At 33.8% G+C, this 115,343-nt stretch carries 97 protein-coding genes, 3 pseudogenes and 1 riboswitch; of the genes and pseudogenes, 83 read left to right on the plus strand and 17 right to left on the minus strand.

The genetic code is table 11. The features are described from left to right. The first annotated feature begins 121 nt into the window (after positions 1–121). The 13 genes from OL234_RS04810 (at position 122) to OL234_RS04870 (ending at position 14,740) form a co-directional block, all read left to right on the plus strand. Positions 122–1,171, plus strand: a complete 1,050-nt coding sequence (locus OL234_RS04810; protein WP_275470019.1) for an NAD(P)/FAD-dependent oxidoreductase — start codon at positions 122–124, stop codon at positions 1,169–1,171. Positions 1,172–1,219: 48 nt separating this feature from the next. Then, positions 1,220–2,170, plus strand: a complete 951-nt coding sequence (locus OL234_RS04815) for an ABC transporter substrate-binding protein (RefSeq protein ID WP_275470020.1) — start codon at positions 1,220–1,222, stop codon at positions 2,168–2,170. A gap of 109 nt (positions 2,171–2,279) precedes the next feature. Further along, the gene (locus OL234_RS04820) at positions 2,280–3,308 is read left to right on the plus strand and encodes a FecCD family ABC transporter permease (RefSeq protein ID WP_275470021.1); all 1,029 of its coding nucleotides are present in this window, start codon (positions 2,280–2,282) and stop codon (positions 3,306–3,308) included. Then, entirely contained in the window at positions 3,305–4,315 is a 1,011-nt protein-coding gene (locus OL234_RS04825; RefSeq protein ID WP_275470022.1) for a FecCD family ABC transporter permease, read from the plus strand. Before OL234_RS04820 ends, OL234_RS04825 begins: the two co-directional genes overlap by 4 nt. Before the next feature lie 8 nt (positions 4,316–4,323). After that, a complete protein-coding gene (locus OL234_RS04830) occupies positions 4,324–5,109 on the plus strand; it encodes an ABC transporter ATP-binding protein (RefSeq protein WP_275470023.1) in 786 nt (261 codons plus the stop codon). Between the two features lie 232 nt (positions 5,110–5,341). Then, complete coding sequence (locus OL234_RS04835; protein WP_275470024.1) at positions 5,342–6,661, plus strand: hemolysin family protein; 1,320 nt, start codon at positions 5,342–5,344, stop codon at positions 6,659–6,661. Positions 6,662–6,853: 192 nt separating this feature from the next. Continuing rightward, positions 6,854–7,111, plus strand: a complete 258-nt coding sequence (locus OL234_RS04840; RefSeq protein ID WP_275470025.1) for a hypothetical protein — start codon at positions 6,854–6,856, stop codon at positions 7,109–7,111. A 197-nt stretch (positions 7,112–7,308) separates the two neighbouring features. Continuing rightward, positions 7,309–8,622: an FAD-dependent oxidoreductase gene (locus OL234_RS04845; protein ID WP_275470026.1), complete on the plus strand. Its 1,314-nt coding sequence runs from the start codon at positions 7,309–7,311 to the stop codon at positions 8,620–8,622. Between the two features lie 9 nt (positions 8,623–8,631). Then, positions 8,632–10,098 (plus strand): helix-turn-helix domain-containing protein, encoded by a 1,467-nt coding sequence (locus OL234_RS04850; RefSeq protein WP_275470027.1) that lies wholly within the window; start codon positions 8,632–8,634, stop codon positions 10,096–10,098. A 232-nt stretch (positions 10,099–10,330) separates the two neighbouring features. Further along, positions 10,331–11,839: a glycerol kinase GlpK gene (gene glpK / locus OL234_RS04855; RefSeq protein ID WP_275470028.1), complete on the plus strand. Its 1,509-nt coding sequence runs from the start codon at positions 10,331–10,333 to the stop codon at positions 11,837–11,839. A 19-nt stretch (positions 11,840–11,858) separates the two neighbouring features. Beyond that, a complete protein-coding gene (glpO, locus tag OL234_RS04860) occupies positions 11,859–13,691 on the plus strand; it encodes a type 1 glycerol-3-phosphate oxidase (RefSeq protein WP_275470029.1) in 1,833 nt (610 codons plus the stop codon). Then, positions 13,691–14,407 (plus strand): MIP/aquaporin family protein, encoded by a 717-nt coding sequence (locus OL234_RS04865; protein ID WP_275470030.1) that lies wholly within the window; start codon positions 13,691–13,693, stop codon positions 14,405–14,407. Before glpO ends, OL234_RS04865 begins: the two co-directional genes overlap by 1 nt. A 150-nt stretch (positions 14,408–14,557) precedes the next feature. Then, on the plus strand, positions 14,558–14,740 hold the full coding sequence (locus OL234_RS04870; protein WP_275470031.1) for a CsbD family protein: 183 nt from the start codon (positions 14,558–14,560) through the stop codon (positions 14,738–14,740). Between the two features lie 40 nt (positions 14,741–14,780). On the opposite strand, the gene OL234_RS04875 is transcribed toward OL234_RS04870, so the two are convergent. Beyond that, a complete protein-coding gene (locus OL234_RS04875) occupies positions 14,781–16,124 on the minus strand; it encodes a right-handed parallel beta-helix repeat-containing protein (RefSeq protein ID WP_275470032.1) in 1,344 nt (447 codons plus the stop codon). A gap of 225 nt (positions 16,125–16,349) precedes the next feature. On the opposite strand from OL234_RS04875, the gene OL234_RS04880 reads away from it, so the two are divergent. The 7 genes from OL234_RS04880 to OL234_RS04910 all read left to right on the plus strand — a co-directional run bounded on the left by OL234_RS04880 (position 16,350) and on the right by OL234_RS04910 (position 24,315). Continuing rightward, positions 16,350–17,075, plus strand: a complete 726-nt coding sequence (locus OL234_RS04880; RefSeq protein ID WP_275470033.1) for a hypothetical protein — start codon at positions 16,350–16,352, stop codon at positions 17,073–17,075. 168 nt (positions 17,076–17,243) lie between these two features. Continuing rightward, positions 17,244–17,438 (plus strand): hypothetical protein, encoded by a 195-nt coding sequence (locus OL234_RS04885; RefSeq protein WP_275470034.1) that lies wholly within the window; start codon positions 17,244–17,246, stop codon positions 17,436–17,438. A gap of 45 nt (positions 17,439–17,483) precedes the next feature. Further along, complete coding sequence (locus OL234_RS04890) at positions 17,484–20,450, plus strand: CapA family protein (RefSeq protein WP_275470035.1); 2,967 nt, start codon at positions 17,484–17,486, stop codon at positions 20,448–20,450. Between the two features lie 99 nt (positions 20,451–20,549). Then, entirely contained in the window at positions 20,550–20,891 is a 342-nt protein-coding gene (locus OL234_RS04895; protein WP_275470036.1) for a carboxymuconolactone decarboxylase family protein, read from the plus strand. Positions 20,892–21,064: 173 nt separating this feature from the next. Then, a complete protein-coding gene (locus OL234_RS04900) occupies positions 21,065–21,646 on the plus strand; it encodes a glycoside hydrolase family 73 protein (RefSeq protein ID WP_275470037.1) in 582 nt (193 codons plus the stop codon). 100 nt (positions 21,647–21,746) lie between these two features. Beyond that, positions 21,747–22,139: a DUF4809 family protein gene (locus OL234_RS04905; protein WP_275470038.1), complete on the plus strand. Its 393-nt coding sequence runs from the start codon at positions 21,747–21,749 to the stop codon at positions 22,137–22,139. Between the two features lie 178 nt (positions 22,140–22,317). Next, on the plus strand, positions 22,318–24,315 hold the full coding sequence (locus OL234_RS04910; RefSeq protein ID WP_275470039.1) for a bifunctional metallophosphatase/5'-nucleotidase: 1,998 nt from the start codon (positions 22,318–22,320) through the stop codon (positions 24,313–24,315). 41 nt (positions 24,316–24,356) lie between these two features. On the opposite strand, the gene OL234_RS04915 is transcribed toward OL234_RS04910, so the two are convergent. Next, positions 24,357–24,839: a hypothetical protein gene (locus OL234_RS04915; RefSeq protein ID WP_275470040.1), complete on the minus strand. Its 483-nt coding sequence runs from the start codon at positions 24,837–24,839 to the stop codon at positions 24,357–24,359. A gap of 570 nt (positions 24,840–25,409) precedes the next feature. Between OL234_RS04915 and yjeM the strand changes: the two genes are divergently transcribed. The 3 genes from yjeM (at position 25,410) to OL234_RS04930 (ending at position 30,608) form a co-directional block, all read left to right on the plus strand. Next, a complete protein-coding gene (gene yjeM, locus OL234_RS04920; protein ID WP_275470041.1) occupies positions 25,410–26,912 on the plus strand; it encodes a glutamate/gamma-aminobutyrate family transporter YjeM in 1,503 nt (500 codons plus the stop codon). Between the two features lie 169 nt (positions 26,913–27,081). Continuing rightward, positions 27,082–29,262 carry an McrB family protein gene (locus OL234_RS04925; RefSeq protein WP_275470042.1) on the plus strand — a complete coding sequence of 727 codons (2,181 nt, stop codon included), beginning with the start codon at positions 27,082–27,084 and terminating at the stop codon, positions 29,260–29,262. A gap of 14 nt (positions 29,263–29,276) precedes the next feature. Then, the gene (locus OL234_RS04930) at positions 29,277–30,608 is read left to right on the plus strand and encodes an McrC family protein (RefSeq protein ID WP_275470043.1); all 1,332 of its coding nucleotides are present in this window, start codon (positions 29,277–29,279) and stop codon (positions 30,606–30,608) included. Positions 30,609–30,830: 222 nt separating this feature from the next. Here the strand turns inward: OL234_RS04930 and OL234_RS04935 are convergent, their stop codons facing one another. Then, complete coding sequence (locus tag OL234_RS04935; RefSeq protein WP_275470044.1) at positions 30,831–31,580, minus strand: membrane lipoprotein lipid attachment site-containing protein; 750 nt, start codon at positions 31,578–31,580, stop codon at positions 30,831–30,833. Between the two features lie 158 nt (positions 31,581–31,738). Here OL234_RS04935 and OL234_RS04940 point away from each other — a divergent pair, with 158 nt between their 5' ends. The 4 genes from OL234_RS04940 to OL234_RS04955 all read left to right on the plus strand — a co-directional run bounded on the left by OL234_RS04940 (position 31,739) and on the right by OL234_RS04955 (position 39,634). After that, positions 31,739–32,911, plus strand: coding sequence for an exonuclease SbcCD subunit D (locus OL234_RS04940; RefSeq protein ID WP_275470045.1), 1,173 nt, complete (start codon positions 31,739–31,741; stop codon positions 32,909–32,911). After that, positions 32,908–36,093 carry an AAA family ATPase gene (locus tag OL234_RS04945; RefSeq protein ID WP_275470046.1) on the plus strand — a complete coding sequence of 1,062 codons (3,186 nt, stop codon included), beginning with the start codon at positions 32,908–32,910 and terminating at the stop codon, positions 36,091–36,093. Before OL234_RS04940 ends, OL234_RS04945 begins: the two co-directional genes overlap by 4 nt. Positions 36,094–36,329: 236 nt before the next feature. Further along, a complete protein-coding gene (locus tag OL234_RS04950; RefSeq protein WP_275470047.1) occupies positions 36,330–37,433 on the plus strand; it encodes an acyltransferase family protein in 1,104 nt (367 codons plus the stop codon). Positions 37,434–37,663: 230 nt separating this feature from the next. Further along, the gene (locus tag OL234_RS04955; protein WP_275470048.1) at positions 37,664–39,634 is read left to right on the plus strand and encodes a fructose-1,6-bisphosphatase; all 1,971 of its coding nucleotides are present in this window, start codon (positions 37,664–37,666) and stop codon (positions 39,632–39,634) included. A gap of 81 nt (positions 39,635–39,715) precedes the next feature. On the opposite strand, the gene OL234_RS04960 is transcribed toward OL234_RS04955, so the two are convergent. After that, a complete protein-coding gene (locus OL234_RS04960; protein WP_275470049.1) occupies positions 39,716–42,463 on the minus strand; it encodes an ATP-binding protein in 2,748 nt (915 codons plus the stop codon). After that, a complete protein-coding gene (locus OL234_RS04965; protein ID WP_275470050.1) occupies positions 42,444–43,715 on the minus strand; it encodes a metallophosphoesterase family protein in 1,272 nt (423 codons plus the stop codon). The genes OL234_RS04960 and OL234_RS04965 overlap by 20 nt, the downstream gene beginning before the upstream one ends. Before the next feature lie 330 nt (positions 43,716–44,045). Here OL234_RS04965 and OL234_RS04970 point away from each other — a divergent pair, with 330 nt between their 5' ends. The 10 genes from OL234_RS04970 (at position 44,046) to OL234_RS05015 (ending at position 51,908) form a co-directional block, all read left to right on the plus strand. Further along, entirely contained in the window at positions 44,046–44,498 is a 453-nt protein-coding gene (locus tag OL234_RS04970; RefSeq protein ID WP_275470051.1) for a hypothetical protein, read from the plus strand. A gap of 82 nt (positions 44,499–44,580) precedes the next feature. After that, the gene (locus tag OL234_RS04975; protein WP_275470052.1) at positions 44,581–45,132 is read left to right on the plus strand and encodes a TetR/AcrR family transcriptional regulator; all 552 of its coding nucleotides are present in this window, start codon (positions 44,581–44,583) and stop codon (positions 45,130–45,132) included. 159 nt (positions 45,133–45,291) lie between these two features. Then, positions 45,292–46,206, plus strand: coding sequence for a DUF5692 family protein (locus OL234_RS04980; RefSeq protein WP_275470053.1), 915 nt, complete (start codon positions 45,292–45,294; stop codon positions 46,204–46,206). A 166-nt stretch (positions 46,207–46,372) separates the two neighbouring features. Then, on the plus strand, positions 46,373–46,822 hold the full coding sequence (gene fur, locus OL234_RS04985; protein ID WP_275470054.1) for a ferric iron uptake transcriptional regulator: 450 nt from the start codon (positions 46,373–46,375) through the stop codon (positions 46,820–46,822). A 269-nt stretch (positions 46,823–47,091) separates the two neighbouring features. Continuing rightward, complete coding sequence (gene xerD / locus OL234_RS04990; RefSeq protein WP_275470055.1) at positions 47,092–47,982, plus strand: site-specific tyrosine recombinase XerD; 891 nt, start codon at positions 47,092–47,094, stop codon at positions 47,980–47,982. Positions 47,983–48,075: 93 nt separating this feature from the next. Next, complete coding sequence (locus OL234_RS04995) at positions 48,076–48,846, plus strand: segregation/condensation protein A (RefSeq protein WP_275470056.1); 771 nt, start codon at positions 48,076–48,078, stop codon at positions 48,844–48,846. Between the two features lie 9 nt (positions 48,847–48,855). Then, positions 48,856–49,512, plus strand: coding sequence for an SMC-Scp complex subunit ScpB (gene scpB / locus OL234_RS05000; protein ID WP_275470057.1), 657 nt, complete (start codon positions 48,856–48,858; stop codon positions 49,510–49,512). A 1-nt stretch (position 49,513) separates the two neighbouring features. Next, positions 49,514–50,230, plus strand: a complete 717-nt coding sequence (locus tag OL234_RS05005) for a pseudouridine synthase (RefSeq protein WP_275470058.1) — start codon at positions 49,514–49,516, stop codon at positions 50,228–50,230. 27 nt (positions 50,231–50,257) lie between these two features. Then, a complete protein-coding gene (locus OL234_RS05010; protein ID WP_275470059.1) occupies positions 50,258–50,959 on the plus strand; it encodes a response regulator transcription factor in 702 nt (233 codons plus the stop codon). 101 nt (positions 50,960–51,060) lie between these two features. Next, positions 51,061–51,190: riboswitch (FMN riboswitch) on the plus strand. A 145-nt stretch (positions 51,191–51,335) separates the two neighbouring features. Then, entirely contained in the window at positions 51,336–51,908 is a 573-nt protein-coding gene (locus tag OL234_RS05015; protein WP_275470060.1) for an ECF transporter S component, read from the plus strand. Positions 51,909–51,928: 20 nt separating this feature from the next. Here the strand turns inward: OL234_RS05015 and OL234_RS05020 are convergent, their stop codons facing one another. Beyond that, positions 51,929–52,144: a ferredoxin gene (locus OL234_RS05020; RefSeq protein WP_275470061.1), complete on the minus strand. Its 216-nt coding sequence runs from the start codon at positions 52,142–52,144 to the stop codon at positions 51,929–51,931. Positions 52,145–52,526: 382 nt separating this feature from the next. Here OL234_RS05020 and OL234_RS05025 point away from each other — a divergent pair, with 382 nt between their 5' ends. The 14 genes from OL234_RS05025 (at position 52,527) to OL234_RS05090 (ending at position 65,753) form a co-directional block, all read left to right on the plus strand. Beyond that, positions 52,527–53,522, plus strand: a complete 996-nt coding sequence (locus OL234_RS05025; RefSeq protein ID WP_275470062.1) for a LysM peptidoglycan-binding domain-containing protein — start codon at positions 52,527–52,529, stop codon at positions 53,520–53,522. Between the two features lie 112 nt (positions 53,523–53,634). Continuing rightward, positions 53,635–54,303 (plus strand): (d)CMP kinase, encoded by a 669-nt coding sequence (cmk, locus tag OL234_RS05030; RefSeq protein ID WP_275470063.1) that lies wholly within the window; start codon positions 53,635–53,637, stop codon positions 54,301–54,303. A gap of 90 nt (positions 54,304–54,393) precedes the next feature. Then, the gene (gene rpsA / locus OL234_RS05035) at positions 54,394–55,605 is read left to right on the plus strand and encodes a 30S ribosomal protein S1 (RefSeq protein WP_275470064.1); all 1,212 of its coding nucleotides are present in this window, start codon (positions 54,394–54,396) and stop codon (positions 55,603–55,605) included. Positions 55,606–55,785: 180 nt separating this feature from the next. Next, the gene (gene der, locus OL234_RS05040) at positions 55,786–57,096 is read left to right on the plus strand and encodes a ribosome biogenesis GTPase Der (RefSeq protein ID WP_275470065.1); all 1,311 of its coding nucleotides are present in this window, start codon (positions 55,786–55,788) and stop codon (positions 57,094–57,096) included. Positions 57,097–57,319: 223 nt separating this feature from the next. Further along, positions 57,320–57,607 (plus strand): HU family DNA-binding protein, encoded by a 288-nt coding sequence (locus OL234_RS05045; RefSeq protein WP_437184448.1) that lies wholly within the window; start codon positions 57,320–57,322, stop codon positions 57,605–57,607. A 186-nt stretch (positions 57,608–57,793) separates the two neighbouring features. After that, on the plus strand, positions 57,794–59,044 hold the full coding sequence (locus OL234_RS05050) for a tetratricopeptide repeat protein (RefSeq protein ID WP_275470067.1): 1,251 nt from the start codon (positions 57,794–57,796) through the stop codon (positions 59,042–59,044). Between the two features lie 21 nt (positions 59,045–59,065). Then, positions 59,066–59,593 (plus strand): YpiB family protein, encoded by a 528-nt coding sequence (locus tag OL234_RS05055; protein ID WP_275470068.1) that lies wholly within the window; start codon positions 59,066–59,068, stop codon positions 59,591–59,593. A gap of 46 nt (positions 59,594–59,639) precedes the next feature. Then, positions 59,640–60,845 carry a CCA tRNA nucleotidyltransferase gene (locus OL234_RS05060; RefSeq protein ID WP_275470069.1) on the plus strand — a complete coding sequence of 402 codons (1,206 nt, stop codon included), beginning with the start codon at positions 59,640–59,642 and terminating at the stop codon, positions 60,843–60,845. 26 nt (positions 60,846–60,871) lie between these two features. Next, entirely contained in the window at positions 60,872–61,231 is a 360-nt protein-coding gene (locus tag OL234_RS05065; protein WP_275470070.1) for a thioesterase family protein, read from the plus strand. A 97-nt stretch (positions 61,232–61,328) separates the two neighbouring features. Beyond that, positions 61,329–61,787, plus strand: coding sequence for a hypothetical protein (locus OL234_RS05070; protein ID WP_275470071.1), 459 nt, complete (start codon positions 61,329–61,331; stop codon positions 61,785–61,787). Positions 61,788–61,931: 144 nt separating this feature from the next. Continuing rightward, complete coding sequence (locus tag OL234_RS05075) at positions 61,932–63,827, plus strand: ABC-F family ATP-binding cassette domain-containing protein (RefSeq protein ID WP_275470072.1); 1,896 nt, start codon at positions 61,932–61,934, stop codon at positions 63,825–63,827. Between the two features lie 41 nt (positions 63,828–63,868). After that, the gene (locus OL234_RS05080) at positions 63,869–64,816 is read left to right on the plus strand and encodes a thymidylate synthase (protein ID WP_275470073.1); all 948 of its coding nucleotides are present in this window, start codon (positions 63,869–63,871) and stop codon (positions 64,814–64,816) included. Positions 64,817–64,864: 48 nt separating this feature from the next. Then, on the plus strand, positions 64,865–65,356 hold the full coding sequence (locus OL234_RS05085) for a dihydrofolate reductase (protein WP_275470074.1): 492 nt from the start codon (positions 64,865–64,867) through the stop codon (positions 65,354–65,356). Between the two features lie 127 nt (positions 65,357–65,483). Then, positions 65,484–65,753, plus strand: coding sequence for a hypothetical protein (locus OL234_RS05090; protein ID WP_275470075.1), 270 nt, complete (start codon positions 65,484–65,486; stop codon positions 65,751–65,753). Here the strand turns inward: OL234_RS05090 and OL234_RS05095 are convergent. Further along, positions 65,739–66,200: a hypothetical protein gene (locus tag OL234_RS05095; protein WP_275470076.1), complete on the minus strand. Its 462-nt coding sequence runs from the start codon at positions 66,198–66,200 to the stop codon at positions 65,739–65,741. The genes OL234_RS05090 and OL234_RS05095 overlap by 15 nt on opposite strands. A gap of 386 nt (positions 66,201–66,586) precedes the next feature. On the opposite strand from OL234_RS05095, the gene asnB reads away from it, so the two are divergent. The 4 genes from asnB to OL234_RS05115 all read left to right on the plus strand — a co-directional run bounded on the left by asnB (position 66,587) and on the right by OL234_RS05115 (position 72,115). After that, on the plus strand, positions 66,587–68,452 hold the full coding sequence (gene asnB / locus OL234_RS05100) for an asparagine synthase (glutamine-hydrolyzing) (RefSeq protein WP_275470077.1): 1,866 nt from the start codon (positions 66,587–66,589) through the stop codon (positions 68,450–68,452). Positions 68,453–68,632: 180 nt separating this feature from the next. Then, positions 68,633–70,147: a UDP-N-acetylmuramoyl-L-alanyl-D-glutamate--L-lysine ligase gene (locus OL234_RS05105; protein WP_275470078.1), complete on the plus strand. Its 1,515-nt coding sequence runs from the start codon at positions 68,633–68,635 to the stop codon at positions 70,145–70,147. Position 70,148: 1 nt separating this feature from the next. Further along, a complete protein-coding gene (locus tag OL234_RS05110; RefSeq protein WP_275470079.1) occupies positions 70,149–71,393 on the plus strand; it encodes a carboxylate--amine ligase in 1,245 nt (414 codons plus the stop codon). Between the two features lie 5 nt (positions 71,394–71,398). Further along, on the plus strand, positions 71,399–72,115 hold the full coding sequence (locus OL234_RS05115) for an amino acid racemase (RefSeq protein WP_275470080.1): 717 nt from the start codon (positions 71,399–71,401) through the stop codon (positions 72,113–72,115). Positions 72,116–72,164: 49 nt separating this feature from the next. Here OL234_RS05115 and trhA read toward each other — a convergent pair whose 3' ends face one another. Next, positions 72,165–72,809: a PAQR family membrane homeostasis protein TrhA gene (gene trhA / locus OL234_RS05120; RefSeq protein WP_275470113.1), complete on the minus strand. Its 645-nt coding sequence runs from the start codon at positions 72,807–72,809 to the stop codon at positions 72,165–72,167. A 134-nt stretch (positions 72,810–72,943) separates the two neighbouring features. Between trhA and OL234_RS05125 the strand changes: the two genes are divergently transcribed. The 13 genes and pseudogenes from OL234_RS05125 (at position 72,944) to treC (ending at position 91,270) form a co-directional block, all read left to right on the plus strand. Beyond that, complete coding sequence (locus OL234_RS05125) at positions 72,944–73,783, plus strand: DegV family protein (protein WP_275470081.1); 840 nt, start codon at positions 72,944–72,946, stop codon at positions 73,781–73,783. 57 nt (positions 73,784–73,840) lie between these two features. Beyond that, positions 73,841–74,743, plus strand: a complete 903-nt coding sequence (locus OL234_RS05130) for a GDSL-type esterase/lipase family protein (protein WP_275470082.1) — start codon at positions 73,841–73,843, stop codon at positions 74,741–74,743. Between the two features lie 12 nt (positions 74,744–74,755). Beyond that, positions 74,756–75,436 carry a YpmS family protein gene (locus OL234_RS05135; RefSeq protein ID WP_275468175.1) on the plus strand — a complete coding sequence of 227 codons (681 nt, stop codon included), beginning with the start codon at positions 74,756–74,758 and terminating at the stop codon, positions 75,434–75,436. Positions 75,437–75,440: 4 nt separating this feature from the next. After that, positions 75,441–75,659: a YozE family protein gene (locus tag OL234_RS05140; protein WP_275468176.1), complete on the plus strand. Its 219-nt coding sequence runs from the start codon at positions 75,441–75,443 to the stop codon at positions 75,657–75,659. 555 nt (positions 75,660–76,214) lie between these two features. Beyond that, positions 76,215–78,050 carry an acyltransferase family protein gene (locus OL234_RS05145; protein WP_275470114.1) on the plus strand — a complete coding sequence of 612 codons (1,836 nt, stop codon included), beginning with the start codon at positions 76,215–76,217 and terminating at the stop codon, positions 78,048–78,050. A 208-nt stretch (positions 78,051–78,258) separates the two neighbouring features. Then, positions 78,259–79,299 (plus strand): AI-2E family transporter, encoded by a 1,041-nt coding sequence (locus OL234_RS05150; RefSeq protein WP_275468177.1) that lies wholly within the window; start codon positions 78,259–78,261, stop codon positions 79,297–79,299. 143 nt (positions 79,300–79,442) lie between these two features. Further along, entirely contained in the window at positions 79,443–80,609 is a 1,167-nt protein-coding gene (locus OL234_RS05155; RefSeq protein WP_275468178.1) for an MFS transporter, read from the plus strand. 142 nt (positions 80,610–80,751) lie between these two features. Further along, positions 80,752–82,470: an ABC transporter ATP-binding protein gene (locus OL234_RS05160; RefSeq protein WP_275468179.1), complete on the plus strand. Its 1,719-nt coding sequence runs from the start codon at positions 80,752–80,754 to the stop codon at positions 82,468–82,470. Next, positions 82,471–84,249 carry an ABC transporter ATP-binding protein gene (locus OL234_RS05165; protein ID WP_275468180.1) on the plus strand — a complete coding sequence of 593 codons (1,779 nt, stop codon included), beginning with the start codon at positions 82,471–82,473 and terminating at the stop codon, positions 84,247–84,249. It begins immediately after the preceding gene. A gap of 165 nt (positions 84,250–84,414) precedes the next feature. After that, positions 84,415–87,459 carry a DEAD/DEAH box helicase gene (locus OL234_RS05170; protein WP_275468181.1) on the plus strand — a complete coding sequence of 1,015 codons (3,045 nt, stop codon included), beginning with the start codon at positions 84,415–84,417 and terminating at the stop codon, positions 87,457–87,459. Positions 87,460–87,492: 33 nt separating this feature from the next. Then, entirely contained in the window at positions 87,493–87,933 is a 441-nt protein-coding gene (locus tag OL234_RS05175) for a PH domain-containing protein (RefSeq protein WP_275468182.1), read from the plus strand. 191 nt (positions 87,934–88,124) lie between these two features. Beyond that, positions 88,125–89,543, plus strand: a pseudogene (treP, locus tag OL234_RS05180) (PTS system trehalose-specific EIIBC component); the annotation flags it as partial. Positions 89,544–89,614: 71 nt separating this feature from the next. Then, entirely contained in the window at positions 89,615–91,270 is a 1,656-nt protein-coding gene (treC, locus tag OL234_RS05185) for an alpha,alpha-phosphotrehalase (RefSeq protein ID WP_275468184.1), read from the plus strand. Positions 91,271–91,296: 26 nt separating this feature from the next. Here treC and treR read toward each other — a convergent pair whose 3' ends face one another. Continuing rightward, positions 91,297–92,019 (minus strand): trehalose operon repressor, encoded by a 723-nt coding sequence (gene treR / locus OL234_RS05190; protein ID WP_275468185.1) that lies wholly within the window; start codon positions 92,017–92,019, stop codon positions 91,297–91,299. Between the two features lie 874 nt (positions 92,020–92,893). Here treR and OL234_RS05195 point away from each other — a divergent pair. The 5 genes from OL234_RS05195 (at position 92,894) to OL234_RS05210 (ending at position 96,429) form a co-directional block, all read left to right on the plus strand. Further along, positions 92,894–93,790 (plus strand): hypothetical protein, encoded by an 897-nt coding sequence (locus OL234_RS05195; protein WP_275468186.1) that lies wholly within the window; start codon positions 92,894–92,896, stop codon positions 93,788–93,790. Between the two features lie 713 nt (positions 93,791–94,503). Then, complete coding sequence (locus tag OL234_RS05200; RefSeq protein WP_275468187.1) at positions 94,504–94,992, plus strand: ParA family protein; 489 nt, start codon at positions 94,504–94,506, stop codon at positions 94,990–94,992. Positions 94,993–95,074: 82 nt separating this feature from the next. Then, positions 95,075–95,254: a DUF5388 domain-containing protein gene (locus OL234_RS11000; protein ID WP_367618561.1), complete on the plus strand. Its 180-nt coding sequence runs from the start codon at positions 95,075–95,077 to the stop codon at positions 95,252–95,254. Positions 95,255–95,310: 56 nt separating this feature from the next. Then, positions 95,311–95,748, plus strand: a complete 438-nt coding sequence (locus OL234_RS05205) for a hypothetical protein (RefSeq protein WP_275468188.1) — start codon at positions 95,311–95,313, stop codon at positions 95,746–95,748. Positions 95,749–95,886: 138 nt separating this feature from the next. After that, positions 95,887–96,429 carry a serine O-acetyltransferase gene (locus OL234_RS05210; protein ID WP_275468189.1) on the plus strand — a complete coding sequence of 181 codons (543 nt, stop codon included), beginning with the start codon at positions 95,887–95,889 and terminating at the stop codon, positions 96,427–96,429. Between the two features lie 177 nt (positions 96,430–96,606). Here OL234_RS05210 and OL234_RS05215 read toward each other — a convergent pair. Next, a pseudogene (locus OL234_RS05215) lies at positions 96,607–96,774 on the minus strand (IS6 family transposase); the annotation flags it as partial. Further along, a pseudogene (locus OL234_RS05220) lies at positions 96,774–96,983 on the minus strand (IS3-like element IS1520 family transposase); the annotation flags it as partial. The pseudogenes OL234_RS05215 and OL234_RS05220, both read right to left, overlap by 1 nt. Before the next feature lie 784 nt (positions 96,984–97,767). Here OL234_RS05220 and OL234_RS05225 point away from each other — a divergent pair. The 3 genes from OL234_RS05225 to pnuC all read left to right on the plus strand — a co-directional run bounded on the left by OL234_RS05225 (position 97,768) and on the right by pnuC (position 99,023). Further along, positions 97,768–97,905 carry a hypothetical protein gene (locus tag OL234_RS05225; protein WP_275468190.1) on the plus strand — a complete coding sequence of 46 codons (138 nt, stop codon included), beginning with the start codon at positions 97,768–97,770 and terminating at the stop codon, positions 97,903–97,905. Between the two features lie 42 nt (positions 97,906–97,947). Next, complete coding sequence (locus OL234_RS05230) at positions 97,948–98,163, plus strand: hypothetical protein (protein WP_275468191.1); 216 nt, start codon at positions 97,948–97,950, stop codon at positions 98,161–98,163. A 224-nt stretch (positions 98,164–98,387) separates the two neighbouring features. Beyond that, entirely contained in the window at positions 98,388–99,023 is a 636-nt protein-coding gene (gene pnuC, locus OL234_RS05235; RefSeq protein WP_275468192.1) for a nicotinamide riboside transporter PnuC, read from the plus strand. 43 nt (positions 99,024–99,066) lie between these two features. On the opposite strand, the gene OL234_RS05240 is transcribed toward pnuC, so the two are convergent. Beyond that, on the minus strand, positions 99,067–100,407 hold the full coding sequence (locus tag OL234_RS05240) for an FAD-dependent oxidoreductase (protein WP_275468193.1): 1,341 nt from the start codon (positions 100,405–100,407) through the stop codon (positions 99,067–99,069). Between the two features lie 223 nt (positions 100,408–100,630). Between OL234_RS05240 and OL234_RS05245 the strand changes: the two genes are divergently transcribed. The 7 genes from OL234_RS05245 (at position 100,631) to OL234_RS05275 (ending at position 109,070) form a co-directional block, all read left to right on the plus strand. Then, on the plus strand, positions 100,631–101,821 hold the full coding sequence (locus OL234_RS05245) for a GNAT family N-acetyltransferase (protein ID WP_275468194.1): 1,191 nt from the start codon (positions 100,631–100,633) through the stop codon (positions 101,819–101,821). Between the two features lie 251 nt (positions 101,822–102,072). Beyond that, on the plus strand, positions 102,073–102,939 hold the full coding sequence (locus OL234_RS05250; protein WP_275468195.1) for a coiled-coil domain-containing protein: 867 nt from the start codon (positions 102,073–102,075) through the stop codon (positions 102,937–102,939). A gap of 243 nt (positions 102,940–103,182) precedes the next feature. Beyond that, complete coding sequence (locus OL234_RS05255; RefSeq protein WP_275468196.1) at positions 103,183–104,643, plus strand: Mur ligase family protein; 1,461 nt, start codon at positions 103,183–103,185, stop codon at positions 104,641–104,643. Between the two features lie 200 nt (positions 104,644–104,843). Then, positions 104,844–105,497 carry a GntR family transcriptional regulator gene (locus OL234_RS05260; protein WP_275468197.1) on the plus strand — a complete coding sequence of 218 codons (654 nt, stop codon included), beginning with the start codon at positions 104,844–104,846 and terminating at the stop codon, positions 105,495–105,497. A gap of 140 nt (positions 105,498–105,637) precedes the next feature. Continuing rightward, on the plus strand, positions 105,638–106,861 hold the full coding sequence (locus OL234_RS05265; RefSeq protein ID WP_275468198.1) for a quaternary amine ABC transporter ATP-binding protein: 1,224 nt from the start codon (positions 105,638–105,640) through the stop codon (positions 106,859–106,861). After that, positions 106,854–108,578: an ABC transporter permease/substrate binding protein gene (locus OL234_RS05270; RefSeq protein ID WP_275468199.1), complete on the plus strand. Its 1,725-nt coding sequence runs from the start codon at positions 106,854–106,856 to the stop codon at positions 108,576–108,578. The genes OL234_RS05265 and OL234_RS05270 overlap by 8 nt, the downstream gene beginning before the upstream one ends. Before the next feature lie 234 nt (positions 108,579–108,812). Continuing rightward, the gene (locus OL234_RS05275; RefSeq protein ID WP_275468200.1) at positions 108,813–109,070 is read left to right on the plus strand and encodes a hypothetical protein; all 258 of its coding nucleotides are present in this window, start codon (positions 108,813–108,815) and stop codon (positions 109,068–109,070) included. 58 nt (positions 109,071–109,128) lie between these two features. On the opposite strand, the gene OL234_RS05280 is transcribed toward OL234_RS05275, so the two are convergent. The 5 genes from OL234_RS05280 to OL234_RS05300 form a co-directional block, all read right to left on the minus strand. Next, entirely contained in the window at positions 109,129–109,389 is a 261-nt protein-coding gene (locus OL234_RS05280; RefSeq protein WP_275468201.1) for a hypothetical protein, read from the minus strand. Positions 109,390–110,414: 1,025 nt separating this feature from the next. After that, complete coding sequence (locus OL234_RS05285) at positions 110,415–111,518, minus strand: GNAT family N-acetyltransferase (protein WP_275468202.1); 1,104 nt, start codon at positions 111,516–111,518, stop codon at positions 110,415–110,417. Positions 111,519–111,615: 97 nt separating this feature from the next. Continuing rightward, the gene (locus OL234_RS05290) at positions 111,616–112,656 is read right to left on the minus strand and encodes a CdaR family transcriptional regulator (RefSeq protein ID WP_275468203.1); all 1,041 of its coding nucleotides are present in this window, start codon (positions 112,654–112,656) and stop codon (positions 111,616–111,618) included. 166 nt (positions 112,657–112,822) lie between these two features. After that, positions 112,823–113,965 (minus strand): glycerate kinase, encoded by a 1,143-nt coding sequence (locus OL234_RS05295; protein WP_275468204.1) that lies wholly within the window; start codon positions 113,963–113,965, stop codon positions 112,823–112,825. 21 nt (positions 113,966–113,986) lie between these two features. Further along, positions 113,987–115,273, minus strand: coding sequence for a GntP family permease (locus OL234_RS05300; RefSeq protein WP_275468205.1), 1,287 nt, complete (start codon positions 115,271–115,273; stop codon positions 113,987–113,989). Between the last annotated feature and the right edge of the window lie 70 nt (positions 115,274–115,343).

Raw genomic sequence — 115,343 nt, forward strand, 5'->3', positions numbered from 1 at the left:
CCGACGTTTTTTAGATAATTGTAGCTATTTTCACGAAATGATTGTATTTGCCAACTAACTTAGTTATAATTTTAATTGATAATGATTATCAATATCAATTAAAAGAGTGGAGAGGTTAGTGATGACACAAGCAGATATTTACGATGTTACAATTATTGGTGGTGGACCTGCAGGTCTGTTTAGTACTTTTTATAGTGGGTTACGTGAAATGAAGACTAAAATTGTTGAAGCCAGTCCTCAACTTGGCGGAAAATTAAACGTATATACAGAGAAAATCATTTGGGATATAGGAGCCTTACCACCTAGCCCAGCTGGGAAAGTCATTGAACATTTAGTTGAACAGGCCAAAGTTTTCAATCCAACAATTTTAACAAATACCAAAATCATTTCAATTGACCGAGGAACACAAGATCTATTCATTTTGACTGCAGAAAACGGAGATAAACATTTTACTAAAGCAATTATGTTGGCGACTGGTTATGGTATTTTAAATCCTCGGAAACTAGCTATTGAAGGTGCTGAGAAATATGAAGTGAGTAACTTAAGCTATACCATTCAAGGTCTGGAAAAAATGCGGGATAAAATAGTTGTCATATCTGGTGGCGGTGATTCAGCAATTGATTGGGCTAATCTATTGGAACCAATCGCAAAGCAAGTTCATTTGATTTATCGTCAAGGGGAACTTAAAGGACATGAGTCAGAAGTGACACGTTTAAATAATAATTCTGTTATGTTACATTTAGATAGTGAAATAATAGAGCTGACTGCTAATGAAGACGGTGATAAAATTACGAAGGTAATAATCAAACAAAAGGATACACTTGTTGAACAAACTATTTTAGTAGATGAAGTGGTTATCAACCATGGATTTGAAAGTGAACACGAATTATTTGAAAATAGTTCGGTGGGATTAGAAAAAATAGAAACGCATTACGTGGCAGCGAATTCTTATGGCGAAACGCAAGTCAAAGGAATATATGCGGCTGGAGATATTGTCAGTTATGATGGGAAAGTTCATTTAATCGCCGGAGCTTTTCACGATGCGGTAAATGCGGTGAATCAAATTAAAATGTATATAGAACCGTCTGCATTTAATAGAGCACGTGTTTCTTCTCACAATGATAAATTTTCCGATAAGAATCAAGAACTGGTGAAAATTTTTTTTGCTTAAATTATTTAATTAATAGAAAATAAAATATAGATTAAGGGAGCTAAAAAGATGGTTGGTAAAAAATTAGCATTAGCAGTTGGGACTTTAATACTAAGTTTAGGGTTAATAGGATGTCGAAATACCGAAAATACAAAAAACGGAGCAAGTGATCAGCCAAAAAAAGTAGAGCAAGTAAAAGTAATAAAAACTGAGATGGGTGAGGTAACGGTACCAGAAAAACCAGCACGTGTTCTTGTTAATTGGTATGTTGGTGATGTGACAACATTAGGTGTCAAACCTGTGGCTTATTCTGGTTGGGCTCAGGAAACAATGCCTTTTTATGAAGAAATAAAAGATATTCCTGTTATCAAAAAATGGGAGAAAGAAGAAATAATGTCATACAAACCAGATGTTATCATAACTTATAGTCCAGAAGATTTTGAAAAATATTCTAAAATTGCGCCTGTTGTAGTTGTTTCAGAAGGAACGGACTCCCCTTTGGAAAGACTGAAATTTTTAGGTCATGTTTTAGGTCGTGAAAAGGAAGCCGAAACAGCAATCACAACTTTTGAGACTAAACTAGCATCTGCTAAAAAACAATTTTCGACAGATGTTTTTAAAGATAAGACTTTTAGTATTTCACAAGATTGGCCTGGCCCTTCAAGTAGCGTTTTTTATGAAACAGCTTCTCGTGGCGGCACACTCCTATATGATTATATAGGCTTGAAAAAACCAGAAAAATTAATAGAGTTAGTCACAAAAACAGGTGAAACTAGAGGGGCATTGTCTTATGAAGTAGCTGCCGATTATTTTGGAGATTATGCTATTTGGTTTACCCCAGAAGAAAAAGAATCTGAATTTGAAAAGACAGCGATTTGGAAAAATATTCCCGCTGTAAAAAATGAGCGAGTAATTACTATTTCAAGTAACTATACAGGTTTATTTTATTATTCTGATGTTGCAAGTTTAACGGCTCAGATTGATTTTGCCTTAAAGAATATCGTACCTGTTGTCTCATAAGCAGAATTAAGTAACTGTTTTAATAAATAGCAGAACTAATATGTTATCTAGTTCTGCTATTCAGTTAGCACAGTATGGCGTGCTTATTTTATTGAAGAAGGTGATGACTATGACCCATAATCAAAGGGTTGACAAAAAAGGATCATATTATTTTAGACGTTATATGATTTTAGGTAGTATTTTATTATTAATCAGTACTCTTTCCTCTTTAGCTTTAGGAGCTGCAGAGATAGAATTAGGAAGTGCTTGGCAAGCATTGTTTCATTTTGATGCCAGCCAAACGCATCATCAAATTATTTGGAGCCTGAGATTTCCTCGAACACTTGCTGATATTATAGTCGGAGCTAGTTTAGCAGTTTGTGGTGCTTTAATGCAAGGTACTACTCGAAACCCTTTAGCTGATTCAGGATTGATGGGAATCAGTTCTGGTGCAGGATTTGCTATAGCTTTGTCGCTAGCTTTTTATCCTCAAAGAAGTTATGGAGAATCTATCTTATTTGCTTGCTTAGGAGCGGGTGTCACCACAGGCTTGACTTACTTTATTGCAATAGTTGGGAAACGTGGTTTAACACCACAGCGTTTAGTTTTAGCAGGAATGTCTATTTCGATGCTCTTTGGCGCTTTTAGTTCTTATTTATCAATTCGCTATCACTTAGCTCAATCGCTTGCTTACTGGTCTGCTGGAGGGACAGCAGGAGCTAGTTGGTCTGAATTGATGATAATTTCACCTTTATTTTTGTTAGGAATACTAGGTGCAATCATAATATCCCCTAATATTACAATGTTAAGTTTAGGCGAAGAAGTTGCCTTAGGATTAGGTTTAAATGCTAGAGTAGTTAAAGGCGTGACAACATTAATAGTCTTAGTTTTAACAGGCTTGTCAGTTATTTTGGTCGGTCCAATCGGATTTGTCGGTTTAATAGTCCCACACTTAGTTCGTTATTTGGTAGGAGTAGATTATCGTTATATAATACCTGCTAGTATTATATACGGAGCGTTACTTACGGTAATAGCTGACTTAATTGGAAGATTAGTTAATCGACCTTTTGAAACCCCAATCGGTATTATCTTTTCATTAATTGGCGTACCATTTTTCTTATATTTAGTCCGGAAGCAAGGGAGAGAATTTGAAGCATGAAAATGACCAAATTGTATCAAAAACAAAAGAATGTTCTTATTCTTCTGGGTATTCTGATGATTATAATTGCGCTAATTGGAACCAACACAGGTAAAATGGGCGTAACGCCACAGGAAGTTTGGCAAACTTTTCTAGGTAAAGGGACAAAGCAACAAGAAATGATTATTTATGATTTCCGGCTGCCCCGTATTTTTTTAGCCACACTAGTAGGTATTGGAATGGGAGTCTCAGGGAGTATCATGCAGAGTCTTCTAAAAAATGATATGGCTAGCCCGGGGACTTTAGGGATTAGTTCAGGATCAGGGTTATTTGTTTTAGTATATATCGCTTGGTTTTCTAACGATAGTGGGCTATCGCCTTATGCGATTCCTTTACTAGCCTTTATTGGCGGCTTGATTTCTGCGTTATTTATTTTTTTGCTCGCTTTTAAAAAAGGCAAGTTATGTTCCCCAACCAATTTGATATTGACAGGTGTTGCAGTAGGGAGTGGTTACAGCGCATTGAGTATGTTTATCACGTTAAGGTTAGAAGATCGTCAAATGGATTTCATGCAAAAATGGCAGGCAGGCAATCTTTGGGGCGATGATTGGCGTTATATTAAAATTCTATTTCCGATTATTATTATATTGTTGATATGGACTTTGTATAAAGCTAAGGTATTAAATGCAATCCATTTAGGTGATGAAACAGCTATTGGTTTAGGAGTATCTGTTAGACAAGAGTTTTTCAAATTATCATTAAGTGCTATCGCTTTATCATCAGCTAGTGTTGCGCTGGGAGGTAACTTCTTTTTTGTAGGATTGATTGCCCCACACATGGCACGAAAGTTAGTAGGTAGTAACCATCGAATTTATCTGCCTGCAGCTGCAATGTTGGGTGGCTTGATTATTTTAGTCGCAGATACTTTGACACATATGATTAGTTTTGGCTCGGATATGCCAACAGGTTTAGTTATTACGATTATTAGTACACCGTACTTTTTATATCTTTTAACAAAAACAGATTAGGAGGAATTATGAAAAGAATTGAGATTAATGATGTGACGATTGGCTATGACACTAGTGTCATTGTAAAAGAGCTAACTGCAAGTATTGGAGCAGAAAAAATAACTTCGATTATAGGTCCAAATGGCTGCGGCAAATCAACTATTTTAAAAACGATTGGTCGTGTCATGAAACCACAAGAAGGGAGTATTTATTTGAATGGTGAAGACATTCATAAAATGCCAACGAAAGAATTAGCCAAAAAAATGGCGATCTTACCCCAAACCCCTAGTGCTCCAAGTGGCTTGACGGTATATGAGTTAGTTGCTTATGGTCGTTTTCCTTATCAGAAAGGTTTTGGCAAACTGACAAATGAAGATAAAGAGATGATTGAATGGGCGTTAGATGTCACAAAATTAACACTTTTTTCGCTTAGAGAGATAGATAGCCTATCTGGCGGGCAGCGACAACGCGTATGGATTGCAATGGCTTTGGCCCAGCAGACGGAACTAATTTTACTGGATGAGCCAACCACTTACCTTGATCTAGCACATCAGTTAGAAATCTTAGAGCTATTAGCAGAGTTAAATATTTCGGCTAAAACCACGATTGTCATGGTCTTACATGACTTGAATCTTGCCGCACGTTTTTCAGATTATTTAATTGCTGTTAGATCAGGTAGTGTTATCGCAAGTGGTGAAGTGAGTGATGTGATGACACCAGAAGTATTGGAAGAAGTTTTTCAAATTAAGGCAGATATCGTAATTGAACCACATACTAAACGACCAGTGTGTTTGACTTACAATTTAATTAAATAATAAGTAAAAACGACTAACTATCATAAGGGGAGTCGTTTTTTATAAATTTTAGTGGTAATAGTAAGATAATGTCGTTAAATTATTTTTTTATTAGTCAAAAAAATAAAATATTATTTTGTGAGTAATCGGGAATATGATATATTATAATAGGTTACTTATTTGTAGCTTGGTATGCTAATTAAAAGTATTAGCTCAAAAGGAGATAGATAGATAAATGTTATTTGGAAGACTTATGATTTTAATAGTGATGATTTTGCTGACTGCTTTTTTTGTGGCAGCGGAGTTTGGACTTGTTAAGATCAGAAAAAGTCGCTTAGAGTCACTTGAACAAGAAGGCAACAAAAAAGCGACATTAGCGTTACATATCATTAAGCACTTAGATGAATACTTAAGTGCCTGTCAATTAGGAATTACCCTGACATCCTTGGCAATTGGTTGGTTAGGTGAGAGTACGATGAGCGAACTGATTGCGCCGTTGTTGAATTATATCCCGTTACCAGCATCAGCGATGCAAGTGATATCTTTGGTATTATCATTTTTATTAATTACATTTGTTCATGTCGTAATAGGTGAATTAATACCGAAATCATTTAGTATTACTAAAACTGAAATGGTAGTTTTAGCTATAGTGAAGCCATTGCACTATTTTTATAAAATTACCTTTCCATTCATTTGGTTACTAAATTCATCTGCTAATGGTATTGGTAAACTATTTGGTCTAACTCTAACAGGCGAGGGTGAGGAGACACATTCTGAGGAAGAATTGCGCTTAATTGCAAATCAAAGTTTTATCCATGGCGAAATTAATCAAGATGAGTATGAATTTTTGAATAATGTCTTTGAATTTGATGAACTTATTGCAAAACAAATTATGGTAACACGCTTAGATATGGAGACGATTGATGAAGGTGTAACTGTAGCAGAGGCGCTGCAATTTGCAATTAAGAAGGGACACAGTCGTTTTCCTGTCATTAGAAAAACAAAAGATGATGTCATTGGTTATGTGACGATTCAAGAGTTAATTAAGGCATATATGAAAGATGATAGAACGAATATTAACACATTATTGAAAGAACCAATTATTGTGATTGAATCCATGCCAGTGAAATCCTTATTAACAGAGATGCAAAAAGAACATAAGCATTTTGCTATTCTTTCAGATGAGTATGGGGGGACAAGTGGTTTAGTTACTATTGAAGATATTTTAGAAGAAATTGTTGGTGATATCCAAGATGAACAAGATCGCGAAGAAGCAATGATTATTCAAATTCGTGATAAAGAGTACATTGTTAAAGGGAAAATTGCTTTAAATGATGTATCTGACAAGTTTAATGTCGCTTTCCCTGATGATTTAGATAGTAATAGCTTAGGTGGTTTTATCATTGACACTTATCAAAGAGATGTTGAAAAAGGTTTCACGTTTGACTATGAAGGTTTAAGGATGAAGGTAATGTCAATGGATAAAGTTAATATTAGCCGCATTAAAATTATTGATAAAAGAGCAGAAATTATCGAAGATAATCTGGAATTATCTGATAAAAAAACGACTTAATCATATGATTAGGTCGTTTTTTTTATCAAAATAAATGTTACAAATATTAAATAATGTATATTTAATTTATTAATTAGGTTATTTATGATAGAATATTGCATACTACATAGTATTAAATTTAGCTACTAAATAAATAGTAGCTGTGGAATTAGAACTAGTTACTACAGCTAATTAAAGATAGGGGTAATTAATATGTCCGAGGGTAATAATGAGGCTAAACAGCAGCGTAATTTTTTGATAACACCCAAAAAAACATTAAAGCATCCAATGTCTGAGATGGACATTATCTCATGGATTGAAAATTATGGAGAAAATAACCATAGAGAAATTGAGATTATAACTAGTCAGCATCCAATTACATTTACGATGGAAGAAATTAAATATCGAGCAGATATTGTTTTTATTAAAGAAAAAGCAACCTTAAAATGCAGTGAAATACCAAATAGATAAGGGGATAATGTCTAGTGGTGAGAAAATATTTTAATAGAGTAGTCACACCATAATCTCCTTATACTATTGGTGTAAGTCAAAAGAGATGATCGCTAAAAAGCATTCAAACAAGTTTTGAATGCTTTTTATGATTGTGTATAAGGCATTGACCTTTTACGGAACTTTTGCTATTTTTTATGAAGAAGGGAAGGGAAATTATGAATATCATTATTATTGGTGGCTCATTTGCGGGTGTCACAGCAGCAATAGCTGCAAGAAATAAATACCCAAAAGCTTCAATTATGCTAATTGAAAAAGAAACAGAAATCGGATTCATTCCGAGCGCCTTACCTTTACTTTTGAGTGGACATTTAAAAAATTTAGATGAAGCCAAATTTGTAAACGTTATCGAATTGACTGAGAAAAGAATAGATGTACAACTAGGAGCGCAAGTAGTCTCAATTTGTACTAGTAACAATTCAGTTACAGCAGTGACTGCAGTAGGTGTAACTGAGTGGTCTTATGATAAATTGATTTTAGCAACAGGTTCTTCCCAGGTAAAATCTCACATAGTAGGCATTGACAACATGGGTGTTATTAAATATAAAGATAAAAAATCTGCCCAAGAAGCATTGAAATTAGTAGATTCTGGAGAACATTTCACTATTATTGGTGGTGGCCAAGTTGGAATAGAAATGGCTAATGCTCTCAGTGTTCAGAATAAAAAAGTCAGTTTAGTAGAAAGCATGCCTAGTCTTTTATTAAAATATTTTGATGATGACATGCTCACTTCTTTGTATGGAGCAATGAGCAATCAGAGAATGACGTGTTATCTTAATGAGTCAGTTAAAGAAATTATAAAGACTGAGAAAGAAACAGTGGTTATTACCTCTAAAAGGCATATTAAATGTGACGGTGCCATTTTTGCGATAAATGTCACACCTAATATTAGTTACCTACCTAAAGATGTTACCTGTCATGAAGATGGTACTATCTGGGTTAACAATTACTTACAGACCTCTGTTAATAATATTTTTGCCATAGGTGATTGTATTCAAATTCCATATAGCTTATCGTCTGACTCCTTTTATATCCCGTTAACAAATAACGCAGTCCGTTCTGCTATTTTAGCAGTTGAGAATTTAGAAGTACGGTCAAAAGAATTTGTAGGAACTGTTAGAACAATTGGAACTCATGTCTTTGGTTATTATTTGGCTAGTTCGGGTATGACTGAGAGTGAAAGTGTTTTTTTTGAAGAAGCTATTCAAACAAAAGTAATGATTTTACCACTATCTTTGCTAGATAAAACTAAAACAGTCCAAATTAAATTAATTTATAGTCAAGAAAAACAGATAGTGTTAGGAGCACAACTTATCTCCCGAGAAAATATTTTGGAGAAAATTAATTTGTTATCTTTTGCGATCCAATCAGGGCACACGTTAAATGATTTAGTCCAAAAAGATTACTTCTTCAACCCATTATTTACACCGCTACTTGATATAACTAATCAAGTTGGTTGCTCAGAAAGCTAGGTGATTGTGATGAAGATCGAGGATTTTTTAGAAAAAAAAGAAATACAGCACCTCACGATTTTAAAAAAGATTGACGCCTTAGGAGGAACTGTTAGTCATATTGAATTGAGACAACATTTGAATCTAAATAAACCAACTTTAGACCGAGCCTTAGATGAGATAACTTTCTTTCTTAGAGAGTTTCGAGACAATTATTGCTTGACAGTTAATGAGGCATTAATTGTCATTGAAAGGCAGCCAAATTTCAGTATAGAAGCAATCTACTCTGTTTATTTAAAGCAATCGTTAAAGTACCAAATTTTAGATTATGCTTTTAAACACCGAGAATTTACGGTATTTAACATTATTCATGACTTAATGATTAGCGAATCGACCTTATTTAGAAAAACAAAAGAAATCAATTATCTGTTAAAAGAATTTAAAATACAATTAAAAAATGGGAATATTTTAGGTGAAGAATTACAAATTCGTTATTTTTATTTTTTAATGTATCAAGCAGCAACGCCCTATCATCAGCTTAGTGAAAAAGTATTAACGGAACATAATATGCGTTTAATCCAATCGCTAGAAAAAACATTGACCATGAAATTACCATCATATAGTTATACTAGGATAGGCTTATGGTTAATGATCAGTAAAAAAAGAATCAAATACACTAAAAAAGTCTATCGTAAAGTCAGAAAAAAAATGTTCTTATATGAAAGCGATTGGTTATATAAAAAAGTAAGGCAATTTGTTTTGTTATACACAAGTCGCTACTCTATTGAAGTAGTTGAAGAGGAGAGCATGCTTCATTTTATATTTGTTGCGAGCATGTCTATTTTTCATTATCAAGATTTTACCTCATATGATTTATTGAGAGGCCGACGAACACCTAATGCTATGATGGATACGATGTTGAGAGAAAGAATTTTATTGGAATATTTACCTCAAAAACCGACAATTAAAGTAGAACAACAAATCACTTATTATTTATCTCAAGCAAATTCTTTACTTTATTTTTTTGAAGGAGCTATCATTACATCAGAACAGTGGGATTTTAGGGAAAAAACTATCAATTTAAACCAAAAAATTACAATTGAATTGGTAGAAGAATTATTAGCAAAAGCCTTAGAAGCCTTTTCTAAGACACCAAATAGCTCAGATGATTTGCACTATCAACTTAAACACGATTATTTAAATATTCTAGCTATGATTGATTTTAAAATTGCCAAAGAGTTACGAATTGCGATTGAATTGGACATGATTGAAAGTCATGCGGAGATTTTGACACAATTGATAAAATTAGATTTAGCTAGTTTAATCGGAGTCAGTGTTGAAACATTTAGCACTAAAAAAAATTACGATCTTGTCATTACCAATACTTTGAAATATCATCGGCTAGAAGATGCCAAACAAATTGTAGTGATTTCTAATAGCTATTCTAAATACGATCGTCTTTTTTTAAAACAAAAAATTAATGATTTAAGACAATAAAAGATGGGAATCCCATCTTTTTTATTTTTATTAACGTTGATTATAAGTTTAAATTAATAAATAGTTTAAATTATTAATCAGTATAAATCTCTTTAAATAGGGATTCTAGTAAAAAACTGTCAAAAAAAATGACGAATAATAAAAAATTGACATTTTTAAGTTAAGGATTATGATTATGATAGGTCTATAGAAAGAAAGCGATTACAAAAATAAAAAAAGAGGGGTTTTAGATATGACAGATACTAAATATATTATGGCGATTGATCAGGGGACAACAAGTTCTCGCGCAATTATTTTTGACAAAAAAGGAAATAATGTTGGTAGTTCACAAAAAGAATTTACGCAGTATTTTCCCAACGATGGTTGGGTAGAACATAACGCTAATGAGATTTGGAATTCAGTTCAGTCTGTCATTGCCGGTTCACTTATTGAATCAGGTATTAAGCCTAGTGATATAGCTGGAATTGGTATTACTAACCAACGGGAAACAACAGTTGTCTGGGATAAAAAAACAGGTTTACCTATTCATAACGCCGTTGTATGGCAATCAAGACAATCCTCTGGTATTGCGAATCAATTGAAAGCCGATGGCTATGCCGATATGATTCATAAAAAAACGGGACTGATTATCGATGCCTATTTCTCAGCTACTAAAATTCGCTGGATTTTGGATAATGTTGAAGGGGCTCAAGAACGCGCCGAAAAAGGAGACTTATTATTTGGCACGATTGACACTTGGTTAGTATGGAAATTAACAGATGGTGCATCACATGTGACAGACTATTCAAATGCTAGTCGTACTATGATGTTTAATATTCATGATTTAGAATGGGATCAAGAAATTTTAGATTTAATGAATATTCCGAAAGTTATGTTACCAAAACCATGTTCTAATTCTGAGATATATGGTTATACTCAAAGTTTCCATTTCTATGGAAGTGAAGTCCCTATATCAGGTATGGCTGGAGATCAGCAAGCTGCTTTATTTGGTCAAATGGCATTCGAACCAGGCATGGTTAAAAATACTTATGGTACAGGCTCATTTATTGTAATGAATACAGGTGAAAAAGCTCAATTATCTCAAAATAATTTGTTGACGACAATTGGTTATGGCATTAACGGAAAAGTGTATTACGCTTTAGAAGGTAGTATCTTTGTGACAGGGTCTGCTATACAGTGGTTACGTGATGGCTTGAAGATGATTCAAAGTGCGGCTGAAACTGAAGCTATTGCTAGTGAATCAGAAAGTAATGATGAAGTATTCGTTGTCCCTGCGTTTACAGGATTAGGAGCTCCGTATTGGGATTCTGCTGCTCGTGGTGCTATATTTGGTATGACAAGAGGGACAACACGAGAAGACTTTGTAAAAGCAACACTACAAGCGATCGCTTATCAAGCACGTGATGTTTTAGATACAATGAGAACAGACACTGAGATAGATATTCCGTTATTAAAAGTAGATGGTGGTGCAGCTAACAATGATTATTTAATGCAATTTCAGGCTGATATTTTAAACACATCTGTTCAAAGAGCAAGTAATTTGGAAACAACAGCCCTAGGTGCAGCTTTCCTAGCAGGTTTAGCGGTTGGATTCTGGCGGGATTTAGATGAAATAAAAGAGTTTTACGAAGCTGGCGAAATTTTTGAACCGAAAATGAGTTCAGAAAAACGTGAAAACTTATACAGCGGTTGGAAACAAGCAGTTGCAGCAACACAGGCATTCAAGCATACATCAATTTAATTTTTAGGAGGAAAAAACCATGGCATTTTCAAAAGAAACACGTAAAAAAACGTTGAAAGCATTACAAACAACGGAGTTGGATTTATTGATTATCGGAGGCGGAATTACAGGGGCCGGGGTAGCTCTTCAAGCTTCAGCTTCAGGAATGAAAACCGGCTTAATTGAAATGCAAGACTTTGCTGAAGGGACCTCTTCACGTTCGACTAAATTAGTTCACGGGGGTATCCGTTATCTAAAAAATTTCGATGTCGAAGTAGTGGCTGATACTGTTACAGAACGAGCGGTAGTTCAAGGGATTGCGCCACATATTCCCAAACCAGCTCCTATGTTACTACCTATTTACGATGAGCCCAGTTCAACATTTAACATGTTTTCTGTGAAAATTGCGATGGATTTATATGATCATTTGGCAAATGTGACAGGCAGTACCTACGCTAACTATACATTAAGCAAAGAAGAAGTTCTTGAAAGAGAACCGAATTTACGTGCCGATGGGTTACTGGGTGGCGGCGTTTACCTTGATTTTAAAAATAATGATGCTCGTTTAGTAATCGAAAATATCAAACAAGCAGCTCATGATGGTGGGTTGATGGCAAGTCGAGTTAAAGCTGTTGCCTTTTTATATGAAGGCGATAGGATTGCAGGCGTTAAAGCTCAAGATTTATTAACAGGTGAGCTATTTGAAATTAAATCTAAACTGGTAATCAATACAAGTGGTCCTTGGGTCGATAAAATTCGTAATTTAAAAGAGCATAATGATATGCCTACACAAATTCGTCCAACTAAAGGCGTTCATTTAGTAGTGGATAACAGTAAGTTGAAAGTTCCTCAGCCAACCTATCTAGATACAGGTAAAAATGATGGCAGAATGTTTTTCGTTGTCCCAAGAGAAAATAAAACATATTTTGGAACAACAGATACGGATTATCAAGGGGATTATGAAAAACCTGTCGTTGAACAAGCAGATGTTGATTATTTATTAGAGGTAGTCAACCACCGTTACCCTAATGCTAACCTAACATTAAATGATATTGAGTCTAGTTGGGTTGGGTTACGTCCCTTAATTTCGACCAATGGTGGCTCTGATTATAATGGCGGAAACAATGGGAAAGTTTCAGATGACAGTTTTGATAAAGTGTTAGAGGTTGTCACTAGATTTAACCAACAGCAAGCAGCTCGTTCTGACGTGGAAGATGTTTTAAATAATATGGAAAGTAGTTTGTCAGAGAGTGGGAACAATCCATCAGCAGTTTCACGTGGAAGTGATTTGACACAGGAAAAAGATGGCTTGATTACCTTATCAGGTGGCAAAATAACGGATTATCGTAAAATGGCTGAAGGAGCCATGAAATTAATTCAACAGCTTTTAGAGGAAAAGTATCAGTTAACCTATACATTGATTGATTCAAAAAAATATCAAGTTTCTGGTGGGAAAATGACACCTTCTTTAGTAGAAGAAACCTTAAATGAATTAGTTTCTAAAGGCGTTCAAGCGGGATTAGAAGAAGCCGATGCCAAGTATTTAGCTGATTTATATGGAACTAATGTGATACAATTGTATCAAGTTATGGCTGACTTCAAACCATTTGAAGGGATGAGTTTAAAAGATTCTTTAAGTTTACATTATGCTATGGAGGAAGAAATGATTTTAACGCCGGCAGACTATTTAGTACGCCGAACAAATTATATGTTATTTATTAGAGATGAGTTAGATCAATTAAAACAACCTGTCTTAGATGCTATGGCGGCACGATTCAATTGGTCAGATCAACAAAAAACAACTTACTTAGAAGAATTAGAAGAAGTTATAGCGTCTTCTGATTTAATAAATTTAAAAGAGGAGCGAGCATAATGAGCGGAGATACAGCACAAATATTCAGTGAATTTTTAGGCACTTTGATTTTAGTATTACTTGGTGATGGGGTCTGTGCAGCAGTAAACTTGAAGAAAAGTAAAGCTGAGGCTTCAGGTTGGATAGTCATTGCAATGGGTTGGGCGACAGCTGTAACAATTGCGGTTTATGCTTCTAGTTTTATGGGACCAGCGCATTTAAACCCAGCTGTGACAATCGGGATGGCGATTGCCGGTAATATAGGTTGGAATTTAGTAGTACCATTTATCATTGCACAAGTTTTAGGTGGTATTGTAGGAGCCGCTTTGGTTTGGTTATCTTATTTACCACATTGGCAAGAAACAGAAAATCAGGCAGCTATTTTAGGAACTTTTGCAACTGGACCAGCTATTCGTAATTATACAGCTAACTTTATTACTGAAGTTATCGGCACAATTGTTTTAGTTTTTGGTTTACTAGCTTTCACGCAACATGAGTTTGCCGCAGGTGTTAATCCGATGGTTGTCGGAGTATTAATTTTAGCAATCGGGCTATCATTAGGTGGATCGACAGGTTATGCCATCAATCCAGCTCGTGACCTTGGGCCACGTATCGCACATCAAATTTTACCCATTGCCAATAAAGGAACATCTGATTGGGCTTATTCATGGGTACCAGTCATTGGGCCAGTAGTTGGGGCAGCTCTAGCTGCAGGGTTATACTTAGCAATTATTTAATATAAAGAAGGAAAGCTGTTATTTTCAGCTTTCTTTTTTATTGTTTCGTTTAAAAAACAAAAAATTATTATTAAAATAATACGTATCTTTTGATTTTAATCAATAAATGCATCATAATAGAACTATCAACTAGAAGGAGGCAGATTGTATATGAATAAAGATGAATTAAAAGGTAAAGTAAACGAAACATTAGGAAAAGCTACAGGTGATGAGAGTACAGAATTAAAAGGTAAAGTTCAAGAAGCAGTCGGCGAGGCTAAGCATAAGGTTGAAGAAAAAGTAGATGAAGTATCAAGTAAAGCTAATGATATGTTAGATAAATTTAAAAAATAAAAAGCAAAAAGCAAAACCATTTATAATGGTTTTGCTTTTTTTAAATAACATCTATTGAAAAATCAAATGGCAGTTTTTTAGAGTCAGTGTAATCATGAAGTTTTTCAAATTGGTTGCCATATAATAGACGATCAATTTGAATTTTATTATTTTCGTTATAAATTTTCACCGGGTGATTAAAGTGAGTATCTGAGTTAACCGAATAAATGGCTGAAGGTTCTAGATGTTCTTCATTTTTAAACACATTATAAACACTAGAATTGTGTAAAATAAAACTATAAGGGGTTGTATCAGAGATAATTTTACACGAATGACAAGCTATTTTGGAATTATCAGAAATAATATTAGCATCAGTATGAACCTTACATAGTTTAGCGACAGTATTATCTAAAATTAGGGAATGGGCGTCACAGACAGCAGAAATATTATTTAACGTAATATCGGCATTTTTAGCAGTTAATAATTCTGCATTAATCGATAAAAATTCGTAATTATCAATTGAGAGTTGCCCACCTTGAACATCTATAAATGGCTTAGTAGAGCTATTATAAAAATTTTCATCAAGTTGTTTTTTTACTGTACCATTTACCAAAGAAGCCACTGCATTTTTTCCGATAAATAGAAAATGTTCATGAATGGTGGCACTAGCAAGTTGCTTGCTAGTAAGGGTTGTATTTTTACCAAGATAAAAACCGTTATAGCAATTTTCTAAAGTAGTTAATTCAAGGTCAACTTGACTATTATTCTCAGCTTTTAAAGCAAATAAAGAAGAAATTGACTGTTTGAAATTATTAGAGTTTCCGACAAATTTAGAACGACTAAGATAAACAGATCTTATATCTGAATCCATAACGTTAATTTCAGAATCATAACCGTTGATAGAATAACGTTCAGTATTAAGTAAATTAGATTTTATGACAGAAAGGTTACTTTGATCGACCAAGATACCATCATTTATTTGACTATTAAATGTTGTCTGCTTAATTTGACACGTGCTTTTATGTAAGCTAATGACAGGTGCGAATTGTCCTGTATGATGGTTCATCATAGCAGCCCCTTCAAGCTGACAATTGTTGATTTTAAGCTGGCTATTATTATAACAATCCAGTAAGGGGACTGTGCCAGTTTGAACAATTTTTAAATTCTCTATAACAAGTTCAGAAAAGTCATCTAATCGAATGCTGGCCCCTTCTACCAATTGAATAACGGTGTTGTCTTGTCCTCTAATTGTAATTTTTTTGGTATTTATATTAAATTCTGAACATGAAAATGTTCCGGATGGCAGTACAATGATCCCTTGATTATCAATGGCATTTAGCGCAGTATCTAGTGTTTTATATTTATTATAGAAGCGATTTCCAACGATAATTTTTTTCTTTCGCATGTCAATTCTCCTTTAATGGTTCTTATTTTTCTTTTATTTATCGATTAACTGTAGTATATCTATTTTTATAATGAACTTTTTTATTATTTTAACGATAATTTTAAAAAATGGAAAATAGAGAAATTATTATAAATTATCTATAGAACAAACTTACCTTGCTTAATTAATAGAAGTTATATAATATTAATGATATAACCAGATCAGAGTAAATAAAGGAGTGACCGTATGAAGAAATGGATAAGTTTACTATTAGTTAGCCTGTTTGTTATGACAGGTTGTGGCGATAAAACGAAAGAAGAAAAACAATTAATTGAGAAAAGTAATAAGCCAGCTATTGAAGAAAAGAAGGAAATAGATTTAGAATCACTGAGTGATGAAAAAAAAGAAGATGGAAAAGTGAGAAAAGATAACGCAATGTATTACTTGTTAGCTAGTAACATCAATTTTGATTTAGAGAGTGTCAATGTTTATTACGATCAAAAAACTAGCACGAAGACGGTTCATTATTTGAATTTTGTCCATCCAAGTGGGGAATCTGTTGAAGGTCATGCGGAAGTGTATCAAAAAGGCTCAGAAGTCATGGTTGATGTCTTCGGTCCTTTCGAAGAATCGATTGTCTTAAATGCTAAAAATAAAAAAATAATATCTAGAACAAATGAACCACCGTTACCCAAAGAAAAAACATCTAAAAAAAATAATGATTATGATACTGAAACAGATCCAACAAGTATTATCGAGCAATATACAGCAGATACGCCAGCAACTGGTATACCAAATTCAAATATTGAACAAGAAAATAACCTGAATACCTCTACGGAAGAATCAACGTCATTAATGCCACCTGTTGAGTCGCAGGTTGAGAATAGTTACTCACCTCAACCTAACCCTAATATGGATGGCAATCTACCAATGGAAGATAATTCTCAATTTAATAATCAGTTAACAGAATAAAAAAAGACCACCTATAAGTGGTCTTTTTTTATTTTCCAAATTCTTAAATAAACAGATAAAAAATAAAATTTTTAGTTATTATCTATCGTATACTCATATTATAAAAAGTAATGGTTACAAGTAAGTAACAGTTAACTATATAATGTTGGTAAAGGAGATAGTAGTGAAATGGATATTTTAGAATTAAATAATTTTGTTGAAGGTACCTGGCATAATGGACGTCCCAAAGAAAAGGTATTAGTTGATCATTTTGCAATTGACTATGATAAAATTCGTACAGACAAGAAGACTTTATTCTTTGCAATGGATAAAGAGACCTGGTTGAGAGGGACTAAAAACACAGGTGTTTATGCTAAATGGTAGGATACTCATGAAACTTTAAAAAAATATGAAAATGATTTAGCTGCAGTGGTTGTTCAACATAAGATCCCTGATCTAAAAACTAATTTACCACAATTAATAGTTGAAGATCCATACAAATTGATGCACGACCTTTTCGTAAATAATGCAAGTAAATCAAAAGCTAAACGTGTAGCTATTAGCGGAACAGTGGGGAAATCAACGACAACTAAATTAATTGCTGATGCTTTGGAACAAAATAATAGTGTGACTCGAACGGCAGGTAATCATAATTCTAGAACAGGAGTGAAACTCACTGTTTTAAATGAAGTTGAAGAAGCTAAGTTTAGTGTAGTAGAAGTTGCTATGAATGCGCTGAACTATGGACCAGTTGATGCAGGGGTTATGGAGGATGTAGCTGTTGATTTAGGGGTTATTACAGAAATTAGTTTCGGTCAAGGTGGATTAGATGCCAATCGAACAATTGATTTGAAGACACGCATCGCCTATGCACTTAAAAACGAAGGAAATATGTTACTTTGTCGGGATATTACTGATTTTGATTACTTATTGAAAACTACTCAAACATACACGTCAAACATTTATACTTATGGATTCCATGAAGAAGCTGATTTTCAGATTAAAGAAGTTTACATGAACGAATTAGAGTCACGTTATAAAATTGAAGATAAAATTAACCAGGTAAACTATTTAATTGATGTTGCCTTATTGGATAGAGGGAATTTATCTAATTTGACAGCGAGTATCGCGGCATTAAGTTTATTAGAAGAAACTATCACTCCAGAATTAATCGATTTTTTAGCTCAAGATGTGGAGGCCTCTCAAACCTTTCAACTATCTAAAACGGAAGCTGGGAAACATCAGGTCTCAATTATTGATGATACAAAGAACGCTCAGTATCTGTCGATGAAAAACTTTTTAAATTTTGCTGCTGCACATAAATGTAATAAAGGGACGAAAAAAATAGTTGCTTTAGGTAGAATTATCGGACTAAGAGGACTTTCAGAAGAGGGACATAAAAAATTATTACCTGAAATTATCAATGATAATTTTACGAAAGTATATACTTACGGCCCTGAAATTGATGTTTTAGGTACAGAGATTCCAAAAAAACTATTTGGTGGGCATTTTAATACTTTTAAAGATATGACTGAAGCGATTGCTAAAGAAATTGATTCTGCAACAATTATTTATGTCAAAGGGTCTCGTCGGGATAGCGATATCCACTTAATGACGCCTTTTCTTATAAAGAATTTAGATTATTATAAATCAGGGTTAGGTGAATTTACTTATACGTCTACAACAGAAGTCACAGAAAATAAACACTTTTCAACTTATGGCATGGCAAATCTAGTCTTGTATTATGATGTGTTAAGAAAAATTGCTAGTAAAAAACTTAAGATTGATACGATGATTGACGTAACAAAAGATTTTTCTAAGCAAACAAGCGCCGATAAAGTTGGACTGACCAAAGGGCAACAACTGTCATTATATGACTTGTTACGATTGGCTACAGCTAAAAATGCGCCAGATGCGATCATTACACTAGCCGAGCATGTCTATGGTTCTAATAAGAAAGCCAGTGCGACCTTAAGTAAAGTGGCTTCAGAGTTAGGTTTAAATGACTTAGCAGTTAAAAATATCTCAGGGCGTCGCTGTAAATTTGCTCAACGAGTGTATTTAACTGACTTGGCTATTATGGGGGAAGCTTTTGGAACAATCCCGTATCATTATTTATCTTTAATAAATACAAGTAGTGTTTATTACAAAGGGGCAGTCAGGGATGGAAATAATCAGGTTTCTAAGTTTGGTAAAACATTAGCCGTCATGTATTGGGGGCAAGATAATACAAATGGATTAGTGTTAACTAATAAAAATAACAAAATTTCTTATGTTGGTTTTATTAATAATGACCGTGCTCACTATGCGGATGCTTTTGTTGATGATTATATCACGACCTATTCTTTTAAAAAGAAACCCCATACTAAGGATAAATCAGTCAAATTAAATCAACCTATTATTAATATTTTGGGAGATACTTATTTCGGAGAGTATTACACTCGAGCGAGAAGTCGTCGCGGTATTCCAGATGGCTTAACGGAACATGGTTATAGCTATTCTTTTGAAAAAGTAGCTCGTGAAATGCCACAGGAAGAGTTTAATATTATTAATTTTGAAGCAGTATTTGCTGATCCTACTAAAGGTAATTTAAAAGGAATCAAAGAGTTTATTTTGGATGCAGATGCTGATCCAACTTTGGCAGAATTAAAAAACCGTCACGTTGATATGGTATCTTTAGCAACTAATCACGCCATGGATTTTGGAGCTGATGCCTTAGATGAAACCTTAGATTTATTCAATAAAGAAAAGATTTTAACCGTTGGGGCAGGCAAAACTAATGAAGAGGCAACAGATTATGTTGAATTAACTCATAAAAAACAAAAGATTGCCATTTTTAATGGTTATTGGTACAGAAGACCAGCCTATGCTATGTATGATTTTTATGCTAAAAGTACTAAATCGGGAGTAGCTTGTTTAACAGGTCGTCTGGTTGATAAAATTAAAGCTTATCGCCAAAAGAATCCCCATGCCAAAATTGTAACAATCGCTCATTGGGGTGTCGATTTCAAACAAATTGACACTAATCAGCGTACGGCTGCGGAGACCCTTGTAAATGCGGGTGTTGATTTGATTGTCGGACATGGTCCACACACAATTCAACCGATGGAAATGATAAACCAAACACCAGTTCTTTATAGTATCGGAAATGGTATTTTTAATAGCAATGGCGAATATGCTAAGCATAAAGCTCTTCCATTTGGTTACTTAGTCAAATGGCACTTGGAAGATGAGGCACTATACATTTTGCCAATTCAAACAAATAATAAAAAAACATTTTGGCAACCAGATTTTGTAACCGAAGCAGAATTTAAAGATATCGTGGCAGTCAATCCTAAGATAAAATTTGAAGAAATGCTGTATCATAATAAACACGCTTTAAAAATTAAATTGTAAACATATAAAAGCTATCTCTACGGGATAGCTTTTTATTTGGTTAAAAGTAGCACGTAAGGTAAGATAAAGGCGTAAGAATAAAACTAAGGAGGGACAGATATGACAGATTATAACGATCAGTATCAAGAGTTAAGCGATAACTATAAGTTGCTAACCGAATCATCATCAGAAGTTATGACTAAGTTTTATGAATTGAAAAAGCAGACAATTAAAGAGGGTGCTTTAGATATAAAAAGTAAAGAGCTAATCGCATTAGGGATAGCAATCGCACTTAGGTGTGAAGGATGTATCTTATCTCACGTTAAAGCTTGTATTAATTTGGGAGCGACACTAGAGGAAATATCAGAAACTATCGAAGTAGCTATTTTAATGGGCGGTGGACCGTCGACCGTTTATGGTGGAAAAGCATTGGCTCTAGCTGTTTCATTGTTTAAAAAATAAAGTTAAAGGTGGCTACTAAATTAGTAGCCACCTTTAACTTTATTAAATAAGCTTTAAGAATTCTTGAATGACTAAGTGAAAAATAGAGAACTATTGCTTTCAATCTAAATTTTAAGGATAATAAAATTAAACAAAGCAAAGATGGAAGTGATGAAATGTCTCAGCATAATTTTTTGAATAAATTAATAAAAGTTTTTTTACTTGTAAGTATGATCGGGAGTCTTGGTTTCTTAATGATTAGCGGAATTACTACGGCTATATCTCATTTAACAACATTCCAAATTGCTAAAACAGAACCGTATAAAACAGAGTTTATTGATGAAATATCCGTTCCTGCTAAAAAATATGGTATGGAATTTCAAATGTTTCCTAGTATAATTATTGCGCAAGCTATTTTGGAGTCGGATTGGGGGAGAAGTCAGCTATCAAGAGAATCGAATAATTTATTTGGAATTAAAGCATCAGAGGATGATCAACATGTTGTCCTACCTACCCAGGAATTTCAAGATGGTAAGATGCAAACGGAAGAAGCCGCATTTAAAATTTATGATTCTTTGGATGACTCAATCTTAGATCACAGTTATTTCTTAACAGGACAAACCTATCAGGCCGCTATCGCAGCTAAAGATTATCAAGCTGCTGCCAAAGCTATTCAAAATGGGGGCTATGCAACAGATCCTGATTACAGTGATAAGTTAATTTCGATTATCAAAGAATACAAACTAGATGTTTATGATACGACTCATTCACCTTAATAAAAATAGTTGGTATAACATAATAAATCCTTGTTTTTCTTTGCACAATCAACTTCTTTTGTTAAAATAAAGAATGGATTGAAAAAAGGAGATTTTAGATATGGAAGAAGTAGTATTAAGTAGCACAGTAGACTTAACAAATGGTGGATGTAATGCTTGTGGCACGGTCAAGAGTACTAGTTACCAACTTGAAATAGGTGAGAGTACTATGACATTGGACGGGTTGACAGTTTCCTCCGTTGTAATGAGTTTAGCTTTATATAGTGGGTTTAAACAAGAATTTAAAGTTAATATGATGGATGAATTTACAGAGTTTAGAAAAAAGGAAAAATTAATTGTTTTAACCGAAGAATACGATAAGTTAATTTATAAATCCCAAGACTTGACTATTCAAACACCTGATCATATTCAAGATTACAAACTCTTATTCGAAACAGCGAATAAAATTTTGATAGAACTATTCCAAATCGAAAAGTTAAAATTTATTTATTAAAAAGTAGCTATTACGCTACTTTTTTTATTTGTTAACAATATCTTTAATCCGAACATTAAAGAGTTAAAACGTTTCAATAAAAAATGTTTGCGCTTTCTTTCTAAAGGTATTGAATACTTTTACTCCGAATGTTAATATTATGTTGTTGTAAATAATGACTAAAAGGGGATTTGTTTGAATGGGAAAATGGCAAAGTGTCTCAAAAAAAGTATTATTGGTAACATTGTGTAGCACAGCATTGGGAATGGTTGGCAGTAAGATGGAAGCAACGGAAACTAATAACACCATTCCGATTCAAATGTTAGGTGTCAATGATTTTCATGGAGGAATTGATTCTGTGGGGACTGCTTTTATAGAAGGTGAACCCAAAGAAGGGGTTGGGCGGTTAGGAAATTTAGCTGTTCATTTGAATGAAGCTGAATCAGAATTTAAAGAAAAATATCCAGATGGGGTTTCTGTTCGGTTACAAGGTGGGGATTTAGTAGGAGGTAGTCCAGCGAATTCAGCTTTATTACAAGACGAACCTACAATTAAAGCTTTTGAACTTATGAATTTTTCTATTGGAACCCTAGGTAATCATGAATTTGATGAAGGTCTAAAAGAATTTAAACGTATTTTAAATGGTGAAGCGCCTAAACGAGAAGACTTTGGGGAAAATATGGACGATGATTTATGGAATGTTCTTGAAGCCTACCCAAGAGTTCCGTCTACCCAAGAAATTGTTGTCGCTAACATTGAGAATAAAACAGATGGAGACCATGGAAAAAAAGGTGACATTCCTTACGGTTTTAATCCGTATACAATCAAAACCTACGGAGAAGGAGAACAAGAAGTTAAAGTAGCTTATCTAGGTATTATAACTTCGGAATTTCCTAATTTAGTATTGGCTGAACATACAAAAGATTTTGAAGTGTTGGATGAAGCAGAAACTATCGCAAAATACTCTAAAGAATTACGTGAAGATGGAGTAAATGCTATTGTAGTAGTGTCTCATATTGCAGCAACTAGCAACAAGGGTGAGGTAGAAGGTGAAGTAGTTGATGTTATGAAAGAAGTTGACAAGTTAGATCCAGAAAATAGTATTGATGTTATTTTCGCTGGACATAACCATCAGTTTACCAATGGTCTTGTAAAAGCGAAGAATAACGATGTTCGAGTTGTACAAAGTACTTCTCAAGGGAAAGCCTATATTGATTTAAAGGGCGAACTAGACCCTTCAACCCAAGATTTTATTACAACTCCAAGCGCTGAAGTGAAAACGAATACAGAAGTTGGAGAGGGCAAGCGCGATCCTGAGGTTCAAGCCGTTATAGATGAGGCCAATGAGTTAATCAAACCTATTACAGAAGCAAAAGTGGTCGAAGCTGACTTAGCTACAACGACTAAAAATGAAGAGGGAGATGCGATTATTTCGAAAGATTACAACTCACATAACGAATCAGTGCTAGGTAACTTAATCACCGATGCTCAATTAGAAATGGCTAATAAAGGTGAACTTAAAGATGCAGATGGGAAACCAGTTCAAGCTGATTTTGCGTTAACTAACGATGGTGGGATTAGAGCAGATTTGATTGTACAAAAAAATGGAGATGTCTCATGGGGAGCAATCCAAGCTGTGCAACCATTTGGGAATATCTTACAAGTTGTAGAAATAACAGGAAAAGATCTGAAATCAGCACTAAATGAACAGCACAAAAATGGAAAATTACATTATTTCTTAGAAATTGCAGGGTTAAAAATGACCTATCAAGGGGTCGGGGATGAATTCGAGATAACCTCTTTAACTGATATGGATGGAAATGATATTAAGGATGATCAAAAATATAATATCATCATTAATGATTTTTTATTTGGTGGTGGTGATGGATTTAAGAGTTTTACCAAAGGTAAACTTGTTACAGCAATGGATACAGATACCGCTACGTTTGTTAATTATTTTAAAGAACTAGCCGCAGAGAATAAACAAATTGAAGCACCGGAGTTGGGACGTAAAACTGAAAAGAAAGTAAGTAAAGATGATACACCTAAAGTAAATAAAACTGAGGAATCAGATAGTACTAATCCTCAAGAAAAAAACAAAAAAGAGTCTAATAAGACTACTAAAATGTTAGGATTGGTTGCAGGTACTATTGCAGCACTTGCAATTATTATTGCAGCGATAAAACGTAAAAAATAATAAATAAAAAGTATCGGTGATAATTCACCGATACTTTTTATTTAATTAACAACTAAAGATATAATTTTATAGGTAGTATCATCCAATACTGCAAAATCTAGCCATGTATTAGTAGCAAGATAATTCACATTAGAAATCACGTTGGTAATTGGCATGTTATCTGCTTCAGTTTTTTCTAAAGTTGCTATAAAATTCAAAAGATTTTGTAATAGTAAATCGGGTCTTTTAAATACTTTATCTGTCGAAATAAACGAATCATACTGAATTTTATCCCATTCAAGAGCTGCTTTATTGGGAAAGCCAGTATTGATAATAGTTTCTTCCACATCAAAATCATAATCAAAGCTTTCCTTGATAATGGCACTTTTATTCTTATTTAAAGTTAAAAACTCAGCTGTAATTAGTTGCCCATTATAATCGACAATTAATTCAAAATCTACTTTTTTTTCAACGTCTAGTTTATGCTGCATACGATGAAGCAAATAATAGACTGTTTGAACGTCACTTAAATTCATAGTAGTCACCTCTCTTTTAACAAAAGTATAACAGATATTTTAATTAGTTGACATCTTAGATAATAATAGTGAGTGTTAAGTTTCAGGAAGAATAAATAAATGTAGTAGAATTCTAATGTTTTTTATTAAACTATTCTTAGAATGTTAGTGTTATTTGACAATAACATCTAAAAAAAAACAAATGAAAGCGAATTAACGGAAAAGGATAGCGCTTTAAAAAGGGGTTAAAATTAGAGTAAGTTTCTACAAAATTAAAAAAATCTAATTTGCATATCTATCTATTGCTTTTTTATTGAAGAACTTAATATATTTTTGAGGGAATATTTTTAAAAAAAGGGGAGTTAAATTCACTGTTATCAATAGCTATATCATTTTTTATATCGATGATTCTTTTTACAGGGTGCCTATTAATTTAATGGCGTAATTTTAAATAATAATTTGATGATAAAAAACAAACTGAACATTATAATTATAAGGATTAGCTAATTTTTTAGAGTTATTCGCTTATTTTTTTTATATTACGAATTATAATGAAGAAGTAATAAAAATCAACAGATAGAGAAAGAAGGAGAGAATTTCATGTCGAAAAAGAAAATGGGGCTATCAGCACTTATTTTGATGATTTTTACATCAGTATTCGGTTTTACAAATATCACTAAAGCCTTTTACTTGATGGGGTATGCATCAATCTTGTGGTATATTTTAGGAGCCGTCTGTTTCTTCATTCCGTATGCATTTATGTTATCTGAATACGGTGCAGCCTTTAAAGATAGTAAGGGCGGTATTTTTTCATGGATGGAAGCATCTGTAGGGCCTAAATACGCCTTTGTTGTTACCTTTATGTGGTATGCTTCTTATATTATTTGGATGGTCAATGTGGGGATTGGTATATGGATCCCATTATCAAATGCTATTTTCGGTGATGATAAAACACAAAGTTGGAGTCTATTTGGTTTGAATGGTGTTCAAACTATTGGTATTTTAGGTATTCTTTGGATTATTACCTTAACTATTATTTCATCTAAAGGATTAGATAAAATAAAAAAAGTAACATCAGTTGGTGGAACGGCAGTCGCCTTAATTAATGTTGTGTTATTTATCGTCGGTTTTATTATTTTAATTTTAAACAAAGGGCAGTTTGCTGAACCAGTTACTGCTTCAGCTATGGTGACATCACCAAATCCAGAATACGGCAGTATTATTTCGATCTTTAGCTTCTTAGTATTCGCAATCTTTGCCTATGGTGGCTTAGAGGCTGTAGCAGGAGTAGTAGATGAGACAGAAAATGCTGAAGTAACTTTCCCTAAAGGAATTATTTGGGCAGCAATTGTTATTGCTGTCGGATATGCAATTGGAATTTTTGTGACAGGAGTTTTCACAAATTGGACGTTCGCATTTAATGATTTCCCAGCAATGAATGGGGTCGAAGTGAATATGGGGAACGTCTCATATATTATGATGAAAAATATGGGGTATCAATTGGGCTTAGCAATGGGTGTCAGTGAGGCAACGGCTATGACAATTGGTGCTTGGGTCAGTCGCTATATGGGTATCTCAATGTTCTTAGCTTTAAGCGGTGGATTCTTTACCTTAATCTTCTCACCGTTAAAACAATTGATTGAAGGGACACCAAAAGCTTTATGGCCTAAGTCATGGACCGTAACAAATGAAGCGGGTATGCCAGTTAATGCCATGCGTGTTCAAGCAGCAATTGTTATTTTGATTATGGCGTTAGTTTCATTTGGTGGTAACAACGCAAAAGCATTCTTCGATATTTTAATCGCAATGACAAATGTCTCAATGACATTACCATACATGTTTATCGCTATTGCGTTTATTAGTTTTAAAAAGAAAAAAGAAATACATAAACCTTTTGAAATTTATAAAACGGAAACTGCTACAAAAATAGCAGTTTATGTGGTAACTTTTGTAGTAGGATTTGCGAATGTTTTTACAATCATTAACCCAGCGATGAATGGTCGCTTGTCAGAAACAATTTGGTCAGTAGTTGGGCCTACATTCTTTACAATCGTAGCACTAGTGATGTATTCACGTTATGAAAAAAAAGAAAATTTAAAATAACTTATTTTTAAAAGAACTTATACAACTTTTTGTTGTATAAGTTCTTTTTTTGCTCTTTTTCTTCAAAAAATGTCTATTTAATAGTGTGAGGATAAAAAAAGTCATGCTATAATGTGTGGTACTGACAACTGATGTTAGTTTAAAAATAGCTATTTTGGAGGTAGGATGTATGTCGAAACAAGAGTTAAACAATATATTCTTCTTTTTGGAAACCTTTGGAGGTCAAACCTATCAAATTGAACAAGATTTTCCAGATGAGGGGCAATTAGCAGGAAGAAATGCCCAACAAAAAATGAATAAAATTGCCCAATACTGTGCTAAAGCTAATGGTTTAGAGGTTGGCAGTAATAGTGATTGGGGAGAAACTGGTCTATTCAGTTCACAATTACAAACTGATTTATTATTAAAAGGTTCTCAAATTTTACCAGCAGTAGCTATTAAAATTAATGCTATTTTAAGCAATGATAATAAAATATTTTTTGAAGTTGCTTTAGAGATATTGAATAAAAAATTAAAAGATCAAATCATCAAACAATCATCTGGTGTTATGAGAAACTATTTTGAGGAAAATTTTTCTAATTTAGCTGAAAACTTCTACTTTAAGTTGCCAGATAGTTCTTTGACTCGCGATTTAAGTTTAAGTGAGTTAGTGTTTAAAGAAAACCAATTAGTGGAACTAGTTTCGATTATCGAAAAAGAGTCCCTTTTGAAGTCGGATAATCCTGTTGACATTTTAAAAGATACAGTCGCCAGTTTATTACCATTTCATGATTATCTAACGAATGCTTTATGCGAGATTGAAAATAAAGGAACATCCAAGGTTAAAACAATTGGATCGTTATCTAAGACCGAATTTACTGAATTGCTAAAACAAGATAAAGCTTTTTTAGCCAGAATTTTTAGTAGTATTAAAATAAATAATGACAAAGATAAATTATTTTGGAATTCATTGCTTACCTTACTCGCTATCAGCCAGAGTCAGATTGATCAAGACCAAGATTTGAGCAAGACTTTTGAGCAGTTAAACTTAGCGACAGATAAAGAGACTCTTAAAAACCCATACTTAAAAGGAATTTTGTTTTCAAGTTATGGTCGTTATTTACAAACTGTGGCTAATACGGTCAAATTATGGCCAAATAATAACATTCCCGAAGAATCGGATCAATTTACCACAATTGATTATGTCAGAGAATTGACATCTGAGGCATTAACGCTAGATAATATTATTTCGTTTTTACAAAGACAGTGTCCATTTGGATCAACTCATTATCATTATTTAACAGAAGTACGTAATCAATTGAGGATTCCTGTTACAGCTTTTGAATTACAGGATATGTTTACAGGAACAGGACAAAAAAATACCACGTTGTATTCTAAAAATACTATTTTATATGGACCACCAGGTACAGGGAAAACCTATCATACGGTTAATCATGCAGTAGCAATTATAGAAAATCAGCCCTTAGAATTAATTCAAGCTGAAGCCTACACCAAAGTATTGGCTCGTTATCAAAAATTAGTAGCCGAGAAACGCATCCTGTTTACAACATTCCATCAAGCTTACGGTTATGAGGAATTTGTCGAAGGAATAAAACCTGTGTTAAATCAAGAGAATGCGAACCAAAAGGAACTAGAGTATGAATTAGCTTCGGGTATTTTCAAAACCTTTTGTGATGAAGCACGTCAAAAAAAATTGCCTATGGTATTTATTATTGATGAGATTAACCGTGGGAATTTAGCAAAAATATTCGGAGAGATGATTACCTTAATAGAAGAATCTAAACGAGAAGGTCAGCCGGAAGAAAAACAAGTGATTTTACCGTATTCACAAGAAACCTTTTCAATCCCTGACAATATTTATATTGTTGGGACAATGAATACATCTGACAAATCAATTGCTTTAATCGATACTGCATTGAGACGTAGGTTTACATTCTTTGAAATGATGCCAGATTATCAAGCTTTAGCAGGTATTTCTGTCGAAGGGATTATGATTTCTGAATTACTAGAGGTTATGAATAAGCGGATTGAAGTATTATATGATCGTGATCATTTAATAGGACAAGCCTATTTTATGTCTTTAAAAAGTAATCCTAGTTTAGATCGTTTAGCCAAAATTTTTGAATTTTCCATCTTACCCTTGTTACAAGAATATTTTTATGATGATTATGAAAAAATCCAATATATTTTAGGTGATAATGCGAAATCTCCAGACTGTCAATTTATTCGTAATGAGCAAGTCATGTTGGATAGCTTATTTAAAGGGACTGTTGATATTTTTGATGAAGTGAGTTATAAAACTCAGAAAACAGCATTAAGTAAAATAGAAGCATATCGTGGGATATTGTAAGGAAGTGAAAAAAGATGACATGTTTAAGCGTTCAAGAATTTCACTATATCAGCCCTAATAAGGACTTACCTATCCAAAGGAATTATCATTATATTGACGCACGTTATTTTGATGAGCTAGAGCATTTTATTTTGGAAAATCAGAATTTAACTAGCGACATGCCATTTTTCAAATTAACGACAAGAAGAGGCGTGGGGAAAGTTGTTCAAGCTCAAAATTTTGTGGGGACAATTCAACTATCGCCCAACTTCCAAATAGAGATTCTACCGAAAATCCATGGAACTTCGGGTATTGAAGAAACCAAAAAATGTTTGATAAGAATGCTCAATTCAATGGCTGATATTCCGCATCAAATTTTTAATCAAGCGAATAATTCAGCAGAAGAGATGCCGTTACTAGAAATTTACATAATGAGTTATTTACAAGTTGTGTCGCCTATTATTAAACGTGGTTTAATCCGTACATATTTACAAAGTGTAGAAAATCAAAAATTTTTCAAAGGGAAATTGTTAGTGACAGAGCAAATTAGATATAACCATAGTCGCAAAGAACGTTTTTTTGTGGAAACCGAAGAGTATAGTGGCAATATTAGTGAAAATAAATTACTTAAAAGTTCTTTAAACTACTTATTATCCCTTACAACTAGTCGGAAAAATAAAATTAAAATCAAGCAATTTTTAGCTGTTTTCGACAAAATTCAAGAGTCACAAAATTATAAAGCAGATTTTCAAGCAATTTGCTATAATCGCCAAAATTCTCATTATAAAAAGGCCTTGGGGATGGCACGCGTTTTTTTAGAAGAAAAAGGGTTTGCTTCTTTTAATGGCGAGACTGGTGTAAAAGCTGTTCTTTTTCCTATGGAGAAATTATTTGAATCATTTGTGAGTAAAGAGCTCGAAAAATTAATTATCCGCGATCACTTAGCAATAAAGAGTCAAGAAAGTAAATACAGACTATTTGATGATCCAGATCATTTTAAGTTGCGTCCAGATATTGTTGTTTACGATAATCAGAAACAACCTGTCGCTGTTTTAGATGCTAAATGGAAAAAATTATTAAATAATCCTAGGAAAAATTATGGGATTTCGCAAGCAGACATGTATCAAATGTTTGCGTATGCTCATCAATATCAGGTACAAACAGTGATTGTTTTATACCCATTAACGGAGGAAATGATGGCATATCGTGAGACTGGGTTACAATTTGGCTCCCATGTCAAAGGCGATGCCTTCACATTTACACTCTATATCCAGTTTGTTGACGTTAATGATCCGACTAATTTATTAATTGAAACTAGAAATACAATTTTAAATAAAAAATATCTTTTTGAAAATGATAGTCTCTAGGCTATGGCTATAAGGCTATAGCCTTTCTATCGATATGAAAATATAATCAAAAGTGATGGAACCGATTAATAAATCAAAGCTTCCTTAACGAACGGATGGAAATCTTTTTAATAATGCTCGGCTTAAAATACTTAAGCTTCAGCTAACATATTAGGTTGGAAAATAAAAATAACGTTAAAAAAAAAGCGTGCTGAAATCTAAATCAGCACGCTTTTTTTACGTTTAGTTGGTAGAGACAGTACCATTATCGTAAACACGGTACGAGCTAGTCGCACTAGTTACATCCTGTCCCTCGGGAATTAATTGTACGATTTGGTAAGATTGTCCTGTTTCATCCGTTCCCGAGCCAGTTTGAACATACTTAGCCCCCTCAGGTGAATCACCATAAATGCCTACAACCGACATAACTGCTTGGTCAGGCGTTGTCATAGGATGGCTATCATCCTTCTCTTTTAATTCTTGGTCAGTATCATAGGGCTTCTCATCATTAGGTTCACTATCCTCTGTATCGTCCTTTAGACTTTTATCCATATCATCTATCGTGCGATCAAGAGAGTCCGTCGTTTCATCCAACGTGGCTGTTATATCATTGATAAAAGCAGTCATATGATCCAACTGACCACTCTGAACTAAATCGTCCGCCTGAGTAAGGGATTGTTGGATAGTGTCATCAGAAATGGTATCAACTACTTCTTTTGTTAACCCTCCAATGGTAACCAAACTCTTTCGTTCATCAGGATAACGAGTATCGATGTCAGCAGAGTCCTTAGGTAGTTGTTCTGAGTCAGAAGAATCACTTGATTTAGAAGGGCTTTTGGACTTTTTATCATTTGGTTTGGTCGCCTGTTGTTTCTTTTTTTGATAATCTTTCGTATATTTTGAGCTTACAACAGGTGGATGTTCTGCTTCTGGCAAGTGTGTACATCCTGTTAGCAAGAGAAGGCCAACTATTAGAAATATAATTTTTTTCACGATAATGCTCCTTTATCTTGTCACAGTTTTCTTTTATTTTATCATAGTTAATAAAAGAAACCCATGCGAAAATCACAAAATAGATTAGAGAGTCTTATTTTTAGTCTGTTAATTGGCTATGTTATAATAAAATGATAATAATTCAAAGGAGACAGCGAATGAAATTTTTACATACGGCTGATTGGCATATCGGCAAAAAGCTTAATGGATTTGACTTGTTAGAAGAACAAGAATATGCTTTTAAACAAATTCTAACACTTGCTAAAGAAGAAGATGTGGATGGTGTTATTATTGCAGGTGATTTATACGACAGGGCTATTCCTCCTATAGAGGCAATTAAAGCCTTTGATGGCATGTTAGAACGATTAAATATAATTGAGAAACTTCCAATTTATGCTATTAGTGGTAACCACGATGGGGCAAATCGATTAAACTTTGCTAACCAGTGGATGGCAGAAAACCATTTATTTCTACACACAAAATTAGAAGAAGCCTTTCAGCCAATTGAGATAGAGGGTATTCAGTTATTTTTGTTACCATTTTTTGATCCAATCGATGCACGTATCTATTATGGCGTCGAAGATGTTGAAGAGATGAAAACAATTAACCACGCTATGGCACGAGTTGTGAAGGATTTAGAAAAAAAGTTTGACCCGAATAAAAAACAAGTATTAGTAACACACTTTAACGTAACGGGTAAAAAAAATCCTGATTACAAACTAACCAGTGAGACAACTTCAACAGTAGGTGGATTAAATAGTGTATCAGCTGAACATTTTAATAAATTCCATTATGTCGCTTTAGGACACCTGCACCTTTGGCAAGCTAGCCCGGATGAGCATATTAGGTATAGTGGTTCACCTGTTAAATTTAATACCAAAGAGGCCAAAAATGAGAAGGGTGTTTATATTGTTGAACTAAGTGAAGAGGGTACAATCTATTTGAAATTCCATAAAATAAAACCGAATAAAGATTTAATTGTCCTGAAAGGAAGTTTTGAAGAACTTATTTCTGAAGCATTTTATACGCAACAGCCAACAAAAGGAAGTGCTTTTTTTAGTATTAAATTAACCAGTCGGTCATGTGACTCACATATACGGCAAAAGTTAAGCGATATTTATGGAGATATCGTTGAACTGACCTACCACCTTCCTTCGATTGAATTAACTGAAATGGATAAAAAATTTAAAGTAAGAACGAGTCGGAGCATAGAAGAAGTTGTCGAAAATTTTTATGCTGATGTGACATGTGGCGATTCGCTGACTAAAAGTCAGAAGAAAATAGTTGAAGACATTGTACTAACATTGAATAAAAAGGAGAATAATCAATGAAGCCTCTAGTATTAAAAATGAACTTTTTTGGACCACATCGTCAAGCAGTGATCGATTTTACCAAATTCGATGGCGATAATTCTTTATTTTTGATTAGTGGCGATACTGGTGCAGGTAAGACCACTATTTTTGATGCCATGACATATGCCTTATTTGGTACAGGAACAAGCTCTCGTGATCCTATGGATATGCGAAGTGATTTTGCGACAGAAACAGACGAAACGTCAGTTAGTTTGACCTTTGAACATAATGGGAAATTTTATAGAATCAGTCGCTCACCAAGACAATGGCTAAAAGGTAAAAGTGTTAAAAAGAGTGGCTTGGTAGAAGCAAAAACAAAACAACAGGTATCTGAATTGAGCGCCCCTAATGGGAAAGAAACAGGGATAGGGTATTCGCAACAAAAAGCAGTTAACCAGTTTATTCAAGAACTATTGGGTTTGACAGCTGAACAGTTTAGGCAAATTATTTTATTACCACAAAATGATTTCAGAAAATTTTTAGCAGCTAAGAGCGATAGTAAGGAAACTATTTTGAGAAATCTGTTTGGCACAAAGATATTTGATGACTTTATGATTGAATTAAAAACGAAACATAAGCTTTCTCATAAAGAACGAGCTATGACTGAGCAAGAACTTACGGGTATTTTTAACAACGTGGAATGGCCAGAAGACTTTAAAGAACAGTTTGAACTCTGTCGAACAACTAGTGAACAACATCTTTTATTAAATAAAGTTTTAAAAAAAATAAGAAAACAGGAACTTGAACTCGAAATGCAACTAGCTGCAAGTGACACAAAAGTGAGTGAAAGTGAGCAAATATATACAGAAGCAGTTCATTTAATTCAATCCTTTGAACGGTTAGAGGCATATAACAAAGAACGCCTAAACTTACTTAAAGATGAAGAAAATGTAGTGAAAAAAGAAACTGAGTATTTAAAGTTAAAATGGGCATTTGATTTAAGCGACACTCTAAAATCAAAAGAAAAGGCAGTCGAAAAAAAAGAGAAATTGCAGGCAGTTTTATCAGACAAACTGACAGAGCAAGTAACACTAAAGAAATCAGTGATCGCATTAAAAGAAAAGCATGAAAATCTTTCAAAAAGTAGCCCAGATATTTCTAAATTAAAAAAAGAAGTTGAAAATTATAAGGTAGTATTTATTCCAGCAGCTCAAGTTTTAGAAAAATCAAAAGATAATTTGGTAGACTATTGTCGGAAACAAAAAGAGATAGAAGAAAAATTAAATGAAACAACTCAAGAATGTTGTCTTAGGCAAGAGGAAATAACTGATTTATCTAAATTATTAAGTAGTTTAGATGATCCTCAAGAATTATCGATTAATTATAATCGTTTGTTAGTAGAATGGAAAAATGTCGAAGGGGTTGCTGAAAAACATGCTGAGCTTCTTACAAAAGAACAGGAATTAACTAAAAAAATCAAGAAAGAAGACAACCAGCAAATCAAATTGATAAAAGAGTTAACGGAAGCAAAAGTTAGTTTTTCTAATAAAGAGACGGAACGCCGAGAATTGATGATATTACAATTGAGGCAAGAATTAGAAGTAGGAGAAGCCTGTCAGATTTGTGGTTCCTTAGAACATCCCTTATTGGATAAAGGTGTTACAAGTATTAGCAATACTTCTTTTAAAGAAGCGGTGGAGCAATATGAACAAGCACAAAAACTAGTTATTAGTTTGGAAGAACAAATAGCAGCACAAAAAGTTATGTTGAATGTGTTGAGGCAGCAAGCAAGTGAGCTTAAAGGGACAATTAGTAATAGCGAACATCACTTGTCTAGTAGTTATGACTATTTCGCCACAATGTGGCATGAAAAATTCCCTAGATTAACAGTGCCAGCTAGTTATAACCAAGAGGGAGTTTTAATGACATTTAAACTTACAACAGATACACTAACTAAATTGACAAAACGTAGAGATGATATCACTGACAATATGCAATTAAGCCAAGAAAAATTAAATGTATTATTAGATAAAAAGGAGAAGGTATGTCAAGAAGAACAAAAACTTTCCCTTTCCAAAGACTATGAAGAAAAAACTATAAAAGAATTGACCCAAAAACACCCTAATCTAGCTAGCCACGCAGAATTAACAGCTTCTCTTGAAAAAATGGAGGATAAAATCACTCATTATGAGCAGGCTGTTGAAAAAATACGCTATGAACTATCTAAAATGGAACAAAAGGTATCAGTAGTTGATGTAGAAATCAAACATCATCATGCTGAGTTAAGTGAACTAGAAAATATTATAGAAAAAGCCACTGATCAATTACATCATAAAATCAACGAAACTGAATTCGTCAAAAGTGATAGTGACTTAGTAGAGTTAATTAAGTTATCTAGAACACAAGAATTTCATGAACTTAAGTTAGAAGTGGAGAGTTATAAGAACCGTCTTTCACAATTAACAGATGAAATTGAAGAACTAAGGATGAAAACATCAGCTAAAGACCAGCCAGATTTACTGTTAATCGAAGCTCAACTTCAAACTTTGCGATTGGAAAAAGAAGAACTTCTAACTAATAAAGCCACCGTTGATGAGAGATTTAATAAAATTGAAAAAAGTTATCAAAAATCTGAACAGCTATTAAAAAGTTATAACTTAAGGCACGAGGAATATACACAGTTAGATAGTTTAACCAGTGCTATAATGGGAGAGAATTCTGTCCGATTGACCCTTGAACGGTATGTTTTACAGGCATTCTTATCTGATGTTTTAAAATATGCCAACGACTATTATATGCCTCAACTAAGTAATGCTAGGTATGAATTTGTATTAAAGGAAGAAAAAGCGAGTCGGGCTAACCAAACAGGTTTGGAGATTAATGTTTTAGACCATGCTACGAATGAGGAGCGGTCAACAGATACTCTATCGGGAGGAGAAAGTTTTATTGCCGCCTTATCGATTGCCTTATCTTTAGCTGAAGTAGTTCAAGAAAATGCGGGAGGGGTTAGGATTGACGCATTGTTTATTGATGAGGGATTCGGTTCTCTTGATTATGAAACGTTGAGTAAAGCAATGACCGTCTTGGAAAGTATTGGTAATAACGGAAGGATGGTCGGGATTATCTCTCATGTAACCACTATGAAAGATGAAATCGGACAACAATTAGTGTTGGAAAAAACAGGTGATGGTGAGAGTAAAGTGAAGACCCTATTTAAATAACAAAAAACAGTTGCTGATGTCCTCAGTAACTGTTTTTTTATCTGTTACTTTCTTTTTCCGCTTTATTTTAAAATAATTGGACAAACTTCTTCTTAATACCATGGTAACATTTGATTTGAGCTGATAAATCAGTTGTTTAGATACAGTTTTTTTCCAGCTTATGTTTACAAAATTATATTTTTTAGAGTTAAAAATAATATAAATAGAAAAATCATGTTAGATTAGGAGGTTTTTGTTTGATAAAAGAAAAAAAACATGGAAACATTGCCGTGTTGAGTCTTTTAGCAATGTTTATGGTTACTTTTTTTTATATGTTAAATAAAAGTGGCGCAACCGGTAGTTACCAAGGGAGTCATCGAAGTCTTTTTAATGGGATGCTGATTATTGGTGAGATTGGTTTTAATTTAATTACCATTATTTCAGGTTATTTATTAGTTAAATCCGAATTTAAATGGCGATATTTTTTTCAAAATGTTTTTTATATAGAATCTTTTAATTTATTAGCTGTTGCAATTATTGGAAAAAAAAGTGGGATAGAATTAAATTCTATTAAAGATGTTTTTCGTTACTTTTTCCCTATTTTAAATGGCACGTATTGGTTTGCTACTATTTTTATTTTATTGTTATTACTGGCACCTTTTACGAAAAGAATTGCCGAGCTATTATCTCAAAAAGAGTTGAAAAGATTACTCATCACTCTTTTAATAATTTTTAGTTTAATTCCGACTTATGTTGGGATTATGATAAATAATTCAGAAGCATTTTTATATTATAATCGCTTAATTTGGTTGGTGACAATGCAATATTTGGGGGCTTATATCGGATTGTATGGTATCAAGCTTTTAAATCGATTTTGGAAGAGTTTTATATATTTGATTGTCTTAACACTCATTTTTATTTCAGTTCTACTGGTAATGAATCAAAATTTAACGCTGTTAAAAACAGTATTTCCAATTGATACAGCCTATTTTTGGCGTCCGAATTCATTTTTTGCAGTTACTTTTTCACTATTAATTTTTATGATGTTTAAAGGAATAAAACTACCCGGATCAAAGATACTCAGCCTATTATCAACTAATATAGTTGGGTGTTACTTGTTAGCTGATGGTTATGCCGCAAGCTTTTTATGGAAAGATGTTTTAAAGGTCAATACAGTATTAGAGGATACTAATTTTATTTGGAAAATGTTAGCCTCGACAGCAGTTGTTTTCTTGATAGGATTAATTATGACGTTAATTCAAACATATTTATTTAAGTTACTGATCAAAATTATCGATCTAACGACAGTCTTATTGACTGTTAAGCACTCGGGAGGGCGACATACAAAAAAAGTAAGGTAATAATTATTACCTTACTTTTTTTGTATAATTTTATTATGTAAACAAGATGCTGATTCACACTCATTCTTAAGATTGGTATATATGTTTTTTTTATTTTTAAAGATAGGTTAAATATAACAAACGGTTAGATTACCTTTTAATGTAAGGTGTAACATGATAGAATTGTAAATGTTAACGTTATCAAGAAACTGATAATAGGTTTAAAAATAAAAATGGTATAGGTGGTTGTTATGGAAGATATTAAATATCTAGAATTGTTGGCTAAGGAATTTCCAACATCTCAAAGTATCATTACTGAAACAATTAATTTAAAAGCTATTTTAAATTTACCGAAAGGAACTGAGCATTTTATAAGTGATGTTCATGGCGAGTATGATGCTTTTCAACATGTTTTACGTAATGGTTCAGGAAATATTAAAAATAAAATAAAATCAACATTTAGAAATCAATTGAGCCAAGAAGAGATGATCAGTTTATCGACCTTGATTTATTACCCAAAAGAGAAGATAAAATTAGAAACACAAGCAATGAATACCGATTTAGAACGTGCTAGTTGGTATCATCAAATTTTAGAGCAATTAATAGAGTTGGCTCGTGTCACTTCTTCTAAATATACCCGCTCTAAAGTAAGAAAATCTATCCCGCCAGAGTTTTCATATATAATTGAAGAGTTATTATTTACCTCGACTAAGCATAAAAATCAATTGAATTACTATGAAAACATTATTGAAACAATTATTGAACTAGATATTGCGGATCAATTCATTTCTGAAATGTGCTATTTGATTCAACGTTTGACAATTGATCACCTACATGTAGTAGGCGATATTTTTGATCGTGGACCTGCTCCGGATAAAATCATGGATGATCTAATGGACTATCATTCAGTCGATATCCAATGGGGAAATCATGATATTTTATGGATGGGAGCTGCATGCGGTTCAGCTGTATGTATTGCCAATGTGGTAAGGATTTCAGCTAGATATGATAATTTAGATATTCTAGAGGAAAGCTATGGTATTTCCTTAAGACCACTCGTCAATTTAGCAGATAAATATTACGATAAAATAAACACTCAATACTTACCGAAGATAAATCAAGAGGAATTAAGTTACGATGAAAATGAATTAAGACAAATGGCAAAAATGCAACAGGCTATGGCGATTATTCAGTTTAAATTAGAAGGGGAGATTATTCAACGTCGTCCAGAATTTGAAATGACGGATCGTTTGGTTTTAAACCAAATTAATTATGAACAAAATAGTATAATGATTGATGGTGAAAATTATGATTTAGTTGAGGCGTATTTCCCAACTATTAATCCAAATGATCCTTACACTCTAAATGAAGACGAGGCACATGTTGTAGAGCATTTAGTTAAGCTATTTAAAGAATGTGATAAATTACAGCAACATATGGACTTTTTAATCGCCAAAGGGAGTATGTACTTAGCTTATAACGATAATTTGTTATATCATGGATGTGTTCCATTGACAAAAGATGGTGACTTTTTAAAGGTAGAATTAGACGGTGAAATTTTGTCAGGTAAGGTATTATTTGATAAATTCGAACAAGCTATACGTGAGGCTTATCATCAAAAAACTAAATCTTCAGTAGAAAATTTAGATTTAATTTGGTACTTGTGGACAGGAAAAACCTCTCCCTTATTTGGCAAAGATAAGATGACTACCTTTGAAAGGTATTACTTAAAAGAAAAAAACTTGCATAAGGAACACAAAAATCCTTACTACAAATTACGCGAGGAAGAAAAAACCTGTCGTAATATTTTAAAAGAGTTTGGTTTAGATGATGATAAGGGTCACATCATTAATGGGCATACGCCTATTAAAGAACGAGACGGAGAAGATCCGATGAAAGGGAATAATAAACTAATCGTCATCGATGGGGGCTTTTCGAAAGCCTATCAACGGACTACAGGTATTGCAGGATACACCCTTCTATACAATTCATATGGAATGGAATTGGCTGTTCATCAATCATTTTTAGGGAAACTTCAAGCCATAACAAATGAAGAGGATATATTATCAACTAGACGAATTGTCTTCAAAGAAAATGATCGTAAACGTGTTTTAGAGACAGACATTGGTGCTAATTTACTTGAACAAATTTCAGATTTGAAAAAACTGATGTCAGCCTATCGTTTAGGTCTAATTAAAGAAAATCGATCAACATTTGAATAAATAAAATAGTTATGAAATCAACAAAAATAAAGCCTGTTTTACTATAGTGTAAAGTAGGCTTTATTTTTGTTGATAACTTATTTAATCTAAAGTGGTTATGGCTAGTCTATTTTTGTGATAGTAATCATAAATAGCTGTATCTGAAGTTAAAATAATAATTTGATAAAAAGGAGCGACTTCTTTATTTAGTAGGTCTAATAAATTATTTTTACGTTCATTATCATAATGAAGCCAACCGTCATCAATAATAATAGGTGAACTAGAAGGCGTTTTACTAGTAATAAAAGCTAGGCGAAGTGCCATAAACAACTGATCTTTGGTCCCTGTCGAGAGATCCAGTGGTCTAAATGCCATCCCGTCTTTATTGATAATGGAAAGGGTATCATCTTCTAACAATTCAATTTTTGAATAATTATGACTGGTTAAAAGACTTAAGTAAGTACTAGTTTTTTCTAGTAATTGAGGTAAAGTTTGATCACTCATTTCAAGAATTAACTCTGAGAACAACTGGTCTTCTAACTTGTTACTTAGCCACTGACTTGCCAATTCAGTTAGTTCATTCATTAGAAGAGATCTTTTCTGATAAGCTTCTGCCAAAGTGCCATTTCGAATTAGATCATCAACACTTGCTTTAAGTTGTGTTTCTTGGTAATGATCAGCATCAATTTCTTCTTTTAAGAGTGTTAATTTTTGATTTAGAATAGTTAGACTTGCATGGATATTTTTTTTATCTATCTGGTCTTCCAAATCGAAAACAGGTGTTAGAATCTCAGTATAGTAGGCAATTTTTTCTTGCATAAGATTCAATTTTTTGTTTTTTTCTAGAAATGTAGGAACAGCAGTTAAATGGTCTAAATCGTATTTCTTTAAATAAGGAGCCGCCCGTTCGGTTAGTTCTTTTTGTTGGCAGTCATTTACCCTTAAACGCTCATTAATAGTTGAAAGAGTCACATCAGCATTTTCACGCTCATATTTTTCCATAGAATGCGAAAATTCAGTGATAGCTTCTAATTGATTAATAACATCTAAATTAGCTAGAGGGACCCAATCTTGAGCTAATTTAGCTTTTTGTTGATAGGCAATTAATTCGGATTCCAAAGTAGCTATATTATCAACAAGCCTATTTTTTTCTGCTAACAAGTGATTAAATTCTTGCGGTTTATCTGAAAAACGTATGACATCTATTAAATTATCTAAGTTACCAAGATTAAGTCGTTGGACAAAGCGACTCATTTCTAAGGAAAGAGCTTGTTTTTTATTTGGTAGTAGTTTTTGTTGCTCTTCTAAAGTTTTGATTTTGTGTTGATTGTCCAATAAATTATTTGTCAAAGTATGCTCTTCTTTAGAAAAAAGCTCATCCTTGTTTTTCGATTTTCTGTGTTTTTTTCGTAAAACAACAGATATGATTAAGGAAATTACTAAAAGTAATAATAAACTTACTTGGCGTACTGATCCGGTTGTAGAGACAAAAATAATGATAGCTAAAGAGAGGCTTGATAGAACAAAAAATAGGCTTTTATTATGATTATTTTCTATTGGTACAGTTGCGACAGTATTTGATTCTTTTTCAATTAGTTGTTGTTGTAGAAATGAATTAGTTCGGTATAAGTGATTAATATCTTCGATTAATTGTTCTTCCTCCAAGGCAAGAGCTTCAAACTTATGATTAATTTGCCGTATCTCATCTCTTTCTTGTTCCAAAATCTCTTTTGGAGGTACAGAAGGATCGAACCCCCATTGTTTTTGTAGGTCATCGATTTGGGTATTAGTAGCTAATAGGCGTCCTTTTGCTACAGTTAATTTCCCTTTAATTTCTGTGACTAATGGATAGGCTTCTATAATTTCGGTTAATTGCTCTTTATTTTTTTGATAAAATACAAAGGCTTGACTTCCTTCGTGGAGCAACGCCTCTTCGGAATGGTCCTGCTGTTTTTTTATATACTTAATTTCATTTTGAAGAGTCAACCATTCTTGATAATACTTTGTCAAACAATCGACATCGCTAGTAAGAGGGGTAGAATTCTTAATATTTTCTTTTGTATAAAGAGTTAGTAACTCTTTATATTTGTCATAAGTATCAAAATGTTCAATTTGATTCAAGCATTGTCGTCTTAAGTCAAGAAGTTCCTCTCTAATATGTTTTTTATCAATCACGTGTTGTTCTAAATCTAAGAGTCGCTGACTTGCAGCGTGATAGCGACTTTCATGTTTTTCTTTTTCAGAAATCACTTGATCTATTTCTAATAATTTATTCATTGTCTGATTAATAGCAGGTTTGTTGCCATTTTTAGTAAAGAGTTCTCTGTTTTGATTCATGAGTGCGGCTTTTTCTTGAAATAAACGTTGGGAACCAGAAGAGGCGATACTCATTAGTGTTTCTTGTAATTCTTGCGTAGATAACTTATTTAAATCAGCTAATTGCTCTTGTTGGAAGCTATAAACATCGATGAATAACGCTTTTGTAAGTGGTTTTATTAAATCATGTAACAATTGGTCCTGTCCGGTCAGACCTGATGGAAGTTGAACTAAAGGTACGTTAGCTTTGATACCATCTTTTTGATTATTAAGGCGTGTAAGCGTTACTTGTTTATGGTCGGCAGTATCAAAGGTAATTCTGCCGCCGTATAAACTCGGCGTGTTTTTAGGTTTAAAGTCACGCCGAGTTTTGGTTCCTTTTTCAATACCAAAAAAGATGTATTTTATAAAATTGTACAAACTTGATTTTCCAGCCTCATTTCCACCAAAAATCAAGTGACTACTTGTATTTAACTCAATTGTTTTATCTTTGAATTTACCAAAACCAAAAATTTCAACTTTCGTTATTTTCAAAACAATGTCCTCCTGGGGCTATTTTTTGATAGAAGTTAGTTTTCATCTCCTCTATAACATCATTCCGTAACTCTTCATCAAGGGTAACCAATTCATTAAATAATTTATGATTAGTCAGGTCTGATGTGATATCATTGAAAATTTCTTCATCGGTAAAATGTTGGATAATTGCCTCAATTTGCGATGGATAAATTGGCAATTGGATGGGCTTTAAATCAGCTAGTTGATTTATTTTACTGTGCTGTAAAGCAATTTTACTGATAGTTAGTTCTTCAATAGCAACAACTTGTTGAATCATCTCAGCTAATTCATTGGAAGTAAGTTTAGCTTTTAATTCCTCTGAAAAATGCACATGGTCAGTTAAACTAAGTTCTAAGAATAGTAACTCAGTGCGTCGGCCAGCAAAGACTTCTTTACTAAGTGTGATTAACATATGTTGAACTTGCGATAGATCGTGACATGATTTTAAAGATACAACTTTTTTTTCATAGGAAACATGATTAACAGGCAACCACTCTAGCTTGCTCTCATTATGATCTAATTCAACAAGGACAACCCCTTTGACCTGTCGCTCTTTACGATTGTGGCCTTGTGGTGTACCTGGATAAACAACGCGATTGTTAGCATCTAAAATGGTCGGAACATGAATATGACCTAACGCCCAGTAATCGTAATTTTTTTCTAAGAGGGAAGTTAATGAAAAAGGGGCATATTGTTGTTGTTCAGCCTTATTGAGAGTGCCGCGATTCCCATGGTAAATCCCAATATGGTAGTCAGAATGGCTAGGTTGTTTCTTAGGGAAATAGGTTGTCATATCTTCATTTAACCAAGGCGAGGTGTAACTGAAGCCTGAAATCGTAACACGCTCACCACTAGAAGAAGTAAAATCGTGTGTTTGTACCTCAGAGGTATTCCATAGGGTCACATTGTCTGGAAAATCAAACCAGTAGCGTTTGCTATCGTAATAGTCATGGTTACCAAAGATTAGACAAACAGGGATATTGATATTTTGTAATCGGGTTAAAAAATTAGTGAATACTCTTTGAGTAGCCAAGCTTGATGTTGTTTGATGAAAGTTATCACCCGCTAAAATAACTAAATCGACCTGCTGTTGATAGGCTTGTTCATAAATACTGTTTAGTACTTGATCGTTAACTGTGTGTAGTTTTTTTGCAAAAGAAGGATGTAAGTCACTGATACCTTCAAAAGAGCGATCCATATGTAAATCTGCTATATGTAAAAATTTTATCACTATTAGCACCTCAATTTATATAGTACGTTTCTTATTATACTTTAGTATAACATAGAGATTATGTGGTTTAATAGCCGTTTTACTGACAAAATAACCCAAGGTAAGAGGCGTGAAATAAGAACTATTAGTATACATTTTAATATGGATTATCTCCTGGTTTGGAGAAGGCAACCCATATATTTAAATTTTTTAGGACGTGATACTTACTTTTATGAGGATGAACCATCAAATAATCATAAAAAATACTTGATATTTTTGTATCAATAGAGTTATAGTCTAGTTATATTAAATGACCATATTATGTAATGGGAAATGAAAGAAGTGATTAACATGTTATTTATAAAAAGAGAGGTTACACCAGAAGATCGGTTAGAATTTAGTATGGTACCGTTAATTGATCCAGTATCGAGAGCTGGCATCACCCCAAATCATGTCACAGTCAATGAAAATGAAGATGTTTATTTGGTATCATTGTCTAACCAACATATATCCTTTATATATGAAATGCCTCGTTATTTCACTTTAGTATATCATGGTCTATATGTTTTTTTCTTTGTTATTAATCAAGCAGAAAAAGGCGCTGATGATAGTAAAGTTATCTTTGTTAAGGGCTTAAAATTCCCACGGAAATTAGAAAATGAGAAAGAAGCCGTTTGTCAGGCTATTAAAGCCGCCTTAATGACTTATTATGCTGAATATACAATTGGTGAATTAGTGGTTGATTCGGAAGAAAAAATTCATTATTATAGACGTATTATAAAAGGCGAACTCTTTGATAATTAAAAAGTCACAATGGTTTGTGGCTTTTTTATTTTTAGATAGTACCAGAAGGGCTAATCGCGATTAAAAATAGAGGAGAAGAGAGATGGAACAGGGCTATGTTACAAAACAGGCGCTATCTTTAGCACTAAAGGAACTAATGACTCACTATCCGTTAGATAAAATTAGAGTAGGTCAAGTCACCGAACTAGCTCATTTATCACGGAATACTTTTTATTATCATTTTTCAGATATTAATGATTTATTAGCTTGGACTTATGATAATGAGGTAGTGAATGGTTTAGGGCGTTTTCAAGATATTGATACTTGGCAAGAAGGATTGATGCAAGTCCTTAATTATACGGAAGAGAATCGTAGTTTTTGTTTAAATACGTTTCACTCTTTAAGTAGAGACCGTCTAGAATCTTTTTTATACCAAATAACTTATAGTATGTTAATTAAGATTATGACAAAGGAATGTTTTTCTTATCAAGTATCGCCGACGACACGCTCAGAAATTGCAGATTTTTATGGCCGTGCGATTGTTGCTCAAATTATTCAATGGTTATTGATTAATTTGAGGGAAGAAAAAGAATGTTTGGTCGCAAGAATCGAGCGTATGATAGTAGGAGCGATTAAGAGAATTACCTTACCGTGAGTCATATTTTCTAACGATTGAGAGGAAATTGGGCAATAATACATAGTTGCACAAAAATTGGGCACTTTGATTAATTTGTTCATGGTTAATCTGTCAAAAAACAGTATGATGAAGTAGAATTATTTCATTTATAATAAACTTCATTAGGAGGAATTAAACATGTTTTTTTATGAACACATACCATGGCAATCGGCGATAATGTGGCTAGTTGTATTAGGTGCACTAATTGGATTAAATGAGATCAGTCGTTTGAACAAATGGATAGCGTTAATAATGTTTACGCTTGTCCCAATTGTTTTAACATTATTTGTTTGGCCAACAACAGCTGGGGCTGGTAGTAGCACGGGCACTTGGTTTCATTGGGTAAAAGTTTATTCGGCGTTAGCGGGTTGTTTAGGCTTTTGGGTTATCCGTTATGTTAAAGGCGCTTCAAACAATAAGTATTGGCTCATGTTTCCACCACTTATTTTAGCTTTGAATATTACAGAAGCAGTTATTCGTGATTTCCAAGTATATTCATTACATGGCGTAGTAGATGGCGTATTTATGAATGGCGGAATTTGGAATATCATGAATGGCGTTGCTGGTATCTTGAATATCATCACTATTTCAGGGTGGATGGGGATTCAAGTAAGTAAGAATAAGCAAAAAGACATGGTTTGGGCTGATCAAATGTGGTTTTGGATTATCGCTTACGATTTGTGGAACTTTGCCTACGTCTATAATTGTGTATCAGATCATTCATTTTATGCAGGCTTAGCTTTGTTACTGTCATGTACAATTCCAGCATTTTTCATAAAAAAAGGGGCGTGGTTACAACACCGAGCGCATACCCTTGCTTTTTGGATGATGTTTACGATGTCATTCCCAGCATTTGTGAGCGATTCTCAATTTGCCGTACAGAGCTCGCATAGCAGTACCGCACTGTTTGTAGCCAGCGCGCTTTCTCTTGGAGCCAATATTTTGGTTTTTATTTTCCATTTTTATCGTATAAAAGTAACAAAACGCAATATTTTAACTCAAGAGATTTATGTAGGACTAGATAAATTTGAAGAAGTAAAAAAAGCTAATTAGTAAAAAAACAAAACCATCTTTCATCAGGTGGTTTTGTTTTTTTTATCCATCATATATTCTAATTGAGAATCGTTGCAAAAAGCAAAGCGGTAATTTATAATGGTTATAAATAGAGACAGCCTCTTACTGCGCTTCTTTATAATGATTCTAATTAAGGAGATGCGAGATGGATACTAGTGCAATGTTAACGAAAATAAGAAAATTATTACATGATGGTGGCTATAAACTAACGCCTCAACGCGAAGCGACAGTGTTAGTTTTATTGGAAAATGACAAAGATCATTTATCAGCAGAAGAGATTTATATGCTGGTCAAGAAAAAAAGTCCAGACATTGGTCTAGCAACTGTCTATCGTACATTAGAAATGTTAACTGACTTAAGAATAGTCGACAAAATAAGTTTTAATGATGGCGTATCGCGCTATGATTTAAGAAAAGAGGGGGCACAGCATTTTCATCATCATTTATTGTGTTTAGAATGTGGTGGAATTGAAGAAGTTGAGGATGATTTATTAATAGATGTCGAAAAAATTGTTGAGAAACGTTTCCAATTTTTAGTAAAAGATCACCGTTTAACTTTTCATGGAGTATGCAAGCAATGTCAACGCACGCAATAAGAACAAAAGTATCGATACTAGCTGGTTATCGGTATTTTTTTTGTTCATTAAATATTATATAATGATATGTTAGGGTAAGGGATGCCTTTGCTCTTAACAGGTGGTATTATTAGTCATAAAGGACAAACTTATTACCTATATCAACTAGTCTGTATGTTTTGACTGAGATTGATTTAACCAAATTAATATAAACTAGCACTAGGATATTTGTTGAGTAAAGAGAAGCTAAACGTAAGATTCGATTAATTAAGAGGGAGTTGAATTACTTTATGGACAACGATTTAAAAGATTATGTTCATTTTTTAAAAGTTGAAAGAGGGCTATCTGAAAATACAATAGCAAGTTATAAACGTGATTTGGCTCAATATATGGCCTACTTAACGAAAAATAATGTCACAACTTGGGATATGTTGGATCGGTATTTTATTTTATCATTTTTAAAAGAATTGAGTGACGCAAATAAATCAGCAGCTACGATTACACGGATGGTATCAAGTTTACGTAAATTCCATCAATTTTTAAAACAAGAGAGATATACGGATGTTGATCCTATGCAACATATTGAGACACCAAAAAAAGCCAAAAAATTACCGAAAACTTTGTCGTTAAAAGAAATTGAAACGTTATTAGAAACACCTAAAACGACTGATAAATTTGGTATTAGAGACCGTGCTATTTTAGAAGTTATGTATGCGACAGGTTTAAGGGTAACAGAACTAATCAACTTAAAACTAGACGACATGCATCTATCGTTAGGATTGATTCAAACAATTGGTAAAGGAGATAAGGAAAGGATTATTCCTTTGGGGGATATTGCAATTCAATGGATCGATATTTATTTAGAAAAAAGTCGCCCTTTATTGATTAAGCCAGGCGTTACGTCACCTTATTTATTTTTAAATCATCGTGGGCAAGGGTTCAGTCGACAAGGAATTTGGAAAAATTTAGGGCAGCATGTGAAAGCTGCGGGGATTGAAAAGGAAGTGACCCCCCATACATTACGACATAGTTTCGCTACCCATTTATTAGAAAATGGAGCTGATTTGCGGGTGGTGCAAGAATTACTAGGTCACGCAGATATTTCAACAACACAGATCTATACTCATATTACGAAACAGCGGATGGCAGATGTTTATAAAACTCATTTTCCAAGAGCGTAACCGGCCAATCTTTTTTAGTAAAGTAGCCTACCAGCTACTTTTTTTGTGTTATAATAAATTTTTGGAATCAAGCTGCTATAGAGGAGTCAACAGATGGATAAATTGAGCGTTAAATTAGATGTTTTTGAAGGACCCTTAGATTTATTATTGCATCTAATTAAAACATTAGAAATTGATATTTATGATATTCCTATTGCGGAAATCACAACACAGTATATGGATTATATCAAGATGATGAAACACCTCCAATTAGAGGTTGCTGGTGATTACTTGGTGATGGCGGCTACCTTGATGTCAATCAAAAGTAAGTTGTTGTTGCCTAAAGTAGAGTTACTTGTAGATGATAGTGGGCAGTATGAAGATGAAGAACAGGATCCACGAGCTGCCTTGGTTGAGCAGTTATTAGAATATCGTAAATTTAAATATGCTGCGACTGTTTTACATGAAAAAGAAGAACAGCGTGGACAGTATTTTACGAAAGATCCAGCAGATTTATCAGAATATACAGCAAATTTACCGCCCTTAGAACCACATCAAGTCTCGACAATCGATTTGTTCTTAGCCTTCCATGATGTGTTAGAACGTCAAAAGACTTATCGTACGCAAGAAACAACTATCAGTAACGATTATGAGACGATTGAAGATAAAATCAGTTATATTTCAAAGCTAGTTAAGTATGTAGATAGTGGGCAAGGAGTTCCCTTTTCTGATTTATTTACCACATATACTAAAAGTGAAATTGTGACAACCTTTATGGCATTATTAGAGCTAATTAAATCACGTCAAGTTATCGCGGAACAAGAGAATAATTATGCACCGATCTTACTGTTTAAACAATCAGTTAAAATCGAAGACAATGAGTAGGAGTTAAGTATGGAAGTTATTGGTCAAATTGAAGCACTTTTATTTGTATCAGGGGATGAGGGGGTTTCTGTTGAGGAGTTAGCAGTATTACTGCAAATACCAACATCTAAAATTTTTGAGGAAATAGATAAATTACGGAATTATTATGAAGTAAATAACCAATCGGCTTTACATGTATTGGAGGTAGGTAATCGCTTTGTTTTAACTACAAAAAAGCTCTATGCTGAAACAGTTAAAGAATTTGCTCAATCACCTTTGTCTAATACTTTATCACAGGCCGTTTTAGAGACACTAGCGATTGTAACTTATAAGCAACCCATTACGCGTTCTGAGATAGATGTAATCCGTGGCGTTCAATCGGCAGGGGCCATCCAAAAATTAGTTGCTAGACAATTAATTGTTGAAAAAGGGCGGGTTGACGGTCCAGGTAGACCTATTTTGTATGGAACAAGTGACTATTTTATGAATTATTTTGGCTTAGAATCTTTAGAAGAGCTCCCTTCTATTAGAGAAATGGAAGAAGAGATGACCGAAGAAGAACTCCCAAGTGATTTATTTTTTGCTAATTTCCAAGAAGGACTAGATGGGGCAAACTTAAAGCAAAGTGACAATCAACAAGAATTAATCATCGATGAAGAAATCGAAGAAAATGAGGAGAATGTTTAGAATGGAAAGATTACAAAAGGTTATAGCTCAAAGTGGAGTAGCGTCAAGACGAAAGTCAGAAGAATTGATTCGCGAAGGACACGTAAAAGTTAACGGTAAAACAGTAACAGAGATGGGTGTAAAAGTTGTTGGTAGTGACACAATCGAAGTTCGTGGCGTTCCTATTACAGAAGAATCGTATGTCTATTACTTGTTTTACAAACCAAGAGGGGTTATCTCAGCAGTTTCAGATGACAAAGGTCGTAAAGTGGTGACTGATTTTATGGCGGGAGTCCCAGAACGTATCTACCCAGTAGGGCGTTTAGATTATGACACCTCGGGCTTGTTGTTATTAACAAACGATGGAGACTTTGCTAATAAATTAACTCATCCAAAACACGAAGTTAATAAAACGTATATTGCCAAAGTTAAAGGTGTTCCCTTCCCTCAAGATTTAAAACCTTTAGCCAAAGGAATTAATATCGAAGGGCGCAAAACAGCACCAGCTGAGTATAATATTATTTCAACAGACAATGTTAAGAAAACGAGTATCGTAGAATTAGTGATTCATGAAGGGCGTAACCATCAAGTGAAAAAAATGCTTGAGGCAGTTGGATATCCTGTTATTAAATTAAAACGAGAATTATATGGTGATTTAAATCTACACGGGATGAAGCCAGGCCAGTATCGTTCGTTAAGTAAAAGAGAAATTAATGCATTAATCGAGCTATCAAAATAATTTATCAAGTAAGGAAGTGCATGAGAGATGGCATCACCGGTTATTTTAATCCTTGATTCTAATCAACGCACCGGTTTTTTATTAAAAGATGAATTAGAAACAGCAGGTATGGCTGTCAAAGTAACCACTAGTTACTTTGACGGTCTTTTTGAGTTCAAACACAAAAAAATTGACCTAGTTATCACGGATATCAGCTTAGGCTGTGAGGCTGATTTTACCAGTCTTAAGGAAATTAAGCGTCTTTCCAACATTCCCGTAATAGTGTTATCGCATTTGTCTGATGCCAAATTAGCCATTCAAGCGTTTGAATTAGGGGCAGATGATTATTTAACACGACCTTTTAGTAGTCGTGAAGTTTCATTGAGGACATCTAGGTTATTACGTTACTATTATCAAGAGTCCCCCTTATTGTTGTCGAAGGAAACTTACTGTTCCAAAGTAGGGCTAGTGATTGACTTTAAGGAGAGAACTGTTTTTATCGATCGAAAAAAAATAGCCTTGACCCACTTAGAATATGGTATTTTGACCTATTTAGTTAAAAATGAAGCAAGAATCGTTTCAAGAGAAGAATTACTAAAAGAAGTCTGGGGTTACTCTTATTTAGGGAAAGAACGGAATGTCGATGTCGCTATCAGAAAACTAAGAAATAAACTGCTAATATTTTCTCCACGAGTTAGCAAGTGCATCGAGACTAAGTGGCAAAAAGGTTATCGCTTCAATGCCCATTGAAAGGTGACACTCCGTTTGTGATTTGTTGAATAAACTAGTGCTAAGTTATTGCTATTTATTAAAAAATTGTTATAATAATAACGAACAATAAAATATTTAAGGTTCGTCTTCAGGGCAGGGTGAAATTCCCGACCGGTGGTATAGTCCACTACCTGTCGTTTTTAAATAAACGATGGCTGAATCGGTGAAATTCCGATACCGACAGTATAGTCTGGATAGAAGAAGATAGAGCTTATTTGATAATACTTTCAAATGAGACTATTGACTACTTTTGCCTACAGATCCCCTGTGTGTGAGAGTGGTTTTTTTATAGTAGAAGTTGTTAAGTTTTATCAAATAGTTTTTCCTGAGATGAGTCCTTTTAGGAGGATGTCATATGAAACAAAATAAGACTCATAAGCTAGTAAGTATTGCGATGCTAGCAGCAATAGGTTATTTACTTATGTTTATCGCTTTTCCAGTAATTCCGGCTTTTCCATTTATGAAGGTCGATTTTAGTGAGATTCCAATTTTGATTGGTGCTTATCTTTTTGGACCAGGAGCTGCTGTTATGACAGCTTTTATTAGATCATTGCTACATTTCTTAACAACAGGAGGAGATGTGGGGGCATTGATTGGCGATACTACGAGTTTTTTTGCTGCGTTATCATTTGTGTTACCCATCTATTATTTAAGTAGAAGGTCACATTCAAAAAAAAGCTTAATAAGCGCTTTAATCGTTGGGACGCTAGTAATGACCGTTACTATGATGATAGTCAATTATACTATCGCACTCCCACTATACTTGAAATTCGTCCATTTAGATTTAGGAATGGGTTTTATCAAATATGTTATTATAGGGGTGGCGCCATTCAACTTAATCAAGGGAAGCCTGTTAACAGTTTTCTTTTTAGGTATTCACGAGCGATTACTGCCAGCCTTACTAAAAAAACAATATATAAAAAAATAAAAAAAGAACATGATTAATAATTAATCATGTTCTTTTTTTATAGTAATAGCGTGAGTAGGACATGCTTTGTAAGCTTTCAAAACGTCATCTGTATTTTCTGAAATAATCTGGGTTGTTTTTTCTGGATGATCTAAAAAAATAACAATTCCTTCTGCAGTATAATCAAATTTATTAGGTGCTAGTACTTGACAGAGTCCACAAGCTATACATTTTTCCGGTATTAAAGTAACGTTCATAAATGACAACCTCCTTTATAATATAATAAAACCAACAAAACAATTGGTCATTATCTAGGTACTCAATAATTAAAGAAACGAAATGTGCAGCGTGATTTTAAAGATAAAATAATATCGTATTTTAATCATTATAAACTAATAAACTGAAAATAGGTTAATTAATAACATATAATGAATAAATTTTAATCAATAAATGTTAGTTATTTTATAGGATATTTAAACGGTTTATGCTAGAATTGTGAGTGAGTAGCTTTTTTGGAAGAATGCGCGCTTTTATTTAAGACGCTTCCCAAAAATAGTACAAAATATAAAAATTGGAATTACTTAGTTTCTTTTTTTATGTTAGAATTATTAATAGAATTTATTTAGGGGGAAAAAAGTCATGGGTAAAGACAAAAAACCGTGGGAACAGCCAATTTATGAAGATGAATCGGGAGGTTCTAGATCGCAAAAACGCAAAAAGAAAAATGAAAATAGTGCTTTTATTTCTATTTTAGTTATTTTATTGTTAGCGATTGCCTTGGTTTTGGTATATATGTTTAATTTATCTACAAAGCAAACATTAGCACCTAAAGATGATGAAATAATTATCAACAAAGAAGCTAAGTCTAAACCGAAAGATGCTGAAGAAGAGAAAAAAGCTAAAGCTGAAGAAGAGAAAAAAGCTAAAGCTGAAGAAGAGAAAAAAGCTAAAGCCGAAGAAGAGAAAAAAGCTAAAGCCGAAGAAGAGAAAAAAGCTAAAGCCGAAGAAGAGAAAAAAGCTAAAGCTAAAGAAGAGAAAAAAGCTAAAGCTGAAGAAGAAAAAAAAGCTAAAGCTGAAGAAGAAAAAAAAGCTAAGGCTGAAGAAGAAGAACAAGCTAAAGCTACTGAAGAAGAGCAAGCTAAAGCTGCTGAAGAAGAACAAGCTAAAGCTGCTGAAGAAGAGCAACAAAAAGCTGCCGAAGAGCAAGCTAAAGCCGCTGAAGAAGAGCAAGCTAAATTAGTAGAAGAACAACAAAAAGCTGCTGAACAAGCGGCTGAAGAACAAGCTAAAGCTGAAAAAGAAGCAGCTGATCAAGCAGCTAAACAAGCTGAAACACAAGCCAAGGAGCAAGCTAAAGCTGAAAAAGAAGCAGCTAAACAAGCTGAAGAAGCAGCTAAACAGGCTGAAGAAGCAGCTAAAAACGCTGAAAAAGAAGCAGCTGATCAAGCAGCTCAACAAGCGGCTCAACAAGCAGAACAAGCAGCTCAACAAGGTGGGTCACATGTGATTCAACCGGGAGATACTGTGTATTCATTAGCTAGAAAGAATGGGATGACAGTTGAAGAATTCCGCGCAGCTAATGGGATTGGTACTGATAATGGTTTGACTGTAGGTCAACAAGTTAATTTTAATTAAAAATAATAAAAAAAAGCTACCTTTGAGGTAGCTTTTTTTTATTTGAGGAATGACGTATAAGAAAATTATGATATAATTAACTAGGTAAATTTGGAATTAAAGGAGATACAAAATGAAAAAAATTAGTATTGCAATTGATGGACCAGCTTCTGCTGGTAAGAGTACAGTTGCTAAAATCTTAGCTAAACAATTGAATTATATCTATTTGGACACTGGGGCGATGTATCGGGCTATCACTCTAGCAACATTAAAAAATAAAATTGATCCTGCTGATGAAAGTCAGGTAAAGACAGTCGTGCAGGCTAGTAAAATTCATTTTGAACAAAGTGATCATGGTCAGTTAGTTTTCTTGAATAATCAAGATGTAACAGAAGAAATACGCCTACCAGAGGTGACAAACTTAGTATCTCAAATTGCAGCTCAAGAGTTTGTTCGCCAAGAATTAGTTCGTCAACAGCAAAGTTTTGGAGCTGAAGGTGGGATTGTTATGGATGGTCGTGATATTGGAACAGCTGTGCTTCCTAATGCCGAAGTTAAGATTTTTTTAGTAGCCAGTGTCGTTGAACGAGCTGAGAGACGTTACCAAGAAAATATTAGCAAAGGAATCATGACTGATTTTGAAACATTAAAAAAAGAGATTGAAGAACGTGACTATAAAGATTCTACAAGAGTTGTTTCTCCATTAGTTCAAGCAAGTGATGCCGTTAAGATTGATACAACAGGTTTGACAATCGAAGAAGTTGTAAGAGAAATTAAAACAGTTATCGATGTAAAGAACTAGGGAATGTAAATTAAGTTATATACCTAGAAATTCCTAACTTTTTAAGATACAATAAAAGAATAAAATTGTTGATAGGGAGGGCATAAAGTCATGACAGATATCAAAAATATTCAAATGGAAAATGACAAAGAATCAATGCTAAATGCACTAGAAAGCGTTCAAGATGTTAAAGTTGGAGATATTGTACAAGGTGAAGTCCTTGCGTTAGAAGAAAAACAAGTAATTGTTAGCATTCTTGGAACAGGTGTTGAAGGAGTTGTTCCAGCTAACGAATTGACTGCATTCCAAGTAGAGGATATCTCAACTGTCGCAACAGTTGGTGATATTTTAGATTTAGTAGTTATTACAACAATCGGTAAAGATAAAGAAAATGGTAGCTATTTATTATCTAAAAAACGTTTAGATGCTAAAAAAATCTGGGAAAAGATTGAAGCAGAATATACAGCAGGGACACCCGTTGAGGGACCTGTCACGGAAGTTGTTAAAGGTGGACTAGTCGTAGACTTAGGAGTAAGAGGGTTTGTACCAGCTTCTATGATATCGGATCAATTTGTCTCAGATTTTTCAGATTATCAAGGACAAACTTTAAGTTTTAAAATCATGGAGATAGAGCCATCTGAAAATCGTTTAATTTTATCTCGTAAGGCTATTGTTCAAGAGGAAAAAGCGATTAAACGTCAAGCAGTTCTAGATAAACTAGTTGCTGGAGATATTTTAACAGGTCAAGTAGCTCGAATTACTGATTTTGGAGCATTTGTAGATTTGGGTGGCATTGATGGCTTAGTTCACGTATCAGAGATTTCACATAGCCATGTGTCTCGACCATCAGATGTGCTGACAGTCGGTGATATGGTAGATGTTAAAGTGTTAGGCGTTGACTATGACAAGAAGCGAATTTCGTTATCAATTAAAGAAACTCAGACTGGACCTTGGGAAGGAATACAAACTAAAATTTCTGAAGGAGACGTCTTAACTGGAGTTGTGAAACGTCTGACTAGTTTTGGAGCCTTTATTGAGGTTGCTGAAGGGATCGAAGGGCTCGTTCATATTTCACAAATTTCTCACAAACATGTAGTTACGCCTCATGAAGTTTTACAAGAAGGCCAAGAAGTACAAGTTAAAGTATTAGAGCTTAACCCGGCAGAACGCCGTATCGCTTTAAGTATCAAAGCTCTAGAAGAACAACCCGCTACTGAAAAGGAAGTCGTGATTGAAGACACCTACGAAATGCCAGAAGAGGTGACCGGTTTTTCTTTAGGAGATATCTTAGGCGATGTCTTAGCAAAATCACAAGAAGATTAATTATGATAGGAGCTGAAACTATTGTTTCGGCTCTTTTTTTCATGTAATTTTCTTTAAAAATGAGAAAACAAGTTAATTATTAACAGCTTTAGCTATTTTATCGATGATTAGACTTGTAAGAGGTGACTTGATAGGGTAAACTACTAAAGAGCTTTGGAATTATAAAGGAGGGATTGTCACATGGCAAATCCAACAATAGCAATTGTCGGTCGTCCAAATGTAGGTAAATCGACAATTTTTAACAGAATCGCTGGAGAACGTATTTCAATTGTAGAAGATACGCCAGGGGTAACAAGAGACCGTTTATACGCAACAGGAGAATGGTTAGGTCGTGAATTCAGTATTATTGACACGGGAGGAATCGATCTCGGTGATGAACCATTTATGGATCAAATTAAATATCAAGCTGAAATAGCCATCGAAGAAGCTGATGTTATTATTCTATTATCAAGCGCTCGAGAAGGGGTAACAGATGCTGATGAATTAGTAGCGCGTATGCTTTATAAATCAGGAAAACCGGTTATTTTAGCAGTTAATAAAGTTGATAACCCAGAGATGCGTGCTGATGTCTATGAATTTTATTCATTAGGTTTAGGTGAACCGTATCCAGTTTCAGGAAGTCATGGTATCGGCTTAGGGGATGTCTTAGATGAAGCAGTTAAACATTTCTCAACAGAAATTGAAGAGGATGATGATAGTACGATCCGCTTTAGTTTAATCGGTCGCCCTAATGTAGGTAAATCATCTATTATTAATGCGATGTTAGGAGAAGATCGCGTTATCGTTTCAAACGTAGCCGGCACTACACGTGATGCCATCGATACTGAATTTGTATCTGAAAGTGGTCAACCATTTGTTATGATTGATACAGCCGGCATGCGTAAACGTGGAAAAGTTTATGAAACAACAGAAAAATATAGTGTGATGCGTGCGATGCGTGCGATTGAACGCTCAGATGTTGTTTTAATGGTAATTAATGCAGAGGAAGGTATCCGTGAATATGACAAGCGTATCGCTGGTTTTGCACATGAAGCTGGTAAAGGTATGGTTATTGTTGTTAATAAGTGGGATGCTATCGAAAAAGAAACAAATACAATGAAGGAATTTGAAGAAGATATTCGTAAAGAATTCAAGTACCTTGATTATGCACCAATTTTATTTGTTTCTGCTAAAACGAAACAACGTTTACATCAATTACCAGATATGATTGAAAAAGTCAGTATGAATCAAAACTTGCGTATTCCATCATCTGTTTTAAACGATGTGATTATGGATGCAGTGGCAATTAACCCAACACCGACAGATAAAGGTCGTCGATTGAAAATATTCTATGCGACTCAAGTCGCAGTTAAACCACCAACGTTTGTGGTTTTTGTGAATGAAGAAGAGTTAATGCATTTTTCTTATTCACGATTCTTAGAAAATCAAATTCGACGTGCGTTCACATTTGAGGGAACACCAATCCATATTATCGCTCGACGCAGAAAATAACGCATTTTAACACACTTGTTGTGATTCTGCAATTTATTTTAAAGGATAGTTAATTTTTACGATATTTTGATTAAAATATTGTAAATACCTTGATATATAGACGTTCCTGTGATATTTTTGATTATGAAAGATTGAGTGACTCATTCTTTCAACCATTTTTGGACCACTCAAAAATGAGGAATTAAGATGTCAAATATATAAAACATCTATCTCTTTTCAGGAGGTGAAAAACAACATGGCAAACAAAGCAGAATTGATTGAAAAAGTTGCAGAAAAAGCTGACTTAACTAAAAAAGACGCTACAACTGCAGTTGATGCAGTATTCTCTACAATCCAAGAATTACTTGCTGACGGAGAAAAAGTTCAATTAATCGGTTTTGGTAACTTCGAAGTGCGCGATCGTGCAGCACGTAAAGGACGTAACCCACAAACTGGTAAAGAAATTGATATCCCTGCAAGCAAAGTACCTGCATTCAAACCAGGTAAAGCATTGAAAGATGCAGTTAAATAGTTCGCAGTGTTATTTTGAAGGCTAGTAAGTTAATTCTTACTAGCCTTTTTAAGTGCTTTTAAAGCTATTTTAGAATATACTTTAATGGATGAAACTAATAGAAAAATTTATGAAGTAATTATTTGAAGGTGAACACTGGTTTTTTTTGAGATAATTATTTCATTTTAAAAACAAAGGGGAAAAAAGATGACAACATATAGCGAAAAAATGTTAGAAGCTATTCAAGATGGCGATTTAATAGAGGCGCAATTACAATTTGAGGAAGCCTTAAAAAAAGATGAACCTGAAGTTTTAGTCCAATTAGGAGAGCAATTATTAGCTGCCGGTTTTTTGGAAGAGGCAGCACAAATTTTCGAAAAATTATTTGAAGCATTTCCAACGGAGCATAGTTTAGTAATACCATTGGCTGAAATCGCAATCGAAAATGATCAAATAGAAAAAGCATTCGAGTTATTAGAAAGTATTCCTGACTCAGATGACAGCTATGTTGAAAGTTTAATTGTTTTAGCTGATTTATATCAAGTGATTGGAGTCCCAGAAGTCAGTGAAAAGAAAATAAAAGAAGCTCAAAAATTATTACCAGGAGAACCTGTCTTATTATTAGCTTTAGCTGAGCTATACTTTACAATGGATAAATATGAAGAGGCGTACGATTTATATCGTGAGTTAGTTTCTATGGAAGCAGCGTTACCTCCAGAAGTCAATTTAAATGAAAGGCAAGGAACCGTTTTAAGCATGTTAGGGGAATTTGAAGAAGCCGTTCCCTATCTAGAGGCCTCTGTTGAGGACGACGATACAGATCAACGTCAATTTCAGCTTGCCATTACCTATATTCAATTAGCAGAGCGAGAGAAGGCGATTGCCTTATTACAGAAAATTCGTGTTTTAAATCCGGCATTTGAAGGATTATACTTACCTCTGGCTAGCGCGATGCTTGATGAGAAAATGCTACAAGAGGCAGAGGAAGTTATTAAAGATGGTTTACGACATAACCCTTATTCAGTTGATTTATATCATTTAGCTTCAGACGCTGCTTTTAGAATAGGTAAATTACCAGATGCTGAGGAGTATTTAAGAAAAGCCATTACCTTGGAAGAAGATAAAGAGTTTTCTATTATCAAGTTGGCTAACTTATTACTAGCTGATGACCGTTTTGAGGACGTAATAGATACCTTATCAGAGTTTACTGATAGCAATCAAGTTCATGCCTATTGGAGCCTAGCACAAGCTCATAATGGCTTAGAAGAGTATGCTGAAGCTAATACTTATTTCGAGAAAGCTTTAGAAGGTTTAGCACATGAGCCAGAATTCTTAAAAGATTACGGTCTGTTTTTAAGAGAAGAAGGACAATTAGAAAAAGCGACTCACTTATTAACCCATTACTTAGAACATGTCCCAGAAGATATTGAGGTTCAAGATTTATTACTGGCTGATTAAAGTTTGCAAGGGGGGAAAGCAGTGGAAAAAATTGAAAGAAAAATAGCTTTTTTAGAATGGTTATGCGAGAGTGTTCAATTTGAAAGACGTGAGGTATATTGGATTCTCAACTATTTAAAAAAACATCCGGCTATCTTGAAAAAGATAGCTGTGGTTGAGCATGCGGCTAAAACACCCCGGGGACTTGTCATAACTAATAGTCATGGACAAGAAGCAATGACACTTCATCTGAAACAGCATCTTTTTACAGATGCTGATCAGATTTTTCATGAAATACGTATTAACTGGAAAGAAGTACTTTATTTAGAAGTTGAATTACCAGATCGTTGGAAAGTAAGCCAGTACCTAGCAGTATTAGAGGACAATCCATTTTGTCGTTGGAATGACACGTTAAATGAAGGGAATATCTTAGCTATAGAAGAGGAATTGGCACAATTAACGGTACAATTTACAAAAAAAACGCTTCTTGAGGCGATTGATTTATCATTGGAAAATGAGAATCATGAGGAGTTTTTAAAATTAACGACACAATTAAAGCAGCTAAAATAAGTGCATAAGTAATGTAAGTAATGTAATAGCTTGGAGTTGGAGATAAATGAAAATAGAAAAAATACCTGTAGAATTTAAAAAAGCATTACCAATTATTAAATCATTGGAAGAAGCTGGGTTTGAAGCTTATTTTGTTGGAGGAAGTGTACGTGACATTCTTTTAGGCAAAGCAATTCATGATGTTGATATTGCTACAAGTGCTTACCCAGAAGAAGTTAAATCGATCTTTCCGAGAACAGTTGATGTTGGGATAGAACACGGGACGGTTTTGGTATTACATGAAGAGGATCAGTATGAAATTACTACTTTTAGAACAGAATCTACTTATCAGGACTATCGTCGTCCTGACCAAGTGACATTTGTTAGAAGTTTATCAGAAGACTTAAAACGACGTGATTTTACGATAAATGCATTAGCGATGAATCAAGTAGGAGAAATTGTTGATTTGTTTGAAGGGATTAAAGATTTAGAGTCACAATTAATTCGAGCAGTAGGCGTTGCACAAGAGCGATTTAACGAGGATGCTTTAAGGATGATGAGAGCGTTACGTTTTGCCAGTCAATTAGATTTTAAAATTGAGAAAGAAACATTAGTAGCTATTGCTGATTTGAGTGATTTGTTATCTAAAATTTCTATTGAACGCATTCATGTTGAGTTTGTGAAGCTTATGCTTGGAAAAAATAGAGTGGGTGGTTTGCTACCTTTTATCGCTACTAATTGTTTCAACTACTGTCCAGGGTTTGTTGACAAAAAATTACACCTACAAAAATTAGCTGCACTACCAAATTACCAGATAAGCGAAGAAGCTCAAGTTTGGTTACTTGTGCTTCATATGTTAGAAGTAGACCCAAAAGAGTGTCGAAAAATATTAAGTGAGTGGAAACTATCAAATGCTATGATTAAACAAGTTACTCAATTATTAGTAGGCTTAAATTTTAGATTAACTCAACCTTGGAATAATCAAAAATTATTCGAAATCGGTTTGATAAATGCCCGCCTGATTGAGCAAAGTTTATGTTATTTTGATAAGGCAACAAACTTCACAATTTTAGAAGAAAAATATCAAAATTTGGCAATAAAAAATAGTCACGATTTAGCAGTTGATGGTAAAATATTAATGAATCATTTTAATCGACCTCCAGGTCCTTGGATTGGTAAGGTACTAGCAAAATTAGAAACAGAAGTCGTTGTTGGTAACATCCCGAATGAAAAAATCCAGTTATTAGATTTGGCTACACGTTGTGGTGATTAATTAATAAGTTAAAAGGAGTCAGACCAATGAAAGTATTAGTAAAAAAATTTATTCCTAAAGCAACAGATTCTGCTCAGGCAATGGGTTCCGGCAGCTTGAATGTATTAGCGACCCCCGCTGTAATTGCGTTCGCTGAAAATACGTGTCAGGAGCTAGTTGCCCAACAACTTAATGCTACGCAAGCAACGGTAGGGATTGACGTCAAGATGCAGCATTTAGCAGCTTCTAAAATGAGTTCGGAAGTAACTGTGACGGCTGAGTTAGTTGAATACGTCAAAAATATTATGACGTTTGATTTTACTGTAAACGACAAAGAGCATCTCTTGGCTAAAGGTCGACATCAACGAGCTATCATTGATGTCGATAAATTCCTTGCGCGTCTCTAATGTTCAAAAAAATTTGTGAAAAATTTCATAAAAAATAATGCATTCATAAAAACTTTGTGATATAATGAACTTATAAAAGATAAAGGGGCTAAGAACAATGACTAAACAAATGACAAGCTTTAGATTTTATTTCAGAAATAAAGAAACATGGACAATTAATCGAGAAAATATTGGTGATTTATGGATTAAACAAATAACTACAAGCTTTGGCCGTATTAACGGTGGTGACTTCGAAAAGATTAACCCGTGTGAAGCTTTTAGAATTGAAATTTTAGAAGAAGCAGATCATGTTCAAACAGATGATATTAATTTAGGTGGATTAGAGTTAGGCATGTTCGAACGTGCTTTAAAATATCAAGACATTGAAAAAATGGCAATTAGTTTTGATGATGCTAGTGAAGATTTAATTTATTTCCCTTACGAAGATAAAGGAACTCCAGGTCAAGAAGGGTTAGATAATAAATTCCAATCTACAAAAATTTCAACTGATGGAAAACTTTATATTGTCATCAATCCGGACCAAAATGTGGCTGATATTTATAAAGATAAATTTTAAAAAGTTTAACAGTTAACGAAAAAGAGACAAAACATTTATTGTTTTGTCTCTTTTTATGTCAAAAACTTACCAATTCTGGTATTTGCCTGGGGTAGTCATATCTGTTAAAATGAACAGGATAAATAATGAACGGGTGGTAATAATATGAAGGAATTACGGGTGGATCATTTAACCAAAACATATGGAGAAAAAACATTATTTGATGACTTATCTTTCTTAATTCAAACGAAAGATAAAATTGGTTTAATTGGTGTCAATGGAACAGGAAAAACAAGTCTTCTAAATATATTAGCTGATAAGGATAGTGGTGATAGCGGTGATATTAAACGTCCTCAAGATTATCATATTGGCTACTTATCTCAAGACACAGAATTTGATGAGAATTTAACCGTAGCCGAGGCCGTATTCCAAGGTGATTCTCCATTATTACAAGCAGTTCATGATTATGAGGTTGCCTTAGTCAATTTGGCAATAGATGGCAGTAATGAAGCGTACCAGCAGAATTATACACGTGCAGAGGAGAAAATGAATAAGGAAGATGCTTGGACTGCAGATACTCATGCTAAAACGATCTTAACTCAGTTAGGAATTACAGATGTTTCAAAAAAAATTAAAGAGTTATCTGGTGGTCAAAAAAAACGGGTCGGTTTGGCTCAAGTTTTAATCCAAGAACCAGATTTATTATTATTAGATGAACCTACCAATCATTTGGATTACAAAGCGATTGAATGGCTAGAATCGTATTTATCACAGTATCGAGGTGCTCTTGTTATGGTAACTCATGATCGCTATTTCCTAGATAAGGTAACTAACCGTATTTTTGAATTATCTTTTGGAAAGCTTTATGAGTATAAGGGAAATTACCAAGCCTATCTTGCTGCTAAATCGGAAAGAGAAGTAACTGAACGAGCGCAAGAACATAAACGCAAACAATTATACAAACAAGAATTAGCTTGGATGCGTGCTGGGGTACAGGCTAGAGGTACAAAACAACAAGCACGAATTGATCGTTTTACAGATCTCAAAGAAAATTTACATCAAGTAAAAGAGAATGGAGAAGTAGAAATTTCTTTAGGGAGTCAGCGTCTGGGTAAAAAAGTTTTGAGTATTGAAGATGGTGGCTTTGAAATTAACAATCAATCGATTTTAAATGAGTTCAACTTATTGGTACAAGGGCGTGACCGAATTGGCATTACTGGTCGAAATGGAGCAGGAAAATCAACATTGCTAAATATTTTAGCTGGGCGCTTAGAGTTAACACATGGTGTTTATGAAATCGGGGAAACGGTTAGACTTGCATACTATACACAGGTAAATGAAGACATGGATCCTAACAAGCGCATGATTCAATACTTGCAAGAAGTGGCAGAAGAAGTTAAGCAAGCTGATGGAAGTAGTGCAAGTATTGCAGATATGCTAGAACGATTTTTATTTCCCAAATCGAGTCATGGAACTATTATTGGAAAATTGTCAGGTGGGGAAAAACGTCGTCTTTTCTTGTTGAAACTGTTAATTGCTCAACCCAATGTTTTATTGCTGGATGAGCCGACTAACGATTTGGATATTGATACTTTAACTGTTTTAGAAGATTATATTAAGCAGTTTAATGGGGCAATTATTGCCGTCAGTCATGATCGTTATTTCTTAGATAAAGTAGCAGAGAAGTTATTAGTATTTCAAGGTGATGGCATTATTTCTGAGTACTTTGGAACGATGTCGGAGTATTTAGCTTCAGCTAAAGAAGAAGCAAAACATAATTTGCAAACAAAAAAAGTGATGGCGGAATTTCAAGCAACTAAAGTTCAAGAAAAAATGATTGCTGAAAAAACAAAGTTGACATATAACGAAAAAAAAGAATGGGAAACGATTGAGAGTGACATTGAAACATTAGAAACAAAACTTGAGGGATTAACAGAAGAGATGAATCATCAAGGGAGTGACTTCACTAAATTACAAGAATTACAAAATAAAATTAGCGCAACTGAAGAAGAATTAGAAGAAAAAATGACACGTTGGGAATATTTAAGCGAGTTCGTTTAGTGATGATAAAAATTTAATAGTGTAGTTGAAAGGTGAGGGACATGGAACAAGCATATCTAGAGCTAGGTAGAAAAATTTTGACAGAAGGTAATGAAAAATCAGATAGAACAGGAACGGGAACTAAAAGCATATTCGGTCATCAAATGAGATTTGATTTAAGCCAAGGCTTTCCTTTACTGACGACTAAACGAGTACCTTTTGGTTTAATTAAAAGTGAATTGTTGTGGTTTTTGAAAGGCAATACCAATATTCGATTTCTGTTGGAACACAATAATCATATTTGGGATGAATGGGCATTTGAAAGATTTGTCACGAGTTCAGATTATCAAGGTCCTGATATGACTAATTTTGGTCGCAGAGCAGTCCTAGATTCTGAATTTAATAAGGTTTATCAAGAAGAATTAAAAAAATTCTGTGAACGTATTTTAAAAGAGCAAGCTTTCTCAGAAAAATATGGTGACTTAGGAAATATTTACGGTGCTCAGTGGCGCAATTGGCAAACTAAATCTGGTGAAACGATTGATCAATTAAAAGATGTTATTGAGATGATTAAAATAAATCCAGATTCAAGAAGATTATTAGTTTCTGCTTGGAATCCAGAAGATGTCCCTACTATGGCTTTGCCACCTTGTCATACCATGTTTCAGTTTTATGTATCAAATGGCAAGCTAAGTTGTCAGCTGTATCAACGTAGTGCTGATGTTTTCTTAGGTGTTCCTTTTAATATAGCAAGCTATGCCTTACTAACCCACTTAATTGCGCATGAAACTGGGTTAGAAGTAGGTGAGTTTGTTCATACACTAGGTGATGCTCACTTATATAGTAACCATTTCGAGCAAATGGAGACACAATTAAATCGCGAAGTAAAAGATTTTCCCACTTTAGTCTTAAATAGTGATAAAACATCCGTATTCGATTTTGACGTAACAGATATTACTTTGGAAAACTATGAACCACATCCAGCTATTAAAGCACCAATTGCTGTTTAAAGAGCAGTGTTGAGCTAAAAAACGATAGGTTTGTTAGGAGGAGAAAAAATGTTAGCAGCGATTTGGGCACAAGATGAAGCGGGATTGATAGGAAACAAAGGAACCTTGCCATGGTATTTACCAAACGATTTAGCTTTTTTCAAAAATACAACAGAAAATAATACAATTGTTATGGGAAGGACAACATTTGAAGGAATGGATCGGCGTGTTCTACCCAATCGACATACGATTGTTTTAACAAGTGATTTAAACTATGATGCTCCAGCAGGCGTTAGTTTAATGCATTCAGTTGATGAGGTAGTTAACTATTCAAAACAATTTGAAGGCATTACTTTTATTACAGGGGGAGCAAATGTTCTTTCAAGTTTATTACCTTACTGCACAGTTGTTTATCGAACAGTTATTCATGATACCTTTGACGGTGATACCTGGATGCCAGATTTAGATACCGAAAGATGGACAATGATAAACATCAGTGAAGGAATTGTTAACGATAAAAATAAATATAAACACTCATTTGAAACGTATCAAAAAAAATAAAAATAAACAGTTAGAATAATTTATTCTAACTGTTTATTTTTATTTTATAAAGACCTATAAAAGGAACTTAGACTAAACTTATGCTAAAATAAAATTAAGAAGTCAAATGAAAAAAGGAGGAATCGTAATGGGTGGAAAATTTAAACTTTTGGAATATCATGAATCAAGTCACGAAGTAGATTATTATTTATTACCATTAGTATATTTGGCACAAGCTGCCACTCTAGACGATTGGGCTATCATTAGGCTAAACATTGAAACAGGAGAATCACACATTTTACGTTCGGCAGCGATTTGTCAACGGGTTGAGATAGAAAAAACTTTGATCAGAGTCAAAAAACATCTAAGTAGGAAATTTTACTATCAGGACATCCCCAAAGAATTAATTTTTGCTTAAAATAATGTCATGATCAAGGTTAGTTGTACGACAAAAGATTGCTGTATTCTCATAAATTAGTGACACCTTAGCTATGACTGGACTACTTAATTTATCAGTGGAAAATGTGCTGTTTTCAAAGGCTTCTTTTAGTTTGGGCTGTAGCCATGTAATCAGTTTGTTTTTTCGAAGATCACTTAAAAAGACCACTTCATCGGAAATAGTGACAGTGAATGTCTGGCTGGTTTGATCATATAAAATAGAAATAATTAAACCTTTTGACCCTTCAACGATGTGATGTAATACATCATTAAATTTTGTTTCATTATCAATATAGTCAATACCACTGGCTGGGTTTAGTTTGTAACTAAAACGTTCTAATGAGGATTTGATTTCTTGATGATAGTAAATCCCGCCTAAGCAGAGGGCGCTTAGAAAGATAATGCTTATTTTGGGTAAGGATTTCATTTTTAGTATAGTCCTTTCTATGTCTTACTAGCTTTAGAATAGACTGTATGATGTTTATCTCACAACTTATTTTTATCAAGTACGTTTATATATGCTGTTAAAAAAGCGTCTTATCAAGCTTTCTAACGTTTATCAATATCTTTACACTAATCGAATACTAGCTCAAAAAAAAGGATCTGGGTATTATAATCATTAAGACTAAAGTGAAAATAAGTCCCTTTAAGCTTTTGTAAGTTTTCATTAATAATAAAAATGAACAGGGTTGTAAGCGTTGAAGGGCTAAAAAAAGTGTGTTATACTCCATAAAGAGTTTATGATGTCACTAAAATGGTCATAAATATAAATCAAATAAATCAAATATTTTTTAATAGATAGGAAGATGTGTTATGTGCGGGATTGTTGGATTTGTTAGTACTAGAGAAAACAAAGACGAAATTATCGAAAATATGATGGAAACTATCATTCACCGTGGACCAAATAGTTCAGGGAAATTTACAGATGATAATGTAGCTTTAGGATTTCGTCGCTTAAGTATTGTTGATTTAGAGGGTGGATCACAGCCTATTTTTAACGAAGATGATACTAAAGTAGTTATTTTTAATGGTGAAATCTATAATTATGAAAAAATTCGTGATGATTTAAAAGCTAAGGGGCATATTTTTAAGACAAGTGCTGATACTGAGGTTATTTTACATGGTTATGAAGAATATGGTAAAGATATTGTAAAACAACTACGTGGAATGTTTTCATTTGCTATTTGGGATCGTGAGACAAATGAATTATTTGGAGCGCGCGACCATTTTGGGATCAAACCTTATTACTACGCTGAAATGAATGGCACTTTCATGTTTGGTTCAGAAATCAAGAGCTTTTTAGAACATCCAGACTTTGTTAAAGAATTGAATAAAAAAGCGCTAAAACCTTATATGACATTCCAATACTCGGCGTTAGAAGAAACATTTTTCAAAAATGTTTATCGTATTCCTGAGGGACACTATTATACATACTCCAATGGAGAACTAAAAATTGAACGTTACTGGGATGCTGAATTTTCAGAAAAAGACATGTCATTAGAAGAAGCTGTTGACATGATTGATGCTGCAGTTGATGAGTCTGTTAAGGCCCATACTACAGGTGAAGTAAATATTGGTGCATTCTTATCGAGTGGGGTAGACTCAAGTTACGTGGCCTCTGTTTTACGTCCAGATAATACATTTTCAATTGGCTTTGGTGACAAATCATATAATGAATCACATGAAGCAAAACGTTTAACTGACAAACTTGGCTTAAATAATACTTCTAAAGTAGTGACAGGCGAAGAAGCTTTTGAATACTTCCCTTTGATTCAATATCATTTAGATGAACCAGATTCAAACCCTTCTTGTGTTCCTTTATATTTCTTATCAGAAATGGCTGCTAAAGATGCAACAATCGTTTTATCAGGTGAAGGTGCGGATGAATTATTTGCTGGTTATCAAAATTATGGTTTTAATACACGTTCAAAACCGGTACGTGTCTTTACAGAATCATTAAAAAAATTACCTAAAAAAGCACGTTATTCAATTGCTAGAACTATCAAAAAAGCACCAAACTTTAAAGGTAGTATGCATATGTATACGTCACTAGCACCAGCAGAAGACTTCTTCATCGGACAAGCTGAAGTTTTTAAAGAAGATGAGGCAGATACCTTTTTACAACCGGAATTCCAAAAAAGTGAAACAATTAAAGAAATTGTTAACCGCCAGTATAAAAAAGTGAAAGATTTATCAGAAGTGAAAAAAATGCAATACTTAGACTTACATCAATGGATGCCTAAAGACATTTTATTAAAAGCAGATAAGTTAAGTATGGCTAATTCAATTGAATTACGTGTGCCATTACTTGATGTCCGTTTGATGGAAGTAGCGCAACAAATACCAACAAAACACTTACTAAATGCTGAAAATACGAAATATGCTTTCCGTAAAGCTGCTAATCGTCATTTACCTGATGAATGGGCTGATCGTGAAAAATTAGGTTTCCCAGTCCCAATTAAAGATTGGTTACGTACGGAGAAATTCTACTTACAAGTTAGAGAAATGTTTAATGAAGAGTTTGTTGGTGAATTCTTCGAACAAGATAAAATTATTGCGTTATTAGATGACAATTTTAAAGAAAAAAATGATGAACGTCGTAAAATTTGGACAATCTATACTTTCTTAACGTGGTATAAAATTTTCTTTATTGACGGCACGAAACCAGTTGTCGCTTAAATCATCTAAAAAATTTTTTAAAGACCAAGTGTGAATAAACTCTTGGTCTTTTTTATATAACTTAAGAAAAGAAATAACATATAATTAAACGCTTTTACAGGGAAAAATCGACTTGCGACTGTTCACAACCCCTGTTATGGTGTGCTATAATCAATAAAGTAGAGGAGCAGTGATAGATAAATGATATCGTTAAATAAAATAACTGAAATATTAATTGAACATAAATTATTAAAAGAAATCGTCATTTCAGATGAATGGTATTACAATTTACCTGAGAATGTTAAAACAAAATCTGTGGCTCATATCACATATGACTCACGTCAGATTGAAAAAGGATCTTTATTTTTTTGTAAAGGACTTGCATTTAAAGGGCTTTATTTAGAGCAAGCTATCGAAAAAGGAGCAGACTTTTATATTTCTGAAAAATTTTATGATATCTCGACAGAAGCTGTTGGGATTATTGTAACAGATGTGAAACGAGCTATGGCTGTTGTTAGTATGGCGTTTTATGGTTATCCACAACATGATCTCAAGATTATCGCCTATACAGGAACAAAAGGGAAAACGACAGCAGCATATTTTTGTAAATATATTTTAGATGAAGCCACTGATAATAAAACAGCGTTATTATCAACGATGGAAACTGTGCTAGATGGTAAAACACCTATCAAATCCTTGTTGACGACCCCTGAATCTGTTGATTTATATCGCATGATGCGTCAAGCTGTGTCAAATGGCATGTCACACTTAGTGATGGAAGTTTCATCACAAGCTTATAAAACAGAACGTGTTTATAATTTGAAATTTGATGTTGGGATCTTTTTAAATATTTCAGAAGATCATATTGGGGCAATTGAGCATCCAGATTTTGATGATTATTTCTATTGTAAACGTGAGTTATTAAAAAATTCAAAACAAATTATTTTAAATGAAAATTCAGATTTTTATAACATCCTTAAAGAAACTAGTAAAAGTTTTACTGATAAAGTTATTTCCTATAGTGATGAATCTAAAGAGGCAGATTATCAGTTTATCTCAGGTGAAAAAGGAGCGTTTTTAGTTCGTTCACTAAATGATGAGTTAGCGTTAAACGGTGATTATCAAATCAATTTAATGGGGGATTTCAACCAAGGAAATGCTTTAAGCGCCATGATTGCTACAGCATTAACCGGTGCCGATAAAAATGATATGTCTAAAGGCTTAGCGATTGCTAAAGTACCTGGTCGCATGGAAAAAACAGTTTCTAATAAAGGCGTTCATGTCTATATTGATTATGCACATAATTACTTAAGTTTGCATACGTTATTATCATTCGTGAGAAAAGAACATGCATCTAGTAAGTTGTATGTTGTCATTGGTAGTACTGGTGGTAAAGGAGTTTCAAGACGCCATGATTTCGGAAAAGTCTTATCTGAGTTAGCGGACGTTGCTATTTTAACAACCGATGATCCTGGTAATGAGAGACCTGAAGATATTATTGCTGAAATTAAAGCTCATTTATCTACAAAAGTAGAAGATATTATCATTATTGATCGTAAAGAAGCAATTACTAAGGCAATGGAACTTGCCAATGAAGATGATGTTGTTGTTTTAGCAGGTAAAGGTTCGGATTTATATCAAATTATTGATGGCAATCGTTTACCCTATGCTGGAGACTTCAAAATTGTTGAACAGTTAATAGAGAGTGGGTATTAAAATGACACAAACAATAGAACAACACTTCCAACCTGTATTATTAGGGAGCGATATCAATGTTTATGGTATGGCTCGTTCATTCTATGAGGAATTCGGAATTGTTTCAGAGGCGTATTCTTCAGCAGCGTTAGCGCCAACTAAATATAGTAAATTAGTAAACGTCAACGTTTTTCCGGGATTTCACGATGATCCAACATTTATCGAAACAATGCGTACTGTTGTAAAAAATCGGACGAATGCTGATATCAAATACGTCTTAATTCCTTGTGGGGATGGCTATGCTGAATTAGTTTCTAAACATCGTGAAGAGCTAAGTAAAGACTTTATTTGTACAGCAATTGATCATGATTTATTTGAAACGCTTGCTAATAAAGTTAGTTTTTACGAAACATGTGAAAAATATGACTTACCTTATCCAAACACATTGATCATCAAAAAAGACATGGTCAAAGAGGGGGAATCTATCAAAGTTCCTTTTGATTTTCCTGTAGCTCTTAAACCAGCGGATAGTGTGATGTATCTAGATGCAGATTTTGAAGGACGTAAAAAAGCTTTTACTATTAAAAATCAAGCAGAATTAGACCTGATCTTAGGTCGCGTTTACAAAGCAGGCTATACAGCTGAGATGATTTGTCAAGATTTTATTCCTGGTGATGATTCGGGCATGCGCGTTTTAAATGCTTATGTTGATAAAGATAGCAATGTTAGAATGATGTGTTTAGGACATCCCTTATTAGAAGATCCAACTCCTGATGCTATTGGGAACTATGTGGTTATTGCACCAGACTTTAACGAAGATATTTACAAACGGATCAAATCTTTCTTGGAACGGATCAATTATACAGGATTCGCAAACTTTGATATGAAGTATGATCCACGTGATGGTGAATATAAATTGTTCGAAATGAATTTACGTCAGGGACGTAGTAGTTTTTATGTTACGTTAAATGGTTATAATTTATCTCGTTATATTATTGAAGATCGTATTATGAATAAACCTTTTACTGAAACAATTTATGGTAATGGGGATATGCTATGGATGGGTGTTCCTAAAAAAATTGTTAAGACTTATGTTAAAGAAGGTCAGGATAAACAAGATGCTTTAGACATGATTGCAAATGGCAAATGGGGAACAACTGTTTTTTATAAAGAAGATTCAGCCTTAAAGCGCTACGCACTTATGAAATATAGTTTCTATCTTTACCATAAACGTTACAAAGAATATTTCAAAGAAAACAAGGGGTAGATAGCATGAAAAATTTCTTTACAATTTTAGGTGGCATGGGAACTCTTGCTACTGAAAGCTTCGTTCGTGTACTAAATAGCCGTACAGTGGCACACACTGACCAAGAGTATTTAAATTATATGCTAGTTAATCACGCCACTGTTCCTGATAGAACGGCTTATATTCTTGATAATACTAAAGATAGTCCCGTTACGGCTTTAGTAGAAGATATTAAACAGCAAAATTTATTAAATCCTCTGTTCTTTGTACTAACTTGTAATACTGCTCATACTTTTTATGATGAGTTACAAGCAGCGACTACAGCACCAATCTTACACATGCCAAGAATCGCTGCTGAAAAAGTAGTGGAAATCTATCAAAAAGAAGATGGGTCTAAAATCAAAGTCGCGTTACTTGCGACTCAAGGCACTGTCAACTCAGGAATTTATGGTAAAGAATTTGAGGCAGATCATTTTGAGCTAGTCTATCCAGACGTTGAAATACAAGGAATGGTCATGGACTTAATTTATCGTGATGTTAAAGAGCACCAATTTTTAAATAAAGAACTTTATGAAGAGATTTTACAAAAAATGATTTATGAAGTAGGGTGTGATGTCGCAGTACTAGGTTGCACAGAATTATCACTGATGTACGAAATAACTAAGAACTTAGATTATCCGATTGTAGATGCGCAATCAGAAGTTATCGATAAAACCTTAGAGTTAGCCTTAGCCAACAGATAAAAAATAAGCATGTCCTAAGCTTAGGACATGCTTATTTTTTATCTGTTGGCTAAGTTTCTAGAAAAACTGAAAAATACATAAAACCGGCACCTAATAGGACAAATAAATGCCAAACAACATGCATAAATTTAACAGATTTCATTTGATAAAAGAGAGCACCTACCGTATAAGCGATTCCCCCTAAGACTAATAATAAAGTACCAGTTAATCCCAATCCTTGATAGAGAGGTTTGACAGCGACTAAACACAGCCATCCCATCAAAATATAAATAAAAACGGCAGAATTTCCTTTTTTAGCTAAAAATAACGATTTGTAAAGAATACCTAGACCAGCCATTACCCAAATAATGACAAATAGTGCCCAACCTAGTTTGCCTTTAATCGTTAATAAACAGTAAGGCGTATACGTTCCTGCTATAAGCAAATAAATTGAACTATGATCCATTAGCTGTAAAAATTTTTTAGCTTTTGTAAAAATCAAACTATGAAATAAGGTAGAAGCTAAAAAAAGTAAAATTAAACTGATGCCATAAATAGAGTAGGCGACAATATGTTCAACAGAATTGATGTGGATGCCTTTAATAATTAAAAAGACCATCCCGATAATACTTAAAATGACACCGATACCATGAGTAACAGCATTCAAAATCTCATTAATTATTAAATATTTCTTAGAAAAAACTAGTGATACCATCATTTCTCTCCTTTTTTCTGGACGTAATGAGTGAAAAACGCCTTTATTTCTGTTATACTAACTATATCAGATATCGCTAATGGTATCTATCAAGAAACGAATATTTCTTTGTTTAAAGGATGGAGTATAAAATTATGTCTAAAGTAAAAATTGTAACGGATTCATCATGTAATATGGAACCTGGCTTAGCTGAAAAATTGAATATTGAAGTTATCTCACTATCAGTTATGATAGACGATGTAATTTATAAAGATACAGATATTTCAGGTAGTCAATTTATGACGATGATGGAGAACGCTGCTGCTTTACCAAAAACCAGCCAACCGCCAATTGGAGAATTCGTTCAGTTGTATGATGAGTTAGGGGCGGATGGAAGTTCGATTATCTCTATCCATATGACTGATTTAATTAGTGGCACTGTAAATACTGCAGCACAAGCTGCTCAGCTATCAACAAGTGATGTGACAGTAATCAACAGTACATTTACAGACCAAGGATTGTCTTTCCAAGTAATTGAAGCTGCAAAAATGGCACTTGATGGATTATCAAAGGAAACCATTATCGAAAAAGTACAAGAAATCAAAAAAAATAGTTTACTCTATATAGGTGTGGCATCATTAGATAACATGGTCAAAGGTGGCCGATTGAGCCGTGCGACAGGAGTTTTAACCAACTTGTTCAATATTCGGGTAGTTATGCAATTATTGGACTCTGAATTGGTTACCTTATCAAAAGGTCGAGGAGCAAAAGCTTTTAGCAAGTGGTTTGAAGAATTAAAAGCCGATTTAGCAAAAATGAACAATGTGAAGCAGGTGGCAATCACTCATGCTGCTGATATTGATTTAGCAAATAAGTTTAAAAAAGACTTGCAAGCAATGTATCCTGATATGCACATCCCTATTTTAGATGCTTCATCCATCATTGCAACTCATACAGGAAAAGGTGCCTTTGCTATTATGCTATATACTGAATAAAAAACAGATCACTTGTGATCTGTTTTTTTAACTAATAATAATTGGAGGGATCGTGAGTTGATTAAAATAAAAAAAATAAGTGGTATGTTTTTATTAGTTAGTGTGCCAGCGATTATTATATGGTCACTTGCTACTCTTATCATCCCAAAGCCAGATGTAAAGTTAGAGGTGAATCACCATGAACCTCAAAGGTTACAAAAAGAAACAGTTACGATTGTTTCTCTTGGAGATTCTTTAACAGAAGGAATTGGCGATAGCACAGAAAGTGGTGGCTACGTCCCCTTACTTAAGCAAAATATTAGTAGCGAAACTGAAGTTGGAACTATTATCACCCATAACTTTGGTCAGGCAGGTGACCGGAGCGATCAGATACTAACTAGATTAAAAAAAGATGATAAGCAACAGGAAGAAATCACCAAAGCAGACGTGATAACATTATCAGTAGGTGGAAATGATTTACTAAAAGTTATAAAGAAAAATTTCTTTAAACAGCTTGATTTGACTTCTTTTGAAAAGCCACGAGACTCTTATAAAGATAATTTAAAAGAATTGCTAAAAGAATTAAGAAAACTGAATCCAAATGCCCCAATCTATCAACTTGGAATATACAATCCTTTTTATTTGAATTTACAAGAAGTTACTTTATTGCAAGAAGTCGTTGATTATTGGAATAAAGGAACAAATGAGGTTTTTTTAACACAAACATCAAGTTATTTTATACCCATTAATGATGTATTATATAAGGGAATAGATGGTCAAATAGGAATTGGAGAGACTAGTCAAGGGAAGCGTATCAATCATCTTTTAACAGAGTCTATTACAGACTCACAAGGAAAAAGTCTTAACAATTTGATGTCGGACATAGATAATTTCCATCCAAATAATTTAGGTTATCAATTAATTGCTAATGAAATAACAAAAGAAATGATGCGTACAAAATCTGAATGGCTGTTGAAATAGGAGGGGGAACAAATGAGAAAGAGCACTGATACATTGGATGATGAAGTTAATAAAAGTAAGGCACTTGAAACGAAACTGACGGAGAGCAAAATAAATAGAAATTACTGGAAAATTAGCTTCTTACTATTAATAGGTATAATACTTGGTTTTAGTTTGTTTATTGGAATTCGAGTATCGGAACCCCAGAAAGTTAATTTACCAAAAGTTAACGAAACAACTACAACTGAGCCAACTTTTCAAATACAACTTAATAAAACGCAAGTCAATGATATTATAAGTTATTATTTGAATGATTTTTTAAAAGATTCTGGTATTAAATATCAATTTTATTTAGAAAAAAATGCTCTTTTAAACGGGACATTTAAAGTTCTCGGTCATGACATGCAGTTTTATCTATATTTTGATCCCTTCGTCATGGAAAATGGCGATATTCAATTGAAAGCAACAAGTTTATCAATCGGTAGTTTACCTTTACCGATTACTCAAGTGATGAAATATGTTGCAAGTGATTACGAGATTCCTAAGTGGGTAGACGTACAGCCTTCTTCTAAAACAATTATTTTACATTTGAGTCAGTTTGAATTACAAAATGGTATGAAATTAGCTGCTGATAAAATGAATATAGTAGATGATGATATTCGTTTTAATATATTTTTACCCTTAGACAAACAAAATCGTGAGAAGGGAGAGTAAAAATATGACACGAAGTTTTTACCATTATATGCTAACTTTAAGAGACCCTAATAAAAAAGACGGAGTAACACTATTAGCTAATAATATAGGAGAGGATATTAATTTTCCTAAACAGTCTATAACTTATGACGAAATTAGTAATTATTTAGAAACTGATACTAGCTATTTGGACAATATGGATATTTTTGATAATGCCTGGTCACTATATTTAGATAATAATTGAAAAGGGTCGGCTCTTGCTAGCCCTTTTTTATTTTACAAGAAAATGATTACATTCCATATAGAAAAAATAAGTTTTTTACCTTTTGAAATCAAAAAGAAACATTGTAATGATAATGAAATATTTAAAGTTCATTAATTAACCAATAAGAAAATAAACGATAGCTGAGTTATAATTAATTATCTCATTAGGCTAAAAGATCTAGAAAGAGTAAGGACTATCGTCTTATGAGAGAAACAGTTAGTCATGTTAAATGTCTAACTATATTTAAATGAACAGTATCGTCAAATTGAAAATAGTTAAATACTAGCTTGAATATGACTATTTTATGAAAAAAAACATAGTTTTAAGTAATTTTTAACAATCTAATCATTTATTTGTTACACAAATGTAAAATTAGTGATATAATGTAATATGTACTGCGTATCTCTGTCTACTAGAGGTAATTCGCTGAGTATTTTGAAACCTTTATCAAAAGTAACAGTTTAAACCAATGATGGTTGTAAGCTTATGTTACATATAATTGAATAGTTAAAAAAGGGGGGGCTGCAGGTGAATATGAATAAACAACGTCATTATTTACCTAGTATCGATGGTTTAAGAGCCTTAGCGATCATTTTTGTATTGCTTTATCACTTTCAAATTCCATTTTTTTCAGGCGGATTTATTGGGGTAGATATTTTCTTTGTATTATCAGGATATCTAATTACCAGTAAACTGTTGATAGAATGGCAGAAAAATAAACATATAAATTTGAAAAAATTTTGGTTAAAACGAATTAGGCGACTCATGCCTGCCGTTATTTTTTTGATTGTCTCTGTCTTAATTATTTGTTTAATAGGATTTCCAGCTGTTTTTCATAAAAGTTGGAAAGATGGAGTTGCTTCTTTTTTTTATGTCAGCAACTGGTGGTATATTTTTGAAAAAATACCTTATTTTGACTCATTTGGCATCCCAAGTCCTTTTAAGCATCTCTGGTCGTTGGCTATCGAAGAACAATTTTATGTTTTCTGGCCTTTAATTTTTGTTATATTAATAAAGTGGTTAAAGAAAAGACAACATGTCTTAAAATATTTAGTCATAGTCGGCTGGATCTCAGCAATATTAATGGCACTATTATATAGTCCAAGTCATTTAGACAGGGTTTACTATGGAACAGATACGCGTTTATTTACACTAGCGGTAGGTTGTAGTCTAGCTTTCTTGTGGCCATATACTATCTTGGAAGATAATATAAGCCGAGAAGAGCAAATTATAATTGATTTTATTGGTCTAATTTCATTAATAATTTTAATTTTAATGGCGATTTCGTTATCAGAGACGACTACATTTTTATATTATGGTGGATTTTTAATGATTGCATTATTAGCCGCGTTATTACTAGCGGTACTGGTCCATCCCGGAAGCCGTATGGCTGTTTTATTTTCCAATAAGTATGCTGTCTGGATTGGTAAACGTTCTTATAGTATGTATCTTTGGCACTATCCAATCATTGCTTTAACTACACCTGTAAAAGGGATGGGACGGTTACACCTTAGTTTAATAATTTTACAATTGATTTTAATAATTTTTATTTCACACTGGTCATATACCTATTTAGAAGAACCAATTAGAAAATATGGCTTCACTCCTTACTTGAAAAAAATAACAAATACTAAAGTTATAAAAGCTCATACTAAAAATATTGCTATTTCAATCGTACTGCTTCTTTTATTATCTTCAGCACTATGGGTCAATAGCGATTACATTAATAATGGTAAGTTTTTTTTCCAAGAAGTTAAACATGATAAAATAAAAGTTGAAAAAGTAAAAAAAGACATTCCTAAAAAAGATATCTCACGCGTTTTAGCTATTGGAGATTCGGTACTTTTAGGTGCTCAAAATCAATTAGCTGAAGCGATACCAGGTATTGTAATTGATGCAGAAGTAGGTCGTCAACTTTATCAAGCTCATGATTTAGTAGAGAAGAAATATAAAAAATATAACAATGAAGATGCTGTGATTATATTAGAACTAGGATCTAACAGCCCCTTCAAAGTGGAACAATTGACAGATTTTTTAGCACTATTCAATCGTGCCAATATTTTAATCGTTAATACTCGTGTTCCAAAACCTTGGGAAGCGGAAGTGAACCAAATGTTAGCAGAGGTTTCCGAGACTCACAAAAATATCAAATTAGCTGACTGGCATAGCGAGGCTATTCAAGCGCCATATTTATTAGTATCAGATGGTGTCCATTTATCACTGGATGGCATTGTGAGCTACACAAATTTAATTATGAATAATCTATCAACATATAATCTAAAACCTGTAGCAGCTCATAAAACCGTTAAATCAGCTTATCCTCCTAAAGAGGAAGTAACAGATAACCAAACAGATAACCAATCTGAATAAAAACAACTACCTTTAGGTAGTTGTTTTTATTTGCTCGTGTGTAAAAAATAGTAACTGATAGAAAATAAACACTATTTGTTATATGTGTCGTTTATACATGTTTTTTCAACAAAAATAAAAAATAGATAAGATAAAGTCTCTGATTTAACTTGTTAAATGTGGAGATTATGAGATAATAAAGTCATTAAAATATGATGGAGGCTTGATAATGGCATTGTGGGAGAAATTTAAGCAAAATGACGGACTACGACGAACGGTTGTTTTATTAGTCATTTGTGCAATTTTATTTTTTATTAGAGATATTATTAGCTTGATTTTATTAACGTTTATTCTAACTTATTTAATAACACGTTTGGTCAATGGTGTGTATCGAAGAATACCCTTACCTAAAAAAATAATCGCTCTTTTAATTTACGGGTTTATTATAGTTTTCCTTTATTTTGCGCTAACTATTTATACACCTAAGCTAATCACCCAAACTATTTCAATGGTTGAATCAGTTATTTCGTTCTACCAAGAACCTAATTCAGATAATTCCTTGTTAGAATGGATCAGTCAAAATATAAGTTTTACAGAAATCAAAGAACAATTAACCTCAGGAGTAAAGGTTATCTTCAATTATGTCTCTAGTATCGGCTCTATGGGAATGACCTTTGTCATGTCTTTTGTGCTAAGTTTCTTTTTCTGCATTGAAGAAACATGGGTAAAAAGTTTTAGCAGCCTTTTTTTAACAAGTAAAATTAGTTGGTTTAGTCAAGATGTTGCCTACTTAGGTAAAAAATTTGTTAATACTTTCGGAGTGGTCTTAGAAGCTCAATTCCTAATCGCTTTAGTTAATACTGGTTTAACTGTTTTAGGATTATATATCATGAGTTTCCCTCAATTACTTAGCTTAGCTCTAATGATTTTTATCTTTAGCTTAGTTCCAGTTGCTGGGGTGATCTTATCTTGCGTCCCGTTGTCTTTAATTGGCTATACGGTGGGCGGAGTTAAAGATGTTTTTTACGTACTTATCATGATTGCTGTTATCCATATGTTCGAATCTTATTTCTTAAACCCTAAACTAATGAGCAGTAAAACGGATTTGCCAGTTTTTTATATTTTTATTATTTTGATGTTTTCAGAACACTTCTTTGGTGTTTGGGGGCTAGTAGTTGGTATTCCAGTTTTTGTATTCTTATTAGATTTACTAGAAGTTAAATCATTAGATAAGAAACTCAGATTACCCACATTAGGGATAAAAAAATAAATAGTTAAAAAAGCAAACTGAGGTTTGCTTTTTTTTATTAATTTTAAAAGTAGCCAAGCTTATCAGGTTATTTTTTGTTAAGATAGATATGTATTATTATTTATTTAGAAATGGGTGGTATTTTGAAAAAGAACAAAGTAACAATGTCTAAAAAATTAACATTTATAATGGCATTAGTATGTGGTATTTCGATAGCTAGTCTTTACTACGTTCAGCCTTTAGAAGGGATGATTGCTAGTGAGTTAGGAATTCAAGTAGGACAAATGGGGTTAGCACCTACCTTAAGTCAAGTAGGGTATGCTTTAGGTTTATTATTTATTGTCCCTTTAGGAGATATATTTGAACGTAAAAAATTAATTATTTTTATGTTAAGCCTAGTAAGTATTGTGCTATTGCTGACTGGTCTAGTCAGTCAATACCCACTGTTAATGATTTTAATGCTTGCCATTGGATTGACTTCAATAGTTCCCCAACTTATTATCCCTTTTGCCGGACAGCTCGCCAACCCTTCAGAACGCGGTTCTGTTCTCGGCATTGTAACAGGCGGCTTACTAATTGGTATTTTATTATCACGAACTTTTAGTGGGTTTATCGGAGCTTATTATGGTTGGCGAGCAGTTTATTTTTCAGGTGTGGGACTAGCAATCTTTTTGATAATCTTAGTTAGTGCAGTTTTCCCCAAAAATAAACCACTGTCAAATTTATCATATAAAGAACTGATGTTATCATTACCAAAATTATTTATGAGCCAAGCGGTTGTAAGAGAAAGTGCCTATAATGGTTTCTTCATTTTTGGCGCTTTCAATATTTTTTGGTCAACCTTGGTCTTTTTAATGGAGAGTCCGACCTATCAGATGGGGTCTAAAGAAGTTGGATATATCGGTTTGGTGGGGGTGATTGGTGCTTTAGCCTCAGTCTTTATGGGAAAAGTATCTGATCGAAAAGGAGCTAGAGTTGGGGTTGGTTTAGGAACGTTAATCGAAACAGTATCTTTCGTTGTATTATGGTTACTAGGCCACCATTTACTAGGCTTAATTGTCGGAGTTATTTTACTTGATTTAGGTACTCAAAGTGCCCAGGTATCCAATCAATCAAGAATCCAATCTTTAGGTGATGAAAATAGAAGTAGAAACAATACAATTTTTATGTTTTCATATTTTATCGGAGGTGCAAGTGGTTCTTTACTCGGCTCATTAGCTTGGCAAATGGCTGGCTGGTCAGGAGTATGTGCATTAGGTATGATTTATGGGAGTCTAGGTTTAGTAGGTCACTATTTTATATTTAAAAAAAGAAAAGAAGAATCTTTTTAAGGTTCTTTTTTTATTTTTGATAATTCACAAAAAAATCATGAAATATTGAGGAATATGATAGTGAAACACTTGAAAAAGCCCGTTATTTTAAGTATGATAAACTTCTGTACCAAAATAGAAACAGATAGAAAGAAGGGTTGATATGTCTTTACTAATAAATAAAATAAAAGAGCAAAAAAGCTCACTTTTGGGTTCGTTATTAATGACATTTTTCATTGTAATGTCGCAGCTATGGCAGCCAAAATTATTACAAAAAGTGTTAACAGAAGTGATGAAAGATGACAAAGATAAGGTTATACAAGTTGGCATTACTTTACTTGTTGTGGCTGGAATAGGTTTATTAGCAGGAGTCGTAAATACAGTTATATCGGCACGAATAGCTCGTGAAGTATCTGCTGGATTACGTGAAGATACATTTAAAAAAATTCAAACATTTTCATTTAGTAATATTGAACAATTTTCAGCTGGAAACTTAGTTGTCCGCTTAACCAATGATGTTACACAAGTTCAAAATTTAGTTATGATGATTATGCAATCATTAATTAGAATTCCAATATTGTTTATTGGAAGCTTTATTTTAGCAATGTTTACTATTCCGCAACTATGGTGGGTTATTATTGTCTTAGTAGTCTTAGTTTTTGTAGTAGTTATGGGATTATTTGGATTAATGGGGAAACATTTCAGTATGATTCAAAAGAGTCTAGATAAAGTAAATGGGATTGCTAAAGAAAATTTAGCAGGAATGAGAGTTGTTAAATCATTTGTTCAAGCCGACAATGAAACGAAACGGTTTGAAGAAGTCAGTGATAAGTTGACACAGCATACCATTGCTGTTGGACGTTTATTTTCAATTATGATCCCAACCTTTACGTTAATTTCAAGTATTGCTATTATTGGGACCATTTTTCTTTCAGCAGATTTAGCTGCTAAAGATATCGAAGTAGTCGGAGCGGTTGCCTCATTCATGAACTACTTGATGCAAATTATGATGTCTATTATTATCGGAGGAATGATGATGATGATGGCTTCACGTGCGTTTGTCTCTTTATCCCGTTTAAAGGAAATTATGGATACAGAACCTGATGTAACTTATAATGAAGAGTCAACTGAAATCATCGAATCAGGAGACGTTGAATTCGCTAATGTTAGTTTCGAATACGCCGGAGATGAGCGCCCATCACTAGAACATATTAGCTTTTCAGCCAAACACGGTTCTGTCGTGGGCGTTGTTGGGGCGACAGGTTCGGGTAAATCAACTCTCGCTCAAATGATTGCTAGAATGTACGATCCAACAGAAGGAGACATTACTATTGGTGGTGTCAACTTAAAAGATGCCAATAAAATTGATCTACGAGATTCAGTCGCATTGGTGTTACAAAAAGCTATTTTATTCTCTGGGACAATAGCAGAAAATCTGCGTCATGGTAAAAAAGATGCATCAACAACAGAATTAGAAGAAGCCTCAAAAATCGCGCAAGCGAAAGAGTTTATCGATCGACAAGCAGAAGGCTACACTAGCCCAGTTGAAGAACGAGGTGCCAACTTCTCAGGCGGACAAAAACAGCGTCTATCTATTTCTCGAGGAGTTATTGGTGAACCGAAAGTACTCGTTTTAGATGATAGTACAAGTGCCTTAGATGCTCGTTCTGAAAAATTAGTACGCGAAGCGTTAGCACAACAACTTACAAATACAACAACTTTTATTATCGCTCAAAAAATATCATCAGTTGTTCACGCCGATAATATTTTAGTGTTAGATGATGGTAAATTAGTTGCAACAGGAACACATTCAGAACTATTGATAACAAGTCCTGTTTATCGTGAAATTTACGATACTCAAAAAGGGAAAGAGGTGGTGTAGATGAAAAAACAAACGAGTATTGCTCGCTTCTTTTGGACTTATCTAAAAGCATATAAAACACAACTGATTATTATCATTGTCGCAATCATTGCTTCAACTTACCTCCAAGTGAAGACACCACAATATATCGGTAAATCAATGGAAGAGCTCGCTACATTTGCTGGGACCTCTTTGATGTTAGGTGCTGATAAAGCTGATAAAGCACCTCTTATTGAAGTGGTAAAGTTACTTTTAATGCTATATTCAATGAATTGGATCGCCATGTTTATCCAAAATATTTTAATGGCTGGTGTAACAGGAAAGTCAACCAATAAGATGAGAATTTCATTATTTAAAAAAATTGAACGAATGACAATTAAATTCTTTGATAGCCATCAGGATGGTGAAATTTTAAGTCGTTTTACCAGTGATTTAGATAATATTTCTAATACGATGAACCAAGCATTGATTCAAGTTTTAACTAATATTTCCATGATGATTGGTGTATTAATCATGATGTTCCGTGAAAATGCGCAAATGTCATGGGCTACCTTAGCTCTATCACCATTTGCGATCTTAGTAGCTATTTTGATTATTCGTCAAGCACGTAAACATGTCAATGTTCAACAAGATAGTATTGGTGAGTTAAATGCCTATGTTGACGAACGTATCTCTGGTCAAAAAGTGATTATTACCAATGGGTTAGAGGAAGAAACAATTGCTGGTTTTGATAGTTTAAATCAACAAGTTAAGAAAGCAACGTTTAAAGGTCAGGTTTATTCAGGGCTACTCTTTCCAACCATGCAGGGACTAGCCCTATTTAATACGGCTATTGTGATTTTCTTTGGTAGCTGGTTAGTTTTAGATGGAAGCATGGATCGGGCAGCTGGTTTAGGGTTGATCGTTATGTTTGTACAGTATTCGCAGCAGTTTTATATGCCATTAACTCAGATTTCATCACAATTTAGTATGTTACAGTTGGCTTTTACTGGAGCGCGACGCTTAAATGAAATTTTTGCTGAAGAGGATGAAGTTGAGCGAGATAATGTTGTTGAAATTGAGGGATTAAAAGAGGGAATTGAGTTAGCAGATGTTGATTTTTCTTACGTTGCTGGCAAACCTATTTTAAAAAATATTAATATTAAAGCAGAAAAAGGGCAGATGGTTGCTTTAGTTGGTCCAACTGGTTCAGGAAAAACAACTATTATGAATCTCTTGAATCGTTTCTATAATGTAGATGGTGGTATGATTAAAATTGATGGTACTGATATTCGTGATATTAGTTTACCAAGTCTACGCTCACATATTGGGATTGTTTTACAAGAATCTGTTCTTTTCGGTGGTACAATTGCCGAAAATATTACGTTTGGTAAACGTGATGCCTCAGAAGAAGAAATGATTTCTGCTGCAAAACAGGCTAATATTCATGACTTCATCATGAGTTTAGAAGATGGATATGAGACTATCGTTAGTGATGAAAACAATATTTTTAGTGTGGGGCAAAAACAATTAATAAGTATTGCTCGGACGATTATTACAAATCCAGATTTGCTCATTTTAGATGAGGCTACTAGTAACGTTGATACAGTGACAGAAAGTCGAATTCAAAAAGCGATGGAAAATATTATTGCGGGTAGAACAAGTTTTGTGATCGCACATCGTTTAAAAACAATCTTAAATGCGGACTATATTGTCGTTTTACATCAAGGTGAAGTAATTGAAGAGGGAACTCATGAAGAATTATTAGAAAGAGAAGGTTTCTATGCGGAACTTTATCATAATCAATTTGTATTTGAATAAAAAAAACCCATTGGTAATCATACCAATGGTTTTTTTTACGATTTATAACCGTATAATTATATTATGTAAACAAAAAGAGGATTAATGACAATATTCCTTGTTATAATTTTATTATTACGTGAGGAAAGATGGTATGATGATAGTAAGTAGTTTTAGGAGGTAATTATGAGAAAAGTTGAAAATGTATTAAGCGCCTGGGAATTAGTTGAATATTTAAGCGCTGGAGAGCTACCTAGTGATAAAGACCTTAAATCAAACCAACGATTAAACGTCCTTAGTACGGAGCGAAAACAATTAGGCTCTGAATTAGGAACCTTGACAGGTGATAAAAAAACAATTGTTTATTTGAATTGTTTTACAAATTATGATTTACAGCTATTTTTACGTCACTACTATAAAAATGATAATGTTGGTCTTGATGAAGATACATGTAAACGATATAGCGCCTCAATTGAAATAGATACCAATTTACAGTATATTGAGGGGTCATTAGTCATTCCTCATATGATGCTATTGCTAAAAAGAATAAATGAAACAACGCTTGATCAAACCATGTCCTTTCAAGAAATAACGGCTAGTTATCAAGAGTCGTATCTCTTTGTTGAACAAGAAATTCGTGACTGTTTTTCTAAAAGGGAAGTGGCTATCAGTGAGGTAATTCATTCAGTTGAGTTGTTATTAATGAATTATTTTAACTTGAAAAATTTAAATCTAAAATATCCAGTTGTTAGTTACACTCTAGCTGGTGTAACAGATCGAGATAAACCAACTGATTTGAATAGCTTTTATTTAAAAGATCTTAAAAAAATTAAAAAAGACGGCATTAATCCAAGATTATTCAAGTTTATTAAAGGAATAGAACAGCATCATGATATTGATGACAATCGTGATACGCTTATGCCCTTAATTCATCCTAATGAACTTCCTTTGGGTCGATGGCCATCTGAAATTCCATTTAAATTGAATTTAATGCAACAAGTCGCAGTTAATTTAGCAGTAGACTTAAAGGATGATATTTTTTCTGTAAATGTGCCAACAGGAACCGGTAAGGTTACTTTAATAAAGGATATTATTGCAGATTTAATAGTACAACGCGCTTTTAAAATGGTTGGCCTAGCTAAACCAACTGATGGATTTATTGCACGTAATGCGTTAGATGTTTCAGACGAGACACTCTTACCTAAAAAACTTGCACCTAATCTAATTGGTTATGGCGTGACAGTAGCAAGTTCTAACAATCCTACAGTTGAAACCATCATAAAAAAACTGCCCTTAACTAACAAGATGGCTCATAGTGTAAGCTCTTTCGAAAATGAACCTACCTATCAAGAGTTATTGAAAGAACTAGATTATTTTTCTGAATATAGTGATATTATTAATCAAACAGAATCAGGTTCTCATTGGGGGTTATTTTCTTTTGATTTTGGAAATAAAAACAAAGTTGATACGGTTTTAACAACTTTAATTGAGGGTGGTAAGCAAGGAGAGTTACCTAGTTTATCATCAACAATGCGACTGTTTTTTAATGATGACTCAAAAAAGGTCAAAACTTGGGAACAAGTAAAATCTGAGTTTATGGAAACGATTGTTGAAATTGAAAATGAACAAGCCAAAATTTTAAAATATAAAAAAGCAATTTTATCGCTAGAACAAACACAAGTTGCTTATTTGGCTGCAGTGAAACATTATGAAGAAAAATCTGAACTTGTAGACAAAGCAAGCGCAGCTCTTAAAGAAGCGCTCATAACAGCTGAACAGTCCAAAGTGGTTGTAGATAACTTGCCTTTAGATTCCATGATTCAAAAGATGAAACATCGCTTATTTGGTAAAGAAAAAGCAGAAAATATAAAGGCTCGCAAAGCTCTTTATTATGCTAATCAAGAAGTTATCATAAAAAAAGAGAGTTTAAAAACTAGCAAAGCGTTATTAGAAGAAGCTGCTAAGGACCAAGAAGCTACTGAATCTTCAATTCCAGCTTTAGAACAAGCTGTCAAAGAAGGTAAGGCTTATTTTGACGCCACTAATAAAATAACTGTTGGAGATGATAGCTACTGGTCAAAAGATAACTATGCTGAACGTCAAAGAGAAACACCTTGGGTTTCAGATAAATTAAATTATTATCGTGGCACTTTATTTATTAAGGCTCTACAAGTCCATAAGTACTTTAATGCGGCTAATCAAGACCAGATAGAACAAGCTTTACAGATTTTAAGTAAACGTTATGAGTTTGATCGAAGCAAGTCGGCTAATCAAGAGTTACTAATCGATTGTTTTAATATTTTACAATTAGTTGTTCCGGTGATAAGCATAACCTTTGAAAGTATCGGGGAATTGTATCAAGAATTAGGTAAAGGATCTATTGAAAATTTAATAATTAATGATGCCGGTCAAATATCACCACAGCAAGCTGTTGGAGCCATCCAACGTTCGTTAAATGTGATGACACTGGGAGATTCAGCTCAACTAAAACCGATTCAAACTTTGGATGATATGATTGTTAACAATCTATCGCAAGCCTTTGATTTGGAAGAGAAATATGTCGGAAGAAGTGCATCTGTACAAAGATTGGCAGATGAAGCGAATGCTTACGGAACTTATAAGCAAGATGGGACTTATATCGGTACGCCTTTATGGGTTAATAGACGCCTTAAAGAACCGATGTTCTCTGTCGTCAATGAATTATCTTATGAAAATAAGATGGTTTTAGCCGAAGAAGAACCTATTAAAACAACAGGTGAAGCCTATTGGGTAAACGTAAAGGGGAGTGTCATCCAAGAACAATTTGTGCCAGAGTATGCCAATGTATTAGTTGAATATCTTTCAACTGAAGTAGCAATTAAAGATGTTTTTGTTATTTCACCATTTAAATCAGTGAGTGATAATTTAAAACAACTTCTGGGGAAAGGTCAATATCAATTGCCTAACATTCCAAGTGACATCTTAATAAAATGGAAACAAACAAATATCGGAACCGCTCAAACATTTCAAGAAAAAGAAGCTAAAGTGGTCTATTTTGTTTGTGGAACTGATACTAAATCTGATAAGTCCCCAAATTGGGTCTCTGAAGAAGCTGCTATTATTAACACCGCGATGACATGTGCAAAAGAGAAATTTATAATAATCGGAGATCGTCAGAGCTTAAAAGAAAAACCTCATTATAATATCGTTGATAACTACACAAAATCACTAGCTTCAAGTTATAACAAATAAAAAAATTGAAAAATTACCAGGAGGGAATCGTTAATGATCAATTTTAAACAATTACTGCAAGGGACACTTGGCAACTATTCAGAATTAACGACAGAAGAGTTAACAGAGGAATATGGTCTCTATTTATTTGATAACGAAGAAATTACGATAGGTTATAAATTGGTTCGAGATGTTTTGATTTTTACCAATCATCGAATTATTTTTGTTGATAAACAGGGTGCAACAGGTAAAAAAACAGCTTTCAGATCGATTCATTTAGATTCTATTGTAGAAGTTGAGATGGAAACATCAGGTTTTGGTATAGATGATAGCGAAATTACTATTACCTATCTAAAAAATGTGAATCAACGGTCAAATGAGGAGAGTCATGCTAATTATAAATTTGAATTTCCTAAAAAAACCGATATCTTGCCGCTATACCGGTTTTTAGGCAATATATCAATGGCTAATAGAGAACGCATTAATCATTATTAGGTTAGCTGCTATTAAAAAAACTACCGTTTTTTCGGTAGTTTTTTTTTTGTAGAATTCCCCCTATTTTAGAGATAAAAGTGATAAATCGACAATTTTTAGAGTTAACTCTTGAAGAAAACGATTGTATTTTTTAGTTTAATCGCTTATACTCTTATTATCATCTTGTATATACAAGTTAGGAGGCGTTATGAGTGAAAAATTATAAAAATGATGCAGCATTATTATTAGAGCTTGTAGGAGGAGCAAGTAATATTGCAGCAGTCACACATTGTGCGACTAGAATGAGGTTTGTTTTAAACGATACAAGCTTAGCAGATCAAGACGCGATTGGTGAAATAGCTAGTGTCAGAGGAGTATTTGCCCAAGCAGGACAGTTCCAAGTTATCATTGGCAACGATGTATCAGAATTTTATAATCAATTTGTGAGTATTTCAGGGATTGAAGGCGTATCTAAAGAAAATGTTAAAGTGACAGCCACACAGAATTTAAATGTTGTTCAACGTGCCGTAGCTGTTTTGGCAGAGATTTTCAGTCCATTGATTCCAGCAATTATTGTAGGCGGTTTATTACTAGGCTTTAGGAATATATTGGAAACGATTCCTTTTGATGCTTTGGGTGGCCAGACGATAGTGGCTACCTCACAATTCTGGGCAGGAGTCAACGCTTTCTTGTGGTTACCTTGTGAAGCTATCTTTCATTTTTTACCCGTAGGGATCACATGGTCTATTTCTAAGAAGATGGGAACAACTCAAATATTAGGAATTGTCTTAGGTTTGACATTAGTCTCTCCACAGCTATTAAATGCTTATTCGGTTGCGACAACAGCAGCAGGAGATATTCCTAAGTGGAATTTTGGCTTTATTCAAATCGATATGATCGGTTATCAAGCTCAAGTTATTCCAGCTATGTTAGCCGGATTCTTGTTATGTTATCTGGAACGTTTCTTTAGGAAAATCATTCCCGAAGCTATTTCGATGATTTTCGTTCCATTCTTTTCTCTAGTGCCAACAATTTTAGCTGCTCATATCATTTTAGGGCCTATTGGTTGGAAGATCGGTAACATGGTATCACTTGTCGTAAATGCCGGCTTAACAAGCTCATTAAACTGGTTATTTGGTGCTATTTTTGGTTTCTTATATGCACCACTCGTTATTACAGGCTTACATCATATGAGTAATGCTATTGATTTACAATTAATTGCTGATTATGGCTCTACCAATCTATGGCCAATGATTGCTTTATCAAATATCGCCCAAGGATCGGCTGTGTTAGCCATTGTATTTGCCCATCGTGGAAACAAAGAAGAACAACAAATTTCAATTCCAGCAACTATTTCATGTTATTTAGGTGTAACTGAACCGGCAATTTTTGGTATAAACTTGAAATATCTTTATCCCTTTGTTGCGGCTATGATTGGTTCGGCTATTGCAGGAATGACGAGTACGCTGTTAAAAGTCACAGCCGCCAGTATTGGAGTTGGAGGCATTCCAGGGATCTTATCGATTAAACATGGTTATTTTTCATTTTTCTTATGCATGTTAATCGCTATTATAGTCCCCTTCATCTTAACGTTGTTTTTCAGAAAGCATAATATTTTAAATAAAATCGATCGTGTCTAGACTAGGTAAGGACTTAACTGTCTAGATATACAGACAATAAAAATGAAGTAGAGGTAATCATAATGAATTTTAAAGAAAAAGTAGTGTATCAAATTTATCCAAAATCTTTTTACGATAGTAATGGGGATGGTGTTGGAGATTTACAAGGAATTATACAAAAAATCCCTTACCTTGCTGATTTAGGAGTAGATGTCCTTTGGTTCAATCCTTTCTTTAAATCACCCCAACATGATAACGGTTATGACATTTCAGATTATTGTGCTATCGATCCTCTTTACGGAACGATGAGTGATTTTGAGCAACTTGTGTCAGAAATGACCAAATATAAGATGGAAATAATGCTTGATATGGTCTTAAATCATACATCAACCGATCATCCGTGGTTTCAAAAAGCTTTAGCTGGTGAAGAAAAGTATCAAAATTATTATATATTACGCCCCGCTAAAAAAGATGGTGGCATTCCGACTAATTGGGACTCTAAATTTGGTGGAAAAGCTTGGAATCGCTTTGGGCAAACAAATAATTATTATCTACATTTATTTGATAAAACACAGGCAGACCTAAATTGGAGAAATCCTGAAGTTAGAGAAGAGATGCAGAAAATTGTCCAATTTTGGTTAGATAAAGGGGTCAGAGGATTTAGATTTGATGTTATTAATTTAATCGGAAAAGACGAAGAGCTGCACCAAGCAACAGATGATGTAGGTAAATATTTATATACAGATAGACCTATCGTCCATGAGTTTTTACATCAACTCAATCAAGCGACGTTTGGTAAATACCCTACGATGACGGTCGGAGAGATGTCAGCCACTACGATAGAAAATTGTATCTTATATACTCAGCCAGATCGTCAAGAACTTGATATGACATTTAATTTTCATCATTTAAAAGTTGATTATGATAATGGTAATAAATGGAGTAAAGCCCCTGTTCGTTTCAATGAGTTAACAACACTTCTTCACGATTGGGGTGAAGGGATGTCGGAAGCCGAAGGATGGAACGCATTATTTTGGAACAATCATGACCAACCACGTGCCTTGACCCGCTTTGCAGATGACCAAAAACTAAGAGTTCCCTCTGCTAAGATGTTAGCAACAGCCATCCATTTAAACCGAGGAACTCCTTTTATTTACCAAGGAGAAGAGATCGGCATGACAGATCCTTACTTCGAGTCGATTGATGAGTACAGAGATGTTGAATCGCTAAATGCTTATGATAAACTAAGAGAAGAAGGGTTATCGAATACTAATGCTCTAGAAATAATTCAGACTAAGTCTCGTGATAATTCTCGAACACCAATACCTTGGAACAATCAAGTCAATGCCGGTTTTTCTACTGGAACACCATGGTTAGGGCTTGGCAAAAATTGGCAAACCGTCAATATTAACAATGAGTTAACTAATGGTAGTATTTATTCTTACTATCAAAAATTGATACAATTAAGAAAAACATATTCTGTTATTTCCAGAGGGGATTATCAAGCATTTGATCGAGATAATACCAGTTGCTATAGTTATATTCGTGAAGATAGTTCAGCTAAGCTGTTGGTCATAACTAATTTTACTTCTAATAGTATCGCATATGATTTACCGGAAGAATGGCAAACTGCTGAGGTACTTATTAATAATTATGACACAGAGGTGACTCTGACAGATAGCCACTCTCGAGCTGTTCCATTACAAGCCTATCAAGCCCTAGCATTACTTATTAATTAGCAGCTATTAAAGTATGTCAGGCTAGTCTATTTTTTATTCCTTCTAGCAAATTCAACAAATTTAAACTTGTCAATTCGATGACGAGACTCAGTATATTGAAATAGGCGCGTATCTTGTAAGAAAACTTGACTGCGAACCACTACAACACAACTGTCAGTGGGTCTTAAACTCATTAATTCTTGATCCTCACTTGTAATAGGCTCAACAGTGATTTCTTTTTTTGCATAACCAATTTCAAGTTTTAAAGAATCCTCAATATATTGATATAAAGAGGTACTTGCATGATCCTTAGTCAGATCTGGTATAATTTCAGCATCCAAATAATCTTTATCAATAATGACTACTTCACCACTCAACTCCCTTTGTCGAATAATCGTATATAGTTCATTCGTTTCGTTAAAAGGAAATAGTCGATGATGTTCTTTTTCATTACAAATCCGTCCTTTGTGGAAGACTGGGACTTTTGTAATAGAGGGCAAATGCTGTGTTTTTGTCAATTCATGGTAACTTGTTAAGCCTGAGACAGGAAAATCATAAGTTGGAATATCTAAAATAATACTCCCTTTTCCTTGTTGCTTTTGGATATAACCTTGCTCAGCTAGTAAGACGAGGGCTTTTCGGATCGTCTCACGTGAAACTGAATATTCTTGTGCTAATTTATTTTCACTAGGTAGTTTTTCTCCCGAAGCAAATTCACCTGTTTTTATTTTGTCTTCTAATTCTTGAAATATTTCTTTATATCTATTCATCTTCTCACCCACACTTATATAATAATCCTACCATACACAATTATTAATAAAATGTCACGATTTTTCAATAAAGAGATAAATAAGGAACTCAAATAGTTAAGTGGTTAAAAGGAAACCCTCCACATCCTTACTACGTTACTAAATAAGTAAATAAGTTTAAGAAGAAGTCTATATAATATTCTAATCAACTATCTATCTCGGCTTACAGTTTCTTATAATAATAAAAAACCACCTCTGATTGAGGTGGAAAAATTGGGAGTTTTTGATCTCGAAAAGGTGTACCCAAAGGTACCAGCGTGGAAGGTAGGACTCGAACCTACACTACAGATTGAATCAGGTAAGGATTGCCATCGAGTATACCTAACCCAGTAGAAAAACCACCTTGGTTCATCCACGTATGTTTCTTTCTAACTTACCTATATAATATCAAGTAATCTCTAAGAGATGGTTAAGAGAGTGGGAACTATTCTAGACTAATTGTGAATTTTTGACGATGGTTATTAATTTTTTATAAAGGTGTTTGATTACAAGATGAGTTTTTATGAAAGTCACTTAACGCTAAAAGATCTCAACATACAAATCGGAATAGGGTCTGGTATTAATCCCTGTATAGATCCAAACACTGTATTTCAATTATTTTATAAGAGTAAAGTAAGTGGTGAAAAGAGAAGCGTAATGTTTTTCACTATAAATTAAAATTATATGACGTTTATAGTTATATCAAAACATTAAATAGTTTAAATCGATATTTAAATTACATTAATCATCAAAATGCAATGACAATTAAGTGCTGTTGTACTAAACTGATAATAGATACTTATAAACAGAAAACGTTTTTAATTAAGCAAAAGGATTAAAATAGGAGGGATTAAGTATGAAAAAAAGTATTATTGGGTGTGTATTGTTAGGTACAGTTTTGACTATGGTAGGTTGTAGCAATGAGTCAGGTAGTCAGGATGTTGTTAGTGAAGAGACAGTTGAAGAAACAACAGAATCGGTGAAAGAAAAAACTGAACAAGAGGACAAAGCTGAGCAAGGGGAACAAGAAAAAAAGAAAGAAGAGCAACAGAAGACAGATAAAGAAAAAAAAATTTTTGGATTCACAGCTAGTGACGGTTATACAAAACATCAAAAAGAATTATTGACAACATATACTCAGTTAGAGGTTGAAGAGAGACTTGGTAAGAAATTAAAACTTGGTGATTTATCAGATTGGAATTATAGTAAAGGCATGTCTGAAAGTGGAGAGGATAGATGGAGCATCGTTAAATTGAACGATCCTATGGGAAGAGTTAAAACTTTTTATGATTGGGATGGTAATCCTGATCATGATGCTACTCTTAAATATTTTGAAGTTGGGGGAGAGGTAATTTTAGATAACAGAGATAAGCAAAAAAACAATTCTAACTTATCAGAAGACAATGAATTAACTGAAGAGGCCTCATCTACAGAAAATAATACTGATTATCAAAGCATTTTAGATGACTATACGGCTAAAATACAAGCGGCTGCACCTCTGTTGGTAGATGAGTATAATAATGAAGCGCCAGCTAATGAAGATGGGTTAGAAGGACTTGCAGAACTATCTAATGATAAAGTATCAAAATTAGCAGAAATATCTAATGAGGGTATTTCTGAAATGGCAGAAGTAATGATGACAAAAGGGTCTGGTAAGTACGAGGAATATGAAGAGTGGGCTGATAAATTGATGGAAGTCTACATGACAGAAGCAGAACAAATAACAGACGCTTATATGAATTCCAGTATGTAAAATATCATTCATAAATTTATGAGAATAAGCAGTCAAATTTATGAAAGGAGAAGCCTTTTGTCTGCATTTGTCTGCACTAGAAACAATTAATTTAATTATAGATATAGAGATGTATACTATAGCTATGATTGCCTTAGTTGTGATATTGCTAAAAATGACAAAAAAACAACCAACCTTTAACTTTAGCAGGTTAATTGGTTATTTTTATTAACTTAGCTACCATCTTAAATGGCTTTATAACTAGAGAATCATGTTCACGCATGGTTCTCTCTTTTCAATTTTCATTATACGTAGTCAGTATTCAATCTATATTGTACCTATTGGGATGGGGTATCTTCTTGCTAGATTTGATTACAATATAATAAAGCTTATGCGATTTTTGTTATTGAGCAATAGAGAATTTCAGTTGATAGGAGTCATAGCAATAAAACATGAGTTAACTACTTAGGAGAATACGAGAATAGAATTTTTTGTCGCAAAGGTAAGGATTGAATCAATGGCTGTTGTTGCTACACACATTTGGCTTATCGTTAATAAATTTTTTAATTGTTCTACCATATGAATCGCCTCCTGATTAGTATTTTTATGTATTCTCCAGGTAAGGAAGACGCTCAGTATAAATGCTGAGGTAAACATCACTAAGTGTATCGGTACTCTCCTAAATTTTTAACTATCTTTAGTATAAAGTGATGTGATTAAAATAGCAATGTCACTTGTTTACATCCAGTTCAACGTATTTTGCTGAAATTATTAAAAAATTCGAAGATGAGTTTGATTACATTCTATTTGATGTACCGCCAACATTATCAACGTTCACTGACTCTGCAGTTTTAGTTTCTGACTACATTGTAATTGTTCTTCAAACACAAGAGCGTTCGTTTATTGGTGCTGAAGCATTCATCAAATACCTACAAGAACTGATGGGCAGTTATGAAACAGATTTTGATATTTTAGGTATTTTACCAGTGCTTCAAAAAAATAATGCTATCGTTGATAAATCTGTTCTTAAAAATGCAACGGAAGAATTTGGTGAAGAAAATATGTTTAAAACAATCATCAAAAATATGGAGCGCTTAAAACGTTATGATATTACAGGTATTATTGATCCAAAAATCAATAAAAAATTTGATATGCATGATAAGAACGTGCATGCCTTATATAGTGAAGTGACAGATGAACTGATAGAAAGGATTGAGGGATAATGACTACCAAAAAAATCAAACCTTTTAAAGCCTAGTAAACCTGCACAACCAGACAATACTTATAGTCGCGATAAAATATACTCTGTGTTTTCAAGATACAAAAAATAGGCTCCAATCATTAATAACCATGATGGACGCCAAAAATGTTGATGAAGTTGTTGAAAGACTCATTGATTCATACTCTGAATTAATGTCTGATGAAGAATTAAATGAATTTAGATTTATTTGTAAGTCCCTTGATAAGAGGACTATAAAGAGATAATTTATGAAAATTATCTGATTAAAATATTTTTACTATATAATAATTAGGAGCATTTCATGAATAATACAACAATAACTATTATGATACTCATCAACTTGGTTTTGATACTACTCACATTTCTCTCAAAGGATTATTCTAAAAATCAAAATTTTTATATCTTATTTATAGTCGGAATTATTAATGGTATCTCACTATTTGGTTGGATCAGTGTTGATGGAGTTCCAGAAGCGGCCAGATACTCAGCCTTTTTACAGAATTTCGCGATGTCCTTGTTGTTTATTAATTTTTACTTTATGAGAAAAGGAAATAGAGGACAATCTCTTACCATAGCCATTGCTAAATGGATAGGAACGTTAGCTCCTACAATCTTAATGGGAGTGGTTCAATCATTCAATCCATTCATTATTATTTGTGGGGTGTTTTGTTCTGTTTTTGATATCTTCTATATTTATCTTTTGAGTCCTAAAAACAAACTACTTTCACTGTATTCTTGACCATTACATCTTGGATATTTAGTTTTTTTAATTTACTTATAATAGTATCACGACAGTTTAGAAGACTGTTTTTAAACTAAGAATTAAAGCTAACATAAATAAAACTTTTAATACGGAAACAGTAGGAGGAATTAACGTATGGAAAATAAAACATTTGAAGAATTATTAGAACTATTCTGCTATTCTGATAGCAAGGAAGAAGTTAAGAAAGCTGCAAATTTGCTAGAATGGCGTTATAATTTTGAACTTTATTGTAGCGAAATGGATAAAACCGTTCGTTTTGCTCATCACGGTCGTGGATGTACCATCGTAGCTGCCAAGCTTTGTAAAGGCGTAGTGATTTACCAAAATGTGACTCTTGGTTCTAATATGCGTTATAATAAACGATTGAGTATTTGGGAAAATATTGGAAACCCAATACTTGCAGATAATGTTATTGTCAGTGACGGAGCAAAAATTTTAGGACCAATTATAATTGGTGAGAATACTGTGATTGGTGCCGGTGCTATTATTACTAAAGATGTACCAGCAAATAGTGTTGCATATGGTGTTAATCAATTTAAGCCAAAGAACCCTGATTATGACCTTGTATTTAATAACAATATGGTTTCAAGAAAGCTCAATATAGAAGCCAATGAAACACTTGTAGAGAGATTTAACAAGTCAAAAAAACATCATTAAATTTCGGCTATTTGAAGTATAGAAGTTAATGAACATGGTGGTGTGTCATTAGCGTTGATTCCTTATGATTAGAAGAAAAGAATATTTAAGTATATTAGATATAATACTCACTATCTAGAGTACGGTTCTGTTGCAAAGTTATAAATAAGAAAAGCCAACACTTTTCACCAGGCCACTTTAAGCTGGTATTCCCATTAGTTGCTTGAGTTCATCGCATACTGAAAAGTCGAAGAGATTTCTTCGACTTTTTTTGTATAAGGCATGGACTGTTTCCATCCCTTTAATTGTCGTTGACGCGGTCCTTATGGACCGGTATAATTTGTGTCTTTTCTTGATAGGTCGATAACACGGTGTGCGAGAACTTTTCGCGATTTAGGTTCATAAAGACTAGCTAAATACACCCACTTATTTTTGACAGGGATGTAGGTAATATCTGTTAATAAGACCCTCGATTTATCATCCAACTCTTTAATTAGATTAGGACGCTGGGCATACTCAGTGTGAGCGGTCGGTTTCTTTTTCTTTTTAACCATTATAGATTTAATCCCAAGTTCCACCTGGCAAGTGAATTAGCAGACCGCTCGGTCTGGCTTAGAGATACAATGGATTGTTTAAACTCTTCTGAGTATCTTGTCGCTCTTTTTCTGGTTGTCATAATAAAAAACTCCTATAATGTATTATAGCGAACAAATTGTCCACAATCACATTATAGGAGCCACAATTGTTTGCTAAGGTTAGGGCATATATAGGAGGAACTATTGAGGATAAAGACGCAATGTACGGCAACCGCCCAAGAGGGAATTGCATTTTTGAGTCATCTATCTGCCTACAAGTTCGACACGTATCTCAACCAAATTTAGGTCTGATTTGATTATTTGGTAAGTAAACAGGTTAATTTAAAAGAGGGGGGAATCTTGAGTCAATTTGGTGTGTCTTTCAATGGAAAACATATTTAAGCTCGCAAATGACGAAGCGAGAACAAGCGTTCGCATCCCTTTGTTTTTGTCCTAGACATTGCTCAAAAAACACATTTTAAGGTTAAAAATCGTCTAGTTGGCAGTCTTTTTAATATAAACCAACAAGTATTGTCCTAACAATTCAACCATCCTATCACTTATCAAGTTAGATCTTAATCGGTTTAAAGTTGGGAATTCCTATCAAATAGATAGGAGTTAACGGTTATTTGGGATAATTTACAAGGGATGGCAGAAATATTACCAAATGAAGACGTTATCACCGAGTTAGCTAAGCAAATTAACTAGTTTAACTAGTATCATTTTTTTAGTCGAGGAGTGAGACAAGAGTAGGGCGATTAGAAAATTGGAGGCACAATATGAAATGACAGTGTACAAAGATAAAACGAAATTGCTATCAGATGACGACTCACATCATTATTTAGACTCTATCACGAAACAACTAGCAACCTACTTGCTTGAAAAAATATTTGGCAAAGATGTTCGGGAATCGTTCAGTTAGCTTCGGGTGCAAAAAAGAGGCAAGAGATGCTAGAGGAATGCTATGATGAACAAATTACTGGGCATACAGAACGATCCTCTCAAAAAAATCATCTCTTTAAGGTTAGATTTTTTTGAGGACTACCTTGCTAAACAAATTCCAAGTGGATTTAAAGTAGTTGTCGAGCACAATGATGATTTACAACCTCTCTCAACGATTTTGACTGTTAAAACTATAGGGGGCAATTTCTTTAAAACCATAAAAATATCACTTTTTTAATAAAAATGAGAAAAAAGGAAAAAACTTTAATGTTATTTTAAAGGTGAAACTAGCTAATATAGTTATGGCTAATCTAAAAAAAGATAAGAAAACCCTTGACGTGAGGGTGATAAATAGATACGATAAGACAGGAAAAAAATTAAATCATAAAAAAATGCCCCCATGACTATGAGAGGCTGCATTATTTAATGAGAAAATAAAAAAGTTTAGCAGGGGGAATCCGGATGAAGGATAAGAGTTATCTATGGCTAATTGCCATGTATTTGGTACAAATCGGAGCTTGGACATCACTAGGAACAGGTAATATTTTATTAGTTATTGCAACATTTATGGCATTGACCTGCGTTTTTTTAATCGCCAAAGGTAATAAATGGAATTTTGTTTTAGGCCTAATTAGTAGTTTTATTTTTATGATTAATGCGTGGGATAATGGAATTAAAGGCGAGGCGCTTGTTCAAATGGGTTATATTCTTTTCGATATTTTTGGTATTTATCTCTGGTATCGTTTTGGTAAAAATTATGATTCTGATAGTAAAACGATTAATTTACCAACTACAGAAGTTGCCCTAGCAATAATAACGACAATCGGAGTCTTTTTATTGCTTTTAGCAAGTGTTGCCAATTCATGGATTGATGCAACAGCAGGGGCTGTTGGGTTGCTGGCAATGTATTTCACTGCCCGCAAATATACCTATGCTTTTGTTGTTTGGGTTTTAGCGAACATCTTTCAAGTCGCGGTCTGGGTTAGCCTGCATCATACGGACGGATTCGCAACGGGGATTATGTATTTTGTCTTTTTAATTAACTCGCTATATGGTTTATATATTTGGGTTTTTCAAAAAGAGCAGGTTATAAAATAAAAAAACAACATTAGGTTATTCAAACCTAATGTTGTTTTTTATTTTATGCTAAATCTTCCAAAGCTTGTTGGGCTAGTAAGTTTAAATAGTTCCAAGGACGATCAAAATGTGGTTGGAAGAAGAAGTCACTAATCGCTAAATCTTCTACGGTCATTTTATTTTGGATCGCTAGGGAAATGGTATTAGCAGACTGTGTAATATCATATTTAGACATTAGTTGTGCACCTAGAATGCGATGACTTTCTTTATCATAGACCAGTTTCATTTGAACATTTTCTGTTGATGGCATGAATTCTGGACGGTAATTATCTTCAAAATAAGTCGCTTGTACATTTAAACCAGCAGCTTTAGCACTAGCTTCTGTCATCCCGGTAGAGCCAATATTATAGCCGAATAGATGCAAGCCTGAAGTTCCTTGAGTCCCTCGATAAGCAATAGTTGGTTTTTCAATATTTTTACCAACTAAAAATCCTTGACGAACTGCATTAGTCGCTAAGGGAATATAAGCTGGTTCATCAGTTGGATTGTAATGAACGACAGCCGCATCTCCAGCAGCGAAGATGTCAGGGTTACTTGTTTGCATGTATTCATTAACGATTATCGCACCATTCGGTAAACGATCAACTTGGTTAGCTAGTAGTTCTGTCATTGGTTTAAATCCGATACATAGAATCACTAGGTCAGTCCCGTATTTACCATGACTTGTTTTTACATGTGTTACTTTTCCCATCTCGCCACAAAATTCAGATACTTGTTGATTCAAAGCTAGAGTAACGCCTTGCTTCACCAATTCATTTTCTAAAACATCTGTCAATTCTTGATCAAGATACTTATTAAGGATACGGTCCAATCCGTCGATTAGTGTGATATTTTTCCCCTGAAGTGCAAAGGCTTCAACTAATTCGATCCCAATATAACCAGCGCCAACGACAGTAATTCGTTTCGCATTTTCTGAGCGTTTGATAATTTCTAGAGCTTGGTTATAATTTTTACATAATAAAACATTTTGTTGCTCAATACCTGGAATAGGTGGTGTAAGCGGCCAAGAACCTGTCGTCATAACTAAACGATCATAGCTCTCAATCGTTTCTGCTGCGGTCATTAAATCTTTAATACGTACTATTTTTTTAGCAGCATCTATTTCTAACACATCGTGTTGCATGTTAACTTTTGCACCTAAACTAGTTAATTCCTCTGGACTTGAATAAAACAAGCTAGCTGGATCTTTCACAATACCGCCAACATACATAGCAATTCCACATGAAAGGAACGATACATTATCATTTCTTTCGTAAACGACTACCTCAGCATCTGGTTGTTCTTTTAAAATATTTTTAACTGCCGATGTACCGGCATGCGTACATCCTACAACAACAATTTTCATTGTATTGCCCCCTAAATTTAATAGTGCTAACTAGCACATGATAAAAATATCACAACTTGATAATGAAGATAAAGCTTTATGCTTGTGAAATAGTCTTATTTTATAATAGGTACTAAAAATATGAAGTAAGTTAATTTTTCCTTATCAGTTGCAAGTTTAAAAAATTACAGGTAAACTATTGTTGAATGGTCTATACATTATGAATTTTAAAGGGGTTAAGAAAATGATAAAAAAAATAACAGAGTTACCCGATAAAGAGCAGATGTTACGTTTAAGTGAGTACGCGTTTAATTATTCAGGTTCTCCTGATCGCAATGAACGTTTACTAAAATCGATGGAATCGACTGATAACTGGGGGGCAATGACTAACAACCTCTTGACAAGTCACATGATGTCCTTTCCGTTTGAAGTTAATATCAATGGTAAAATCATGAAAATGGCTGGCATTGGTAATGTCGCTAGTTATCCTGAATACAGAGGAAATGGCGGTATTCGTCAATTGTTCAATAGTGTATTCGAAGACTTACGAGAAAAAAAAGTTCTCCTTTCTTACTTAGCACCATTTTCACAAGAATTTTATCGTAAGTTTGGCTACGAAGTCGTTTTTGAAACAGTCGATTGTTTAGTTTCTAGTTCTGATATAACCAAATTACCAATTGAAAAGACTGGTTATATCAGACGAGTTGACAAAAAAGACCCAAAATGGCGAGCTGTTATCAAAAAACTATATGACAACAGTTTAGCTTTAGCACACGGCAGTGTCCAGAGAGAAGACTGGTGGTGGGAAACTAAGTTAAGTTACCGAAAAATACATGAAGTTGCTGTTTCATTTGATGACCAAGATAATCCTACTGGTTATTTACTTTATGAAATGAATGGTTCTGAAATGGTTATTCACGAGGCGAGTTATCAAACTATTCAAACAGCTAGAAAGTTAGCCTCGTTTGTTGCCTCTCACAGTGGAACTTTTGAAACATTTCGCTATCAAGCTTCTTTAAATAATAAGTTATCACTCTTATTTCCTGATACAAGGGTTGTCAAACAAACGATTGAACAAGGCATGATGGTTAAAATCGTTTCCTTTGACTATTTCCTTGAACACTATCCATTTAAAAATGGAAGTGACTTAAACATATCGATAGCAGTAGAAGATCAGAGTTGTACTTGGAATCACGGAACATGGCAGTTAATTATCAAAAATAATCAAACAAGTATTGTCAAACTATCAAATACACCAGAGAAGGATGCTGATTTAATCGGTTCTATTCAGTCTTGGACACAAGTTTTGATGTCTCATTCATCGTTAGAGACACATACTTTTTTAGAAACTATCAAAGTGAATAACTTAGAAAACTCTCTATTAATGAAAGAACGTCTAAACGATGCCCAACCAGCATTATACGATTATTTTTAGAGAAAAAGACCTTGAGATTTTTATTAAATCTTAAGGTCTTTTTCTCTAAATAAAGGCTCTTCCTCCGATCAAAATTTATTAAAATAGCATTAGAATAGCCATGTGATCTAATTTCTTAAAAAAGCTTGCTACGACAAGCTTTAACTTTTTTTTGCATATCAAACTGCAATTTAAGAATTGTTTGTTTTTTTTTAGGGGGTATAGTAAGTCTAAGGATATCCAAAAATATAAGTTATTGCGAGGGATTTTTTGTGAAAAAGAGTAATAAAAAAATCAAAAAAAGTTTAATTAGTTTAGCAGCACTGATCGTTATCGGTACTGGAGGTTATAGTCTGGCAAATACTTTCTTAGTCTGGGGCGGGGAAGATGATGTTGAATCAATCTATGATTCTGTCAAACATCTTGACAAGATCTTGACATCAAAATCAAGTAAATTAACTAAAACCCAAGAAGAAGTAGATCAGTTGACTAATAATTTAACTTCAGCTGAGAAAGACCGAAGTGAGGCAGCTGAAAAAGTTAACCTAATAGAGCAAGAAAAAATAGAATTAACTGAACAATTAAACCAGAGAGAGACTCAAGTTAAAGCATTGGAAAATGAACGTGAAGAATTAATTACAGCATCAGATGAATTAGAGCATCAATTATCTGAATTGAAAAAAGATAAAGCGACTAACACCCAAAATAAAGAAGTGATGCAACAAAAAATAAATGAGTTGCAGCATGCTTTAGACCTTAAGACACAAGAAGTTAGAGAACGTGATGTTATTCTTGATCAAAAATTATTAAAACAACAAGAATTAGAAAAACGATTGGCAGAAGAATCAGAAACTTATAAAAAAGAATTAGCAAGAGCGCAAGAGGCATTTGAAGAATACGATCAAATTATTGCTAGTTTGGAAGAGGAATTAGCTAATAAAAAAGGTGAAGTCAATGATATGGCATCACAATTAACTGATTTAAAAAATGAAAAAATAAATTTGACAGAAAAATATAATCAACTTAATAATGATAAATCTGATACTGATCAAAAATTAGAAAAGGCATTAAAAGATGTCTCTGATTTAGAAACATACGTTAAATCAATTGAAGAGAAGCATAACGATCAAATAGAATAAGATCGACTTATCATTTAACAAATAACCCTTTTATCTTTTAATTCGCAATTGAAAGATAAAAGGGTTATTTAATTTCTTTACTATTCGAGGGAAATAGGTTTTATCCAAACAATCAAATAACCTAAATTTTAGGATAAGATAGCTATCGATAAACACTTTATTAAAAAAAAAAAATAACGTATCATAACTACTATCGACTATATAAATAAAATATATCTATTAAATAAAGAAAGTAGGTTATCTATGTTAACTGTTAAGACTTTAAATAAATATGAAGGTTACTTTGCTAATCCTGACATCGCTCAAGAAATCAATATAACGAGATTGGTTGATCGTTCAGGTCGCTTAGTTAAACCTTTTAAAAATGTTGCTATGGTTATCACTTATCCATCATGGTCAATGGATGGATTTGAGGAAAAAAAAGAACACTGTGGGCTAATTATAACTGAACAAGTATACGAGGAATATCTAGATACTATCCCGCAATACATCGTTCCTAATACTGAAGATTTCATGTATCAACTTGCTTTAGATATCCGACCAACATATACAAATCCAGTAGTTGGAATAACCGGCTCTGTTGGGAAATCATCTACTAGAAAGATGATAACTCATTTATTAACGGTAGATAAACCAGATATGATTTCCAATATTGGTAACCATAATAATAGGCATAGTGGACCGTATCATATAGTTAAAGCTATGAGAAATCCTGATTATGTGATTGTTGAAATTTCAGCTGAAATTTTAATAAAAACTAAACGTAATGGTAATTTAGCCAAAGTAGTGCAACCTGATATCGCTATCATGACCAAAACCGGAGGGGCGCATTTAGCTAGATACCAATCCAATGAACAGATTGCTGAAATAAAATCTGGTTTATTAGAAGAAATAAAACCAAACGGGACTGCTATTTTAAATAGCAGTACTCCGGAAAAAGAGTTAGCAATTTTCATTAAAAAAGCTGAAGCTAAAAATGCTACGATTTTAACTTATAGCTTAACAGATAAAACAGCCGATATTTACTTAATAAAACAAGTTTGGGAAGACAATATGACGAAAGTCACTGCTATGTTTAAAGGGAAAGAAATATCATATAGCCTATCAATGGGTTCTGATGGGATGATTGAAAATTCTTTTGCAACAATTTTAACTTTAGATTCCTTAGGTCTGGATGTTGCATCAGATAAATACTTACAACGTTTCGCAACTTTCAAATCACTAGTTCGTAACTTGATGCACCGCGAATTTCAAAATCATGAGGGTGGTAAAGTAACTGTGATGGATGATACACATAACGCAGCCATGCCATCAATGATTAATGCTATTAAATTCTTCACCTCTGCTGCTCCAACTTACAAAGGGAACAAAGTCTTGATTATAAGTCAAGTTGCTGATTTAGGTGATGCTGGATCAACTATGCACAGAGAGTTGGTACCTTTTATCGCTGATTCAGGAGCTGATTATGTATTGACTTATTCACCTTTGATGGAAAATGTCACGAAAGAAGTGTCAGCCATTAATAAAGAGCTACCGATCAAATGGTTCGAAAATTTAGATGAATTAGTAGACGTAGCTGTTGAAAAGCTTGATCAGGATAGTTTTATTGTGATGAAAGGATCGAGATCAGATTCGGACTTTAAAGAAATAACTAAACGTTTACCATTAAAAATTATTGCTTCAGGCGGTAAAAAAATAAAATAATTATGGTGTTAATAGATGGGTGATGAGGTATAACCTATTATTAACTGCTAAAAAACTTTCCAATAATTATAATTGGAAGGTTTTTTAGTTATCTTTATAAATAATAAGGAAGGACTTTGTTTCCAATATCAATTAATGGTACAATATACGGCATTAGAGTTAATCATTAATTATGTCAAATCACAAGTGAGGAATAAATCATGTTAGAAAAAACACCTGAAAAGAAACACGTAACCCTTCCTCGTTACCAACAAGTTGCCATTGAAATTGCTGAAAGAATTGTTGAAAACCGGTATAAATTTGGTGAAAAAATACATGCCCGTTCGACTTTAGCTAGTAATTTCAACGTATCCCCAGAGACCGCTCGTAAAGCGATTAATGTGCTGGTAGATCTTGAAATTATGGAAGTTCGGCACGGTAGCGGTTCATATGTGGCATCACGAGAAAATGCCCGATTATTTGTAGAAAAATATAAAAATGTTCAATCTGTTCAAGAGGTTCGTCAAGATATTATGAAAAGTGTTGAGCGTCAAAAAGATGAACTTAACCATTTTTCAAGTTTATTAAAAAATTTAGTGACACAAACGACAAGAGTCCATGACATGTTACCTTTTATGCCTTATGAGTTAAAAATAACTGAAGAGGCTCTTTATTTAGAAAAAAGTATTGTAGAGTTGAATATTTGGCAAGAAACCGGTGCAACAATTGTAGCAATTCAAACGAAAGATGAGATGTTGATATCTCCTGGCCCTTACGCAAAATTGAGTGTCGGTAATACTATTTATTTCGTTGGAAGTGAACTTGTTCAACAAAAAATGAGTCATTATTTCTATCCAGAACCTGAATTTTTGTAAATAAATTGAAAATAAGACGTGATTTTCAAAATCACGTCTTATTTTTTTGACAAAGTGACCACACAATGTTACGGTTATATGGTCACTTTTTCATATGTGAGGATAAAAATAGAGTTATTTATTAAGAGGAGTGTTTATATTTGAGTAAAGTTCGGATAGAACATCTTACCAAAGTGTTTGGTAAAAAAAGCCAACAAGCTTTGGCGATGGTCAAAGAAAACAAAAGCAAAGATGAAATAATGGACAAGACTGGTGCAACTGTTGGAGTTTACGATGCTTGTTTTGAAGTCAATGAAGGAGAAATTTTCGTTATTATGGGCTTGTCAGGTAGTGGTAAGTCAACTTTAATTCGTCTATTAAACCGTCTCATTGAGCCATCATCTGGAGATATTTTTATTGATGATCAAGATATTTCTAAAATGAACAAAGATGAGCTAAGAGAAGTACGTCGTCATAAAATTAATATGGTTTTTCAAAATTTCGGATTATTTCCACATCGGACAATTTTAGAAAATACTGAATATGGTTTAGAGGTACGTGGTGTTTCCAAAGAGGAACGAACAAGTCGAGCAGAACGTGCATTAGAAAATTCAGGCTTATTGTCATTTAAAGATCAGTATCCGGATCAGTTATCAGGTGGTATGCAGCAACGCGTTGGTTTAGCTCGTGCTTTAGCCAATGATCCTGAAATACTATTGATGGATGAGGCATTCTCTGCCTTAGATCCTTTAATTCGTAGAGAAATGCAAGATGAATTAATCGAATTACAAGCAAAAGTACAAAAGACTATTATTTTCATAACCCACGATTTAAATGAAGCCTTAAGAATTGGCGATCGTATCGCCTTAATGAAAGATGGCCAAATCATGCAAATTGGAACAGGGGAAGAGATTTTAACCAATCCTGCCAATGAATTTGTTCGTGAATTCGTGGAAGAAGTCGACCGTTCTAAAGTCTTAACCGCACAGAATATCATGGTGCCAGCACTAACAACTAATGTTGAAATTGATGGACCAAACGTTGCTTTACAGCGGATGCGTAAAGAAGAAGTTAGTATGTTACTCGCTGTTGATCGTAAACGTCAACTAAAAGGTAGTTTAACAGCAGAGTCTGCTCGTGAAGCTCGTAAAAATAATTTGACAATTAAAGATGTCATTGATAAGAACGTTAAAAAAGTTCATCCTGACACCCTAATAACAGATATGTTCAACTTGATTTATGACTCACCAACACCTCTCGCTGTTGTAGATGAAGAGGAACGTTTGATAGGTGTTGTTATTAGAGGTAGTGTGATTGGTGCTCTTACAGATACAGATTCTGAAAGTGAGAGTAACATAACGAAAGCGGGGGATTCTAATGAGTAACTTCTTACAACAACCAATTCCAGTAGCTGACTGGGTAACATCAGCTACTGAGTGGCTGACAGATACATTTTCAGGGCTATTTTCAATTTTGCAAACTATTGGTCAGACGATTATGGAAGTGATGACTAACACCTTACTATTCGTACCACCGCTGATTATGATTGCATTATTAACATTAGGAGCCTATTTTATTACAAATAGAAAATGGGGGCTTACCGCCTTTACTTTAATAGGCTTACTTTATATTTATAATCAAGGTCTTTGGACAGATCTAATGAGTACGGTCACTTTAGTGGTGATCTCAAGCCTTGTCTCAATCATCATTGGTGTTCCAACGGGGATCTTAATGTCAAAAAGTGACAAAGCACAAAGTATTATCACACCAATTTTAGACTTTATGCAAACGATGCCTGGTTTCGTTTACTTGATCCCAGCTGTTGCATTCTTTGGAATTGGTATGGTGCCAGGAGTTTTCGCTTCTGTTATTTTCGCACTACCCCCAACAGTTCGCATGACTAATCTAGGAATTCGTCAAGTACCAACAGAACTAGTTGAAGCGTCAGATTCATTTGGTAGTACTGGCAAACAAAAATTATTTAAATTAGAGTTGCCACTTGCCAAGAGTACTATTTTAGCCGGGATTAACCAAACTATTATGTTGGCATTGTCAATGGTTGTCATAGCTTCAATGATAGGTGCTCCTGGTCTAGGGCAAGGAGTCTTATCAGCTGTGCAACGGTCACAAGTTGGTAGTGGCTTCGTTAATGGTTTAGCACTAGTAATTTTAGCCATCATTATGGATCGTTTTACGCAAAATTTAAACAAGTCAGCAAGTAAAGAAGGGGCAGTAACTAACCCTAAACGTAAAAAGATGATAACATTTGGAGTAATCGGAGTCATTATTGTTGCTCTAATAGGGTCTCTAGGTACGTCATTCCTTGGAACTAAGCAAAAATCTGTTAATTTGGCTTATGTTGAATGGGATACAGAGATTGCATCTACAACGGTTGTTTCTGAGGTCTTAAAAGATATGGGCTATGATGTTAACATGACGCCTCTAGACAGTGCTATCATGTGGGAAGCTGTTGCTAACGGGGAAGCCGATGGAATGGTAGCTGCTTGGTTACCTATGACTCATGGTTCGCAATATGATAAATTTAAAAATAAATTAGAAGATTTAGGACCAAATTTAGATGGTGGTGCACGTTTAGGTCTGGTTGTCCCATCTTACATGGATGTTGACTCAATCGCTGATTTAAAAAATGAAGCGAATAAAACAGTTGTTGGGATTGAGCCAGGCGCAGGCGTCGTGGCAGCGGCTGAAAAAACATTAGATAGTTATCCAAACTTATCAGATTGGAAAGTGATGTCGTCTTCTAACGGCGCTATGACAACTGAGTTAGCGAACGCTATTAAAAAAGAAGAACCGATAGTCATTACTGGATGGTCTCCGCATTGGATGTTTTCTCGTTATGATTTGAAATACTTGAAAGATCCTCGTGAATCAATGGGCGGGGAAGAAAGTATTAAAACGATGGTTCGTAAAGGACTTAAGAAAGATAATCCCGAAGTTTATAAAGTATTAGATAATTTCCAATGGGAATTAGAAGATATTGAATCTGTGATGTTAGATATTGAAAAAGGAACCAAACCAGTAGATGCTGCAAGAAAATGGATGACTGATCATTCAGAAATTGTTGACAGCTGGAAAAAATAAATTACTAAAAAAGCTTCAATTACACCTTAACTAAAACGGTGTAATTGAAGCTTTTTTAATTTTTTGATAAATATGTCTTAATAACAAATGTTATTTACCTTCACATCGTTATTTCCTTATTAATCTCTTTTTATCAGCTGAATTATAAGTTAAAGAAAGTTCTCAGGTATAGGCATCATGCTACAATAATAAAAATATACCTATTAATTAACTTCATTTAAAGGAGTGGCCGATATGTTATTAACAAAACTGAAACAACGAATCTTAATGGAATTAGTTGCAGGAAATGACTCCTTTAGAGAGCATGACTTAGGTATTACCAATCGTTTCTTAACAGAGGGGGTACTAGCATTAGAAAGAGAAGGGTATATATATCTTAATAAAAGTCAATTAACGCCTACATATATTTATACGATGAAAGGAACTCAGTTGACCAATCAAGGTATCTTATATATTAAACAATTTAAAAGAGACAATAAGACTCGCTCTTAGCAATTAACTTATGACTTACTTATTGGTGATCCGGACTGACGTTACTCGACTAATTTTTTTAATGTTTAGGCGCTTTTTTGTATTGAGACCATGTTAAATTAATCGTATAAATCGCCCATGCTAAGTACAAAATACCACAAATTAACCACAACCAAGGATTACCCTCAGCTTTAGGATCACGAAATAGGTCTGTTGAATGAACAAAAATAACACTTACAATTAAAATGTTTACCGGGATAGCATAAATCAAACCTAAGAGTGTGAAAAACTGACTAATGGTGGGGAATTTAAATTTTGGTATTTTAATATTTTTTTTCATAATTAAATCTCCTTGATTAAATCTTCTGTAAGTATTTTAAATCTAACCACACCTAAATTAAAGGTTAGTTATTATTAGAAATATCTTTCATTATTAAGTGTCTATTATCTCATATTACTAACGATTTGTGAACCTGTATATAATGATATATAAATTATCCTTTATCATAAAAATTTATAAAGGTGAAATTTATGATAAAAACACTTTTATAAATTTTTATGATAAGTCAAAGCAAAAGAAAAGAAAAACAGATTAAAACTATTAATGCACCTAACAAAGTAGGAGCAATTGATTTCTAACATTATTTGTCATTTCAAAATAACGGAAATAAGGTTATTAAATACAATCAAGCCAATTGAACAAGACTGTCTCAAGATTAAATACAAAACCTTATTAAATATAAAACATTAGTTAATAGCTCCAGATTATATTTATTATAAATAGCTGGAATCCAATTGATTGAGACTCTCAAAAGACTAATCAAAACTTGTAATTTGAAATAATTAAGGTATCATGATCAAAGACTTCATTCTAAGTGATCAAGACACTTTAAAGATTGGTTGAAAATAACTAAACATATTTAACAAAACGAATCATAAACTCAATCTAGGACATTAAGACACTTTGAAGATCTGTATTTATTCATAACACTGTAAGCAAATAAATGCTAAATTTATTTTTGATGATCTACTTGTAGAAGATTGTTGGCAAGTTCTTTATGAGCAAACTTAATTTTATAAAAGCATAAAAATTATTACTAACTAATCAAAAAATAAACATGGAACATGTGAAAAATAAATAGGAAGGAGAATGCGAGTTATTATAATCAAAACAGCCAATTTAACACAAACTCAACTTTGTATAATATATATTATGTAAACTAAAAACATATTATTTTTATAACTAAGTATCCCCTCTAATTTACTACCACTTTTTAACTGCTTCAACTACGCCATCCTTTTGAAGTTTCGTTAGTTAAACATGATGGCGCTTGGATTGCTATTATTAAAGACAGTATTCGTCAATCATTTACTGATGCGGCTATACAGAGCGACATCTCTTAAATTTGAATCTATCTCTAAAAAATTGCGTAAGGTTCCTTCATAAGCCATTCCACAATTTAGCATCACGTTAGCTGATGCTAAATTGTCTGTTAAACATATCCCGAATAACCTTGTTAATCCCAAATTAGTAAAGCTGAACGCTAACAATTGTTTAACTGACTCTGAGGCGTAACCTAAGTGCCAATAATCAGGATTTAATAAATAACCTATTTCTCCGTGTTTTTTTGTCGTGTCGATTGTTAATGATACAGCACCAATTACCCGATTAGAGTCTTTTAGTGCTATTGCCCAAATAAATGGCTCCTTTACATAAGGATTAGTTAAACTGTCTCTGATATAAACCTTACTTTCTTTTAAATTCCTATGGCCATTCCAATCCATATTTTTTGTCACTAAGGGATTAGAAGCATAAGATAAAATATCTTCAACATCGTCATATGCAAATTTACGTAATAACAAACGTTCTGTTTGGATTGTTGGCAAATTCCGAGCGGTTTCTTGCCAAATTTTTTCCTGGTTATTCAAAGATTGTTTAATTAAATAATCAGTTACAACTTGTAATTTGACTGACATTTCTTTGTTACCATCGACAATTAAATTGGCAGAAGATTTGACTTTTTCTTGTTCTAATTTAAGCAAATCACCAGCGTAGTCTATATAATATCTAGCATCTGTTAAAATATCACTAGTTGTCGTCTCCTTGTAATTAGTTAATAAGTGCCTAGCATACACAATATCCAAAGACGTTTCTAAATAAAAAACATAGTCCAATAATTTGGATACTTCTTTATGGGTATAGCCATAGGGATAGTCAATTAACAAGTAGTCCACGTTATCAGCTTTTAAACGGTTGTTTATTTCATTTCTAAGAGCAATAAAATCCGCTAATACTTTGCTATCGTCACCCTGATTAATTAGCCAGTCGAAGTAAGTCTCATAATCTATTTCGGATTTATATCTGCTGTAGTGAATAATTTCGGTGTTGCCTAATTCCTTCGATAGCATGACCATTAAAGCGGTTTTACCACTACTTTCCAAACCGCTTATTGCGATAACTGTTGTCATTTTTTGCACTCCCTTGTTTTAAAATTGATAGATATACCGACAAGAGAACATGTGTTCCTATATCGGTATATCTCCACTTTATATCATATTATTATCATCAAGCATCTTCCAAAATAAGTTCATATAAAAGATCGCTTAAATCAAAGAAATGACGTGGGTCCTTTTGAGTCAATTCAGCAATCCTATTTAAGCGATAATTTAAGGTATTTCGATGAATGTTCAACTCATTAGCTGTATCATTTATCTGACCATTATTTCTGATATATGATTGTAACGTCTCTTTTAATTCATTGTCGATACTGTAAGTTGCCGAATGATGTCCTAGTTCAGTTCTGCTAGCGATTAACGTGGTGTATAAACCATAGTCTTTATGTGCCATTATTTGGTTATTTATATTTAAAATAGTTGCTAAACTCATTGTAGCATTAGCTTGAGTGTAACACTTATATATATCATTATTCCAACTTGAATAAGCAATAAATGAAACGCGTGCATCGCTGGCTAGTTTATTTATGAATTCAGATAATGTTGACTCTTTTGTTTCTTGAAATAGTATGAAATAATCATTTTTTGCAGACTCTTTATTACGAGTATATAAGCGTTCGTTAATTAGTTTGAGCAACGCCTCATCAGGCTTGTTTGTCGATAATCTAAGCCCAATAATCAGGCTTTGATTGCTTAAATTGTATCCCAATTCTAGGGCTGTTTTTTGTAAAGATTGTTTATAGCTAACTTCTGGTTTTAAAATCGTCTCCCAAAATTGACGAATCGTCTGTTCTTTAGCATGTCCCCTACTAATTTCTAATTCTTGCGCTACCAAAAAATAAAATAAAGTGTTAACAATATTTTTTAGTGGTTCGACTTTATCAGGTGCCCCGCTTATCCCAATAACCCCTATTAGTTCGTCATCCACTACTAGAGGGTCGTTAATTCCTTGTTTTTCTGTCTCAGTAACGGTAAGAATAACATTCCTTTTTTTCGTCTCCAAAACTTTACGAGCCCCTTGATGAATCGTTCCGATTCGCTCTTTTTGCCCACTTGCGATGATAACAGCGTGCTTATCCATCACATTAATATTATATGTAACATCTTCCATAATTTTATTTACTACTTTCTGTGCCAATTGTTGCGAAATCATATCTTTCCACCTACTTTTTTGATAAGTATAATTATATTATAAGGATACTAGAGTCTATTAATTTAGCGCTCACTTTCTTTTATATTAAGTGTACCATTACTTTAAAGATTAGGTGCTATTTAACATAAAAAGACCACTAATTTCCCCAAAATTAGTGGTCTTTTTATTATTTTCTATTACTATTGATGAGTAAACGTCCTATGTTTTCACACGTACGTTCAACATTTCTAAAACCTGTTTCCAAAGCCTTGTCTAATGAAACAGCACTTGGGACAATACCTAAAATTGCAGTGAAACCTTCGTCATATAATTCTTCAATCCCATCTCCAATATGTCCTGCTATTCCAATTACTGTTTTATGATGCCGTTGGGCAATTTTGGCAACACCATAAGGTGTTTTACCATATTTTGTTTGACTATCCATACCACCTTCACCAGTAAATACATAGTCTGCCTCTTTCACATGCTTCTCTAACTCTGTATATCTAGTGACTATTTCAATCCCTTTTTCTAATTTAGCGTTAGTAAAGGCCAATAATCCAGCACCTAAACCCCCTGCTGCACCTGAACCTGGTTCTTCTAGAACTTTTATGCTGAGTTGTTTTTCAATAACATTAGCGAAATGAGCTAAATTAGCATCTAACAAAGCTACCATCTCTTGACTCGCTCCTTTTTGCGGACCGAAGACATAAGAAGCACCTATTTCACCGCATAACGGGTTTGTTACATCGCAAGCTACTAATAAATCAACCTCATGTAAACGTCTGTCTAATTGATCAATATTGATGTTGGTTACATTCCCCAATTCTCCGCCACCCAAACCGATCGAACACCCCTTTTCGTCCAATAAGGAAGCACCTAATGCCATTGCCATACCCGCTCCGGCATCATTCGTCGCACTTCCTCCAATCCCGATGATAATTTGCTTAACCCCTTCATCTAAACAAGCTTTTATCAGCTGTCCAGTTCCATAAGTAGTGGTTAGTAATGGATTTCGTGCTTCTTTTGGAACCAATTGAATGCCACTAGCACTCGCCATCTCAATCACACCAGTTATTCCATCTCCTAGTACACCATAATTAGCAATAACAGTCTCCCCTAGAGGCCCAACTACTTCTAATTCTTTAACAACACCCTCTGTAGCGTCAACTAAGGATTGCATCGTCCCTTCTCCGCCATCGGCCATGGGAATATGAAGATAGTCACTATCTGGAAAGGCCTGTCGTAATCCACTTTCCATCGCTTGACACACTTCTTTAGCTGTCAAACTTTCTTTAAACGAATCTGGTGCTAAGACAAATTTTTTCATACTTAATCATCCTCCTAGTACTTAAAAGCCATATAATAATGTTGCAACGATCGTCATAGATAATCCTACTAAAGTTTCATAACCGACGATTCTAAACCGTTCTTTCATTGAGAGATTCATACTGTCTCCTGTTACATGGAAATAAGTCCCATGTGGTAAATGATCAATCACCGTAGCGCCTGTATGGACCATAACAGCAGCAGCAATTGGGACGACTCCCATCTCTAAGATAGCTTGACCAAATGAACCTGAAGCTAAAATAACACCTGTTGACGTTGAGGCCGTAGCAGCTCCCATCAAGATACCAGAGAGCGGTGCTAAAAGCGTTCCTGAGACTCCTGAATTGTTTATGAATGCAACGACTTGAGTTGATAAATCTGACGCTGTAATAACCCCACCAATTGTGCCTGCCCCGATTAAAACTAAAATTGTTGGGGTCATACGGTTAAGACCACTTGTCATATAGTTTAACATCTCTTTTTTCTGTTTCATTGCGACTAAACCAATAACCCCTGCTATTGGTAAGACGTATAACGAATCAATTGAAATATTAGCAAGTACTTGAATTCCTAATAGAGAGCCAATAGGTCCTACCATCAACAAAATAATCGCAATGATAGGGGCTACAATAGATTTTGCAAAGGAAGGGTATGTTAAATTTTCATCTTCCTCCTGATAATCTTTGGCTGTTACTTTTGGGCCTTTCCCTTTTATTAGCGATGCTAAAAGAATTGCCATGACAAGTCCCACTAAAGCCGGTACAAAACCAAACATCATAACAGAACTCAATTCAACATCAAATCCTCCAGCAGCCGCAATCGTATTTGGATTAGGCGAAATGATATTTCCGGCTTTCCCCCCACCTGACATAGCTAATAATAAGGCTAATTTAGAGATGCCTGTTTCTTTTCCAATTTCAATTGCAATCGGAGAAACGATTAAAACAGCGACAGGAATAAATACGCCGACACCTGTAATAACCATTGTAGCGATTGCTAGTGCCACGATAGCGAATTTGACACCCATTTTTGCTACAATCGTCCTGGCTATGGCGATTGCTGCTCCTGACTCCATCATTATTCCTGCAAAAATACCAGCAGCTAGGACTCTTACAACAGTTCCCATCACACTTTGTGTTCCGCTTACTAAAATCGTGACGGTTTCACTTAGATTAGCTCCTCCGAGTAAAGAGCCAATAATAGCTCCGAAAGCTAAAGAATATAACGGATTCATCTTTTTCATGATTAATACAACAGCAATAATAATTCCGATAACCGCACCAATCCAACTAACAGTTATATTTTCCATACTTTTTCACTCCTCTTCTCTTCTCTTTTTCACTCTAATCACAACTAACTTCCCTTTGTTAAGAAAACGT

Origin of the sequence: Vagococcus intermedius (genome assembly GCF_029144185.1) — a bacterium.
GTDB classification, from domain to species: Bacteria; Bacillota; Bacilli; order Lactobacillales; family Vagococcaceae; genus Vagococcus_D; species Vagococcus_D intermedius.

What these genes read in the sequence shown, in the direction of transcription:
- OL234_RS04810 (WP_275470019.1), top strand. Translation starts at nt 122, where the DNA reads ATGACACAAGCAGATATTTACGATGTTACAATTATTGGTGGTGGACCT.
- OL234_RS04815 (WP_275470020.1), top strand. Translation starts at nt 1,220, where the DNA reads ATGGTTGGTAAAAAATTAGCATTAGCAGTTGGGACTTTAATACTAAGT.
- OL234_RS04820 (WP_275470021.1), top strand. Translation starts at nt 2,280, where the DNA reads ATGACCCATAATCAAAGGGTTGACAAAAAAGGATCATATTATTTTAGA.
- OL234_RS04825 (WP_275470022.1), top strand. Translation starts at nt 3,305, where the DNA reads ATGAAAATGACCAAATTGTATCAAAAACAAAAGAATGTTCTTATTCTT.
- OL234_RS04830 (WP_275470023.1), top strand. Translation starts at nt 4,324, where the DNA reads ATGAAAAGAATTGAGATTAATGATGTGACGATTGGCTATGACACTAGT.
- OL234_RS04835 (WP_275470024.1), top strand. Translation starts at nt 5,342, where the DNA reads ATGATTTTAATAGTGATGATTTTGCTGACTGCTTTTTTTGTGGCAGCG.
- OL234_RS04840 (WP_275470025.1), top strand. Translation starts at nt 6,854, where the DNA reads ATGTCCGAGGGTAATAATGAGGCTAAACAGCAGCGTAATTTTTTGATA.
- OL234_RS04845 (WP_275470026.1), top strand. Translation starts at nt 7,309, where the DNA reads ATGAATATCATTATTATTGGTGGCTCATTTGCGGGTGTCACAGCAGCA.
- OL234_RS04850 (WP_275470027.1), top strand. Translation starts at nt 8,632, where the DNA reads ATGAAGATCGAGGATTTTTTAGAAAAAAAAGAAATACAGCACCTCACG.
- glpK (WP_275470028.1), top strand. Translation starts at nt 10,331, where the DNA reads ATGACAGATACTAAATATATTATGGCGATTGATCAGGGGACAACAAGT.
- glpO (WP_275470029.1), top strand. Translation starts at nt 11,859, where the DNA reads ATGGCATTTTCAAAAGAAACACGTAAAAAAACGTTGAAAGCATTACAA.
- OL234_RS04865 (WP_275470030.1), top strand. Translation starts at nt 13,691, where the DNA reads ATGAGCGGAGATACAGCACAAATATTCAGTGAATTTTTAGGCACTTTG.
- OL234_RS04870 (WP_275470031.1), top strand. Translation starts at nt 14,558, where the DNA reads ATGAATAAAGATGAATTAAAAGGTAAAGTAAACGAAACATTAGGAAAA.
- OL234_RS04875 (WP_275470032.1), bottom strand. Translation starts at nt 16,124, where the DNA reads ATGCGAAAGAAAAAAATTATCGTTGGAAATCGCTTCTATAATAAATAT.
- OL234_RS04880 (WP_275470033.1), top strand. Translation starts at nt 16,350, where the DNA reads ATGAAGAAATGGATAAGTTTACTATTAGTTAGCCTGTTTGTTATGACA.
- OL234_RS04885 (WP_275470034.1), top strand. Translation starts at nt 17,244, where the DNA reads ATGGATATTTTAGAATTAAATAATTTTGTTGAAGGTACCTGGCATAAT.
- OL234_RS04895 (WP_275470036.1), top strand. Translation starts at nt 20,550, where the DNA reads ATGACAGATTATAACGATCAGTATCAAGAGTTAAGCGATAACTATAAG.
- OL234_RS04905 (WP_275470038.1), top strand. Translation starts at nt 21,747, where the DNA reads ATGGAAGAAGTAGTATTAAGTAGCACAGTAGACTTAACAAATGGTGGA.
- OL234_RS04910 (WP_275470039.1), top strand. Translation starts at nt 22,318, where the DNA reads ATGGGAAAATGGCAAAGTGTCTCAAAAAAAGTATTATTGGTAACATTG.
- yjeM (WP_275470041.1), top strand. Translation starts at nt 25,410, where the DNA reads ATGTCGAAAAAGAAAATGGGGCTATCAGCACTTATTTTGATGATTTTT.
- OL234_RS04925 (WP_275470042.1), top strand. Translation starts at nt 27,082, where the DNA reads ATGTCGAAACAAGAGTTAAACAATATATTCTTCTTTTTGGAAACCTTT.
- OL234_RS04930 (WP_275470043.1), top strand. Translation starts at nt 29,277, where the DNA reads ATGACATGTTTAAGCGTTCAAGAATTTCACTATATCAGCCCTAATAAG.
- OL234_RS04940 (WP_275470045.1), top strand. Translation starts at nt 31,739, where the DNA reads ATGAAATTTTTACATACGGCTGATTGGCATATCGGCAAAAAGCTTAAT.
- OL234_RS04945 (WP_275470046.1), top strand. Translation starts at nt 32,908, where the DNA reads ATGAAGCCTCTAGTATTAAAAATGAACTTTTTTGGACCACATCGTCAA.
- OL234_RS04955 (WP_275470048.1), top strand. Translation starts at nt 37,664, where the DNA reads ATGGAAGATATTAAATATCTAGAATTGTTGGCTAAGGAATTTCCAACA.
- OL234_RS04970 (WP_275470051.1), top strand. Translation starts at nt 44,046, where the DNA reads ATGTTATTTATAAAAAGAGAGGTTACACCAGAAGATCGGTTAGAATTT.
- OL234_RS04975 (WP_275470052.1), top strand. Translation starts at nt 44,581, where the DNA reads ATGGAACAGGGCTATGTTACAAAACAGGCGCTATCTTTAGCACTAAAG.
- OL234_RS04980 (WP_275470053.1), top strand. Translation starts at nt 45,292, where the DNA reads ATGTTTTTTTATGAACACATACCATGGCAATCGGCGATAATGTGGCTA.
- fur (WP_275470054.1), top strand. Translation starts at nt 46,373, where the DNA reads ATGGATACTAGTGCAATGTTAACGAAAATAAGAAAATTATTACATGAT.
- xerD (WP_275470055.1), top strand. Translation starts at nt 47,092, where the DNA reads ATGGACAACGATTTAAAAGATTATGTTCATTTTTTAAAAGTTGAAAGA.
- OL234_RS04995 (WP_275470056.1), top strand. Translation starts at nt 48,076, where the DNA reads ATGGATAAATTGAGCGTTAAATTAGATGTTTTTGAAGGACCCTTAGAT.
- scpB (WP_275470057.1), top strand. Translation starts at nt 48,856, where the DNA reads ATGGAAGTTATTGGTCAAATTGAAGCACTTTTATTTGTATCAGGGGAT.
- OL234_RS05005 (WP_275470058.1), top strand. Translation starts at nt 49,514, where the DNA reads ATGGAAAGATTACAAAAGGTTATAGCTCAAAGTGGAGTAGCGTCAAGA.
- OL234_RS05010 (WP_275470059.1), top strand. Translation starts at nt 50,258, where the DNA reads ATGGCATCACCGGTTATTTTAATCCTTGATTCTAATCAACGCACCGGT.
- OL234_RS05015 (WP_275470060.1), top strand. Translation starts at nt 51,336, where the DNA reads ATGAAACAAAATAAGACTCATAAGCTAGTAAGTATTGCGATGCTAGCA.
- OL234_RS05020 (WP_275470061.1), bottom strand. Translation starts at nt 52,144, where the DNA reads ATGAACGTTACTTTAATACCGGAAAAATGTATAGCTTGTGGACTCTGT.
- OL234_RS05025 (WP_275470062.1), top strand. Translation starts at nt 52,527, where the DNA reads ATGGGTAAAGACAAAAAACCGTGGGAACAGCCAATTTATGAAGATGAA.
- cmk (WP_275470063.1), top strand. Translation starts at nt 53,635, where the DNA reads ATGAAAAAAATTAGTATTGCAATTGATGGACCAGCTTCTGCTGGTAAG.
- rpsA (WP_275470064.1), top strand. Translation starts at nt 54,394, where the DNA reads ATGACAGATATCAAAAATATTCAAATGGAAAATGACAAAGAATCAATG.
- der (WP_275470065.1), top strand. Translation starts at nt 55,786, where the DNA reads ATGGCAAATCCAACAATAGCAATTGTCGGTCGTCCAAATGTAGGTAAA.
- OL234_RS05050 (WP_275470067.1), top strand. Translation starts at nt 57,794, where the DNA reads ATGACAACATATAGCGAAAAAATGTTAGAAGCTATTCAAGATGGCGAT.
- OL234_RS05060 (WP_275470069.1), top strand. Translation starts at nt 59,640, where the DNA reads ATGAAAATAGAAAAAATACCTGTAGAATTTAAAAAAGCATTACCAATT.
- OL234_RS05065 (WP_275470070.1), top strand. Translation starts at nt 60,872, where the DNA reads ATGAAAGTATTAGTAAAAAAATTTATTCCTAAAGCAACAGATTCTGCT.
- OL234_RS05070 (WP_275470071.1), top strand. Translation starts at nt 61,329, where the DNA reads ATGACTAAACAAATGACAAGCTTTAGATTTTATTTCAGAAATAAAGAA.
- OL234_RS05075 (WP_275470072.1), top strand. Translation starts at nt 61,932, where the DNA reads ATGAAGGAATTACGGGTGGATCATTTAACCAAAACATATGGAGAAAAA.
- OL234_RS05080 (WP_275470073.1), top strand. Translation starts at nt 63,869, where the DNA reads ATGGAACAAGCATATCTAGAGCTAGGTAGAAAAATTTTGACAGAAGGT.
- OL234_RS05085 (WP_275470074.1), top strand. Translation starts at nt 64,865, where the DNA reads ATGTTAGCAGCGATTTGGGCACAAGATGAAGCGGGATTGATAGGAAAC.
- OL234_RS05090 (WP_275470075.1), top strand. Translation starts at nt 65,484, where the DNA reads ATGGGTGGAAAATTTAAACTTTTGGAATATCATGAATCAAGTCACGAA.
- OL234_RS05095 (WP_275470076.1), bottom strand. Translation starts at nt 66,200, where the DNA reads ATGAAATCCTTACCCAAAATAAGCATTATCTTTCTAAGCGCCCTCTGC.
- asnB (WP_275470077.1), top strand. Translation starts at nt 66,587, where the DNA reads ATGTGCGGGATTGTTGGATTTGTTAGTACTAGAGAAAACAAAGACGAA.
- OL234_RS05105 (WP_275470078.1), top strand. Translation starts at nt 68,633, where the DNA reads ATGATATCGTTAAATAAAATAACTGAAATATTAATTGAACATAAATTA.
- OL234_RS05110 (WP_275470079.1), top strand. Translation starts at nt 70,149, where the DNA reads ATGACACAAACAATAGAACAACACTTCCAACCTGTATTATTAGGGAGC.
- OL234_RS05115 (WP_275470080.1), top strand. Translation starts at nt 71,399, where the DNA reads ATGAAAAATTTCTTTACAATTTTAGGTGGCATGGGAACTCTTGCTACT.
- trhA (WP_275470113.1), bottom strand. Translation starts at nt 72,809, where the DNA reads ATGGTATCACTAGTTTTTTCTAAGAAATATTTAATAATTAATGAGATT.
- OL234_RS05125 (WP_275470081.1), top strand. Translation starts at nt 72,944, where the DNA reads ATGTCTAAAGTAAAAATTGTAACGGATTCATCATGTAATATGGAACCT.
- OL234_RS05135 (WP_275468175.1), top strand. Translation starts at nt 74,756, where the DNA reads ATGAGAAAGAGCACTGATACATTGGATGATGAAGTTAATAAAAGTAAG.
- OL234_RS05140 (WP_275468176.1), top strand. Translation starts at nt 75,441, where the DNA reads ATGACACGAAGTTTTTACCATTATATGCTAACTTTAAGAGACCCTAAT.
- OL234_RS05145 (WP_275470114.1), top strand. Translation starts at nt 76,215, where the DNA reads ATGAATAAACAACGTCATTATTTACCTAGTATCGATGGTTTAAGAGCC.
- OL234_RS05150 (WP_275468177.1), top strand. Translation starts at nt 78,259, where the DNA reads ATGGCATTGTGGGAGAAATTTAAGCAAAATGACGGACTACGACGAACG.
- OL234_RS05155 (WP_275468178.1), top strand. Translation starts at nt 79,443, where the DNA reads ATGTCTAAAAAATTAACATTTATAATGGCATTAGTATGTGGTATTTCG.
- OL234_RS05160 (WP_275468179.1), top strand. Translation starts at nt 80,752, where the DNA reads ATGTCTTTACTAATAAATAAAATAAAAGAGCAAAAAAGCTCACTTTTG.
- OL234_RS05165 (WP_275468180.1), top strand. Translation starts at nt 82,471, where the DNA reads ATGAAAAAACAAACGAGTATTGCTCGCTTCTTTTGGACTTATCTAAAA.
- OL234_RS05170 (WP_275468181.1), top strand. Translation starts at nt 84,415, where the DNA reads ATGAGAAAAGTTGAAAATGTATTAAGCGCCTGGGAATTAGTTGAATAT.
- OL234_RS05175 (WP_275468182.1), top strand. Translation starts at nt 87,493, where the DNA reads ATGATCAATTTTAAACAATTACTGCAAGGGACACTTGGCAACTATTCA.
- treC (WP_275468184.1), top strand. Translation starts at nt 89,615, where the DNA reads ATGAATTTTAAAGAAAAAGTAGTGTATCAAATTTATCCAAAATCTTTT.
- treR (WP_275468185.1), bottom strand. Translation starts at nt 92,019, where the DNA reads ATGAATAGATATAAAGAAATATTTCAAGAATTAGAAGACAAAATAAAA.
- OL234_RS05195 (WP_275468186.1), top strand. Translation starts at nt 92,894, where the DNA reads ATGAAAAAAAGTATTATTGGGTGTGTATTGTTAGGTACAGTTTTGACT.
- OL234_RS05205 (WP_275468188.1), top strand. Translation starts at nt 95,311, where the DNA reads ATGAATAATACAACAATAACTATTATGATACTCATCAACTTGGTTTTG.
- OL234_RS05210 (WP_275468189.1), top strand. Translation starts at nt 95,887, where the DNA reads ATGGAAAATAAAACATTTGAAGAATTATTAGAACTATTCTGCTATTCT.
- OL234_RS05225 (WP_275468190.1), top strand. Translation starts at nt 97,768, where the DNA reads ATGACAGTGTACAAAGATAAAACGAAATTGCTATCAGATGACGACTCA.
- OL234_RS05230 (WP_275468191.1), top strand. Translation starts at nt 97,948, where the DNA reads ATGATGAACAAATTACTGGGCATACAGAACGATCCTCTCAAAAAAATC.
- pnuC (WP_275468192.1), top strand. Translation starts at nt 98,388, where the DNA reads ATGAAGGATAAGAGTTATCTATGGCTAATTGCCATGTATTTGGTACAA.
- OL234_RS05240 (WP_275468193.1), bottom strand. Translation starts at nt 100,407, where the DNA reads ATGAAAATTGTTGTTGTAGGATGTACGCATGCCGGTACATCGGCAGTT.
- OL234_RS05245 (WP_275468194.1), top strand. Translation starts at nt 100,631, where the DNA reads ATGATAAAAAAAATAACAGAGTTACCCGATAAAGAGCAGATGTTACGT.
- OL234_RS05255 (WP_275468196.1), top strand. Translation starts at nt 103,183, where the DNA reads ATGTTAACTGTTAAGACTTTAAATAAATATGAAGGTTACTTTGCTAAT.
- OL234_RS05260 (WP_275468197.1), top strand. Translation starts at nt 104,844, where the DNA reads ATGTTAGAAAAAACACCTGAAAAGAAACACGTAACCCTTCCTCGTTAC.
- OL234_RS05270 (WP_275468199.1), top strand. Translation starts at nt 106,854, where the DNA reads ATGAGTAACTTCTTACAACAACCAATTCCAGTAGCTGACTGGGTAACA.
- OL234_RS05275 (WP_275468200.1), top strand. Translation starts at nt 108,813, where the DNA reads ATGTTATTAACAAAACTGAAACAACGAATCTTAATGGAATTAGTTGCA.
- OL234_RS05280 (WP_275468201.1), bottom strand. Translation starts at nt 109,389, where the DNA reads ATGAAAAAAAATATTAAAATACCAAAATTTAAATTCCCCACCATTAGT.
- OL234_RS05285 (WP_275468202.1), bottom strand. Translation starts at nt 111,518, where the DNA reads ATGACAACAGTTATCGCAATAAGCGGTTTGGAAAGTAGTGGTAAAACC.
- OL234_RS05290 (WP_275468203.1), bottom strand. Translation starts at nt 112,656, where the DNA reads ATGATTTCGCAACAATTGGCACAGAAAGTAGTAAATAAAATTATGGAA.
- OL234_RS05295 (WP_275468204.1), bottom strand. Translation starts at nt 113,965, where the DNA reads ATGAAAAAATTTGTCTTAGCACCAGATTCGTTTAAAGAAAGTTTGACA.
- OL234_RS05300 (WP_275468205.1), bottom strand. Translation starts at nt 115,273, where the DNA reads ATGGAAAATATAACTGTTAGTTGGATTGGTGCGGTTATCGGAATTATT.